Here is a 115,343-nt window from a genome sequence, read left to right as displayed (position 1 = left end):
CGCTCGGCTTCAGCGACGCGGTGGGATTCCGCCACGCGTTCAAGCGCTGGACCGGCACGACGCCGAGCGACGTGCGGCGCAAGCGCGGCGCGTAGACGCTACGCACGAGCGAGCGCGAGCCCGAACATCAGGTGAACCTGCCGTATCCGTCACATCGGCATCCGTCGGCCATCGTTCGCGCAAATCTCGCGTTCTGCCGGTCGCAAGTCGCGTGGTTCAAACGTGCCCGCACGATCGGCCAGACCGGCCCGGGCATCGATACGTAGCGCCTCCTGCCACGCCGCACGCGGCGCCAACTGCCGTGGACGGCCGATGGGTCGGCGTCGGCCGTCCACCATTCCACGCATGCCGATCGGCGGAAAACGCGACGACGGCGCCGGTCCGTTTCAGCGCGCCTCTCCGGCCGCCGGCTGCGCGACCGTCAGCGCGAACTCGAACACCGCGCCACGCCCCTCCCGGTCGACGAGCCGGATCCCGCTGCCGTTGAGCGCGAGCATCCGGTGCACGATCAGCAGCCCGAGCCCGCCACTCGTCGCCGCACCGCCGCTCATCGGCCGTTGCGGCCGCTGGAACAGCCCTTCGCGCCGCGCCGGCGGAATCCCTTCGCCGGTATCCGACACGGTCACCACCACGCGGTCTCCCTGCGGCGTCAGCGCCACTTCGACTTCGCCGTGCTGCGGCGTGTGCCGCAATGCGTTGTCGAGCAGGTTGGTCAGCACGCGCTCGATCATCCCGAGATCGGCCGACACGACCGGCACGCGCGGCGGGATGCGCGCATGCAGCGTGACGCCGCGCGACTGCGCGGCGAGTTCGAACTTCTCGAATACGTCCTGCACGAGATCGACGAGCGAGAACGGCTCGCGCTCGGCCTGCACGCCGCCCGATTCGAGCCGCGCGAGCTCGAACAGCGCCTGCGCGAGGCGGCCGACCTTCGTGCTCTGCGCGAGCGCGATCGACAGGTAGCGGCGGCGCTCGGACTCCGCGAGCGCGTCGGACTTCAGCGACAGCGTTTCGAGGTAGCCGTGCAGCGACGTCAGCGGCGTGCGCAGGTCGTGCGAGATGTTCGTGATCAGTTCGCGCCGCTGCTGGTCCTGACGCGTCAGCGCGCGCCACTGGTCGCCGATCCGGTCGGCCATCTGCGCGAACGCGGATTCGAGCACCGCGATGTCGTCGCCGCGCCGCCCGGGCGGCGAACGTGGCACCGGCGGCTGCGTGTCGGGCGCCGCGTTCGCGTCGAAGCGGCGCATCGCATCGGTCAACCGGCGCAGCGGGCTCGTGATGAAACTGAACGCGGTCAGGCCCGCGAGCAGGCCGAGCAGCGCGACAAGCGCCATCGACCACAGCGTCGTGCGCAGCACGTTGCCGGCGTCGACGCGCGCGGCCAGCCGGTCGTGCGCTTCGCCGAGCAGCACCACGTAGATGTAGCCGGACGGCGGCTGTCCCGCACGCTGCAGCGGCGCGGCGCTGAACACCTTGCGCGCGTCGGGGCTGCGCGGATCGTCGCCGAGGATCGGCAGCGGATCGCCCGCGATGAAGCGCTGCACCGGCGCCAGATCGACGCGGTCGCGCTTCACGTGGCCGGGCGGCGCGTCGTCACCCTGGATGTGCCCCGCGTTGTCGAGCAGGTACACCTCGACGCTCGGATTCACGCCCATCAGCTGGCCGAACAACGAGCGCACGGCGTCCGGGCGCAGCCCGTTCGCGTCCATCAGCGGCGTGCTGCTCGCGATATGCGCGGCGAGATCGCGCGACAGGCCCTGCACGACTTCCTTCTCGCGCATGTCGTTCGCGCGGATCTGCAGCCATGCCGACGCCCCCGAGCACGCGAGCAGCAGGACCGAGAACACGAGCGACAGCCGCTGGGTGAGGGTCAGCTTCATCACGTGTCCCGCTGATCCGGCGCGGCGAGCTTGTAGCCGCGTCCCCACACGGTGAGGATGCGCACGGGTTCGGCCGGATCGGCCTCGATCTTCGCGCGCAACCGGTTGATGTGGGTGTTCACCGTGTGTTCATAGCCTTCGTGCTGGTAGCCCCACACGGCATTGAGCAGGTCCATCCGCGAGAACACCTTGCCCGGATGCCGCGCGAAGAAATACAGCAGGTCGAACTCGCGCGGCGTGAGGTCGATGCGCGCGCCATTGACGGCAGCTTCGCGCGCGATCGGGTCGATCGACAGCCCGGCCACGTCGAGCGTGCCCGCGTCGATCCGCGAATCGCGCGCGAGCGCGTCGACGCGCCGCAGCAACGCCTTGACCCGCGCGACGAGTTCGAGCACCGAGAACGGCTTCGCGAGGTAGTCGTCGGCGCCGAGCTCGAGGCCGAGGATTCGGTGCACCTCGCTCGAGCGTGCGCTCGTGATGATGATCGGCGTGTAGCGCGCCATCGCGCGCGCGCGCCGGCAGATTTCCAGGCCGTCGACGCCGGGCAGCATCAGGTCGAGGATCAGTGCGTCCCAGTTGCCCTGTTCGAGCAGGCGCAGCCCTTCCGTGCCGTCCGCGCTGTGAACCACTTCGTAGCGCTCGTCGCGCAGGTGCAGGCTCAGCACGTCGGCGATGTCGGCATCGTCCTCGACGATCAGGATGCGTTTGGGGTGGTCCATGGCGGTCGGCGGCGGCACGTCGTAGTGGTTCCGGAAGTCGAAAGACGGGTTCTGGTCTGCCCAGGGCCGAAAGACCGGCCAGCGAGGGCGAATCGCGGCAGCAACGCCGCGCTGCCGCCATTGTGCAAAATTTTGCAGCGGGAAGGGGTCACATTTCGTTTAAGTTTGGGTAGCGAGCGGGCTGACGGGCAATACCGGCGCGACGCTTCATTCCGGCCCCCAAAAATTCAGACGGCAATCGCCCGGGCTCGAGCACCGCTTCGATCGATCATCACGTCGGCGCAGCCGTTCTTCATTCCGATTCGGAAACCGGCAAACCGAGCCGCCAGCTCAAATTCCTGCGGGCCTGCATCTCGCAACGCGTGTAGAAGAAGTCCGTCAGATAGATGCGCGGACGCACGAGCAGCCCGCGCAGAATGGTTCGCTCATGAAGGTCGTAGGCCCGGTCGTCAAGATCGGGACGCTCCGCCCGCAGACGCCGGCCGTCTTCGCGAAACCGGCTGCGGGAAGCACCGAGCACGGCCAGGTCGATGTCGCAGACGAAACGGGTATCCAGTCCTGCGGCAATACCCGAGTGGGTCGTCGCGAGAATCATCGCGCAAATGTGGTCGCAGGCGCGGATTCGCTCGCCCGCCCGGCGCCGGAACCAGTCCGCGCTGTTCTGCTCGTTGTCCTTCGCGCCGGGCACGAAGATCACGTCATGGAACCAGAGCGCGAGTTCGACGGCGTCCGGTTCGGGAATCGACTCGCGTGCCAGGTCGAACTGGCGCAAGCATCGCCGCACGTGGACGAGCGTGTGGTAATGGCGCGCCGGCTCCGCATAGCATCGCGCCAGCATCCGATAGACACCCTCGGCATCTGCCCCGCCGCTGCACGACCACAACGCGACGAACCGCTCCTGCATCCGGCTCACGTTCGCTCCTTGGCCCGGGGCGTCTGCGCATGATCGCCCCATGCCGACATTACCGCGATGCGTTCAGAGAAACTCCCTGCGGATGTCGATACTCGACCGCTGCCCGATGTTTCCGTAGTGATGCGCAAGCCATGCGTCGGCTTCGCGCCGACCGTGGTCATGCAGTTCGCTGAGAAATGCCCAATCCGCGTTGTACTTGCTCGATACGCTCAACGCGCACATGGCGTCGTCGGCGCGAATCGAATGGATCAGCATTTCCTTCATCTCGCCGCGATCGATCGTGCCCTGCTGGATCAGGTCGGTGACGAACGCGATCGCCCGCATCTCGCGCATCAGCGACGAATTGAAACTGATCTCGCTGATGCGATTGAGGATTTCCGCGGCCGTGATCGGCACGCCGCGTCGCACGAGCGGATTGATGTGCACGATCACGACGTCGCGCGTCGCGCAATTGTAGATGAGCGGATAGATGGCCGGATTGCCCATGTAGCCGCCGTCCCAGAAATATTCGCCATCGATCGAGACCGCCTGGAACAGTGTCGGCACGCATGCCGAGGCCAGCACCGCGTCCGCACTGACGTCCTCGCCCGTGAAGATGCGTATCTTCCCCGTCTCGACGTTGGTAGCGCACAGGTACAACCGGATCGGACAGTGCTTGCGCAGTGCGTCGAAATCGACGTGGCTTTCGAGCACTTCGCGCAGCGGATTCAGGTTGTTCGGATTGAACTGATACGGCGAAAAGACGCGCAGCATCATGTCGGCGAACGCATAGAGCGGCGAATGATCGAGCCCGAAGCTGTGCGTACCCTTCAGCCACGGCACCCAGCGCAGCGGGTTGTAGTGCTCCGCCGATCGTGCGACCGCCTGCCAGAAGTCGTGCAGTGCCTGACGCGCGCCGTCTTCGCCGCCTTGTTGCAGCCCGTACGCGAGTACGGCGGCGTTCATCGCGCCGGCACTGGTTGCACTGACACCCTCTATTTCGAGCCTGCCGTCTTCGAGCAGCCGGTCAAGCACGCCCCAGGTGAAGGCACCGTGCATCCCGCCCCCCTGCAAGGCCAGCGCGATCGGTTTGCGCGGCAGATCGTTGCGGCGTCGTGTGTGCGTAATCGTCATGTCCGTCTCCCCAGTTCTTCGCTATACGGAACAACGGCAGGTCATGGACGGTGCGTCGTCACGCGATACGTCGTCGTGCGTCGCAGGCCCATTCATTCTGCGCGCCCGTCCAAGGCATCCAGCAGCGCTTTCGCCTCTCGCAGATCGCACGTGTCGAATCCTTCCGTGAACCAGGCGTACACCTCGGACAGCGCCTGCCTTGCCTCGACGATCTTCCCCTGTCGTTGCAGTAGCCGAGCGAGGTCCGATGCTGCTCGCAATTCCAGCGCTCTGGCACCCTGCCGGCGCGCGCGCGCGATCGCCCGATGAAAACAGTCAACCGCTTCGTCATCACGTGTGGCGGCAGCCCCCTCCTTGCTCGCCGCGCCGGCCAGATAGATTCCCGTGAGCCGGTACAGCTCGGCCTCGTAGCAATGCTCGCCGGAGTGCTCGACGATCGTCGTCGCCTCTTCCAGCATGTCCAGGGCGGCCCGCTCGTCACCCGCGCGCCAGTAACTGTCGGCGAGCAACGCAAGACAATAAGGCCGCTGATCTTCGCCGCCCGCTGCCCGCTGCGCGTCGAGGCCCAGCCGCATCTGCGCGATGCCGCCCTGGATGTCTCCTTGCGCGCTCATCGCCCAGCCTCGCAGAAGCGTTCCCCAGGCGAGCCAGTACGGCAATCCGTGCTCGGTCGACACGGCAATGACCGCGTCCGCGCGCTCGGCGGCAAGCATCGGCTCCCGCCTCAGTTGATGCAAGTGCGCCGTGTAGGTCAGGCTGAACGCCAGAGACGGCCCATAAGAAAGATGCCGTGCGAGCGCAAGTGCTTCAACGCTGCGCTTGAGCGCCTGGTCGGGATACCCCTGAATCCACAAGGTCAGCACGAGGAAACTGAGCGCCCGGATACCGGGATCCACTCCATGTGCGAAGACGTGCGCCTGATGCTGCTCCGGATCGTAGATCGCAAGGGCCTGTTCCAGGTGTGTGCGAGCCGTGCCGAAATCGCCCTGCAGGAAAAAGCACGAGCCCAGTGCACTGTGCGCCTCGACGAGGAGACCTGGATCATTCGCATTCCTTGCGGTTACGAGCATCTGCTTGCCGAGATCGGTCGCGAGAGCGTACTCGCCGCGCACCAGGTGGTACATCCGCAATCCCAGCTGCGTCGCAAAGCGCTGCGATGCCTCGCCCGTGCGCTCGCACAAATCGAGCGCACGCGTATAGGTCGTGCCAACCTCCGTCGCGCCATACCCGCGCACGTCCATCAGGACGGGCCCGAGGGAAAGCAGCACCGTCAGTTCCCAATGCGCACGCATGGGTGTGTCCGGCAGGCCCTTCAGCAACGCAAGCGCCGCTCCAAGGTGATTCATCGCATCGTGATGGGCGGCATGGCGCAGCGCCTGCTGTGCCGCGCGATGCAGGTATTCGACTGCCTTGGGAATGTTTCCGCTCTGACCGTAGTGGTGCGCAAGTTCGCTGCAGTAATCGGCGATGCGCGTCGGGAACAGCATCTCGATCGCCTGCGCGGTGCGCTCGTGCAGCGTGGTGCGCCGCTCCGTAAGCAACGAGCGCCCGGCCACTTCCTGGGTCAGCGCGTGCTTGAACGAGTAATTGACTTCGGGAAAGGCCGGGCGCTCGAAGATGAACTCCGCTTCTTCCAGGTGGGCAAGCAGACGACGCAGTTCGTCGTCGCGCGCCGGCGCCTCACCGCAAATTTGCCGGATCAGACTGAACGGGAATTCGTGGCCAATCACCGCGAGCGCCTGCAGCAGCTCCTTTTCCTCGATGGGAAGCCGGTCGATACGCGCGGCCAGCACGCCCTGCACGGTGGTGGGAATGTGCAGCGTCGTCGGGGTCTCGACGATGTGATAACGCCCGGCATCGCCGAGCAGCGATTGCTCTTCCACGAGCGTCTGGACCACTTCCTCCATGAAGAACGGGTTGCCCTCCGTCTTCTCCAGAATGAGCTGCTTGAGCGGCACGAGCGTGCGATCCTCGCCGAGCAGCACCGCGAGCAGTCCTTGCGCATCGGACGGGCCAAGCGGTTCGAGCCGGATCCTGCTGCAATGATCCGCGCCGGCCCATGCGGGCTGATATTCGGGCCGGTAGTTCACGAGAAGCAGGATGCGTGCGTCGGGCACGTGGTCGACCAGGTAGGTGAGAAACGCTTCCGTTTCGCGGTCGAGCCATTGCAGATCCTCGAACAGCAAATGGACCGGCTGATTCCAGCTCTCTCGCACGAGAAGCTGCCTGATCGCGTCGAAGGTGCGGTCGCGCCGGATTTGCGGATCCATGTCGACGAGTACCGACCCGCCCTCGCCGATTCCAAGCAGATAGAGGACGTAGGGCACGAGGTCCTCGAAACTGCGCTCGAGCGCGAGCGCCTTGCCGATCACCTTCTCCCGGCAGCGCCGCTCGTCGTCCTGCGTCGTGATCTGGAAATAGTTCTTCAGGAGTTCGATGAGCGGTAAATTGGGAAACGCCTTGCCGTGCGAGACCGAGAACGTCTCCAGCACCAGCGCGCCACGTCGCGAGCGCTCCTTGAACTCGTGGAACAGACGAGACTTCCCGACGCCCGCCTCCCCCACGACACCGACGACGCGCCCGTGCCCCGACCTCATGGCCTCCAGCGCACGGTTCAGATGCTCCATTTCCGTCTCGCGACCGACGAAGCGCGCGAGACCGCGATGTGCCGCCAGTTGCAGGCGCGTGCGCAAAGCGCCCAGGCCAAGCACCTCGTATACGCACAGCGGCGCGGGAATGCCCTTGAGTTGTGTCGCGCCCAGCGCCTTGAACTCGAAATAGCCTTCGGCGAGCTTATGGGTGGACTCGCTGACGAGAATCGACGTGGGCGTGGCGATGCCCTCGATCCGCGACGCGATGTGGATCGTATGCCCGAGCGGATCGTATTCGGTGTGCAGGTCGACGGTGCGGATGGAACGGACGACGACTTCGCCCGTATGAACGCCGACGCGAATCTGCAGAGGAATGCCTTCCTGCAGACGAATGCGGTCGCCATGCTGCCGCATCGCCTGCTGCATGCGCAATGCGGCGAACAGCGCGCGCTGCGCATGGTCTTCGTGGGCGATCGGTGCGCCGAACAACGCGAGGATGCCGTCGCCGAGCGATTTCGCGACGTATCCCTCGTAGTAGTGGACCGCTTCCATCATCAGCTCGACCACGGGGACGATCAGGCGATGCGCCACTTCGGGATCGAGATCGTGGATCAGCGCGGTCGACCCGGCCATGTCGGCGAACAGCGCGGTAACGGTCTTGCGCTCGCCGGCGGGCTCGCCGCGCGCTTCCATGGCCGCGTGTTCGGCACGGATGCGCTCGGCAAGATGATCGGGTGTGTAATGAATCGGGGTGGGTGGCGGTTCGCGGCCCGACGGTCGGGAAAACGACGGCGCGGCGGCGGGTGGTGTCAGCGACGTTCCGCAATGGCTGCAGAAGCGGGCCGCGGGCGCCGCCTCATGCCCGCATTGCGGACACGTGCGGGACAGCACGGCCTGGCATTCCTGGCAGAACCTCGCACCGGGAGGATTCTCGGACCCGCATATTGTGCAGCGCATAAAACCCTCTTCCAGCCAAGGGTCGACCTCGAAACATTATGCGCCACTCCCTGCCGGGAATCAGGGCCTCGAGCGTGATCGTATGTGCCGACAGGGTGAGGGTCAGCACGCGTTCGGCCGTCAGTGCTCGCAGCGCGCGCGACACCGTCATCCGGGCCACACCGCAACGAGCAAAACGCGATCAGGTGATCACGCCAACCTGCCAGGGCACGAATTCGTTCTGGCCGTAGCCGTGCAGCTCGCTTTTCGAGCGATTGCCGGACGCGCAGTCGAGCATGTGCTGGAAGATCGCGGCGCCGAGCTGGTCGACACTCGACGTACCGTCGATCACCCCGCCGCAATCGATATCGATGTCGTCTTCCTGACGCACCCACAGCGCGGTATTCGTTGCAAGTTTCAACGACGGCGCCGGCGCACAGCCGTAAGCCGAACCCCGCCCCGTCGTGAAGCAAATCAGGTTCGCGCCCGACGCGACTTGCCCCGTCGCCGACATCGGGTCGTAGCCGGGCGAATCCATGAAAACGAGGCCACGCGCATCGATACGCTGCGCATATTCGTATACGTCGACGAGATTCGTGGTTCCGGCCTTCGCGATCGCGCCGAGCGATTTCTCGAGGATCGTCGTGAGCCCGCCCGCCTTGTTGCCGGCCGACGGATTGTTGTCCAGCGCGGCGCCGTGACGTGCGCAATAGGCTTCCCACCACGCGATGCGCGCGAGCAGCTTTTCGCCGACGTCGCGGCTGACGGCACGCCGGGTGAGCAGATGCTCGGCGCCGTAGATTTCGGGCGTCTCGGAAAGGATCGCCGTACCGCCCTGCCGTACCAGTCGGTCGACGGCCGCCCCCAGCGCGGGATTCGCCGAGATGCCCGAGTAGCCGTCCGAGCCGCCGCACTGCAGCCCCACCACGAGATGCGCCGCCGGCATCGCGACCCGCACCGCACGGTTCGCGTCCGCGAGCATGTCCGTGACCATCGCGATGCCGCGCTCGATCGTCCTGCGCGTGCCGCCGCTCTCCTGGATCATGAAGTGGTGCAGGCGCGCAGCATCCGCATGCCCGCCTTCGCGCAGCACGTCGCCGATCTGGTTGGTCTCGCAACCGAGACCGATGAACAGCACCGAGTGGAAATTCGGATGCGCGGCGTAGCCCGCCAGCGTGCGCCGAAGGATCGCGATTCCGTCTCCCCGCGAATCGATCCCGCAGCCGAGCCCGTGCGTGAGCGCGATCACGCCGTCGATGTCCGGATAGTCGGCCAGCGCCCGCGGGTTCACCTCTCGCCGGAAATGATCGGCGATCGCACGCGCCACCGTGGCGGAGCAATTGACGCTAGTCAGTATGCCGATGTAGTTGCGCGTCGCGATCCGTCCGTCGTCACGACGAATACCCAGGAAGGTCGCCGGTGTGTCGTCGAGACGTGTCGGACTCGCGGCAGCGCCGAACGCGTGCTCGCGCGCAAACTCGGCCATGCCGAGATTGTGCACGTGCACATGCTGACCGCGCGCGATCGTCTCGCGCGCGACGCCGATGATCTGGTTGTAGCGCCTGACCGGCTCGCCCTTCGCGATGTCGCGCACGGCCACCTTGTGGCCCGGCGGAATCAGGCCGGACACGGCGAGCGCCTCGGACGCGATCAGGTCGCCGGACACGAGCTGGCGCGTCGCGATCACGACATCGTCGTTCGGATGGAGTCGGATCGCAACCGGCCCGGTAGGGGGAAAAGACATGACGGTAATCCTGGATTCAAGATGGGTGGTTCCGCGCCGGCAGGCCGCCTTGCGGCGCCGGCGAACGCTTCAGCGATGCGAACCGGCCTGCACGCCGCCCGGCCCGCTTTCCGCGCCCGCGTGCCCCATGCCGCGCAGCGAGCGCAGCAGCAGCACGCTGACGAAGCACAACGCCGCAACCACCACGAAGCCCGTGCGCGAATCGTGCGATGCCGCGTCCGCGAACGCCTTGATCTGCGGCGACACGAAGCCGCCGAGATTGCCGATCGACACGATGAACGCAATGCCGCTCGCCGCGCCCGTCCCGCCGAGATAACGCGTCGGCAGGCACCAGAACACCGGCTGGCACGCAACCAGCCCTGGGATCGCGATGCAGAAGGCGAGCAGCGCCAGCACCGGCGTGTTGATCACGGATATCGATGCGAATGCGAGAATCCCGACCGTCAGCATGCCGGTCGCGACCTGCAGATGGTTGTCGTGGCGATCCGCGAATCGCGTCGCGACGATCATCGCCGCAATCGTGCACAGCCACGGAATCATCAGCAGCAACCCGATCTTTCCATCGATCTGGGTGCCCATCGTCGCGGCGAATTTCGACGGCAGATAGAACGCGAGCGGCGCATTGCCGATCTGGATGCAGAAGTACGCGGCAATGAAGGTCAGCACGCGACGGTCCTTCAGCACGCCGAACACGGCTGCGGACAGGTGCCGCGATTTCGCGCGCTCTTCCGCGTCGAGCGTGTCGCACAATGCGCGCTTCTCGTCGTCGGTCAGCCAGCGCGCGTCTTTCGGCCGGCTCGTCAGGTAGAAGAACGCGATCACGCCAACCACGGTCGCCATCAGCCCCTCGACCAGATACATCCATTGCCAGTTCCGCAGACCGAACATGTCATGCATCTGCAGCAGGAAGCCCGACAGCGGATTGCCGATCAGCATCGCGACGGGCACGCCGAAGTAGAACAGTCCGAGCGCGCGGGCGCGCCCCTTCGCAGGAAACCAGTAGGTCAGATACAGGATGATGCCTGGAAAGAACCCGGCCTCCGCCGCGCCGAGCAGGAAGCGGATCGTATAGAACTGCGTCGGCGTATGCGCGAACATCATCGACGCCGAGACGAAGCCCCACGTCACCATGATCCGGCTCATCCACACGCGCGCGCCGATGCGATTCATGACGAGATTGCTCGGCACCTCGAACAATGCATAACCGATGAAGAAAATGCCGGCGCCGAATGCGAATGCCGCATCGCTCAAGCCCGTGTCGGCCTGATAGGCGAGCTTCGCGAAGCCGACGTTCGCGCGATCGATGAAGGCGAGCGCGTACATCAGCGTGAGGAACGGCAAGAGCCGGACGGCGGCCTTCCTGACCGCCCTGGCAAGGTGCTGCGATTGCTGCGAATCGTCGTTCATCGTTGTCTCCGATATGGTTCTTGTCGTGATGCCCGTTCGACTACGCTCGCCATTCGGGCCCGTCCGGGTACGCGAATGCATCGAGCGAAGCCGGCTTCATCGTGACGCCGTAACCAGGCGCCTCCTGCGGCATGTAGCGCCCACGGCGAATCACGATCGGCGCCTCGAAATGCTCGTGAAGATGGTCGACGTATTCGAGCACGCGCCGCTCCAGCGAGCCCGACACCGCGATATAGTCGAACATCACGATGTTCTGCGAGTACTGGCACAGGCCAACGCCGCCGCCGTGCGGGCACACCGGCACGCCGAACTTCGCCGCCATCAGCACGACGGCGAGTACTTCGTTGAGCCCGCCGAGCCGCGCGGGATCGAGCTGGCAGAAATCGAGCGCGCCGGCCTGGAAGAACTGCTTGAACATCACGCGGTTGTGCGCATGCTCGCCGGTCGCGACACCGATCGGCCCGATCCGCTGGCGGATCGCCGCATGACCAAGAATGTCGTCCGGGCTGGTGGGCTCCTCGATCCACCACGGATCGAACCGCGCGAGCACCCGCATGTTCGCGATCGCCTCGTCGACGCCCCAGTTCTGGTTCGCGTCCATCATCAGCTTGCGCTCCCAACCGAGTTCTTCGCGCAGGATGCGCGCACGCCGCACGTCCTGCTCGAGATCCGCGCCGACCTTCTGCTTCAGGTGGGTCCATCCGTCGGCCACGGCGGCGCGTGCGAGCGCACGCATCTTCTCCTCCGAATAACCGAGCCAGCCGGCCGCGGTCGTGTAGCCGGGAAAGCCGTGCTCGCGCATCTCCCGCTCGCGCTGCACCTTGCCGGGTGCGGCCCGGCGCAGCAACGCGACGGCCTCGTCGCGCGTCAGCACGTCGTCGATGTACGTGAAGTCGATGCAGTTCACGAGTTGTTCGGGCGGCATGTCGACCAGGAATTTCCAGACCGGCTTGCGCGCCGTTTTCGCCCAGAGATCCCAGATCGCGTTGATCAGCGCGGCCGTCGCGAGATGCACCACGCCCTTCTCCGGGCCGACCCAGCGCAACTGGCAGTCGCCCGCGACCATTTCGTGCCAGTACGCGCCGAAATCGGCCGTGATCTCGTCGAGCGACCGGCCGATCACGAACAGCTTCGCGAGCGCGTGCGCCGCGTCGACACACAGGTCGTTGCCGCGGCCGATCGTAAACGTGAGCCCGTGCCCGCGAAGGCCGTCGCCGGCATCGGTGACGAGCGTCACGTAGGTTGCCGAATAGTCGGAGTTGCCGTTCATTGCATCCGAGCCGTCCATGCTCCTGGACGTTGGAAAGCGAATGTCACGTACCAGCACATCGATAATGCGTGTCGTCATCGTTGCGTGTCTCCATTCCATTTCATTTGATTTCACTTCGCTGGATGCCGGCCCGGACGCCCGCTCACCCGAGCGCCGCGATCAGGTACGGCTGCGCGACCGATAGCTTCAGCATGCGCGCCATCTCGACCACCGGGCGCAGGCGCCGTGTCTTCTTCATGTCGTGATTGCCCGCGATATCGGCCAGCCGATGCGCGAGGAACGGGTTCAGGAAGCGTTCGCGCACGTCATCGAGGTAGGCCAGCGCCGCGTCGCGCTCGCCGAGCGCATCGAACACCGGCATCACCTCTTCGCTCCATACCGCCTCGAGCGGTGCGCGGTACGCGGGATCGCCCATCGCCGCGCCCACCGTCATGTCAGGCGAGCCGCCGCGCGTGCGCCATTGTTCGGCGAGTACCGTATGCCCGAGATTGAGCAGCAGCAGCTTCAGGCGCTCGTAGCGTTCGAGATCGTCGGTCACGACGATGTCGGGGTGCTCGCACGGCAGCGTCATCCCCGCCGTGCGCCGCACCGCCCACAACGCATACGGTTCGGCGATCGCGCCGACCGGGTGAATCGGCTCCGACACGATCCGGTCGACGAGCGAGTTGACCCACACGCAGCCGTCGATCAGGTAATCGACGAAAGCCGCGTCCGCGCGCCAGCCCCGCGCGACGGCAACCACCAGGTCGCGCAGCGTGTCGCCGTTGCGCGCGACGAGTTCGCACGGCAGCAGCGTGACGGGTGCCCCGCCCGCGCGGAAACGCTCGTGCAGCAGCACCGCGAGCTTCGCCGCGAAACCGCGCGGCGCGCGGTGGCCGGCAAGCAGATCCGCCCCGTCGTCGTCGAACGGCGCATAGCCGCTGTCGCCGGTGTTGGACACGATGGCCCGGACCTCGCATGCGACGCTCTCGCGCAACCGCGCCCAGTCGTCCGCCGCATGCAACGCTTCCGTGATCGCCGTGCAGTCGACCTCGCGATCGATCGTCTCGCCGTGCCGCCGGCCGCGAATCCGCACCGGGTAGCGCCCGGTCGCGCGCAACGCATCGATGCGGGCACGGCTTTCCGCGCTCGACGTCGTCTGCACCACGGTGATCGCACCGAGTGCGCGGCTGGCTGCCAGCGCTTCCGACACGAACAGGTCGACGTGCGCCTGGAGGAAGCGGCTGGTGCCGAACTGCAGGATCGGGTTGCCCATCGGTTCGCGCTCCGCGTTCAGCATTCGACGAGTGCCTTGATCACGCCGGCGTCCGGTTCGAGGAGTTCCGCGAACCGGACGGGCAAGTCCGCGAGCGTCAGCGCGTGCGTCTTCAGCGCGTCGGTCGGCACCCGCCCCGCACGCATTGCGTCGAGCACGGTTTCGAAATCGGCCGGCGTCGCGTTGCGGCTCGCGAGCAGCGTCGTCTCGCGCTTGTGGAATTCCGGGTCGGAGAACGAAATGCGGCCCTTCACGAGCGAGATCAGCACGTACTTCCCGCCGTGCGCGACGAAGTCCAGGCCGCGCTCCATTGCGACGAGATTGCCGGTGGCGTCGAACACGACATCGAAGAATTCGCCGTCGGTGAGCGCCGCGAGGCACTCGACATCGGCGCCGGCCCCGCTCGTGTCGAGCGGCACGGTGGCGTGTGCGCCCAGCGCCGCCGCGCAGACCGCCAGCCGGTCCGCGCGGCCGTCGAGCACGCTGACCTGCGCGCCGCGCAGCATGGCGAAGATCAGCGCGGCCATGCCGATCGGGCCCGCGCCGACAACCAGCACGCGTTGCCCGGCCCGGACCTCGGCACGCGCGACCGCGTGCGCGCCGATCGCGAGGAATTCGATCATCGCGGCCTGGTCGAGCGTGACGCCGTTGGCCGCGAACACGAAGGCCTGCGGAACGGCGAGGTATTCGACCATGCCGCCGTCGGCGTGCACGCCCAGCACCTGGATCCGGGTGCAGCAATTGGTCTTGCCCGCACGGCACGCGACACACGTACCGCACGACAGATACGGCATCACGTAGACCTGGTCGCCGGCCTTGACGCGTGCGCCCGCTGGCGCCGTCTCGACGACGCCGGCCAGCTCGTGCCCCATCACCCTGGGATAGGCGAGGTACGGCTGGTTGCCGGTGAAGATATGCATGTCGGTGCCGCATACACCAACCCGCTTCACGCGGATCAGGACATCGTCGGGGCCCACGGCCGGCACCGGGCGCTCGGCAACGACCAGACGACCGGGTTCTTCACAAATGACGGTTCTCATCGGTATCTCTGTAATGGGTGAAACAGGACGATGTGGCGCGCGGCACCACCAAATTGGCCTGACCAAACACATGCTATTGGTCTGGCCAGTATTGGTCAAGCCAATTGCCGGATATTTGGGGAAATCCCTAGAAGGCATGGTGACAAAGCGCGCATCGGAAGGCTCGGCTACCTCCGACTTGCCGCTTTTTCATTGCGCGTGAAGCGGAATCGACAAGAACCCGACTGGACGGGCAACTTGGTAAGGCCAATTTGTCCATCGAGCTCCCTGCGACATCGAGCGACGTGATCGACTTGGCGTGAATTGGTCAGGCCATTCAAAGTGCAGTAGACTGATCGCTTCGGAACAGACATCCGCGGTATGCGGCAAGGGGGAGCGTTGCTGGACCAGTTCAAACAGGTGGATACACGCCGCCTGTATCAGCGCATCGCCGACCAGATTCGTTCGCTCATCGATGCGGGGCGGTTCGCCGACGGAGAACGCCTGCCGCCCGAGCGGGATCTGGCTCAGCAGCTGGGCGTGTCACGCCCGTCGGTTCGAGAGGCGCTCATCGCGCTGGAAATCGAAGGCATCGTCGAAGTCCGGATGGGCTCCGGCGTGTTCGTGTGCCCTCCAGCGAAGGCGTCGAATACCGCGGCGACACCGCTGGGCGAAAACCCGATCGAACTGACAAGCGCCCGCGCCGCACTCGAAGGCAGCGTCGTCGAACTCGCATGCGCACACGCGACGCCCGAACGGCTGGCGCCCGTGCGCCGCGCGGTCGATGCAATGCGGTCCGCCATCGCGGAAGGCCGTTCCCCGCTGCAGCACGATCGCGAATTTCACGTCGCGATTGCAGCGATGACCGGCAATTCGGTGCTGGTCAGGCTGGTGGGCGAACTGTTCGACGGACGCCACAGTCCGATCTCGTCGCGCGTCAGCGCGCGCACCGAAAGCAGGCAGACATGGGCCAAGGCGTTCGACGAACACGAGTCCATTCTTCACGCGCTGGAAAACGGCGAGGTGCTGATGGCCCAGGCGGCCATGCGCACGCATCTCTATGCATCGCAACGACGCTGGCTGGAACAGGAGCGAAACTAACGCTGGCGGGCCGTCCATGAAACGCGTGCGGCCCGCGAACCAAACGGTTCGGCATCCTGCTTGAACGCGGCATTCGCGCGGAAGATCGCCGGGAAACCGGTATCGGGCGCCAGGTTGACGTTGCCGTCGCGGCCCGACGACGGCCTGAAATCGGGCTGCTACGAATCCGCCCCGCCTCCGGCGATCTCGATCGACGTCTCCCAGCGGAAATAGCCGGACACGGCACCATCGCGATCCAGTACGGCGAAATCGGCCGTACACGTGGTGGCGCCCGCGGCCAGCACATCGCTGCGCCAGTAGTGGTCCGGCATCGGCCGGCACTGTGGATGGAGCAGGTCGTCGTCGGACGGCACCGGTGTCGCGGCATCGCGCACCTCCGGTTCGATCGGCGCGACGATGCCGGCATCCTTCAACGCGAACCGGATGAACAGAACGCTCGCTTCGGCACGCAGCGCCAGCGCCGTTTCGCGCAGGCGGAGCTGGTCGCCCGGCGACAGGCCGGCAAAGAGCCGGCTGTCGTTGCGGCCGAGCGGCCCGGTGTCGCCGGGGATCACCCCGCAGATGTGCCGGGCGCGCGCAACGGCATTATTTCGCCCTGCACGCCACCAGACACAATGAATAAAAACGCCGAACCATAACCACTCCCGTTACTCGACATTATCCGAAACGTCCGTCATCCGGATCATGTGCGGCTTCACACCCTCATCGTCCGCCGCCTCCTCCTTCGGATGGATCAGCGCTTCGAGCCGCGCCTTCGTCGCGATGAATTCGGGCGTATTGACCTGCGAATAGTCCCGCGGCCGCGCCACCGGCACCTCGATCAGTTCCTGCACGCCGCCCGGGTTCGCCTTGAGCACGAGAATCCGGTCCGCGAGGAAGATCGCCTCGTCGAGATCGTGCGTGATGAACAGGATCGTCACGTCGATATTGCGCCAGATGTCGAGCAGGTGTGTCTGCATCCGCGCACGCGTCTGCGCGTCGAGCGCGCCGAACGGCTCGTCCATCAGCAGGATGCGCGGACGGTTCGCGAGCGCGCGGGCGATCGCCACGCGCTGCTTCATGCCACCCGACAACTGATGCGGATACACGTCGGCGAAACGCGTCAGTCCGACCAGGTCGAGCCACTGCAGCGCCTCACGCTCGGCTTCGCCGCCGCTGCTGCCATTCATTCGGAGGCCGAACATCACGTTCTTCTTCACGGTGAGCCACGGAAACAGCGTATAGCCCTGGAATACCATTCCGCGATCGGCGCCCGGCCCCTGCACGGGCTTGCCGTCCAGCAGCACCTCGCCGCTCGTCTGCGCCTCGAGCCCCGCCAGGATGCGAATCAGCGTCGACTTGCCGCAGCCGGACGGACCGATCACGCACACGAACTCGCGCCGGTGGGTGCGGAAGCTGATGTCGTCGAGTGCGACGCACTCGCCCTGCGGCGTCGCGAAACGCTTGCCGACATGCCGCACGTCGAGAATCACGTCGCGGGCTTTGAGTCGCGCGAAGCGCTCGCGCACCGCGTCGGATTGAATCAGGTAATCGGGAACGGCTTGCGGATTCTGCATCATGCCCTCTACGGAAATCGGTCGATGGATGCGCGTCAACGGGCGTCACGCCTTCAGCGTGCGGTCCCACGGAAACAGCTTGCGGCCGAGCAGTCCGAGCGCGATGTCGGTGCCGAGGCCGATGATCCCGATCATCAGGATTGCCGCGTATACGTTGTCGAAATGCTGGTAGCGCGCCTGCTGGCTGATGTACCACGTGATGCCCGAGCTCGTGCCGACGAGTTCGGCCACGATCAGGTAGGTCCACGCCCAGCCGAGCAGGATCCGCTGGTCGCGATACAGATCCGGCAGCACCCCCGGAATCACGACGTGCGTGAGCAGCTGAAGCTTCTTCGTGCCGAGCGTCATCGCGGCCTCGAACAGCCCGTATTCGAGCTTGCGCGTCGTGTTCGCAATGATCAGCACCTGCTGGAACAGCGTGCCGATCACGATGATCGCGACCTTCGGCGCGTCGTAAATGCCGAGGATCGCGACCATCAGCGCGCCGAATGCGGGCGCAGGCAGATAGCGGAAGAACTCCAGGAACGGCTCCTGCAGCCGCGCGAGCGCGCTGAAGGTGCCGCAGACGATGCCGAGCGGCACGCCGATCGCGGACGAGATCACGAAGCCCCAGAAGATGATCCGGATGCTGTGCCAGAGGCTCTCGTGCAGCCACACGCCATCACGCGATGCGGGCGGCGTCGTGAACGCCGTGTAGAACGCGCGCAGCACCTGGTGCGGCGCAGGCAGGTACACCGGGTTCGCGCGCACGCCCTCGGGCACGGCCGCGTGCGTCGCACGCGCATGCGCGAGCTCGTCGTCGAACACGTCGCGGTCGATCTGCATGCCGGTCTGGAAATAGTCGACGCTTCCCGGATTCGTGATGCGCATTTGCGGATGCCAGACGAACGGCACATAGCTAATCAGGCACCAGACGGCGAACGGCAGCAGAAAGGACGCCAGGCCGAGCGTCCATTTGCCGCGCGCCGTCAGCTCGCGTCGAACGGCGAGCCAGCCGGTCGTGTTGCGGGTCGTTGACATGGGAATCTCCGTATCGTTTCGGGTGCCGGTCGCGCGGGTGCCGGAGCAACGCACGACCGGACGTTCATTGCAACGCGCCGCTGGCGGCCTGAGCGCGGTATGCGCGCCAGCCGCCGAAGCGCGTGATGTCCTGCGCATCGTCGAGCGCCGCGCTTTCACACAGGAAGCCCTGCACCCGCGAGCCGTCCGCGAGCATCAGCGTGCCGATGCCGAGCGGCGCCGCAATCCCGGCGACGAAGCTGCCGTATGCGTCGACGGGCATCTCCCAGATCTCGACCGCGATCGGCGCGCCGCCGTCCGGCACGCGCACGAGGCCAGGCTTGGCGACGCCACCGCAGGCCGCCGCGGACAGCGCATAGAGTCGATAGGCGGCAGCCGTCGTCGTCGCGGCGACGAAGTGCGCGCCCCGCTGCGTGAGCTGCCCATTCAACGGCTCGCCACGCAGATGCGCGCCGACGACGGCCACGCGCACGACAGCGGACGACGCGTCGGAGGCTGATGCCGCCTGCGCTGGCGACCCGGCATCCCGGACGGCCGCATCGCCGGCAGCGACGGCGCCGCCGGTCCACGCCTGGGCGAGATCGAGCAGCCGCGCATCGTCGTTTGCGCGGCCGACGAACGTGATCCCGAACGGCAAACCCGCATGCCGCCCGCTTTCGCACGTGCCGGCCGGCACGGCGATTGCCGACAGGTCGAGCAGGTTGACGAAATTCGTGTAGTAGCCGAAGCGCGAGTTGACGCCGATCGGATCGGCTTCGAGCGCGTCGACGGTCGCGGTCGTCGCCGAGGTCGGCATGACGATCGCGTCGAGCCCATCCCATGCGCGCGCCGCCTCGACGCGCAGCGTCGCGAGCCGGTCGAATGCCGCGAACGCATCGGCCGCGCTGAAGCGCGACGCGCCGCCGACGATTTCGCGGATGACCGGATGCAGCGCATCGGGTTCCCGCGCGGCGAATGCGCCGATCGCGGCGAGCCGCTCGGCAACCCACGGGCCGTCGTACAGCAGCCGCGCGACCGCCAGGAACGGGCTGAAATCGATCTCGACGACGCCCGCGCCGGTCGCGCGCAGGCGTTCGAGCGCCGCGCCCCAGGCCGCGCGATACGATTCGTCACCGAAGAATTCGAGCTGATCGGCGCGCGGCGCGCCGAAACGCACCTGCGCGAGCGACCGCGCCGGATGCGCGCGCAGTTCGCCCGCGCCCGCTGGCGGCTGCCATGCGCGCCCGTAAGGGTCGCCTTCGATCACGCCATGCGCGACATCGAATACCGCCCGCGCATCGGCCGGCGAGTGCGCGAACACCGACACGCAATCGAGCGACCGGCAGGCCGGCACGACGCCGAGCGTACTCACCACACCGCGGGTCGGCTTGAGCCCGACGAGGCCGTGAAACGCGGCCGGCACGCGCCCGGAACCGGCTGTGTCGGTGCCGAGCGAGAACGTCGCGACGCCGAGTGCGACCGCCACCGCCGACCCGGAACTCGACCCGCCCGACGCATAGCGCGGATCGAGCGCGTTGCCGCACGCGCCGTAAGGCGAGCGCTGTCCCGAGAGCCCCGTCGCGAACTGGTCGAGATTGGTCTTGCCGACCGGAATCGCACCGGCCGCGATCAGCCGCTCGACGACGGGCGCGCTGCGCGCCGGCGTGTACGCATACGCCGGGCAGGCCGCCGTCGTCGGTATGCCGGCGAGGTCGATGTTGTCCTTGATCGCGAACGGCACGCCGTAAAGCGGCAACGACGCGACGTCGCGCCCGGCGAGCGCGTCGGCATACCGCGTCATCTCCGCGCGCGTCAGCGGACGGATCCACGCATGATGCGGGTCGCCGGCGTCGAAATGCGCGGCGATCGCGTCGACGAGCGCATGCGGCGTCAGGTCGCCCGCCACGTAGCGCGCGCGCAGCGCGGCAATCGAGCGCAGCCCGGGCAGGATGGAACGTTCCGCCGTGCTCATGCGACCTCCTCGGCGGCGCCCGCCTTCATCACCATCAGCCGCTGGCCAGCCACCACCGCCGCGCCCGGCGCACAATCGATCGTCTCGATCGTGCCGTCTTCCGTTGCCGTCACCACCACCTCCATCTTCATCGACTCGACGATCGCGACGACCTGCCCTTCGGTCACGCGCTCGCCAGCCGCGACCAGCACCTTCCACACGCTGCCCGACACGTCCGCGGCAATCGCCCGCTGCGTGTCGTCGAGCGCGCCCGCTGCCCGCGCCGCCTGCGCGTCGCCCTGCTCCGCGTCGCCGACGTATTCCGCGTGCCCGGCCGCCCGCCATCGCTCACGCTCGGCTTCGAACGCGGTTTGCTGCGCGTCCTTGAACGTCGCGATCGAATCCGCCTCGTCGCGCAGAAAGCGGTTGTATGCGCCCAGATCGAACACGGATTCCTCGATCCTCAGCGCCGCGCGGCCCGCGATGAAATCCGCGCGCAGCGCGGTCAGCTCCGCCTCGCTGACTTCGTAAAAGCGGATCTCGTCGAAGAAGCGCAGCAGCCAGGGCTTGCCGGCCTCGAATTCGCGCGTGGTGCGGTGGCGGTTCCACATCTGCACGGTCCGGCCGACGAACTGGTAGCCGCCGGGCCCTTCCATCCCGTACACGCACAGGTACGCGCCGCCGATGCCGACCGCGTTCTCCGGCGTCCAGGTGCGCGCGGGGTTGTACTTCGTGGTCACCAGCCGGTGCCGCGGATCGATCGGCGTCGCGACCGGTGCACCGAGGTAGACGTCGCCGAGCCCCATCACCAGATAGCGCGCGTCGAACACGATGCGCTTCACGTCGTCGATACTCGCCAGGCCGTTGATGCGCCGGATGAACTCGATATTGCTCGGGCACCACGGCGCATCGGGCCGCACCGACTGCATGTAGCGCTCGATCGCGACGCGCGTCGACGGGTCGTCCCACGACAGCGGCAGATGCACGACGCGGTTCGGCACGCGCATGTCGGCCACGTCGGGCAATTCGCGCTCGGCGGCCTGCAAATGCGCGAGCAGCGTGGCGAGCGGCAGCGTCCGCGCGTCGAACTGCACCTGCAGCGAACGTATCCCCGGCGTCAGGTCGAGCATGCCGGGCAGCCGGTGCGCGTCGAGCCAGCACATCAGCGCGTGCACGCGAAAGCGCAGGTTCAGGTCGAGCACGAGCGGCCCGTATTCGACCAGCACGTTGCGATCGCCCGAGCGCCGGTACACCACGCCGATGCCGCCGCCGGCCGACGGGTCGCGATGCAGCACGCAATCGTCCGGCGCGCCAGCGGATGCCGCGGGCGCGATCGCGATCGAGGCGGCGGCAGGCGCGGGCGACACGCGGGCGCGCACGAACTGCACGGTATCGCCCGGGCGCAACTGCCCGAGCTTCCACAACTCGTCGCGCACGACCGTCACCGGGCACACGAAGCCGCCGAGGCTCGGACCGTCGGGGCCCAGGATCACCGGCATGTCGCCGGTGAAATCGACCGCACCGATCGCATACGCGTTGTCGTGGATGTTCGACGGATGCAGGCCTGCCTCGCCGCCGTCCACGCGAGCCCATTGCGGCTTCGGGCCGATCAGCCGCACGCCGGTGCGGCTGGAGTTGTAATGGACCGTCCACTGCGTGCCGTAGAGCATCACGATGTCGTCGGGCGTGAAGAAATCGGGCGCGCCGTGCGGCCCGTCGAGCACGCCGAGCGTCCAGGCATGCGTCAGCGCGGGAACGTCGGCCGCGGCCAGCGTCGCGCCCGCGTCGCCGCGCCCCGCGTCCGCGTGCAGATGCAGCACGTCGCCCTTGCGCAGCGCGCGCCCCGCGTGGCCGCCGAACTGGCCGAGCGTGAAGGTCGCCTTGCTGCCGAGATAGTCGGGCACTTGCAGCCCGCCCTTCACGGCAAGACATGCGCGCACGCCCGCGCCCATCACGCCGCCGAGCTTCAGCACCGCGCCGGGCCGCGCGCGCAGCACCTGCCAGAACGGCGCGTGCTCGCCATCGAGCGTGGCCGCGAGCGGCGCGCCGCCGAGCACGAACAGCGTCGCCGTGTTGAAGCGCAGCGTCGCGCCGACCATCGTGAATTCCAGCCCCGCCGCGTCGCGCGCGTTGCCGAGCAGCGCGTTCGCGAGATCGAACGCGCGATCGTCCATCGGACCGGACGGCGGCACGCCGACGCTCCAGTAGCCGACGCGCCCGGGGGCTTGCTGCACGGTGGTCTGCACGCCACCGTCGAGCACGTCGATCGTGTGCGGCGCGAACGCGAAGCGCGACAGGAATGCCGTCGTCGGCGCGCCGCGCGCGAACGTGTCCGAGCCGACGACGGCGCGCAAGTAGTCGAGGTTGGTCTCGATCCCGTACAGCTCGGTACGCGCGAGCGCGGCCTGCAATGCGGCCAGCGCGTCGCGCCGCGTATCGCCGCGCACGATCAGCTTCGCGAGCAGCGGATCGTAATGCGCGCTGATCTCGGTGCCCGCTTCGATCCAGCCGTCGACGCGCACGTCGTCCGGAAACGCGACGTGCGTGAGCAACCCCGCGCTCGGCTGGAACTGCTTGTGCGGATCCTCCGCATAGAGCCGCACCTGGATGCTCGCGCCGCGCGGCGCGACGGCGAGCGTGTCGAGCGGCGGCAGGTCGCCTTCGGCCTGCAGGATCATCCATTCCACGAGATCGATGCCCGTCACCGCTTCGGTCACGCAATGTTCGACCTGCAGCCGCGTATTCACCTCGAGGAAATAGAACTGCCGCGCGTTCGCGTCGAACACGAATTCGACGGTGCCGGCCGATGCGTAGCCGACCACGCGGGCGAGCCGCACCGCGCTCGCATGCAGCGCATCGCGCTCGGCGCCGCTCAGGTCCGGCGCGGGCGTTTCCTCGATCACCTTCTGGTTGCGGCGCTGCACGGAGCAATCGCGCTCGCCGAGCGCGATCGCGCCGCCCAGCCCGTCGCCGAAGATCTGCACTTCGATGTGCCGCGCGTGTTCGACGAACTTCTCGAGATAGACCCCCGCATGCGCGAAGTTCGCGTTGCCGAGCCGCACGACGGATTCGAAGGCCGCCTCGAGCTGCGCGGCATCGCGGCAGAGCGACATGCCGATCCCGCCGCCACCGGCGGTGCTTTTCAGCATCACGGGATAACCGATTGCGTCGGCTTCGGCGAGCGCCGTCGCCACGTCATCGAGCAGGCCCGTGCCCGGCAGCAGCGCGACGCCCTGCGCGGCGGCGAGCGCGCGCGCGGTGTGCTTGAGGCCGAATGCACGCATGTGATCGCCGCGCGGCCCGATGAAGCGCAGGCCCGCTGCCTCGCATGCATCGGCGAAACCGGCATGCTCGGACAGGAAGCCGTAGCCGGGATGCACGGCCTGCGCGCCGGTCTCGCGTGCGGCAGCAAGGATCGCCGCGACGTTCAGGTAGCTGTCGGCCGCCGGCGCGGGCCCGACATGCACCGCTTCGTCGGCGAGCGCCACGTGACGCGCGTCGCGATCGGCATCCGAATAAATCGCGACCGACGCGATGCCGAGCCGCTTGAGCGTGCGGATCACGCGGCACGCGATTTCGCCGCGGTTCGCGACGAGGACCTTGGCGAACCTCATGTTGCCTCCCGCGAACGAGCGTGAGCGTGGGTGTAGTTCATTGAGCCTCCCAGATCGTGAGGCGCACGGGCGTCGGGTTGTAGCCGTTGCACGGATTGTTGAGTTGCGGGCAGTTCGAGATCAGCACGGTGACGTCCATCTCCGCGCGCATCTCCACGTACTTGCCGGGCGCGGAAATGCCGTCCTCGAACGTGAGCCCGCCGAGCGGCGTCACTGGCACGTTCATGAAGAAGTTGACGTTGCCGACAAGGTCGCGCTTGCCGAGCCGCGTGCCCGCGCCGCACGTGCAGTGCGCAATCGCGTTGAGGAAGCTGTCGCGGCAGTTGTGCATGTAACGCTTGTCGAGCGCATAGCGCACGGTATTGCTCTCGGCCGCACACGCGCCGCCGAGCGTGTCGTGGCGGCCGCAGGTATCGGCGACGATCGTCACCATCGGGTTGCCCCGGCTGGACAGCAGCACGCTGCCCGCGCTCAGGTACAGGTTGCGCTGCGCGCGAATCGTGTCCTGCGCGCTGTAGCGCTCCTCGATGTCGTCGGTGCGATAGAACAACGTGTCGACCGCCTGGTTGCCTTCCAGGTCGAGGATGCGGAAGACCTGTCCGCGTTTCAGGTCGTGCAGCCACGGTTCGCCGGCTTTCAGCGTGGTGTCGTGGATCGCGTCGCGCGGGTGGAGACGGCTTTCGATGATCGGCATTGAAGGGCTCCTTACGCGAACAGACGGTCGGTGTTGGCGAAGCCGCGCATGTTCTCCGCGCATGCGCGGCGGCACGGGTCGTCGTCGGGCGCGGCGCCGTCCGCCGGATACGCGCGGTACGCGATCAACTTCACGGGCTTCGGTGCGTAGTCCGCACGCGGATCGAGCGGATGCGGCGCGGTCGAGAACGCCGCCAGCGTGTTCATCTCGAAGCGCAGGTCGAGCGCGCTGCCGGCCGGCGAGTGGCCGGCGATGAAATCGAGCGTGCCGTCGTCGCGCGCGTCGAGCCTGCTGAAGAAGTTGACGTTCGCGGCGAGATCGCGCGCCGACAGTCCGTATTTCGCGAGCTCGAGCACGAGGCTGTCGCGACCGTTGCGGATCATCGCGTTGCGATCGGCCTGGTACGAGGTCGTGCCGTACTTGTGCGCGAACAACCGCGCATCGCCGACACCGCCGAGCGGGTCGTGCCAGCCGAGCGTGTCGGCCGTGATCGACGCGATCACGCGCCCCATGTCCGTATACAGCGCATGGCCGCGCGTGAGGTGCGCGGTGTGCTGCGCCTTCAGCGTGTCGGCCATGTTGTAGCGTTCGAGCGGGTCTTCCTGGCGATGAAAGACGGCGGACAGGTTCGCGCCGCCGTCGACATCGACGATGCGCAGTGCGAGGCCGCGGCGCAGGATGCCGGACCAGTGGGTTCCTGCGGGGATCAGCGTTTCCCACGCGACGTGTGGCGGTGGCACAAGGACGGGGACGGCTTGGGGGCTCGGCGACATGGCGGCTCCGTGGTCGGTTGGACAAAAGGCGTGAGAGGGCGACCGAACGACATCGCGACCTCCCGGGCTTTTATCCCTCCGTGGAGCCTCGCCGTTTCCTCGAATCGAGGCAAAGGCAAGACCGGATTGCTCTCGGACCAGTCATCGCGCGGCGCGAACGCCGCACGACCGGAACCCTAGCGATCCTGAAGATGATGCAAATTGCTTCGCACCTCTCGGGTGTCGATAAAGCGAGTTGCGTGCCAGCCGCCGCGCAATCACGGCACGACGCGGCACGACGGCCCGATGACGCACGGCATGAACGATTCGGCGGCGGCGGCTTGCCCTCGCGGCGGGCGTGCGACGCACCATGCGCACGCGATCGCGCACCGGCGCAGTGCGCATCGCGCACGCGCGCACCGCGCGATCCGCGATGGCATGGGCATTGCTGAACAGGTGCATCCTCACTCGATACCCCACTCTTCATGAACAAGCTCGACCTGCTCCGGCGCGCATTGAGCGCGCTGTTCTCCGCCCGCTTCATCGAACTTCAGCGCACCGTCCGCCGCCGTTGAATCGCGTTGCCGCGCGTCATTGGCACGCTTCTCGCTCGGCATGATGCCGAGAGGTGCGGCGGCGTCGCATCTTAGGGGTGCTAGGGTTCCGGTTCATCGAACGTCTGGTCCGAGAGCAGCCCGGCGCGGGTTCGTCCGATCGCGAGACCGGATGCACGCGCGCTACACGGCGGGACAAAAGCCCGGGAGATTGGCGATGGCAACGGCCGTCCCGCCTCTCCGTGGCCGCTTCTCGTTCCGCATCCGCAGGAACCGGCCACGCGGCCGGACCGCGCACAGGCACGGTCCGAATCGACGATCCCGATCCCGGTCTCCTGGAGAACAACGATGACCCGTCCCGCCCTGGCGTTCCGCCGCCTGCCGTCCCTCCGCTTCTTCCATTTCTTCCGTCCAATCCGTCACGCATTCGGCGCCGCCGTCGCGGCAGCCGCGCTGCTGGCAGCGCCCGCCGTGCACGCGGCGGCGCCGCTGAAAATCGGCTACAGCGACTGGCCGGGCTGGGTCGCGTTCCAGGTCGCGCTCGACAAGGGCTGGTTCAAGGAAGCCGGCGTCGACGTCGACTTCGAATGGTTCGATTATTCGGCCTCGCTCGACGCGTTTTCCGCCGGCAAGCTCGACGCGGTCGCGGCGACCAACGGCGATGCGCTCGTCACCGGCGCGGCCGGCGCGAAGAACGTCATGATCCTGTTGACCGACTATTCGGCCGGCAACGACATGATCGTCGCGAAGCCGCCGCTGCGCACCGTCGAAGGCCTGAAGGGCAAGAAGGTTGGCGTCGAGCTCGGCCTCGTCGATCACCTGCTGCTCGAAACCGCGCTGCAGAAGCACGGGCTCAAGGACGGCGACGTCACGCTCGTGAATGCGAAGACGAACGAACTGCCGCAGGTGCTCGGTTCGTCGACCGACATCGCCGCGGTGGCCGCATGGCAGCCGAACGCGGGCGAGGCGTTGAAGCGCGCACCCGGCGCACGGGCAATCTTCACGTCGGCGGATGCGCCGGGGCTGATCTACGATGCGATCACGGTCGCGCCGGCGAGCCTCGCCGCGCGTCGGGCTGACTGGGCGAAGGTGGTCAAGGTCTGGTATCGCTGCGTCGCCTATATCAACGACCCGAAGACGCAGGCCGATGCGGTGAAGATCATGTCGGCGCGCGTGGGCCTCACGCCGGCGCAATATCTCCCGCTGCTGAAAGGCACGCACCTGCTCGACGCGGCGGCCGCGAAGCAAGCGTTCCGCAAGGGCGACGGGCTCGACTCGATCTACGGGTCGACCCGCAACGCGAATGCGTTCAACGTGCGCAATGCCGTGTACAAACAGTCGCAGGACGTCGACGCGTATATCGATCCGCGCTTCAGCGAGCTGCATTGACCGTCGCGGGCTCGCTTGCAGGCCGAGCCGGGCATGCCGGCGGCTGGTCTGGTTCGGCAACGCGGGATATCCGCGCGCACGCATGACCGATCGAATCAGCGGTACGTGGGCCTGGCATCGCATCAGGTCCGCGTACCGATGCTACTGAAGCGACGCCTAAACGAGCACGCGCGACGCAAATAAGGCCGGTAGCGGAATTCAGTCCGAACAGGGGGCGTGCGTCCTTGGAGACGACGTCGACGCCCCTGGGGGCGACAGGACGCTGGTGAACGAGAGCGTGGCGGCGCACCGGCTCGTGATGCCGTTCGACACCTCGTTGCCGACGGGGATGGGCTATTACTTCGCGTATCCGGGCGGAACCGAACAGCAACAAAGGATCCAGCTGTTTGGCGACTGGATTGCGGACGAACGCGCGTGGAGCTGCGTCAAGCCGCCAGCCCCGCCGACGCGGCCGACGCGGCCGACGACAACACCGGCACTTCCGGATTGAACCGCGTCATGCAGTTCAGATCGAGCGCGCGAATCTGCTCGGTCATGAAGTCGACGAAGATCCGGATGCGCGTCGGAAGGTGTTGCCGGCTCAGATAGCAGATGTAGTGACCGCGATCCTCCGGCACGTGCTTCGCCAGCGCGACAACGAGTTCGTTCGACGCGAGATGGTCGCGGATCTGGTAGCCCGCCATCTGCGCGATGCCCGATCCGTTCAGCACCGAGCGCAACACCAGATCAGCGTCGTTGAACGTGAGGCGCGACGTCGGCAGGTACTTCTGCACGCGGCCGTCCACGTTGAACTCCCATTCGAACAGGCGCCCGCTCGCAAACCGGAAATTGATGCACTCGTGCCGGTCGAGGTCCTCGACGCTCTGCGGGAGACCGTGCCTCGCCACATACGACGGCGCCGCGCAGAGCGCCATCTGCATCGGAATCAGTTGCCGGGCGATGATGCTGGAGTCCTCGATGCGGCCGTTACGGAACGACACGTCGATCCGCTCGGACACCAGATCGACGGGCCGGTCGTCGAGCAGCAGATCGATGATGATGTCCGGATAGGCGTGCGCGAACTTTTCCAGCAGCGGCGCCACGATCTTCCTGCCGAATCCCACTGCCGAGCTGATGCGGATGAGGCCGCGCGGCGGCCCCTGCCGCAATTCCAGCATGTCGTTCATGGCTTCGACGATCTGCGCCACGCCCTGATGGCAATTCTCGAAGAAGCGCCGGCCCTCGCAAGTCAGCTCGGTCGTGCGCGTGGTCCGCTGGAACAGCCGCGTGCTCAGTTGGGCCTCCAGCTTCTGGACGTTCCGGCTCACGGCCGGCCGCCCGACGCCGAGCAGTTCGGCGGCCTTGGTGAAACTCCCCTCGCTCGCCACGGCAACGAATGCAAGGATGCCTGCATAGCTCGCACCGAAGCTCGCCGACAGTGCATCGGCGCGACTGGCCAGGTCGCGACGCGCGCCGTGTTCCGATGTTTCCGAATGATTCATTTCCGCTGCCCCCACACGTGCTGCTCACACGGATCGACTCGTCGCCGGCATGCGCCGGCGTATCGCATACGTGCGAACGTGAATCAGCTTCGTGCCAGCCACTGGTCGAGACCGATGCGGCCCAGCCGCGCGTCCCCGAGCGGCACCAGCGACGTTTCCTCGACGCGGCCGCCGTAGTAGCGGGCGTCGCGATCGGTCACCACCGCGCGCGTGTCGCCGACCGACTTCAGGTAGCGCGCGACGATCTCCGCGAACGGCGCGCGATCCGGACCCGCGATCTCGATCGTGCCGTTCTGCGGCCCGGCGAGCGCGGCCTGCGCGACGAGTGCCGACACGTCTTCCGCGGCGATCGGCTGGAACAGTCCGTCGCCGATGCGCACGGTGCCGTCAACCGTGCCGAAATCCGCGATGCCGCCGATGAATTCCATGAATTGCGTCGCGCGCACGATCGTGTACGGTACGCCCGCCGCCTCGATCGCCTGCTCCTGCGCGACCTTGGCCGCGAAATAGCCGTTCTCCGGCATCCGGTCGCAACCGACGATCGACAGCGCGACGTGATGGCGCACGCCCGCGGCCACTTCGGCCTTGCCGAGATTGCGTGCCGACGTGCGGAAGAAGTCCAGGACCGCCTGCGGTTCCCATGACGGTGCGTTCGCCACGTCCACGACCACGTCCGCGTCCGTCAATGCATCGGTCAGGCCCTCGCCCGTGATGGTATTGACACCGGTGCGCGGCGATGCGGCAACCGCCCGATGGCCGGCTTCCTCGAGCAGCGTGACGACACGCGAGCCGATCAGGCCCGAACCGCCGATGACAACGATCTTCATCGCAAAATCTCCTGACGAATGGATTGCATGTGAATGCGAGGGGACATGACGGGTGCCGGATCCGCTGAAGGCGGTGATGACCGTCGCATCGCGTGGAGCAATTGTGGAAGAATCATGTCCTATCCATCAGTGCCAAGAATCGTCGATCGGACTGGTCCATGCCGTGTCTGTTCCGTTACCCACGAGGCCGTCATGTCTGCGCAATCCTCCATGCTGACCATCGAAATCGACCGGCAGCATCAGTTGCCGATCTATCTGCAGATCTGTGAGCGGTTCAGAACCGCGATCGCCGCGGGCCACCTGCGTCCGGGCGATCGCGTGCCGGCGTTACGCGGTCTGGCGACGCAATTGAACACGGCGCGCGGCACCGTCGAACAGGCTTACACGATCCTGGTCGACGAGGGATATCTGCAAATGCGCGGCGCGGCAGGCACGTTCGTCTCGCCGTCCTTGCCGAAATCGCTGCTGCGGGCGACCCCCGCGCATGACGACGAATCGGCGGCGCACGTCGACAGCGCCGACGCGCTTCAGGTACCGGGCATGTCGCGCGACAGCCCGCCTCCGCGGCGCGCGCAACCGATCGCCGTCGCGATGAGCGGCGAGCCGCGCCCGTTGCAGCCCGGGGTCCCTGCCCTCGACGCCTTTCCGCGCAAGGTCTGGCACCGCCTCGTGTCGCTGCGCGCGCGCAGCGGGGATCGTGCGCTGCTGGGCTACCCGAATCCGGCCGGTTACAGGCCGCTGCGCGAACACATCGCCACCTATCTGGGGCTGTCGCGCGGCGTCACCTGCGTGCCGGAACAGGTGTTCATCACCAGCGGCTACCGCGCCACGCTGGAACTCGTGCTGCGCAGCCTCGCGCGTCCGAACGACCGCGTCTGGTTCGAGGACCCCGGCTATCTGCTCGCACGCAGTTTCCTCTCCGAGACGGGCGTGCACCTCGTCCCGGTGCCGGTGGATGCCGAGGGAATCGACGTCGAGCGCGGCCTGCAGCTGGACGCGCACGCGCGCTTCGCGCTCGTGACGCCGTCGCATCAGAGCCCGCTCGGGCATACGCTGTCGCTGTCCCGCCGCATCGCGCTGCTGGACTGGGCCGAAAAGACGTCCGGGTGGATCGTCGAGGACGACTACGACAGCGAGTTCCGCTATCTGGGCCGCCCGCTGCAGGCGCTGAAGAGTCTCGACCGGCGCGATCGCGTGATCTATTGCAGTACCTTCAGCAAGGCGATGTATCCCGGCTTGCGGCTCGCGTACGCAGTCGTGCCGGAGCGTGCGGTGGAGCGTGTCGAACGCGTGGCCTGCAGCATGAACGCAGGCTCGCCGGCGCTCCTGCAGGCGGCCCTGGCGGATTTCATCGAACAGGGTCACTTCGCCCGGCACCTGAAGCGCATGCGCACGCTGTATGGCGAGCGCCGCACGCTGATCGTGCACGCATTGCGGCAGGCGTTCGGCAAGCGGCTGATCGTCGACCTGCCGCCTGGCGGCATCCAGTTCGCGGTGCGGTTCACGGCGGGGCCCGAGGGGCCGGTCGACGATGTCACCGTCGCCGCGCGCGCCCGCGAAGCCGGGCTCGCGGTCCTGCCGCTGTCGATCTGGTACACGAACAGCCACACGCAGCAAACGCCACGCGGCCTCATCATCGGGTTCGCGAACATCGCCGACGCGGACGAAGCGCAACGTCACGCACGAGCGCTGCGCGCGTGCCTGGGCCGCTGACGCGCGGCGTGCACCAATCGCGTGCGGCCTTGCGTGCCGGCAACCGCTGCCGCCGGGCGCCTGATTGAAATTCGTGCCGCGTTCCCGATTGGTGTCCAACGGGAAACATACAATCGCCCGGAACGGCCATACCGCCATCCCGCGCGCGCCTCTAGCATGGAAGCGTCTTTCTCCCGTAGACGAACCGGGAATCGGGCTGCACCGGAAGATTGCCGCATTCCTCGGACGATCCTCCGTGCCCGTCATTCCTTGACGACGCTACTTGCCCCGGCGTTCCGGCCCCTTCGCAAGACGTTTCGACGATCGAATGACCGAGGTCGAAGCGTGTCGCTGAATTCGAGCACGCATCATGGATGACAACAAGCTGCAAGCCCCGCCGCTTTCCCTCCTCGACAGGTATCGAGGCCGGGATTTTCAACCGCTTTACACCACGACCGTCACCGTGTCCGGTGGCGAGACGGGACACGGCCGCGCATCCGGCGTCGTCCGCTCGGACGACGGAAATCTCGCCGTCGACTTGCGCCTGCCCACCGAGTTTGGCGGGCCCGGCAACGGGACCAATCCGGAGCAATTGTTCGCGGCCGGCTTCGCCGCGTGCTTCCACGGCGCGCTCAATCTGCTCGAGAAACGCGCCGATATGGAAACCCCCGATACCGCCGTGGAAGTGCAGGTTTCATTCGGCCGCGATCCCATGGACGGCGGCTATGCGTTGCTCATCGACGTTCGGGTACGGATGCCGGGCGTCGATCGAAACGTCGCGGAAGAAATGGTTCGAACCGCGGAACGCTTGTGCCCATATGCGAAGATGGCACGGCAAGGCACCGTCAATATCGTGACCGTCGTCGACTGACCCGGCGCCTGTCGCGCCGCGACAGCGCGTCGTCCGCCGACGGCGTTCGTTGCCGCAGCGGCATGCCCCCGCCGCGCATCTCGCGACGCGCGCGCGGGGGGCGACCGGTCAATCGAACGACGCCTGCGGGTTACCGGCCGCCAGTGCCTCGGCACGATTCGGTGCCGGCGGATAGATCCATTGCGTGTTGATCATCTGCTTGCGCGCCTTTCCTTCGGCATGCGTCAGTTTGATCTGCCGATCCCAGCCTTCCGAGTACACGGCCCCCCAATCGCCCAGGTCGACGCATGTCGCATAGAACGGCTGCCGGTATTCCAGTGTCGGCACGCCGATCAGATCCGCCGCGACGTTGTGCCCGCCGAATTGCCCCATCACGATCGCGTGCTGGCACGACATCAATGCATAGTGCCCGTCATCGTCGCTGCGCGCCCGCGCCACGTCTCCCGCGACGAATACGTGCGGCGCTTCCGCCACGCGAAGATCCGGTGTGACCTCGACGCGCCCGAGCGGGTCCAGGTGCGACGAGACTTGCGACGTCAGCGGGCTCGCAAGCATTCCGCCCGCCCAGATCACGGTCATGGACTCGATGTGCATGCCCGACGCGGTACGCACGCCGTCGGCCGCGACCGACACGACGCGCGATCCGAGCACGGCCTCGACGCCCAGCGACGCGAATGCTTCGGCGACATACGGCCGAGGATTCGGGCCGAGATCGGGACCGATGTCGTCCTGCGCGCCGATCACGACGACACGCCCCTTCGTTTGCGGGCCAAACCACTCGCGCAAACGCTTGGGCAACTCGGTGGCAACCTCGATACCCGTAAAGCCGCAGCCGACCACCGCGACAGTATTGCGTGCCGGCGATTCCGGCAGTTTCGCGAGCGCCGCGAAGTGGTCGTCGAGCGCGACGGCGTCCTCGATACGATCGACCGAAAACGCGTGTTCCGCGAGCCCCGGCACCGGCGGCTTGCTCAACCTGCTGCCGCTGGTCAACAACAGCCTGTCATACGCGAGCAGACGTCGCTGGCCGTTGGCGCATGCGACACTGACCGTCTTCTCGCGGACGGAAATCTCCTCGACGCTGCCTTCGAGAAACTTCACGCCGACCGCATCGAGCAGCGGCAGCAACGGTGCGGCCATCCGCTGCGGCTCGCTTTCGTACAGCCGCGGCCGGATCTGCAGTTCCGGTTTCGGGGAGATCAACGTGATCTCGACGTCGCCGCTCGTCACACCGGCACCATCCAGCACGCGCGCCGCGCCCAGTGCGCCCCACACGCCGGCAAAACCGGCACCCACTATCAGGATCTTCTGCGACATGATCATTGCCCTCGGTTGATGTCGATGGCGGCAACTCGCCGCGCGAAGTCATCCTAGGTCGACACGGCATTGCGCAGTAGATCCGCAGTCGTGCTCACGATGTTGCCGCTTCGGCACCAATCCATCACACGCCGCACTGATCGATCGCGGGCATGATGTCGACGAACGATCGCACGCGACTCGAACGCCGTCTTCGTCACCCACCTGACTCAACGATGAGGCAAATAAAATGCACATGGGGAAATCGTACAAACTGTCGGAGTTCCTGATCTGGACGCGCTGGAAAATTTACGAGTTGCTCGTTTTCGGTTCCGTTCCGGTTGTCCTGTACAAGTTTTTCTCCGTTACGTGGCTGTCGATCCCCCTGACGATCGTGGTTCTGCTCGGAACTGCCACGTCGTTCATCGTCGGCTTCAAGAACGTTCAAACCTACAACCGCGCAATGGACGCGCTGGACATCTGGACGGATATCCTGAGCACGAGCCGGCGCTGGGGCCAATTCGTCCGCGACTTCGTCACCGATGACGAGATCGCCCGAACACTCGTCGATCGCCACCTGGCGTGGCTGACCGCGCTGCGCTACGACCTGCGCCGCCCGCGCATCTGGGAAAGCACGAACAAACGCTACAACGCAGAGTACCGCCGGTTCTATCGTGTTCCGGAGTGGGAAAAGGACATCAGCGAATTGTTGCCGAAGTACCTCTCCTCGACCGAAACCGAACAGTCGCTCTCCTCGGCTTGCATCGCAACGTTCGTGCTGAGCCTGCAGGGCACTTCGCTCCGGACGCTTCACATGTCCGGCCATCTGAATTCGAACTTTTACATGGAGCTTCAGAAAACCGTCGGCGATTTCATCGATCTCCAGGCAAGATCGGAACGCTTCAAGAACTTTCCCTACCCGCGTCAGTATGCGACCGTCAGCTCCCTGTTCGTCCGGTTCTTCTGCCTGTCGCTTCCGTTCGGTCTTCTGAACGAATTCAACCGGTTGAACGATAGCGTCAGCGGTTTCATGCACGGCAACATGGTCTGGCTGGTCGTGCCGTGCAGCGTCGCCGTTTCCTGGATGTACACCTCGCTCGAGCAGGTTGGCGAAAGCACGGAGAACCCGTTCGAAGGCGGCGCCAACGACGTGCCCATTTCAACGCTGTGCAGCACGATCGAGCGCGATCTGAAAGCGATGCTCGGCGAACATGCTCGCGATCCGTCGAGCCGCACCATCATCGCGCTGTAGCGCGTCACACGTCTTGCGTTTCGCCATCCTCCGTTCGTCGATTGTTGTCGCCGAGACAACATGATGAGGTCCGTCGCGACGCTACTGCCGCACGAGCACATCGCCTACGCTTGGCGATGACGGTGGCCGTGCATGCATGCCCGATCCCCTCCGGGAAACGGACACGACACCGCAAGTGCAACGTGCGACCCGCGCGGCCGTCTGCGCCGCGTCGCGTCGTCGCGCGTCATTGGCCGCGGCAGCCAAGGCTGTTGCCATGGGTGTGACCCAGCACCTCATCAACCGAGGAACGATCCGTGACAGAAGAAGATATCCGCAGCAACGCATTCGCGATGCCCGTGCACAACCCGGCGTATCCGCGTCCGCCCTTCCGCTTCGTCAATCGGGAGTATTTCATCATCTCGTACGAGACGGACATGGACGCCCTCCGGGCCGTCGTCCCGGAACCTCTGACGGTCGACCAGGCCGTCGTCCATTACGAGTTCATCCGGATGCCCGATTCGTCGGGATTCGGTGACTACACCGAAAGTGGTCAGGTGATCTCCGTTCTGGACGAGGACGGCACGCGAGCCAATTTCACGCATGCGATGTACCTCGACGACGAAGGCCCCATCGCCGCCGGACGGGAAATCTGGGGATTTCCCAAGAAACTGGCGTCGCCGCGGCTCTGCGTCGACGGCAAGGACACGCTGCTCGGCACGCTCGACTACGGCACGCAGCGCATCGCCACCGGAACGATGGGTTACAAGTACCGCGCGCTCGACACGGAAGCCGAGCGCCGCAAGCTCGCCGGCACGCCCAACTATCTGCTCAAGGTCATTCCGCACGTCGACGGCACCGCGCGCATCTGCGAACTGGTGCGCTTCTTCCTGCGCGATGTCGACGTGATCGGCGCATGGGAGGGGCCTGCCGCGCTCGAACTGCATCCGCATGCGCTCGCGTCGGTTGCCGACCTGCCGGTTCGCAAGGTGATCGGCGCGCGCCACGTCATCGCACATCTCACGCTCGATATCGGCGAAGTGGCCCATGACTACCTCGCCCCCGCCGCGTCGCTGAAGCTCGCGGTCAACCAGTAAACCTCCGGAGGACGTATGGCACTGAATGACAAGGTCGCGCTCGTGACGGGCGCGGCAAGCGGTATCGGCGATCTGTGCGCACGCAAGCTAGCAGCGGACGGTGCCACGGTCGTGATCGCCGATCTGAACCTCGCGGCCGCGCGCAAGGTTGCGGACGACATCGTCGCGAGCGGCGGGAAGGCGTTGGCGATCGCGATGGACGTCACCAGCGAGGAAGCCGTCGATGCGGGCGTGGCCGAGACGGTGAAGCGGCTGGGCGGAATCGACGTGCTCGTGTCGAACGCCGGCATCCAGATCGTCAACCGGATCGAGGACTACGCATTTTCCGACTGGAAGAAGATGCTGGCCATTCACCTGGACGGTGCATTTCTGACGACGCGTGCCGTCATCAGGCACATGTACGCGTCGAACAAGGGCGGCACGGTGATCTACATGGGCTCGGTGCATTCGCACGAGGCCTCGCCGCTGAAGTCCGCCTACGTGACCGCGAAGCACGGGCTGCTCGGTCTCGCGCGCGTCGTCGCGAAGGAAGGCGGGCCACGCGGCGTACGCGCCAATGTCGTGTGCCCGGGCTTCGTCAGGACGCCGCTGGTCGACAAGCAGATTCCGGAGCAGGCGAAAGCGCTGGGCATCTCCGAACAGCAGGTCGTCAAGGACGTGATGTTGAGAGAGACCGTCGACGGCGAATTCACGTCGGCGGCCGATGTCGCGCACACGGTTGCGTTCCTGGCCGGCTTCGAGTCGAACGCGCTCACCGGACAATCGATCGTCGTCAGCCACGGCTGGTTCATGCAGTAAGGAGGACACCATGTATTCGAGCCAGCGTAACAAGCTGAAGCAGCCCCATCGCATCAAGCTGCCCGCGTATGACGAAATCGGACTCGTGCTGCAGGGTGGCGGCGCACTCGGCTCCTATCAGGCCGGCGTGTATGAAGGCATGGCCGAAGTCGGCGTGGAGCCGACGCGAATCGCCGGCATATCGATCGGCGCGCTGAATACGGCGATCATCGCCGGCAATGCGCCGGCGGACCGCACGGACGCGCTCCGCGGCTTCTGGAACACCATCAGTCAGCCGGGCGATCCGCTCGCTCACGTCGGCGCGTGCATGTCGGCGTGGCCCGGGCTTGCCGACGTGGGGCGCAGGTGGTCGAGCGCATGGGCCGCCACGCGAACGCTGATGGAAGGCCAGAACGGATTCTTCTCGCCGCGCACGCACGTGCCTTTCGCCGGATTCGGCGCAAAGCGTCCTGATCAGGTCAGCTACTACGACACGTCGGCGTTGCGTGAAACGCTCCTGCGGTACGCCAACTTCGACCGCATCAACGACGGAAACATTCGCGTTTCCGTCGGAGCGGTCAATGTGCGAACGGGCAATCTCGTCTATTTCGACAATACGAAAATGCGCCTGGCGCCGGAGCATTTCATCGCGTCCGGCGCGCTGCCGCCGGGCTTTCCGGCCGTCGAGATCGATGGCGAGTTCTACTGGGACGGTGGCCTCGTTTCCAATACGCCGCTCACCGAGATCATCCGCGAAAGCCAGCACAAGGACACGCTCGTCTTCCAGCTCGATCTGTGGAGCTCGCGCGGCAAGTTGCCGGGCAACTTCCTCGATGTCAGCGAACGCACCAAGGACATTCAGTATTCGAGCCGCACGCGCGCGATCACCGCGTTCATGTCGCAGAACCAGAAACATGCGCAGATGATCAAGGCGCTGCTCGAACACATTCCGGAACACGTGCGGCTTGCCCACCCGCTGCTGCGGGAAGCTCAGAAAACGGCGGATGGCAGTGCCGTGAACGTGGTGCACCTGATCTACAAGAACAAGACGTTCGAGGGGCACTACAAGGACTATGAGTTCAGCAAGGACACGATGCGCGAGCATTGGGCGAGCGGTCTCGAGGATATTCGCCGTTCGTTCGGACACCCGGAGTGGTTCGAGATTCCGAGCCGGGAAATCGGCTTCGTCACGCGAGACGTGCACCGCTATCGGCACGACGTGGACGAAGCCGGCAGCCTCGGCAAGCATGCTTCTCCCGCGGAACAACTGCCGCCTGAGAAGGAATCGTCCGTCGCCGGGTAACCCGTATCGACGCCAGCCGCGGGTGAGCCGGGCGGTCGGCCGCGTGCCGGCGACGCGTGACCAGCGGCCCGCCTGCTCTGTTCCCGACTCGCGGAACCGCCCTTGCAGGACCGCTTCAGGCGGAGCCATGACCGATCGTCGAGATCGCGCATGCGCCCGCCTCAAGGAGAGCACCATGATGTCGCATGAAATGATCGCGCGGTACGGCACGTTGATCGTATTCCTGAACGTTCTCGGGTCGTCGCTCGGCCTGCCGCTGCCTGCCATTCCGACCTTGGTCACGGTAGGCGCAGGCATCGCGCTCGTGACCCATGTCGCGTCGTCGACGCTGCTGCATTTCTCGACGATACTGGCCGCCGCCGTGGTTGGCGGCCTGCTCGGCGACCTGGTCTGGTACCAGGGTGGAAAGCGGTACGGCAAGCGCACGCTTCACACCGTCTGCAAACTGACACCGTCGCGCGACGCGTGCGTCAGGACGACGGAGCGCTTCTTCGGGCGTTGGGGCGTTCGCGTGCTCGTGATCGCGCGGTTCGTACCCGGCCTGTCACTCGTGGCCGTTCCGCTATGCGGCGCGATGGCCGTCAGGTTGCGCGCCTTTATCTTGCATGACTGCATCGGCATTGCGCTGTGGGCGTCGATCGGTCTGGCCGTCGGCACACTGTTCGCCTCGCAGATCGACGCGGTCTTCGCCCTCGTCACTCGTCTTGGCTGGCATGTGCTCATCGTGATCGGCATCGCACCGGCGTTGTATCTTCCGTATCGCCACTGCCGCCGACGGATGCTGGCAAGCGCGCTCGGGAAAGCGCGGATCAGCGCGGGTGAACTGCATGCGTTGCTCGCGAGCAATCCGCGGCCGGCCGTGATCGATATCCGTTCCGCCGAGCGAAGAATGCTCGATCCGTTCGTCATCCCGGGCGCGGTGATCGGCGATGAACGCAAGCCGCGCCAGATCATGGAGCGCTATGGCACGAACCGGACGCTCGTCATCTATTGTGCGTGCCCGCACGAAACGTCCGCCGTGTCGGTGGCCAGGCAGTTGCGCCTGTCCGGTGTCAAGCTCGCGTTACCGCTCACCGGCGGTATCGATGCATGGCGCGTCGCGGGCTTCGACGTGGAACCGATGGTCGCGATGAACGACGCGGCAATCGCCCCGGAGGAGCGGAACGCCTTCACGTATTGACGCCGTGGCGCGCCCGGGTTCCCGGGCAGCGCGGTATCGCACCGTTGGCGGCCTGTCGGGCCGCCGATTCGCCTGACGACGGACAACACCTCCATGGCGCCTCCATCGGCTCACGCAGCGAGTGCCGGACCTCGGCATCGCGACCCACGCTAGCCGGGTTTCACGCCTCTTCTTGGTCACATCCTCGGCGGACCTGACACCCTCTCCCGACCACAGTTGCGCCATGCGGCGACTGCGCCGCTTGTCTCGAACCCGGGGCAAGACGATCTGTCGATCGCGTAACGGATAAAGCGTTCCTTCCGCCGTTGCGCGCCTGGCGGGCGCATTCCCCGACACAGACAGTGAGATCGGCGTAACGGACGTTCGACGTCAGCACGCTTGGAACGCCATCCGGCGCGTTTCCGTGACGACGAAGGCACTGGTTGGCCGCGGACGGCTTGATCAGTTTGACGAAGCGTTTGACGCAAGGTGTGGCCGCTTCCTGCAACGACCCGCCCGGTCCGCCGAATGCGACCGCATGGTGTCCATCATTTTGACGGACACCATGCCGACATCGATCCTCAAGGGTTTGGCGCATCCCGGCTCGGCGGCGTGCGAGCGATCGCCACCGCGCGACGCCAGCGGGCTCGTTCAGTGACCGCCTGCCGCGATCCCGCCGCCGCCGCACTTGCCCGGCCGGGTGAGCCAAACCAGCGGAATGATCACGATGAAGATGATCGACGACAACCAGAAGATGTCGTTCAGCGCGAGCATCGCAGCCTGTGCATTCAGCGTGCGTTCGAAAAACGCCGACGCCTGATCGACGCCGCCGCCTAGCGTCGCCTGGAGCTGCGTGACGGCACTCGTGTAAGCGGGGTTGTTCACGCTCGATTGCTCGGCGAGCCGCGCATGATGCAGGATCGTCCGGTCGTTCCATCCGGTCGCGATCAGCGAGGTGCCGACGCCGCCCGCGAACACACGCACGAAATTCGACAGCCCGGCGGCGGCCGGAATCCGGTCGGGCGCGAGGCCCGACAGAATGATCGCGGTAAGCGGCGTGAAAAAGAGCGCCATCGGAATACCCTGCAACAGGGTCGGCAGCACCAGCGTGTAGGGGTCGACGCCCGTCGTGTAACGCGAGCGCATGAAGAACACGCCCGCGAAACCCACGAAGGCCAGCGTCGCGAGCACCCGCGCGTCGGACTTCGGCATGATCTTCGCCATCAACGGTGCGAGCAGCACGGCGAAGATCCCGAGCGGCGCCGTCACGAGTCCGGCGTCCACCGATCGATAGCCGAGATAGCCCTGAATCCATTGCGGCAGGATCACGAGGTTCGAGAAGAATACCGCGTATGCGACCGAGATCGCGATCGTGCCGCCGCGGAAGTTGCGCACCGCGAACAGGCGAATGTCCACGATCGGGTTGCGCGCCGTGAACTCCCAGATCAGGAAGAACAGGAAGCTGACGGCCGCAATCACGGCAAGCGAGCAGATCACGGGCGAGCTGAACCAGTCGAGATCCTTGCCCTTGTCGAGCATGATCTGCAGCGTCGCGACCCATACGACCAGCGACATCAGGCCGACTTTGTCGATGGGCAGCTTGCGCACCTGCGTCTCACGGTCGCGATAGATCATCCACGTCACGCCGGCCGCGAACAGGCCGACCGGAATGTTGATGTAGAAGATCCACGACCAGCTGTAGCTGTCGGTGATCCAGCCGCCCAGCGCGGGACCGGCGATCGGGCCGACCGTCGCGGTCATCGACCAGAGCGCGAGCGCGGTCGAGCTCTTCTCCTTCGAATACGAACCCAGCAGGATCGCCTGCGAAAGCGGAATCAGCGGCCCCGCGACGGCGCCCTGCAATACGCGCGCGGCGAGCAGCACGAGCAGGTTCGGCGCGATGCCGCACAGCCACGACGAGAACACGAACAGCACGATCGCGGCCACGAACAACCTGATCTGCCCGACGCGCTGCGTGAGCCATCCGGTCAGCGGAATTGCGACGGCATTGGCCGCCGAGAACAGCGTGATCACCCACGTGCCTTCGTCGACGGATACGCCGAGGTTTCCGGAGATGGTCGGAATCGCGACGTTGGCGATCGACGAATCGAGCACGTTCATGAACGTCGCGAGCGCGACGGCGAGCGTCGCCAGCACCAGCTTTCCGCCCGTCAGCGGTGGCGGCGCGGGTTGAGTCGAGGAATTCATCTTGCTCACACTCCGAAGGTCGACCGCGCCGGCACATCGTTCCGGCCAGTCGGATGATTGAATCGACCGGAACGCGACTGCAACGCGTATCCGGGTCGACGGTTCAACTCGCGCGCCGCGTCGTGTCGCGCGGGTCCTTTGCATCGCGCGTGGCGGAAGCCGTCGGCTCGCCGTCACGCGCCGTCGTACCCGCACGCCCGATGACGATGTTGCGCGCGATGATCTTCTCGATCTCGGCGTCCGCCTGTGCGCCGTATTCGGCAAACACGTCCGTGCGATATGACGTGTTCGTCGCCGCGCCGAGCTGCGGGCCCGTGTCGTCGCGCGTATCCACGTCGACGTCCATCGACAGTCCGATGCGCAGCGGATGCGCGTCGAGTTCCTTCGGGTCGAGCTGGATGCGCGCGGGCAGGCGCTGAACGATCTTGATCCAGTTACCTGTCGCGTTCTGCGCGGGCAGGCTCGCGAATGCGCTGCCCGTGCCCGCCGAGAAGCCGACCACGCGGCCGTGATACCTGACCTTTCCGCCGTACACGTCGGCCGTCAGCGTGACGGGTTGACCGATGCGCATGTTGCGCAACTGGCTTTCCTTGTAGTTCGCGTCGACCCACACGCCGTCGAGCGGCACGATCGCCATCAATGGCATGCCGGGCGATACGCGCTGGCCGACCTGAACCGAGCGCTTCGCGACATAGCCGGTGACGGGCGCGGGCAGTACGTTGCGCGCGTACGCCAGATACGCGTCGCGCACCTTCGACGCGGCCGCCTGCACGTTCGGGTGCTGATCGATCGTCGTGCGGTCGGTCAATGCGCGGTTGGCCTCCGCCTGTCGACGCGCGGCGTCGAGCGCCGCCCGCGCGGCCGCCACGGTGTCGCGCGCGTGCGCGATGTCCTCGGCCGACACGGCTCCCGTATCGGCGACGGCCACGCGACGACGCAGGTCCTCCTGGGCTCGCACGAGATCGGACTGCTTCTGCGCGACGTTCGCGGCATACAGATCGTCGTTCACGTAGAGGCTGCTCACTTGCCGCACGGTCTGACCCAGCGCCGCTTCGGCGTTGCCGAGCGCGACTTTCGCATCGGCGGCGTCAAGCGTGACGACGGGTTCCCCCGCCTTCACGATCTGCGTATCGTCGGCGTTCACGGCAACGACGGTACCCGCCACCTGCGGCGTCAGCTGCACGAGATTGCCGCTGACGTACGCATCGTCGGTGGATTCGTGGTAGCGCGCGAACGTCAGGTAGTACGCGGTATAGGCAACCGACGCCGCCACGACCGTCACGCCGAGCAGCGCCAGCAGCAGCCGGCGGCGGCGCGTCGCGTCTTCGCTTGCGACATCGTCGCCTCCCGACGGCGACGTATCACGATTCACGCGGGGTGTGTCGACCGGCTTGCGTACCGGCGGATTGATTTCGCTCATTTCAATTCTCCAGGCAGATTCGATGGATCGCCGCTCAGCGCGCGGCGACAGCGGGCACGGCCGATACGCGCGCATCGGCATGTGCCGCGGTGCCCGCGCCTGCGAATGACGCGTCGACGAAGCCGCCGCCCAGCGCGGACGCGAGCGCAATCTGACGATCGCGGCGGTCCATGCGCAGATTCGCGACGCGCTGATCGGCGGAAAGTGCGTTGACGTCGGCGTTCAACACGGTCAATTGATTCGTGAGACCGGCCTTGTACTGCACGAGCGCCAGCGCGGCCGCCTTCAGCGCGGCTTGCTGCGCTGTCTGCGCATCGACCAGCTGTGCGTCCGTCGAACGCACGTCGGCGACTTGCGTCGCGACTTCGCTCAGCGCGGTGACGAGCGCCTGGTTATAGGTCGCGACGGCGAGATCGAAGTCCGCATAGCGCCCCTTCAGTTGCGCACGGAGTGCGCCAGCGTCGAAGATCGGCAGGTGGATGGCCGGTCCGACCGACGCGGTGCGGCTCGCCGCCGTCAGGAAACGGCCGAAGCCGAACGCATCGAGTCCGATCGCGGCGCTCAGGTTGATGTCCGGATAGAACTCGGCCTTCGCTTCCTTCACGCCGTGCGCGAGCGCATCGACACGCCATCGGGCAGCCACGATGTCGGGGCGCCGGCTCACGAGATCCGCAGGCAGATTGTCGGGCAGGTGTACCTCGTTGCCGGTGCCGAGCGTCGGTCGCGCGATCCCCAGGCCGCGATCGGGACCGGCGCCGACCAGCGCGGCAATCTGGTAGCGTGCCGCGAGGATCCGGCCGTCGAGCGATTTCAGCAACGCACGGCTGGTCGCGAGATTCGCACGGGCGGTCTCTCGCTCGACCTGCGTATCGAGCCCGGTCGCGATTCGGCCCGCGGCGATGCGATCGATCTGCTCGCGCCGGGCGATCTCCCGCTGCGCGATGTCGTGCAACAGGAACAGGCGTGCAAATTCGTTGTAGGTACGCGCGATCGCGGTCGTGAGCGTCAGCCTGACCGCTTCCGCGTCGGCGCGGCTCGCCTGCAGATCGGACACCGACGCGCGCAGCGCCTCGCGTTTCTTGCCCCAGAGGTCGAGCTCGTACGAAGCGCCCAGGATGCCGCGGTTCTCCGTCTGCCATGACCCGCCGTACGGCGGCGGCACGAGCGCCGTTCCGGAAAACTGTTGACGCGTGAGCGCGTAGCTGGCGTCGACGCGCGGCATCGTCCCCGCTCGCGCGGATTCGCTGTAGGCCTGCGCGGCCGCCACGCGTGCACGCGCCTGATCGAGCGTCGGGCTGCTGTTGAGTGCCTCGTCGATCAAGGACTTCAACTGGCCGTCACCGAACTGATCGGCCCAATCCGCGGTCGGCCAATGTCCTTGCTCGAACGGCAGGCTCCATTGCGTTGCGTAATGCTGTGGATCGGTCATCGCCGCATCGCCGTGAATGCCGGCGTAGTTCGCGCATGCCGACAACGCCGATGCGACGATCGCCGGCACGCCGGCTCGGGACACGCGCAATCCATACCTCCGCGCGGTCGAAAGCATGGTCGTCGCGCGTCCCTTCACGAGCGCGATCAATGTCCGGATGCCGATCCATGGATTCAGCAAGCCGCGGCGTACCTGCCCGCTGTGACCGACACCGCACACGCACCAGCTGCAGAAGTGCTCGCAGTTGTTCGTCAGGAGCCGATAGTGGTCCTCGCCGAGGCGCGACCAGGCCCGCTCGACGACAGCGATTCCGGTATAGATGGCGTCCGGATCCGCCTGAACACGGATGCCGTTTCCCGCCGCGAAGCGACGCAACGGGATGCATTCCACCGGACACCGCCTCGCGGAACGATCGAAGCCGCCATAGTGAACAACCAGGCCGTCTCCCACGTAGATGCCGTGATGCACATACCCGTCGCGCTCGCTGACGAGATGCGCGCCAGCGTCGATGTTGGGCTCCGACCGAATCGGTACGTGCGAAAGCGTCGGCCAATCGATATTCAAAGTTTCCATCGCGAGCCTCCGATTGCGTAGGTGTGCCGCATGTCGCGTCACCGATGGGTTGCCTGCATGCGCGAACCGAAGGTCGGCCCGCATTCCCGTGCCGTCATACTAGGATCCGCACTCACGCGCAGGTAGACCCGCATCGGAACACTTTCCCGTTCCTCATCGGCACCAATCGGCTGCGTCCCCGCGGTCGTGGAACGCTCGATGCGAGCGACATCCGCCGCTCTCGCCGCATTGGTGCGAAGCGGGAAACACCATGCATCCCTGAACGATCTGGTCCGACGATCCGTCTTTGCCTAGCATGCAAGAGCGCTGGGGCCATCGTTCGGATGGCGGTCGTGGGGAACGGCCTGCAGGCAAGCGTTGCACCATTGCGCCGATTCGCTTCGGGAAACGACGCGCCGCACCGATCCGCAGGGCTCGGAACACTCGCGCCGATCAATACAAGCAACCGGGAGGAATATGGAGAACGAGAGGTTGCAACCTCCGCCGCTGACGCTGCTCGACAAATACCGCGGACGAGAATTCGCGGCGCTCTACACGACCACGGTCACCGTATCCGGCGGCCAGTCCGGTCATGGCCGTGCATCGGGCGTCGCACGATCCGACGACGGCTGTCTCGCCCTCGATCTGCGATTGCCGACCGAACTCGGCGGCCCGGGCGGCGGGACCAACCCCGAACAACTTCTCGCTGCCGGCTACGCCGCGTGCTTTCACGGCGCGCTGAGCCTGCTCGCGCAACGCGACCGGATCGACATCCGGGAAGCGACCGTCGCTGTCGAAGTGACGTTTGGTCGCGATCCGGTCGATGGCGGATATGCGCTGACCGCCAACGTCACGATCCGCATGCCGGGCGTGAACCGGCATGTCGCGGAGCGTCTCGTCCGGGACACGGAGCGCCTGTGCCCCTATTCGAAGATGGCGCGGCAGGGAATCTGCAATGTCGTCGCCGTGTCGACGTGATTGGTGCCGAAGCGGCAACAGAGTGCGCACGTTCCCGGTTCTACCGGCCCGCTGGACCCGCGATTACGATGGTTGACAGGCAGGTCGTGCGATGCATCGCCATGCGCACGGCCACTCGTGCCACTTTCACCAATCAGGAGAACGGATCATGACGCAACGTATCAATTATTTTCAGCAATCGCCGGATCTGACCAGGAAACTCGTCGAACTCGACGCGTTGCTTCAGAAGACGACGATCGAGGTTCCGGTGCGCGAGCTCGTCGAGATTCGCGCGTCGCAGCTCAACGGCTGCGCGTTCTGTGTCGACATGCACATCAAGATGGCGAAGATCCATGGCGAGCGTGAACTGCGCGTGCATCACGTCTCGATCTGGCGCGAGTCGCCGCTGTTTTCGCCGCGCGAGCGTGCCGCGCTCGAATGGACCGAGGCACTGACGCATCTCTCGTCGCATGGCGTGCCGGACGATCTCTACGAACGCGTGCGGGCCCATTATTCCGAGAAGGAACTGTCGGATCTCACCGTCCTCGTGGGTGCGATCAACTGCTGGAACCGGCTGAACGTCGCGTTCCGCGTCGTGCCCGGCTCGTTCGACAAGATGTTCGGGCTCGACAAGGCCAACCTGGAGTAACGACATGAAACGCATCGTGCTCGCACTTGCACCGCTTGCGCTGTCGCTGCTGATGCCCGTTCAGCCGGTCGCCGCCGCACCGCAAGCCAAGGTCACGCAACTGACAACGGAACCGTTGCCCGAGTATCCGGGCAAGGAAGTCGAGATGATCGTCGTGGATTATCCGCCAGGCAGCGTCGACCCCATCCATCGCCACGACGCACACGCATTCGTCTATGTGATCGACGGCAGCATCGTGATGGGCCTGAACGGCGGCAAGACGGTCACGCTCCATGCCGGCGACACGTTCCACGAAGGCCCGGAGGACGTGCACACGGTCGGACGAAACGCCAGCAGCACGAAGCCGGCAAAATTCGTCGTGTTCCTGATCAAGAACAAGGGCGCCCCCGTCCTCACGCCAGTGAAATAGCGGGACCGTCGTCGAGGCCCGGCAGCGCCGGGCCCGCCCCGAACGTTCGACCTGCCGGAGGCGCGCTCACGCGCTCCGGACGAAATTGGGCAACGCCCGAGCGTGGCATCCGTGTGGCACCCGTTCGGCGTGCCCCGTCTCGACGATCGCCGCCCTCGGTTGATCGCCGGGTATACTCCCCGCTAGTATCCGCATATACTCCCCCCCAGTTTGATGCCAGCGCGTGAGAGCCAGCATGCGGCCGGAGCACGGATGCGGGCTCCCGCATCCGTGCGTTGCGATGAAAGGCAGATCGATTCTTCAGCGGATTGCAGCCGTGCATGGCGCGCTCAAAGGGTCGATGATGGAGCCTCGGCGCAAAGACGCACCCGATCCGATGCACGCAGGAAAGTCGATCCGAACCGTCGTTCAACGGAAGCAACGAAGAGGAGCATGAACATGTCCGTCGCCATTCATCCCACTGTCGATCAAGGCATTCAGAAGGGAGCCGCCGAATTCGCGGGCGGTACGCTGCGCTGCCTGTGCACGCAGGATCCGGTCGAGGTTCGGGTCGACGCCCAGGTCGCGTTCAATCACGCGTGCGGCTGCACGAAGTGCTGGAAACCGGCTGGTGCGCTGTTTTCAGTCGTGGGCGTCGTGCCGCGCGACAAGGTCACCGTGACCGCGCACGGCGAGAAACTGCGGGTCGTGGACGACAAGGCGCTGATCCAGCGCCACGCGTGCACCGCCTGCGGCACGCATCTGTTCGGGCGAATCGAAAATGCCGATCATGCGTTTTACGGCCTGGACTTCATCCATACCGAACTGTCGCAGGATGTCGGCTGGGACGGCCCCGGCTTCGCCGCGTTCGTATCGTCGATCATCGAGAGCGGCACGCCGCCGTCGTTGATGGCGGACGTGCGCGACACGCTGCGCGGCAAGGGACTGGAGCCCTACGATTGCCTGAGCCCGGCGCTGATGGACATTCTGGCAACGCATACGGCCAAGGCCAAGGGGACGTACCGGGAGGCGTGAAGTCACGGCGCCACGGCCGGCGCGCGGCACGCGTCGTCGTCGCGCCGGTCGTCGGGTCGGGCGACGACGAAACCGTGCGCGATTCTCAGTGCAAGTCATGGCGCCGCGAACGGGCGCCATGATCGAACGACCTTCCTGATGCGCCATGCCGCCCTGGCGCTCAGGCGCGACCGCCCCCGTCCACACGCGGGGCGTCGCCGACCATCGTGACGAGAACCAGCGCGGCAATCAGGCCCAAGTGCTCGAAGAAGCTGTTGAGCGCCATGAAATGTTCTACGCCCGTGCGGTTCCAGAAATCGTTCGCCACGACCATCGCGACGAGCGTCAACATGCCGAGGCTGCCGGCGCCGAGCCACGTGAAGCGGCGAAACACCACGCAGAGCGAACCACCGATCTCGACGACAATCGCCAGCGCAGCCCACAGCGCGGCCGGGTGCAGGCCGAAATGCGCCTGCTCGGCCACCGCTTCGTCGAAATGCATCGCCTTGTTGATGCCGCCGATCAGAAACGCGGAGACGAGTGCAAGCCGTACCAGCGCACCGATCCACGGCTGCGCGAGCAGCACGCGGACCCATGCCGGGTTGCCGTAGAAGGTGCGCGTCGACATGTCAGATCGCCCAGCACGAACAGCCGAACGCGCCCCAGAAGCCCTTCGCGTCGGACGTCGGCAATGCGCTTGCCCATGCCCCCCCGTGCGCATGCTGGTGCACGTTGCAGGCATTCGCGCAACCGCACATCGCTGCGGCCGCCGCCCGTTGCAGCGGTGCGCCGTTGCGCTGCGTCGCGCCCCAGCCGCCATAGCCGCCGTACTCGCGCACGGGCGACCAGTCCGGCATCGCGGGCGGAATCGGCGCGTCGTGCGACGCGAACGGCCCTGCGCCCCATACGATCTTTCCGCCGACCACGGTCAGCAATGCGGTCGTGCCCGCGATGTCGTCCTCGGCGCACGCGAAGAAATCGCGATCCGGGACCACGAGGTCGGCAAGCTGCCCGACGGCCACACGCCCTTTCTTCCCTTCCTCGTTCGAGAACCACGTCACGTATTCGGTCCACATGCGCAGCGCGGTCTCGCGATCGAGCAGGTTGCGCTGCGGATACATGCGCAGGCCGCCGACCGTCTTGCCCGTCACCAGCCACGCGAGCGACACCCACGGGTTGTACGAGGCAACACGCGTCGCGTCGGTGCCGGCCGAAACCTTGAGCCCCTTGCCGAGCATCTTCGCGACGGGCGGCGTTGCTTCAGCCGCCTGCGCACCGTAGCGCTCGACGAAGTATTCGCCCTGGTACGCCATCCTGTGCTGCACCGCGATGCCCCCGCCCAGCGCCGCAATACGATCCATCGATTTTTCGGTGATCGTCTCCGCGTGATCGAAGAACCAGTTCAGCCCTTCCAGCGGGATGTCCTTGTTGACCTTCTCGAACACGTCGAGCGCGCGGCTGATGGTTTCGTCGTAGGTCGCGTGCATGCGCCACGGCCAGCGGTTCTGCGCGAGCACGCGCACGACACCTTCGAGATCGTCCTCCATCTGCGCGGGCAGGTCCGGACGCGCGACGCGGAAGTCCTCGAAATCCGCCGCCGAGAACACCAGCATCTCGCCCGCGCCGTTGTTGCGGAAATAGTCGGTGCCGTCGTGATACTTGGTGCTCTTCGTCCAGTTCACGAAGTCTTCCTTCTCGGCGTTCGGCTTCTGCGTGAACAGGTTGTACGCGATCCGGATCGTCATCTCGCCCGCATCGTGCAGCTTGCGGATCACTTCGTAATCGTCGGGGTAGTTCTGCGAACCGCCGCCCGCGTCGATCACGCCGGTCACGCCGAGACGGTTCAGTTCGCGCATGAAATGGCGCGTCGAGTTGTACTGGTATTCGAACGGCAGCTTCGGCCCTTTCGCGAGCGTCGCGTAGAGGATCGTCGCGTTCGGGTTCGCGAGCAGCAGGCCCGTCGGGTTGCCTGCGGCATCGCGCAGGATCGTCCCGCCCGGCGGCTCGGGTGTGTCCTTCGTATAGCCGACCACGCGCAGCGCGGCCGCGTTCAGCAGCGCGCGGTCGTACAGGTGCAGGATGAACACCGGCGTATCGGGCGCGGCCGCGTTGAGTTCGTCGATCGTCGGCAGGCGCTTCTCGACGAACTGATGTTCGGTGAAGCCGCCGACCACGCGCACCCACTGCGGCGCGGGCGTGATCGCGACCTGCCGCTTGAGCATGTCCATCGCGACCGCGAGCGAAGGCACGCCGTCCCAGCGCAGCTCCATGTTGTAATTCAGGCCGCCGCGAATCACGTGGCAGTGGTTGTCGATCAGGCCCGGCAGCACGGCGCGGCCCCCCAGGTCGACGACCCTGGTCGCACGGCCGGCCAGCGGCATGACGTCCGCTTCGTTGCCGACCGCGACGAAGCGGCCCGCGGCGATCGCCACCGCCGTCGCGGTGGGGTTTGCGCGGTCGAGAGTCGTGAACCTTCCGTTGTGAAGGATCAGATCCGGTTGGGACTCGGTTGCGGTCATATACATCACCTCGTTTCGGTCAGAAGCCAAAGAGCTGTTTGAGGGTGGGGATGACCTGCACGCCGATCACCATGCCGAGCAGCCCGACCAGGGCAATCAGCGGCGGTGCCGGAGAGCGGACCTTGATTGCGCTGTAAATGACACCGATCAGCAAGCCCGCACCAAGGGAAACCAGATAAGGTTCCATACGATCAATTTCTCGGACAGGTTGGAATGCAGGCCCTAGGTCCTGGCAAACGCCTGGCGAACGGCATCGTGAATCGTCACGTTCCACCGTCCGCGTCGACGCATCGCCGAGGCGGCGCGTCCGGATCGAACACGCCGCTTCGGCATCGACAGTCGCTGACTGTCCGCGCTTACTTCGCCGGCACGGCCGGGATCGACTCGTGCGGCGTCGCGGTGCGCGGCGCGGCCTTGTGGACCATCGTGTACGCGTAGTCGACGCCCATGCCGTACGCACCCGAATGTTCCTTCGCGATTGCCATCACGGCGTCATACGTCTCGCGGTGTGCCCAGTCGCGCTGCCACTCGAGCAGGACCTGCTGCCACGTCACCGGCACCACGCCGGCCTGGATCATCCGTTGCATCGCGAAGTCGTGCGCGTCCTTCGACGTGCCGCCCGATGCATCGGCCACCATGTAGATCTCGTAGTCGCCTTCGAGCATCGCGCAGAGCGCGAACGTCGTATTGCAGACTTCGGTCCACAGGCCCGAGACGACCACCTTCTTGCGACCGTTCGCGGCCAGCGCGTCGCGCACCTTCTGGTCATCCCACGAGTTCATCGACGTGCGTTCGAGCGTCTTCTGGTTCGGGAACACGTCGAGCAGTTCGGGGTAGGTGTGACCCGAGAAGCTCTCGGATTCCACCGTCGTGATCGTGGTCGGGATGTTGAATACCTTCGCGGCCTTCGCGAGCCCGACGACGTTGTTCTTCAGCGCCTGACGATCGATCGACTGCACGCCGAATGCCATCTGCGGCTGCTGGTCGATGAAGATCAGCTGGCTGTTATGGGGGGTGAGTACTTCAAGCTTCGGATTGCTCATGGCGGTCATGTCCTTTGACGCGGAGAAAAATTTGCCTGCCTCGCCGGCAAGCGGGAGGCGCCCAATGCGCTGTGCCGGAAGGTTCGCCTGCCAGCCGTTGTCATTCAACACGCGAATCGATGGTAATGCCACTTAATCAATTCTATTAATAAAATCCCTAAATTCAGGCCTTAAAAGATCTTAAAAACCGCAGAATTCAACGGCCACATCAGAAAAGACCTGCTAGGCTATCGATTGAATTCATGCTCGTCTCCAGATCGGTAGTTATCCGTATTTTTCACACGGTTGTCATTCACTTGTCTCTGAATCATGAAGCCGTACATTTCATCGCTGCTTGCCGGAATGCTCGCCGGCGCTGTCTACTACCTGATCGGCGTGCCGTCGCCTGCTCCGCCCACGATCGCGCTGGCCGGCCTGCTGGGCATTCTTGCCGGCGAACAGATCCTGCCGGTCGCACGCCGGATGCTCGGAGGGATTCATCTGAAAACCGCGTGGAACGAGGCGAAGTGCAGCCAGCACATGTTCGGCGCGCTGCCCGGCGCCCAGGCATCCGATGCCGCCGCGAAGAAACCTCGATAGACACCGTCGTACCCCACGCTGATCGACCGGATTCGCGCAGGCAGATCGGCAGGCCCACCGATCTGCCGACGCCGACGACACGCGGGTACGCAAAAACACGCAGCACCCGCGAAACGCGGCCCCGGTCGGCACGGCTCCCCCCGTGTACCGACGCTCCGGAAACGGCACACACCACCAATACCGATCAGACGCCGCAACCGCGAGCGGCAATCCTGCGCGGACAGGATGGTGCCCCGGCTCCGATTCACGGACGAATTGTTCCGAATCGTATTGGACTCGGCGGTGCTTGGCGATAACATGGCAGGCCGACGCCCCCGTGGAATTCATCATGAAGCTGTCATTCGAAGCGCTCGAGGCACTGGACGCGATCGACCGCACCGGCACGTTCGCCGAAGCCGCGGAGCTCCTGCACCGCGTACCGTCCGCGCTGACTTATCTCGTACAAAAGCTCGAAAGCGACCTCGACGTCGCACTGTTCGACCGGAGCGGGCGCCGCGCGAAGCTCACGCACGCGGGTCGCGTGGTCGTCGAAGAGGGCCGCCGGCTGCTGCATGCTGCCGAACAGCTCGAGCTCAAGGCGTTGCGTGCCCAGCAAGGCTGGGAAACCGAGGTTCGCATCTGCATCGACGAGATCCTGCCGTTCGAGGCGTTGTGGCCCTACGTGCATGCGTTCTACGGACTCGAGATGAACACGCGGCTGCGCCTGTCCACCGAAGTCCTCGGCGGCACCTGGGATGCGCTGATTTCGCGCCGCGCGGATCTCGTCGTCGGCGCGGCGGGCGAACCGCCGGAACTGCCGGACATCGTCGCGCGGCCGATCGGCACGCTCAGGCATGTGTTCGCCGTCGCCCCGACCCATCCGCTCGCGGCGCTGCCCGAACCGCTGTCGATGGCGTCGGTCATCGAGCATCGCGGCGCCGTCATCAGCGATACCTCTCGCGAACTGCAGCCACGCTCGGTCGCCGTCGACGCCGGGCAGCCGTATCTCGCGGTCCCCACGCTCGCCGCAAAGCTGGCCGCGCAGTGCGAAGGACTCGCGGTGGGCACGCTGCCGGATTGCATCGCGGCACGCGCGATCGCGCAAGGCAAGCTCGTCGCACGCAAGGTGACCGGCATGCGCGACACGACGCATTGCTATATCGCGTGGCGCGGCGACGAGGCCGGACGCGCGTTGCACTGGTGGGTCGATCAGCTCGCTCGCCCCGATCTCGTCGACCGCTTCACCGCGCTCGCCTGATTCCGCCGCCCGTCGGCTGCGCCCGTCGGTCGAACGTGTCCCCAAGATCTCCCGCCGCATCAGCCGAACGAATCGTGCAGGCGCTTCATCTCCTTCTCGAGCCATTCGATCAGGTTGAACGACGCGTGCGCCTTCGCGGCCGGCGGGATCATCATCTTTTCCTCGGTCGCGATGTGTTCGGTCAGGGATTCGCACATCAATCGTCCGAGTTCCGGCTTCCTCGCGATCAGCGGCGTCAGGTCGCGGCTGCTCAACTGATAGGCCGTCACCGCGGTCACGGCATAGACACTCGCATGAAGTTGCGTGCCGGCCAGCACGACGGACTGGCCGATCGCGTCGCCGGGCGCCATCCGACGGACCTCCATGTCGCCCGTCGCGCCCGGCACGAACACCGATGCGACGCCGGACCCGACGATCGTCAGCAGGCGCGTATCGGAATTCGACGCGTAAATCACCTCCCCTTTGTGGAATACGCGTGACGCCAGCGCGTCGGCCAGCACCGCCAGATCCTCGTCACCGAGTTGCCGGAAAAGCTCGACCGCGCGCAGCAGGCGTTGACCGCGCGACGCCGGCCGGTGCGCCGCGGCCGCTCCGCCAAGCGGGCGCAACGCGATGTCCGCGGCGGCCAGATGCCGGTGGGCCAGATCGTAGAGCCGGTTACGCACCGCCACCTTTTTTTGCAGCGCGTCGACGTAACAGACGAGTTCGTATTCGACGGAGTTGGTCCTGAATGCCTTGACGACCGCAACCGGCGCGGGGCTGGCCAGCACGTCGAGCGAACTGGAGGCAGCCCGGTCGAGCGCATCGACGACGACGGCCGGCCGCACTTCCGGATCGATCTCGATCGTCAGCGTCACGCCGTGCACGCTCGGCGGTTCGCTCAGGTTGACGATCGTCGCCTTCGCCGCGGTGCTGTTCGGCACGACGACCAGGTTGCCGAGGCTGTTGATCATCTTGGTCGCGCGCCAGTTGCTTTCGACGATCCGCCCTTCCAGCTCGCCGATGGCCACCGTATCGCCCAGGCGAAACGGCTGGGTGGTATTCAGGACGAGGCCCGAGAACACGTCGTTCAGCGTGTTCTGGACGGCCAGGCCCAGGATCACGGCCACCGCGCCCGAGGTCGCGACCAGGCCGCTCAGCGGCAGACCCAGGACATAGCCCAGCGCGGCCACCGCGGCCGCACCGAACACGGCGCCTGCGGCGATGTCATGAAACAGCCGCTGGTTGCGCCACGCGCGCGGCAGCAGCAGATGGTCGAGGATCAGGCTGAACACCAGCGCGCACTGCAGCCACCACGCGACACCGATCGCCTGGATCGCCAGCCGGTCGAACCGGTCGGGCGACGCTGGCACCGCGAGCGGGCTCACGCCGGTTGCGAACAGCACATAGGTCAGCGCGGCGAACGACGCACAACGCCAGACCGCTTTCGTCGTCGAACGGCCTGGCCCGAGCAACCGCCATGCAACGAGGTCGGCAACGACGATCGGCGCGCCGTAAGCGACCGTGACCGACAGGTTCAGCATGCCGGAACGGGCCGCGTGCGCGTTGCGCGACGGGCGGGGAATCCGCGCGATCGCATGGCGCGCTACCCGATCCGGCGAGCGGCCGCCGGCAACGAATCGTGGCGAGAAAGGTCGGACTGGACCGGTTTCATGCGGTGGTCGTTCGATGACGCGCGAAGTCGCGGCGGCAACGCATGTGTCGCTGCCGACCCGCGCTGGCATTCAGTGGCGTCGTGACATCGATGCTGCGGTGCGAGCCGGTCCGCTGCGCGCACGCCTGCGAATCGCCGACGGTCTCCGTGCATGCAATGTAGACGCACCGGCCGGCCCGGTCATGAGTTCAGGCTGAAACGTTCTGAATTCGCCGGCGGCGCGCGCCGTTACGATTCGCGCGGCGGCAACTCGGCCTCGCCCGCTTCGAACCCGAACGCGTGCACTTCGGACCACGCGTCGTGTACGACGTGCGTCGGCCCCGAGGTATGGGCGAGCGCGGCGGCATAGGCGGCCAGCAGGCGCACGCGCGCATTCTCGCGCGCACATGTCTCGTCCATGTTCCGCATTGCATCGAGCGCCGCGCGCGCCCGTTCGCGACATTCGTCCACCAGCGACAGGTCGAACAGGCATGGGACCGCGACAGCCGCCAGCGCGACGCCGACGTCCAGATCGCCATTCGGCGAAAATGCCCAGTCGAGCGCCGCGCGCAGATTGCCGAGTTCGCGCCGGATCACGTCGAGCCGCGATTCGGCCCGCGGCCCGTCGTCACCTCCGCCGCCGGGCGCAAGCCTGAACAACGTATGGAAGTAGTTCGCATGCGCGCGTGCCGCGGCTGCGCATTCGCCGTTGTTCTCGAGCTGCTGCAGCGCATAGGCGCGCGTCGTGGTCAGCAGCCGGTAGCGCGGTGCGCCGTGCGCGCTCTCGAGGCTCAGCAGCGACTTCGAGACGAGGCCGGCGATCGTGTCGAGCAGGTCCGCATCGGCCAACCCCTTCGCTCCGACGATATCCCGCACCGCGTCGATCGAGAAGCTGTCGCGGAACACGCCGAGCCACCGCAACAGCAGGCGCTCCGCGTCCCCGAGCAAGCGGTAGCTCCAGTCGTACATCGCCTGCAGCGTCTGATGACGCGGCAAGGCCGTGCGAAAACCGCCGGTCAGCAACCTGAAATGGTCGTCGAGATGCGCGGCCAGCACATCGATGCCGAGCACGGCCGCGCGGGCTGCTGCCAGTTCGATGGCGAGCGGAAGACCGTCGAGACGACGGCACACCGACGCCATCAGCGCCACGCTGCGTTCGTCGAACGGAAAGCGGGGATCGGCGGCACGCGCGCGCGCCGAGAACAGTTGCACCGCGCTGGCGCTCAGGGTCTGAGCATCGTCGGCGCCTTCGCCGGGGACATCGAGCGGCGGAATCGGACACAGCCGCTCGCCCTGGATACGCAGCGCCTCGCGGCTGGTCGCGAGGACGCGCAATCCGGCGTCGGATTCGGTCAGTGCGGTCGCGATCTGCGCGGCGGCGTCGAGCAGATGCTCGCAATTGTCGAGCACCAGCAACATCCGGCGGTTCGCCACGCTCGCCAGCACCGCTTCGAGCGTCAGCGATCCGGTCGGCTCCACGATGCCGAACGCACCTGCCAGTGCGTCGGGCACGAATCGCGGACTCGCCACCGTGGCCAGCGACACGAACGCGGCGCCATCCGGAAAGCGCGCCTCGGCCCGCATCGCCGCTTCGAGCGCGACCCGCGTCTTGCCGATGCCGCCCGCCCCGACCAGCGTCACGACGCGCGCGGTGTCGAGCGCCGCAAGGACGTCGGCGACGGTCTGCTCGCGGCCGACGAGCGCGGTCGGCGCGGCCGTCAGCCGCGACGTCGCGGGAGGTGCGGGCGCCGCGCCTTCGGCGTGGCCGCCAACCAGCCGATAGCCGCGCCCCGGCACCGTGACGATCAGGTTCCGGTCGTCGGCGAGCGCCTTGCGCAACGCGGCGATATGCACCTGCAGGTTGTTTTCCTCCACGATCGTGTGCGGCCACACGCGCTGCATGATTTCGTCTTTCGATACCAGTGCGCCGTTCGCACGAATCAGGAGTTCGAGAATTTCGAATGCGCGACTGCCGATACGCAGCAGCTTGCCGTTCGAGCGAATTTCACGTCTGTCGAGAAAAACGTGAAGTGTTCCAATCCGGATCATGGGAATTTTTAATCGATTGCATTCATCGATGCCCTGTCAGAAATGACACCGGTCTGACGGCAATGCTACGGCATTTGCCCGGTCAAATGATTCAAATTATCAGAACTCAAACAGCAAATTTTTTGAATCGATGAATGCCGCGATCGCCACGACAACGTGCCCCGCCCCAACTGGCAAGGCACGACGCACAACGGCAACCTGCATTTTCAATGCATGAAATAGCCGTTTACTCATGAACCTGTTTCGTAGGATAAAACGGCCGATTGACCGAACTTGATTTCGCAGTCTCGTGAATTGAGATAGCGGTTCGGATGGCTCCCGAGAAAAAAGCCGGTAACAACGACGTGCAAGGCGCAGCGAAATCGATTCCGACCGTGACGGCCGGTCGGATTTTCCGTTCAGAACGATTCAGGCGCCGCTCAGGACATTCAGCGGCGCGACGCGCGACGATGGTTCCACGGCGCCAGCGTCGAGCGACTGCCGTCACGCCGCGAGGAACACGACCATGGGCAACCGTATCGCCGGCATCCGGATTCCCGACGGCCCGATCGCACGGGAGGCCGCCGCAGCCGTGCGCGCCGGCGTGCCGGAACTCCTGTTCCGGCACGCGATGCGCGTGTTCGCGTTCGCGTCGCTCATCGGGCTGCGTCGCGGCATCGCATTCGACGCCGAGCTGCTGTACGTCGCGGCGCTGTTCCATGACTTCGGACTGACGGAGCGCTACCGGCATTCGCGCCGGCGCTTCGAAATCGACGGTGCGAATGCCGCGCACGCATTCCTCGGCGGACACGGCGTCGCTGCCGACGATGCGGCTGAGGTGTGGCGTGCAATCGCGCTGCACACCACCTTTGGCATTCACCCGTACATGACGCCGTTGACGGCGCTGCTCGGCGCGGGCATCGAGACGGATCTCTTTGCTCGCCATTTCGACGAAGTGAGCTGGTCCGAACGTGACGAGATCCTCAACGCGTGGCCACGCGGCCCGTGTTTCAAGGAACTGTTCCTCGAGGCGCTCGCCGCGGGCACCGCGCATCGCCCCGCGACTGCGTTCGGCAACGTCTGCGCCGACGTGCTCGAGCGGTGCGACCCGGACTATCGCCGGACGAATTTCTGCGGCCTGGTGCTCGGGTCGAAATGGACGGAGTGAGCCGGCCGGTCGGCCGGGCCCGCTCCGCCACGTCACGGCAGCAACTGCCGTCGAGTCATGCGCGGGCGAACGCCAGCAGTTCGTCGTTCAATCGTTGCGCGTGCGTCAGATACAACGCATGCGGCCCGCCCTCGTAGACGCTCAGCGTCGCGTGCGGCACGCGCTTCGCCGCGGCGGCGCCCGTGAGCGCGAGCGGCACCGTCTGGTCGTCGTCGCCGTGAATCACGAGCGTCGGCACGTCGAACTTGTCGAGATCCGCCCTGAAATCGGTTTCGGAAAACGCGCCGACGCAATCGAGCGTGCCCTTCAAGCCGCCCTGCAGCGCCATGAAGGACGTCCAGTCGAGCGCGGCGCGCGAGATCGTCGAAGCGGCCCGGTTCGAACCGGTGAACAGCGGCCAGAAGTGCTCGAAGAATGCCGCGCGGTCAGCCATGATGCCCGCGCGGATACCGTCGAACACGGCCACGTCGACACCGTCCGGATGGTCGTCGCGCCGCGCGACCAGCGGCGTCACCGATCCGATCAGGACGGCCTTCGCGATGTGTCGCGTGCCGTGCCGGCCGATGTAGCGGGCCACTTCGCCGCCGCCCATCGAAAAGCCGACGAGCGTCACGTCGCGCAGCCCGAGCGTCTCGATCAGCGTCGCGAGGTCGTCGGCCAGCGTATCGTAGTCGTAGCCCGTCCACGGCTGGCCGGACCGGCCGAAGCCGCGCCGGTCGTAGGCGATGCAGCGAAAGCCGTTCGACGCGAGATGATGCATCTGGACATCCCACATGTCCGCATTCAACGGCCAGCCGTGAATGAACACGACCGGTCGCCCTGCTCCCCAGTCCTTGTAGTGAATCGAAACGCCGTCGCGTGTCGTGAATGTGCTCATGCGGATTTCTTCCTCAGCGGTGAAAAAGTGGCGGCCGCCAGCCAGGGCCGACGGACGGATCATGAACGGGACAGCCTGGCGATGAACCGCTCCAGTTCGGACGCGAGGATCACCTCCCGGTAGTTCGCGGGGCGCTTCGCTCCGCGCCATTGCGGCTTGTAGATCGCATCGCCTGTGTGAATCGTGATGCCGGTCAGCGCGCAGCGCCCGAGGGCGCGAGACTTTGCGCTGATCCAGCGCTGCTCGTCGTAGCGGCAGCGCGTCGGGTCGCTCCACGAGATCAACACCGACGAATCGGTCTGCCGCTCGGCGGCGACGATCGCGCACCGGCGGCGCGCGCCGCCGCTCGACGCGGGCGGCGCGTCGTCACGATGGCGACGGCGCGCGGGGTCCGGGTCGCGAAGATGCGACGGCGCACACCGACTCGCGGCCGGCGACGGGTCGAGCAGCGTCATCACGTGCTCCCAGCGATTGAATTCGTCCATGGCGGCGTACCCAGGCAAGTGGCGAGCGGTCCGGATGTTGCACACCCGCCCGCGTCGCGATCGCCATCCGCCGACGCGGACCGGCACCGACCCGCGACGGGATGACCTGATGCTGACGATAGCGAGCCGCCGCTGAAGAGTCTTTATTCCGGGCTTAAATTTTCTGGCCGGTGCATTTGCGCGGCATGCGCCGCGACCGGCTTCATGAAAATTCAGCCCGATTTCAGTACATGGCGCATGACCGCGGGATAGGCTCCTGTCGACGTTCGTTCGCTGCCTTCGCGCGCCTGCCGGCCCGCGACCGCGAACGCACGCCGGCTGCCGGCGCGATTGCCGCATGCGGGCAGATCCGAACCATCCATCCAACGCGGCATCGTTCCACCGCACGTTCAAGGAGTTCCCATGCGTCCAGCAGACATCGACGCCGTTCCCTCGGCGCGTCGCCGAGACATGCTGCTTGCCGGCGCGACCGCCGTTGCAGCCGCCGCGCTGCCGGCCGCTGCCGCCGCCGCCCCCAAACACACCGCTTCCGCCCATCAAGGAGCCCATGCGATGAACACGATCACCACCAAAGACGGTACGCAGATTTACTTCAAGGACTGGGGCAGCGGCCGCCCGGTCGTCTTCTCGCACGGCTGGCCGCTGTGCGCCGACGCGTGGGACTCGCAGATGCTGTTCCTCGTGCAGCACGGCTACCGCGTGATCGCGCACGATCGCCGCGGTCACGGCCGCTCGAGCCAGCCGTCGCAAGGCAACGACATGGACACGTATGCCGACGATCTCGCGGCGCTGATGAATGCGCTCGACCTGCGCGAAGCCACGCTCGTCGGCCACTCCACCGGCGGCGGCGAAGTCGCGCACTACATCGGGCGCCACGGCACGAAGCGTGTGTCGAAGGCCGTGCTGATCGGCGCCGTGCCGCCGCAGATGGTGAAATCGGCGTCCAATCCCGGCGGCCTGCCGATGGACGTGTTCGACGGGATCCGCAAGAACGTCGCCGAGAACCGTTCGCAGTTCTACAAGGATCTCGCCGTGCCGTTTTTCGGCTTCAACCGTCCGAATGCCAAGGTGTCGCAGGGCACGATCGACGCGTTCTGGGCGCAGGGCATGATGGGCGGCATCCATGGCCAGTATCTGTGCGTCAAGGAATTCTCCGAGGTCAACTACACCGACGACCTGAAGAAGATCGACGTCCCGACGCTGATCCTGCACGGCGACGACGACCAGATCGTGCCGATCGACGATTCGGCTCGCCTGTCCGCGAAGATCGTGAAGCACGCGGAGCTCAAGGTCATCCCCGGCGGCGCGCACGGGATGTGCGTCGTCGACGCAGACCGGATCAATGCCGAACTGCTCGCGTTTCTGAAAGCGTAAGCGCACGCGTCACCGTACGGCGCGCCCGGCCGCCACGCCGGCGCGTCGTTTGGCACGTTTCAGGATTTTTCAGGTCACCGCGATTCCGTTGCGGCGTGCACGATCGCCAGGATCGTCGATGCGGGATATCCGCCGATCCGGCGTCGGGCGCTTACGACGCACGCGCCGGCCTGAGCAGCATGCCGATCAGCGCCCCCGCGGCCGCGAACGTCATCGCGACACGGAAATTGTCTGCGAGTGCGAGCGTCGTCGCCTGGACGCGGACGGCCCGATCGAGCAACACATAGGCCGCCTGGTCGCCGGTCGCGAAGGTCGCGCCGTGCGACACGAGCGCCGCCGCGCCGGCTCGCAAGCGCTCCAGCGTTTGCGGATCCGACAGCGTGACATGCAGACCGACGAGATTCGAATGGGTAGCCTCCATGATGCGCTGGATCACCGCGATCGACGTCGTGCCGAGTTGCCCGCTCAGCAGGCGCGTCGTCTGCACGACGGCGCCGAACGTCAGCGCGTGCTCGGCCGTCACGTGCTTGCCGAAGAAGAACACGACCGACGTGAGCGCCATCGTCTGACCCAATGCCTGAAGCAGTTGCGACGGGATGAAGTCGGGTTCGGCCCAGACGGGCGTGAGTTGCGCGCCGAGCGCGAACGCGACCGCCACCATCGCAAAGCCAGCCACGATCAGCCGGCGCGGATCGACGCGTTGCAGCAGCCACGCCACGCACGGCGCGAACAGCAGTTGCGGCATCGCGATCCAGCGCAGCGTGTCGCCGATCTGCAGCGGGCGCAGCCCGTAGGTACTCGCGAGAAACGCCGACGGAATGAAGCTCGTATTGAGCACGGTAAAGCGCACGAGGCCGACGAGCAGGATCAGCAACGCGACGTTGGGCAGCGCGAGGTAGCCGAGATCGAGCCCGGCCCGTCGCGATGCCAGTTCGTGGATCAGGAACGCGGCCACCATCACGATGCCGATGCACAGCAGCGCGACGATCAGCGGCGACTGGAACCAGAACAGCCGCTCGCCCTGATCGAGCGCGACGCACAGGCACGCGAACCCGCCGGCGCCGAGCAGCATGCCGCGCGCGTCGATGCCGGACGCGAGGCGCTTGATCGGCTCTGTGGACAGCGACAGCATCAGGCAGACGATGAACGGCACGGTCAGCAGCGCGTTCTGCCAGAACAGCCAGCGCCAGCTCAGGTGTTCGCTGTACCACCCTTCGAGCGTCGCCGAGAGGTTGAGCGACATCTCGAGGTTCATCGCATACGCGGCGATGCCGAACGGAATCAGCCGTGGCGGCAGCGTGCGGACGACGAACCCGACGGTCAGCGGCACGAACACGCCGGACGCGAAACCGGCCACGCTCTGGAGCACGATGAACGTGCCGAAATTCGTGCACAGCGGCAGCACGCTTTCGACGACCAGGAATACCGCGGCACCCGCCAGCAGCACGCGACGCGTGCCGAACACGAAGGCCGCCGCGATCGCGAGCGGCCCGACGAACATCTGCGATGCGATGAACGCGGTGTTGATCCACGCGCCCTCGTCGAAACCGACGCCGAGCGCGCCGCGCACGTCGGCGAGCCCGAGCGACGTGATGCGCGACGTCAAGGTCGAAATGATCGCGCCGAGCAGCACCGCCGCGATCGCGGCGATCGAACGAAACGTCGGTATGTCGGAGGCCGGCGCTGCGGCCGGCGCCGGTGTCGTGCCACCGGGGGCGAACGTGGTGTTCATCGTCGAGCGGCTCCCGCACAAAAGGCTCGCGCAAGCATAGCGCGATGTGACGAATCCCGTCTGTTCCATGGAGTATCCCGATCGTGACCCCGAACTCGCCGGACGTGCCGCCCACCTCCCCCGCGCGCTCGCGCAAGTGGCCGGTCGTATTGATCGCCGGATGCGCGCTGCTGCTCGTCGCGCTGCTGGTCTATGAATTCGACGCGCATGACCGCGGCACCGACGACGCGTACGTGACAAGCCACCTGCACGTGATCTCGCCGCGCGTGGCCGGCACGGTCGAGCGCGTGCTGGTGGACGACAACCGGTTCGTGCATGCGGGCGACCCGCTCGTGCGGCTCGATCCGCGCGATTTCGACGTGCGCGTCGCGCTGCAGCGGGCCCGCGTCGCACAAGCGCACTCCGATGCGAGCCGCGCGAAGGCGCTGGTCGAGCAAGCCGACGCGGCGCTCGTGTCGGCACGCGCGGACGCCGAGAAGGCCGAGCTCGACTACGCACGGGCACGCGAACTGACCCGCGAAACCCCGCGCGGATTGTCGCAGCAGGAATTCGATGCCGCCAACGCGGCGCGCAAGTCCGCCCGCGCGCGCATCGACGCGGCCGAAGCGCAGCAGCGCAGCGCGCAGGCCGCGCGGCAGGCCGCCGATGCCGTGTCGAACCAGAACGACGCCGAGTTGCGCGATGCGGAGCTGCAGCTTCAGTACACGACCGTCGTGGCGCCGTCGGACGGCTACGTCGGCAAGAAGACGGTCGAGACCGGCGAGCATGTCGCACCCGGTCAGGCGCTTCTCACGGTCGTCGAACCGCACCCGTGGGTGGTTGCGAACTTCCGCGAAACCCAGCTTCGGCATGTGCGCACCGGCGACGTCGTGCAGTTGCGCTTCGACGCGCTGCCGGACCGGACCTTCAGCGGACACGTCGACAGCCTGTCGCCCGCGACCGGCGGGCAATTCTCGCTGTTGCCGCCCGACAACGCGACCGGCAACTTCACGAAGGTCACGCAGCGGGTGCCCGTCAAGATCCTGCTGGACGGCCCGGCCTCGACCGAGCCGCGTATTCGGCCCGGCCTGTCGGTCATCGTCTCGCTGCAACGCAGCCGCACGCAGCCATGACCCGCCTCGCCGCCCTGCTCGCCGCCGGCCTGCTGAGCGCGTGCACGATCGCGCCGCAGCCGCTCGCTCCCGTCGCGGTCGGCTCCGACCGGTTCCGCCATGCGGATGCGCCTGGCGAACTCGCACCGTCGCTCGTCGAATGGCCTGCATCGTTCGGCGATCCGCCACTCGTCGCGCTCGTCGATGCCGCGCTCGCCGGCAATCAGGACATCCGCGCCGCCGCGGCGCGCGTCGACCAGGCGCAGGCGCTGCTCGGTGTGCGCGAAGCCGCACTGGCGCCGACCGTCGGCGTCGATCCGTCGTTCAGCCGCTCGCGCGTATCCGGCACGGTCGACAACGCATTGCCGAAACGCACGATGCACAACTGGTCGGTGCCGTTCAACGCCAGCTATGAAGTCGATCTGTGGGGGCGCCTGCGTGGCGATGCGGAGATCGGCAGGCAGAACGTGCTGCAGGCCGACGCGGATCGTGCAGCCGTTCGACTACGCGTCGCGACGGATGTCGCGAGCGACTACCTGACGCTCCATTTCGTCGAGCAGGATCTCGCGACGCTCGCCCGCGCGATCGAGCTGCGACGCACCGCGCTCGACGTGATCGCCGCGCGCGTGCGGGCCGGCGCGGCAAGCGATCTCGACGCGCTGCGTGCGGCGGCCGATCTCGATACGGCTCGCGCCGATTTCGCGGACAGCCGGCGGCTGCGCGAAAACCTCGTCGATGCGCTCGCCGTGCTGACCGGTGTCTCGCCGACCGCCTTCACGGTCGCGCCGACCGCGTCCGCCATGCGCGTGCCGGAAGTGCCGCCCGGTCTGCCGTCCGCGCTGCTCGCGCAACGCCCGGACGTCTATGCGGCGGCGCGCCGCGTCGACGCGGCGTCGCTCGAAATCGGCGTCGCCCGCACCGCATGGCTGCCGACCTTGACGCTGACCGCCCAGGGCGGATTCGCCAGCCGCGACCTCCACACGTTTCTCGACCGCAACAGTTCCCTGTGGGGCCTCGGCGCGAGCGTGGCCGAAACGGTGTTCGACGGCGGCAAGCGCGAGGCCGCGGTGGCCGCCGCGACGGCCGGCGCGGCACTCGCCGACGCGAACTATCGCGCCACCGCGCTGGGCGCGTTGCGCGAGGTCCAGGATGCGCTCAACGACATCGCCGCGCAGAAGGAGCGGATCGTGCGCTACGACAGCGCGGCCCGCGCCACCGAAGCAGCCGCGCGGTTGTCGCTGAACCGTTACGGGCACGGCTACGTCAGTTATCTCGAGGTCATCGACGCGGACCGGGACGCACTGACCGCGCAACGCCAGCTGATTCATAGCCGCCAGGCACTCGCCATCGCGACGGTCGATCTCGTGCGCGCGCTGGGCGGCGGATGGGCACCGCCTGCAGCGAAACCGGCGAACGTCGCGAATCGCGAAGACCGGTTCTGAAAAAACATCAACGCGCCCGCTGCCTCGGTTCAAACGGCCTCACGTATTTTCATATCGCTCTTAAGCTAACCTAACGTTTTTTGCGTTGCCTGGCGCCAGCGTGCCGCATAAATTGGTCATGTCCGAATCCACTGAAGCGAGACGTGTCATGGATCGCCTGAAAACACTCGAGATACTCAAGACGGTTGCCGAACAAGGCAGCTTCACGAAAGCCGCCGAAGCCCATCGGCTCGGCGTTCCCTGCATCAGCCGCGCGATCCGGTGCCTGGAAACGTCGCTCGGCGTGCTGCTGTTTCACCGCACGACGCGCAAGGTGACGCTGACGCGCGTCGGCGAAGACGTGCTCGAGCAGGCGCGCGCGTTGCTGGAGCAATACGAGCACTTTTCGGATTGCTGTCACGTCAATGCCAGCGAGATGGAAGGCGACATCTCGATCGAGGTGTCGAACCTGTTCGGCGTCGATCGCCTGGTGCCGGTGCTGGCCGATTTCAATCGGCAGCATCCGCTCGTACGAATCCGGGTCGACTGGGTCGATCACCCGAGCGCGGCCCTGAGCGGTGAAACGGATCTCTCGATCGTCACCGAACGCACGTCGAGCCTGACGTGCATCGAGCGGCGCCTTGGGCGCATCCCGATGGGCCTTTACGCGAGCCCGCGGTATCGCGCCGCAGGTGGGGCAACCGACTCGCCACAGGCGCTCGAACGCATGGATGCGCGCGGCGGCAAACCGGGTAGCGGCTCGGTATGGCCGCTGCGGCACCGGCGTACCGGCGCGAGCGCCGAGATACGGCTGGCCGGCGCGATCCGCTCGAACTGCCTCGATGCGCTGATTCTCGCGACAGCCCGCGGCACCGGCTTCGCGGTGCTTCCGGAGCATCTCGCGCGGCCGCTCGAGCGCGACGGCGCACTCGTTCGCCTGCTGCCCGACTGGCAGGTCGGAGACCTCGACGCATCGCTGCTCTATCACTCGCGCCGGAACCTGCCCGCGCGCATCAGAACGCTCGCCGAACATCTCGTCGCGGCGTTCGACGACAACCCCGATGCCGGGCCGGCAGCGCGACACGACGCGCGCGCCGTCACGCACACCGCGGATGCCGACAGCGAAGTGGCCGCATGAATGCCGTCGTCCGCATCGTAGCGGCCCGGCGCACCGCGTCGAAGCCGGCGCCGTTGCGTCGAACGATCAGGCCGTCCCGCTCAGTCGCGCGCGCCGGCCGGGCCCACGCCCAGCGCCTCCGCTTGCCGCACGAGATCCGGCAGCGTGCGGACCTGCATCTTCTTCATGACCTGGGCCCGATGCACCTTCACCGTGATTTCCTGCAGGCCGAGATTCGCTGCGATCTGCTTGTTCATCAGGCCAGCGACCACCAGGCTCATCACTTCTCGTTCGCGTGGCGTCAACGACGCATAGGCCGCGCGCACCGCGTCCAGCGCACGGTCGCGCGCGAGGCGCTCGCCATCGCGGGCCAGTGCGTGACCGACGGCATCGAGCATCGCATCGTCATCGAACGGCTTCGTCAGGAAGTCGAGCGCGCCGCCCTTCATCGCCTTGACCGTCGTGGCCACGTCGCCGTAACCCGTCATGAACAGGATCGGCACGTTCAGGCCCGCTCGCACCGCTTCCTCCTGAAGGGCCAGCCCGCTCTCGTCGGCGAGACGCACGTCGAGGATCAGGCAACTCGGCACGGCAGGCCGCTCGAACGCGAGAAACGCCCGCGACGACGCGAACGTCTCGACACGCCATCCCGCCGAACGCAACAGCGAGCTCAACGCGCGCCGCAGCGTTTCATCGTCGTCGATTACATAGACGATCGGGGCGGAGTCGCCCCCGCCCCGGTTGCCGATCGACGTCATATCCGGCGTGCTCGCCATTGCATTTCCTGTGTAGGCATCCGCTTCATTATCGAATGATAAACTAAGAAAAGGCCGACCGGAACCGCCGCGCCGCCTGCGGCGCGGCCGGTCGAAGGGGCCACCGCTCACGCAGGCGGCGCGCCGGATGCGATGTGATCGATCAAGTTGAGCATATCGTCCGATGGAAACGGCTTGCGCAAGAACGCGACCGCGCCTTGCGCAAGCGCGCGACGGACCGACTCGTCGTCGCCGTGCGCCGACATGAAGATGACCGGGAGCGCCGCCTTGCGCTGGACCAGCAGACGCTGGACGTCGAGACCGCTCATCCCCTTCATCTTCAGATCGACCAGCACGCAAGCCGCGTCGTCCAGCGGGCCGGCCGCGAGGAATTCCTCGCCCGACGCGAACGGCAATGCGGTATGGCCAGCCGATTTCAGCAGGCTGGCAAGACTCTTACGGACCGACGCATCGTCATCGATGATGCAAACAATGGCCATGAAATGAGAACCTGAAAATTTTGTCAATCCAGAACATCGCCATGCAGCTTACGCCGCGTCGGACGGTATTACCGCTGCGCGCCACGCGCGCACAACTCGTGTGTCACGCCCACGACCGTGCCGCCAGCAGCGGTTGCACGGACGTCGCCTGCGCCGGCGGCAGCGTCTCCGCGCGCGCCTCGCCGACGAAGGACGCACACCGCGCATGCAGGCGACCAGCTTCGCCTGACTCCGCCAGCTTCTCGAGCGCATACGCGCGCACGACCTCGAGCAGCGAATAATGCTTCGAGAGTCCGACCGAATGGACGACCAGCAGCGATTTCGATGCAAGGCTGACCAGGCAGTCGAGCACGCGGGCGGCGCCCAGTTCGTCGCACGCGGCCAGCGCGCACGCCGCATCGAGCCGGAACGCATCCGGAAACACCGCGAGGCGGCACAGCACCGTGCGCTCCGCATCGTCGAGCAGCCGATAGCTCCATTCGATGGTGGCCCTGAGGTTCTGCTGGCGCGGATGCGCCGTACGCAGACCGCCGGACAACGACAGGACAGACTTGTCGAGATCGGCTGCCAGCCCCTGGATCCCGAGCAACGCGACGCGGGCCGCGCCGAGCTCGAGCGCGAGCGGCAGGCCGCTCAGGCGGCGGCAGATGGTCGCGATCGCGTCCAGCGTCTTCGCATCCGCGGGAATGTCGGTGCCCATCGCACGCGCCCGGGCCAGAAACATGCGCACCGCACCGCACGCGACGATCTCGCCGTGGTTCGCGCCGGCCGGCGGCACGGGTAGCGGCCCGACGCGATAAACGCGCTCGCCGGCGACACGCAGCGGTTCGCGGCTGGTCACGACGAGTATCGTGCCGGCATTCGCCTCCGCGATCGCTTCGCAGAGGTCCGCCAGTTCGTCGACATGCTGCTCGGCGTTATCGAGCACCAGCATGACGCGCTGCGCGGCGATCGCGCGCACGACGTCGGCCGGCCCGGCGGCCGGGCCGAGCGGCAGGTCGAGCGCGTCCAGCACCGCGGACTCCAGCGTCGCGCCGCCCTGCCAGCCGGCAAGATCGATCCGGACCATCTCGATGCCGCGCACCGCCGACCAGGCCGTCGCCACCTCCAGCGCGAGATGCGTCTTGCCGACGCCGCCGGGGCCGACCAGCGTCACGAGCGCCTCGCGCTCGAGCAGCGCGTGCAGTTCGGCCGCTTCCTGCTCGCGCCCGATCAGCGGACATTTGCGCGGGGCGCTGCCCGCGCGGGCGCCGCGCGCCGGCTCGACCCGGTCCGGCTGGCGGTCCGCATAGGCCAGGTCGGCCGGCGGCGCGAGCCGATAGCCGCGGCCCGATTCGGTTCGTATCCACCCGTGCTTGCCGCCGAACAGCTTGCGCAGCGTCGAGACGTGCACCTGGATGTTGTTCTCGACCACGATCGTGTTCGGCCACACCGCTTGCATGATCTCGTCCTTCGACACGAGCCTGCCGGCCGCCTTCACCAGCAGCTCGAGAATCTCGAATGCCCGGGCGCCGATATACCGGGGCTGCCCGTCGACGCAGACTTCGCGGCACTCAAGGGAAACCGTCACCCGCCCGAACGTGTACATGATCCGCACTCGCTTATGCTGCTCCGCACCTTGCGCCGCCTCGCGAGGCGACACCCCCTGTTCGGCCCGCCGGACACGCATCGATGCGTGTCGGGAGGCTTGAACCTATCGTATGGCGTGGCAGGCGCGCCGGCCATTATCTATAGGTTTAGTCGGGTACCGGCCGGCCCGGTCGTCGGGAATGGTGCGCGGGGGGTACTGCAGAGTTCGTCGGGCTGATGGACAATGCACGGGCCGCCGCCCGAACGTGCGCAATCCAGCCCGGCCGATTTCGTATGACGCGCCGGTTACACCCTGCTCCACCGAACCTGCCCCTACCGTGAACCAACCCTTGCGCGCCCCGGACGACACGAAGCGAATGGATGCCGACTGGCTGGCGCACGCCCGCCTGTCGAATGCCGTCCGATCGGGCGACGTGCTGTGGTTCGACCTGACCGACGCAGCAACGGGGCAGGTGTGGTCCGCGTGCCAGACCGGGTGGGAATCCGACCAGCGCTGCCGGCAATTCGAGCACGAATACGCATTGAACGAAGCGCTGGAGCCGGCGTGGGCGCTCATGCCGGTTGCGCTGATCCGCGCCGCGGACGGCCCGGTGCTCGTCTATCCCCGCCCGGACGTGCGCGGCTTCGACACGCTGGCGGACGGGCGGCTGCCGCTCGACGTCTTTCTCGACGCGGCGATCCAGGCCGCGCGCACGCTCGGGGAGCTTCATCGGCGCGGCTGGCTGCATGGCGATCTGCAACCGGCCAGTTTCGTCATCGCACCGGACGGCACGGTGATGCTCCGCTCGTTCGCCCATGCGTGGGACCGTCGGACGGAACGCACCGTGGCGAGTACGATGCGCACCGATTTCGCGGCCTACGCGGCGCCCGAGGTCTCCGACGGCTCATGCGTCGACGAGCGTTCCGACCTGTATGCGTTCGGCATCACGCTGTTCCGCCTGCTGACGGGCGCGATGCCTTACAAGGCCACGTCGACGTCCGAATGGGTCCACGCGCATGTCGCCATGCAGCCGGCGACGGCCACGACCTTTCGTGACGACCTGCCTGCCGTCCTGAGCGACCTGATCCTGAAACTGATCGCCAAGGAGCCCGCCGATCGCTACCCGTCCTGCGAAACGGTGCAGCACGATCTCGAACGTATCCGGCGCGACTGGCTGGCCGCAGGCCGCGTCGAGCCGTTCGCGCTCGGCGGCAGCGATCCGCTCGCCGGCTTGCGCGCGCCCGATCAGCTGGTCGGCCGCGAAGCCGAATCCCGCCGGCTCGAGGCGGTGCTGGCGGCCGTATCGCGAACCGGCGAAACGGCCATCGTCCTGATCGACGGGCCGGCCGGCGTCGGCAAGACCGCACTGGCGGAGGACTTCATGCGCCATGCGCGAGCGGCGCTGCGCACGGCCTGGTGCACGTCGGCGAAGGTCGATCAATTCCAGCCCGCACGGCCCTACGCGCCCGTGCTGCAGGCATTGCGCGCGCTGTTCGGCAGCGCGCTGGCCAGGCCCGACGACGAAATCGCGGCGATCGCCGCGCGGCTGCGCGACTGTGTGGGCCGTCAGGCCAGCCTGCTGTCCGGCATCCTCCCGGAGATTGCGTGGCTGCTCGATGTCGAGCCCGTCGCGTTCGACCATACCGATGCGATTCCGGAATTTCATCTATGCCAGATCGTCGTGAATGCCTTCCGTGCGTTCGCGGCGCCGGCCGAACCGCTGGTCATGGCGCTGGACGACATCCAGTGGGCAGACGACGCGACGCTCGCGTTTCTTGCGTCGATCGCGGTGGATCCGCCGGCCAATTTCTGCATCGTGGCCGGTTATCGAAGCGGGCCGCAACACGATCACACACCGGCTTTCCGCCGCTTCCTGCAACAGCTCGACCCCGTCCGCCTGTCGGCCTTGACGCTGGCGCCGCTCGACGCACCCGACGTCACGCACATGCTGGCCGGCATGCTCGGGGAGGCGCCGGCCCGGCTGTCGGGGCTCGGCGACATCGTTCACCGCAGGACGGGCGGCAATCCGTTCCACATCCAGCACCTGCTGCGCACGCTGATCGACGAGCAGCTCCTCGGCTACGACCCGATGCGGCAAACGTGGCAGTGGCGTTCGTCGGACATCGACGCGCACCACCCGACCGAGAACGTCGTGAGCCTGCTCGCGATCCGGATGCAGCGGCTGCCGCCTGAATCGAGAACGCTGCTGTCGCTGCTGGCCTATATCGGCACCGATGCCGACGACGCGCTGTTGTGCGCCGCCGCCGGCAAGACGTGGGCCGAACTCCGTTTCTGGCTGGACCCCGCGCGCCAGGCGGGCCTCGTGTCGCTCTCCGGCAACCGCTGGCGCTTCGTTCACGACCGCATCCTCGAGGCCGTCCACGCGCTTGCCGGGCGCGCGGAGCGCGCGCAGTCCCACGCCCGGATCGCCGCCGCGATGCTCGGCCGCGCGAACGCGCGGTCGACCGAATCCCTGCTGGAACTCGCCACCCAGATCGAGCAGGCGAAAACCGCGCCGCTCGACGGCGTGCTCGCGCTCGCTTTCGCGGATGCCCTGGTCGCCGCCGCCGAGGCGGCGGCCCCGGCCGCCGCGCGCGATCGCGCGCTGTCGTTTCTCGCGTCCGCGCAAGCGCTGCTCGGTCCTCATGCATGGTCGCAGCACTACGGTCTCGCAAGCCGGATCGGCATCCTGCGCAGCGGTCTGCTGCTCGCGATCGGCGAAACCGCGCAGGCATCCGACGCGATCGACGAGCTCATGGCGCGTACGCGCACGCCGGCCGATCGTGCAGAGGCGCACCGGCTGAAGGCCGCGCAGCTCACGGTGGAGTCGCGCTACCGGCAGGCCGTCGACGTCGCGCTGGCCGGGCTGGCGCTGCTCGGCGTGGAACTGCCGGCAGAGCCGGCCGAAGCCGATCTCGCGGCGGCCTGCGACGCCGTGCGGGAAGCCCTCGACGGCCGCGCCATCCGCGACCTCGTCGACCTGCCCGTGATGACCGATACGCGCGTCGAAGCCACGATGGCGCTGCTGACCGCACTCGAGGCCGCGATGTTCTATCCGAGCGGCGGGCTGATGTTGCTGCATTTCGCGACGATGGTCCGGCTGACCCTGCGCCACGGCATCACCGCCGCATCGGTGCAGGGGCTTGCGTGGTACGGCGTCAGCATCGTCGGGCATCACGACGCGTATGAAGACGGCTTCGAATTCGCGAAGGTCGCGCTCGCACTGGTCGATCGCCACGGCTTCGAGCGCTACCGCTCCGCGACGCTGATCGCGCTCGACCAGGTGAGCGTCTGGACCCAGCCGCTGTCCTACGCACTCGAACGCGCACGCGATGCGAAAGCGGCGGGCAATGCGAGCGCCGAGTTGCGTTGGATGTGCTACAGCTGCAACCATATCGTCAGCGATCTGCTCTCGATGGGCGAAGCACTGCCGGCGATCCGCGACGAGATCGATCCGCTGCTGCAGATCGCACGCGGCGCGCGTTACGACGACATCGTCGATCTCGTGTCCACCCAGTCCGAATTCATCGACGCGCTGCAGCTCGGCTACCATCGGCCGATCGGCACCTGGCGTGCCCGGCCGTCGACGAAGACGCCGATGTCGGTCCTGCAGTTCTGGACCGACGTGCTCGCCGGCCAGGCGGCCTTCATTTTCGGCGATGCGGACGCGGCGCGTGCGTCGCTCGAGGCAGCCGCTTCGAGCGCGTGGTCGACGCCCGCGCACATCATGCTGTCCGACTTCCACCTGTTCGGCGTACTGGCCGGCATCGCGAGCGACCGCGGCGCCACGCCGCCCGAGCGGCTGCTCGAACGCCATGCGCCGCAACGCGCCCGCTTCGCCGCGTGGAGCGAACGCAATCCGGCGACGTTCCGCAACAAGCTCGCGCTGATCGATGCCGAATTCGCGCGCGTGCGCGGCGACCATATCGTCGCGATGCAGCAGTACGAGGCGTCGGCCAGCCTCGCGGCGGAACACGGTTTCGTGCACGAACAGGCGCTCGCGCACGAACTGGCCGCGCATCACGCCACGTCGCTCGGGCTCGCCGGTCCCGCGCGCCACCAATTGCGGCTCGCCCATGCGTGCTACCGGCGCTGGGGCGCGACCGGCAAGGCGCAGGCGATGGAAGCGCAGCATCCGTTCCTCGTGATGGACCCGTCGCCGGGCGGCCCTGCCCTGCCCGCGCGCGAAGATCTCGATTTCGCGCTCGCGATGCGCGCGGCCCATTCGCTATCCGAAGAAATCGTGCTGGAGCGCCTGATCCAGACACTGATGCGCAACATGATCGTGTACGCCGGCGCACGCTATGGCCTGCTGCTGCTCGCCCGGCACGACCGGCTGACGATCGAGGCGACCGCGCGCGTCGTCGGCAGCGACGTGATCGTCGATATTGCCCGCGGCGAACCGACCGAGCAGGATGTCCCGCTGTCGATCCTGAACACCGTCGCCCGGACCCGCAAGCCGGTCGTGCTCGCGAACGCGCAGCGCGAAGGCATGCCCGACCATGCCGACAGCCTGCGCGCGCATCCGACGCGCTCGCTGTTCTGCCTGCCGCTGTTGAAGCAGGGTGCGCTGATCGGCGTGCTGTATCTCGAGAATGCGTTGACCAACGGCGTGTTTTCGCCGCGGCGCATCGCGATGCTGGAAGTGCTCGCGCCGCAAGCGGCCAATGCGCTCGAATCCGCCCGGCTCTATGCGGAACTGATCGACGAGAACGCGCGCCGGCTCGAGACCGAGGCCGCGCTGCGGCACGCACGAACCGAGCTCGCGCGCACCGCGCACATGACGGTGATGGGCGAGCTGGCCGCATCGATCGCGCACGAGATCAATCAGCCGCTAACGAGCATCGTGTCGAGCGTCGGCGCGTGCATGCGCTGGCTGCGCGGCACGCAGCCCGATCTCGGCGAAGCGCTCGCGAGCCTCGAGGACATTCGTGCATCCGGCGTGCGGGCGGCCGACATCGTCCGCGCGTTGCGATCGCTCGCGCGCCAGGCACCACCCGCGCTGGCGCCGCTCGCGATCGACGACCTGATTCGCGACATGCTGCACCTCACCGCGACCGAAATCGACGCGAAGCAGGTCGCGCTGTGCGTCGACCTGCATTGCAACGACATCCGCGTGATGGCCGATCGCACCCAGATCCAGCAGGTGATCCTGAACCTGGTCACCAACGCGCTCGACGCGATGGACGGGCTGGCCACCACGAGCGAACTCGAGATCGCGTCGCACGTCGGCGACGGTTACGCGGTCGTCTCCGTCGCCGACCGCGGCGCCGGTATCGATGCCGAGATCGCGAACCGGATCTTCGATCCGTTCTTCACGACGAAATCGCACGGCATGGGAATGGGCCTCGCGATCTGCCGATCGATCGTCGAAGCGCATGGCGGCACGCTCGAAGCCGCGCCGCGCGACGGGAACGGCACCGTACTGACGTTCCGGCTGCCGGTTTCGACGACGCGATGACGAAGGGGGCGAGCACGCGGCGCTTCAGGAAGTCGCGGATTGCGTAGGCCTCCTTGCTGTTCGGCAAGCCGATTACCTTGACATGCTGCGACTGAGTCATAAGCGCCTCCCGAAGATCGCCATGTCGGATTCCGGCCGGATGTCGCACCGGCCGCACTCGTGACTGTACGTCCTCCCTGCCCTCCGGCCGACACGCTTAACAAGAATTAAGGTCCGCTCGCGACGCGACCGTCCACAATGAACCGTATCCAACCCCGCTCGCAGCTTCGCGCCGGCCGCGCCGCGAGCGATCTCCTGCGCCGGCATCGGAGCGGAAGATGGCCACGACCTGCACCCATCTCGGTGAAGCACGCATCCTGACCACCGACAAGGACTACTGCGAGGAATGCGTGAAGTCCGGCAGCCGGTGGGTGCATTTGCGCCTGTGCCTGACCTGCGGGCACGTCGGCTGCTGCGACTCGTCGCCGAATCGCCACGCCAGCCGTCACTTCCACGAAACGACTCACCCACTGGCGCGTTCGATCGAGCCCGGCGAGCGCTCGGTCTGGTGCTATGCGGACGACGTCATGGCCGGCGAGATCGCGACGTAGCGCACCGCGCACCGGCATCCGGCACCGTTTCGGGCCTAGGGTTAACACGATTCGATTGCGGCTTTTTCTCACCGCTTTTTTCGACTAGTATTTATCGAACGATAACTTATCCATCGATAAACAAGAGGTCCGCCATGCCAGTCTCCAGACTCGCGCACTACTCGATCCGCACGCTCGATCTCGAGAAATCGTGCCGCTTCTACGAACGTGTGCTCGGCTTCAAACGCGGCTATCGCCCGCCGTTCGACTTTCCCGGCGCATGGCTCTACAAGGGCGGCGACGAAGCCGATTACGGCACGGTCCACATCATCGGCGTCGATCCGGCGAACCCCGACGGACTCGCGGCCTATCTCGGCGACAAGGATCTTCCCGCAACGGGCACCGGAACCGTCGACCACATCGCGTTCCTCGCGACCGGCGTCGAGGCGATGTGGGACACGCTGCGTGCCGAAAACGTCGCGTGGCGCGACCGCACGGTGCCGAGCCTCGGGCTGCACCAGGTCTTCATCGAGGATCCGTCCGGCGTGACGATCGAGCTCAACTTCCCTGCCGCCGAGGTCTCCGGCCTGACACTTCCCGCCGCCGCTGCAACGGCCGGTGACTCCCACGGAGACTGACATGAACAACAGCACTTCGACGAATCGCAAGGCCGCCATCATCGGCGGTTCGCTGGGCGGCCTGTTTGCCGCGAATCTGCTGCTGCGCAACGGCTGGGACGTGGACGTGTTCGAACGCGTGCCCGAGGCGCTCTCGGGCCGCGGCGCCGGCATCGTCACGCACCCGGAGCTGTTCGAAGTGATGCTCGCCGCCGGCGTGCGCATCGACGAATCGATCGGCGTGAAGGTCGAATCGCGCATCACGCTGGCCGCGGACGGCACCGTGGAGTCGGACCGCACGCTGCCGCAAACGCTCACCGCGTGGAGCAAGATGTACCACGTGCTGCGCGCCGCGCTGCCCGACCAGCATTACCACTCGGGCGGCGTCGTCACCGATGTCACGGACGGACCGGATCGCGCATCGGTCACGCTGTCCGACGGCTCGGTCGTGCATGCCGATCTCGTGATCGCGGCCGACGGATTCCGCTCCGCGATCCGCGAGAAATTCCTGCCGGATGCGCAGTTGCAGTACGCGGGCTACGTCGCCTGGCGCGGGCTGGTCGACGAAGCCGACCTGTCGGACGCGACCCACGCGACACTGTTCGATAAATTCGCGTTCGGCCTGCCGCCGCACGAGCAGATCCTCGGCTATCCGGTCGCCGGCCAGGGCAACAGCACGAAACCCGGCGAGCGCCGCTACAACTTCGTCTGGTATCGCGCGACTCGCGAAGCGTCCGACCTGCCGAACCTGCTGACCGACGAGACCGGCAAGCTGTGGGCGGGCGGCATTCCACCGACGCTGATCCGGCGCGACGTCCTCGCCGAGCTGGAAGACGCGGCGCACGCGCTGCTTGCGCCGCAGTTCGCCGAGGTCGTGGCGCGCGCGACGCAACCGCTGTTCCAGCCGATCTACGACCTCGAAGTGCCGAACATGGCGTTCGGCCGGATCGCGCTGCTCGGCGACGCCGCGTTCGTCGCACGGCCGCATTGCGGAATGGGTGTCACGAAAGCCGCCGGCGATGCGCTCGCGCTCGTCACGGCGCTCGCCACGCGCACCGACACGCTCGACGCGCTGTGCGAATACAGCGAAACGCGCACGGCATTCGGTGCCGCGATCGTGCAGCACGCGCGCCACCTCGGCGCCTACATGCAGGCGCAACTGAAGAACGACACCGAACGCGCAATGGCCGAGCGCTATCGCACGCCGGAAGTCGTGATGCGGGAAACCGCCGTTCCGCCGCGTTTCTGAGCGGGCACGGGCGCGGCGTGCGCGACGCGCGGCGCCCTCTGCCCGTTGCCCGGCCCGGATACCGAAACCACAAGGAGACACCGTGAACCACCCCATTCCGGCTGCCGCCGGCACCGCGCCCGACCTGGACGCGCCGGCGCAGGCCACGCATCCGCTGCTGCGCGATGCCCGCTTTCGCGATCTCGTCAGGCGCAGAAGGCTGTTCGCCTGGTCGCTGACACTCGTCATGCTCACCCTCTATTTCGCGTTCATCCTGACGCTGGCGTTTTCGCCGACGCTGCTCGGACAGCCGATCGTGCCGGGCCGGCCTACGCCATGGGGCATCCCGATCGGGTTCGGCATGTTCGTCGCCACGTTCGCACTGGTCGCGCTTTACGTGTATCGGGCCAATTCGGTGTACGACACGATCGTCACGTCCATTCGTCACGGAGGCGATCAATGAAACGCCTGCTCCTCGCATCGATCTTCTTCGTCGTCGCCGCCGGCGCGGCGCCGGCATTCGCGGCCGGCCCCGCGAAGCTGGCGCACGGGCACAATCCGGTCGCGATCGGCATGTTCCTGCTGTTCGTCGCGTCGACGCTTTTCATCACGCGCTGGGCCGCGCGCAAGAACCACAGCGTGGCCGACCACTACGCCGCGGGCGGCAAGATCACCGCGTTCCAGAACGGCTGGGCGATCGCCGGCGACTACATGTCGGCGGCGTCGCTGCTCGGCATCTCCGCGCTGGTGTTCACGAGCGGCTACGACGGCCTGATCTATTCGGTCGGCTTCCTCGCGAGCTGGCCGATCATCCTGTTCCTGATCGCCGAGCCGCTGCGCAACCTCGGCAAGTACACGCTCGCCGACGTCGTGTCCTATCGCCTCCGGCAACGGCCGATCCGCGCGTTCGCGGCCTCGAGCTCGATCGTCATCGTGCTGCTGTATCTCGTGTCGCAGATGGTCGGCGCGGGCAAGCTGGTCGAGCTGCTGTTCGGCCTGAACTACACGGTCGCGGTGCTGTTCGTCGGCGTGCTGATGGTCGTCTACGTGTTCTTCGGCGGGATGCTGGCGACGACCTGGATCCAGATCATCAAGGCCGTGCTGCTGCTCGCCGGTGCGGCCTTCATGGCGATCATGGTGCTGAGCCGTTTCGGCTTCAGCCTCGATGCGCTGTTCGCGCAGGCGATTCTCGTCCATCCGAAACACGCGGCGATCATGCGCCCCGGCGGCCTGGTATCCGATCCGGTCTCGGCCGTGTCGCTCGGCCTCGCGCTGATCTTCGGCACGGCGGGCCTGCCGCACATCCTGATGCGCTTCTTCACGGTCGGCGACGTCAAGGCGGCCCGCAAGAGCATCCTCTATGCGACCGGCATCGTCGGCGCCGGTTACGTGCTGATCATCATCATCGGCTTCGGCACCATCGCGCTCGTTGCGTCGGACCCGCAATACCACGACGCGTCCGGCGCGATCACGGGCGGCGCGAACATGGTGGCGATCCATCTCGCGCATGCGGTCGGCGGCAACGTGTTCCTCGGTTTCATCTGCGCGGTCGCGTTCTCGACCATTCTGGCCGTGGTCGCCGGACTGACGCTCGCGGGTTCGTCGGCGATCTCGCACGACCTCTATGCGAACGTGCTGCGTCGCGGTCAGGCGTCCGATCGTGAGGAAATGCGCGTAGCCCGCGGGACGACCCTGGTACTCGGCGTGCTCGCGATCCTGCTCGGCATCGCGTTCGAGAAGCAGAACATCGCGTTCATCGTCAGCCTCACGTTCTCGATCGCGGCAAGCTCGAATTTTCCCGTGCTGCTGCTCTCGATCTACTGGCGCGGCCTGACGACGCGCGGCGCGGTGCTGGGCGGCCTGACCGGGCTCGCGACCGCCGTCACGCTGACCGTGCTGAGCCCGACCGTCTGGGTGCAGGTGCTCGGTCATGCGCATGCGGTCTATCCGTACGAATATCCGGCACTGTTCTCGATGGCGGCGGCGTTCGCCGGCGTCGTCCTGTTCTCCGTCACCGATCGCTCGGCCCGTGCGCAACGAGAGCGCGCGCAGTTCGACACGCAGCTCGTCGCATGCGAAATGGGCATGACGCAACGCGGCTGAGCCGCGCGATCCGAAAAATCGACACCCCATGAGAGACACCATGTTGAATTGCACCTGCTGCATGTCGCCGGCGCGGCGCCGCCTGCTCGGCGCGTTTGCCGCGCTCGCCGGTACGGCCGTCGCCGGACGCCCCGCATCGGCGGCCGACACCGCGAGCGCACCTGCCGCCGTGCCGCCGCACCGGCCCCGTTCGATCGACATCCACGCGCACTACTACCCGGAGAGCTTTTGCGACCTGGTCGGCGGCGAAGGCAAGCGCTTCGGCGGCGCGTTCACGTGCGACGATGCGTCGTTCACGTTCCGGACGCCCGCCGGCGGCCTCGGGCCCCTGCCGATGAAGTTCATCGACGTCGACGCGCGGCTCAAGGACATGGACGCATCCGGCGTCGACGTCCAGGCGCTGTCGCTCAGCGTGCCGATGGCGTACTGGGGCGACCGGCCGTTCAACGCGAAGCTCGCGCGCGACTGGAATTCGGCCGCGTCGCGCGTCTACCAGCGGCACCCGACGCGTTTCGTCGTCCTCGCGACGCTGCCGATGCTGAACGCCACCGATGCGATCGACGAACTCGAGCGCGCGGCGCAGTTGCCGGGCGTGCGCGGGGTGTACATGGGCACCAACATCGACAACCGCGATCTCGACGATCCGCTGTTCGCGCCGGTGTTCGCGCGCATCGAGCAACTGGGCCTGCCCGTGTTCCTGCATCCGCAGCAAACGGTCGGCGGCGCGCGGCTCGGCGACTTCTACCTGAGCAACCTGCTCGGCAATCCGTTCGATACGGCGATCGCGGGCTCGCACCTGATCCTGGGCGGCGTGCTCGACCGCCACCCGACCCTGCACGTCACGCTGCCGCACGCGGGCGGCGCGTTGCCGATCCTCTTCGGACGCCTGGACGCGGGCTGGACCGCCCGCCCCGAAACGCGCCGGCTCGCGCAAAAGCCCAGCAGCTATCTGCGGCGCTTCAGCTATGACACGGTGTCTCATTCGGGCCCCGTGCTGAACTTCCTGATGGAGAACGTCGGGGTCGACCGGCTCGTGCTCGGCAGCGACTACTGTTTCGACATGGGTTACGAGCAACCGGTCCGCTTTCTCGACCGCCTCGACCTGACGGCGGAACAGCGTTCGATGATCCTCGGCGGCAACGCGGGCAAGCTGCTGAGGATCTAGCGCGAACGTTCCGACCGGCGTTGCGTGGGCGTCGGACGACGCCTGCACGCTCGGCGCAGCCCGTTGACGGACATGGCATCATCCGGCGAACCGTGACGACTGGCGTGCGACGCCACGCGTCACGACAGCCGGCCTGCAACGCACACCGCGTTTCGAACACGGGAGTCACGCACGATGAAGATAGTCATTGCAGGCGGTTCGATCGCAGGCCTCGCGGCCGCGCTGACGCTCGATTGCATCGGGCACGACGTCACGGTCTGCGAGCGTTCGCGCACGCCGCTGCGCGGCCAGGGCGGCGGCGTGGCAGTGCTGCGACGCATGATGTCGTTTCTCGAACAGCATGGACGCCATTGCCGCCAGATGATCAGCGTGCCGACGCATCGGCGGCGCTGGATCGATCGCGACGGCATCGTCACGCGCGACGAACCCGAAATGCTGCCGTTCTCGTCGTGGGACGCCGTCTATCGCTCCCTGTGCGAGACGCTGCCGCGCGGGCGCATCCACTACGGCCGCACGGTCACCGGTTTCGACCAGGACGCGGACGGTGTCGACGTACACGTGGACGACGAACGCATCCGCGCGGATGTGCTGATTGCCGCCGACGGTTCCGGTTCGAACCTGCGCGCGCGCATCTTCCCCGGTTATACGCCATCGTTTGCCGGTTACCTCGCGTGGCGCGGCATCGTCGACGAAGCCGATTTCGACGCCGCCGCGATCGAGTCGCTGATCGAGAACATGACGCTGCACAAGGCGCCGGGCGAGCTGTTCATGGCGTTTCTGATTCCCGCGCTCGACGGCTCGCTCGCGCCGGGCGCGCGCCGCTTCAACTGGCTGTGGTATCGCAACGAAGCCGATCCCGACGCGCTGCGCCGCCACCTGACCGATCGGAACGGCAACGTCCATCACGCGTCCGTGCATCCGGGGCAGCTTGCCGACGACACCGTCGCGACGCTGCGGCAACTCGCCGTCGAACGGCTGCCTGCCTCCCTGTCGCAACTGGTGCTCGCGACGCGCGCGCCATTCAACCAGGCGATTTTCGACGCATTGAGCCCCGGCTTCGTCGACGGCCGCGTCGCGCTGATCGGCGACGCGGCCTGTACCGTGCGCCCCCATACGGCGTCCGGCACGTCGAAGGCGGCGAGCGATGCCGTGTCGCTCGCCGAAGCGCTGCCGGCTGACGCGACCGACGTCATCGCGCGCCTCGCGCAATGGTCGACGCGGCGGCGCGAGGAAGTGACGTCGCTGCTCGACAAGGGTCCGCAACTTGCCGCGACGTTCGGTCTCGGCACGCCGCGCTGACGCATGAACGCAAGCGCCGGAACGGTTCGTGCGCCCGTTCAGAACGTTTCAGCGCAGCTTCAGGAAATGGCGTCGGCGCCCGCGTAGACTGCCTCCACCAACGAGCGCGCCGGCCACGGCCCGCGCGCGGCCCCCATCCCTGGAGTAACGACATGATCTCCGCCGCGAATCGCTGCCGCCGAGCAGGCCCGTCATGGCCGAATCGATCGGCGATGCCGCACCGCCAGCCGGCGGTGCCGACCGGAACGACCGTCGCGAGCGCACGCACGCCGGGCCGCACATGTGGGTCCGTCCGACTCGGCAACCGGATCTGCGGTACCGCGTGCAATCGTCACGAGAACGCACGCGGCCGACGCGCCGTCCATTGCCCCGCCTGTCGAATGACGCCGGACGAACCGGTCCGCATGGAGCGCGCATGAAGCACAAACGACTCTGGATCAGCGCGGCAGGCGTCGCGATCATCGGCCTGGCGGCCGCGATCGGCATCATGTACCGGCCGTCGATCGCGCCGATCGATCCGCCGGCCCGCGCGTCCTTCGATCCGCAACTGATCAAGGCCGGCGCACGCGTGGTCGCGCTGGGCGACTGCGTCGTCTGCCACACCGCGAAGGACGGCAAGCCGTTCGCCGGCGGGCTGCCGCTCGCGACGCCGTTCGGCACGATCTACGCGACCAACATCACGCCGGATGCCGACACCGGCATCGGCCGCTGGTCGCAGGCCGCCTTCGCGCGCGCGCTGCGCAGCGGCATCGCCCGCGACGGCCATCCGCTCTACCCGGCCTTTCCGTACATTCACTTCACGCGGATGTCCGACCAGGACATCGCGGCCGCATACGCGTACCTGATGACACGCGAACCGGTTCAAGCGAAGACGCCGGCGAACGACCTGATCTTCCCGCTCAACTTCCGGCCGCTGGTCGCGTTCTGGAACATCCTGTTCCTGCGCGAAGGCGCGTACCAGCCGGACCCGTCGCAATCCGCGCAATGGAATCGCGGCAAGCTGCTCGTCGACGGCCTCGGACACTGCGCGTCGTGCCATTCGCCGCTCAACGCGATCGGCGGCGAGGAAGCAGGCAAGGCGTTCGACGGCGGCATCGTCGACGGCTGGGAAGCCCCGCCGCTCAATACGCTCGGCAACGCGGTCCACCCGTGGACGCAAGCGCAACTGGTCACGTACCTGCGCACCGGCCGCGCGAGCGAGCATGGCGCGGCCGCCGGGCCGATGCTGCCCGTCACGCGCGATCTCGCGACGGTGCCGGTCGAGGATGTCGAGGCCATCGCGGCCTATATCCTGTCGATCCAGAAGCCGGCCGCCGCACGGCCCGCGACGACCGTCGCCGAACGCCATGCGACGACACCTGCCGGCCAGCGCGGCGCGGTGTTGTTCCAGGCGTCGTGCGCGCAGTGCCACGGGCCGGCATCGCCGATGCAGTCGATCGGCGAGCGGCCGACGCTCGCGTTCAGCACGGCGATCGCTGCCGACACGCCGCGCAACGCGATCCAGATGATGTTCAACGGGATCGGCTGGCATGGCGAGGACACGCTGAACTACATGCCGTCCTACCTCGACCAGTACGACGACGCGCAGATCGCGGACCTCGCCGCATACATCCGCGAGACGTACTCCGATCGCCCCGCGTGGAGCGGCATCGATACCCTCGCCGCGAAGCTCAGAAAGGAGGACCGCACGCAATGATCACCCTCACCGTGAATGGCGTGCGGCACACGCTCGACATCGATCCGTCCACGCCGCTGCTTTACGCGCTGCGCAACGACCTGCACCTGCACGGCGCGAAGTTCGGCTGCGGCCTCGGGCAATGCGGCGCGTGCACCGTGATCGTCGACGACAAGCCGATGTTCTCGTGCCTGATCCCGGTCGCCGCGATCGGCGAGCGCCGCGTCAGGACCATCGAAAGCCTCGGCACCGCCGAGCATCCGGGCAAGCTTCAGCAGGCGTTCATCGATCATCAGGCGGCGCAGTGCGGTTATTGCATCGCGGGCATGATCATGCGCGCGCAGGCGCTGCTCGAACGCAACCCGAAGCCGACCGAACGCGAGCTGCGCACGCACATGGAACCGAACCTGTGCCGTTGCGGCACCCACATGCGGATCCTGGCGGCCGTGCGCCAGGTCGCCGGGCTGCCGGAGCCGGAACCGTCTGCCGCGCCCGTCATGATCAATAAGGAAATCTGATGAACGCACCCGACGACATCGACGAAGGCCGCCGGCACTTCATGGTTTCCGGTGCGCTCTTCGTCGCGTTCACCCTCGCGCCGGCCGCGCGCGCGCTCGCCGAGGTCGTGATCGCGGACGAAGGCGCCGCCGTCCACGTCGCCAAGGCCACCGAAACGCTGGCCGGCAGCCTGAAGACCAACCCGCTGCTGGACGCGTGGATCAAGATCGCGCCCGACGGCAAGGTCACCGTGTTTACCGGCAAGGTCGAGCTCGGCACCGGCGTGCGCACCGCATTGCTGCAGGTGGCCGCCGAGGAGCTGAACATGAAGCCCTCGCTGATCACGTTCCTGACCGCCGACACCGGCGCGTCGCCCGACGAAGGCCTGACGGCCGGTAGCCACACGATGGCGGACAGCGGCTCCGCGTTGCTGAACGCCGCCGCGCAGGTGCGCGGGCTGCTGGTCGACGGCGCCGCGAAGCAGTTCGGCGTCGATCCGCGCGCGCTGACCGTCGCCGATGCCGTCATCAAGGCGCCGGACGGCCGCACGATGCGCTACGCCGACGCGGTGCGTACCGTCGACCTGCACCGCAACGCCACGCCGACGTCGCCGCTGAAACCGCCGGCCACGTTCGCCGTGATCGGCACGTCGCTGCCGCGTGTGGACATTCCGAACAAGGTCACGGGCGGCGTCAGCTACGTGCAGGACATGGACTTGCCCGGCATGCTGCATGCACGTGTCGTGATGCCGCCGGTGTACGACGCGACACTGCTGTCGTTCGACGAAGCCGCGATCCTGAAGATGCCCGGTGTCGTGCGGATCGTGCGCAACGGCAGCATGCTCGCGGTCGTCGCGCAGGGCGAATGGCAGGCGGTCGTCGCGCAGCGCGCGCTGTCCGCCGGCTGCCGCTGGTCGCCCGGCCGGGCGCTGCCCGATCCCGCGACGGTCCACGCGGACCTGAAGCGGATCGCGACACAGCGCATCGAGATCGCCAACACGCATGCGCAAGCCGCGCCGGCGACGAAGACGCTCTCCGCCACGTTTTTGAAGAACTACCTGCTGCACGGCTCGATCGGGCCGTCCTGTTCGGTCGCGCATCTCGAGAACGGCACGCTGACCGTGTGGACGCACTCGCAGGGCGTGTATCCGCTGCGCGACGCGCTCGCCGAGATGCTGTCGATGCCGAAGGCGAACGTGCGCTGCATCCACACCGAGGGCTCCGGCTGCTACGGACACAACGGTGCGGACGACGCGGCCGCGCATGCGGCGCTGATCGCGGCCGCGATGCCCGGCAAGCCGATTCGCGTCCAGTGGATGCGCGAGCAGGAACATACGTGGGACCACTTCACGCCGGCGATGGTCACCGAGCTCAGCGCGTCGCTCGACGCGAGCGGCCGCATCGTCGACTGGAACTACGCGCTGTGGAGCAGCTCGCACAACGAGCGCATCGTCAATGCGGGCCGGCTGCTGCCCGCGCGGATGCTCGAGCCGCCGTTCGTCTCCGCGCCGTCGACGCCGATGCTGCAGCCCGAGGGCGGCGGCGATCGCAACGCGATCCCGCTGTACGCGCTGCCGAACATGCACATCGTCAACAACTTCTCGCCGACGATGCCGCTGCAGACGTCGGCGATGCGCTCGCTCGGCGCGCACACGAACGTCTGGGCGATCGAAAGCTTCATGGACGAGCTGGCGCACGCCGCCGGCGTCGATCCGGTCGAATTCAGGCTGCGCCACATGCAGGATCACCGCGCGAGTCAGGTGATCCAGCTCGCCGCCACCAAATTCGGCTGGCCGCGGCCGCCGCGTGCACGCAATCGCGGCGTCGGCTTTGCGTTCGGCAAATACAAGAACCTGATGGCCTACGTCGCGATCGCGGTCGAGGTCTCGGTCGTTCCGGAAACCGGCCAGGTGACGCTCGAACGTGCGGAAGCGGCCGTCGACGCCGGCCAGATCGTATCGCCCGACGGCATTCGCAACCAGATCGAGGGTGGCATCATCCAGTCCGCGAGCTGGACGCTGTACGAGGCATTGAAATACGATACGCAACGCGTGCGCAGCTTCGACTGGAGCAGCTATCCGATTCTCCGCTTCGGCGCCGCACCGCAAAGCATCAAGGTGCATCTGATCAATCGTCCGGGCGCACCGTTCCTCGGCGCGGCCGAGGCGTCGATGGGGCCGACCGCGGGCGCGCTCGCCAACGCGATCTTCGACGCGACCGGCCAGCGCCTGCGCGAAATGCCGTTTGCCGGTGAAGGGCTCAGGAAACGCATCGACGCGTAGCGGCATCACACGACCACAACAAATCGCGCCGGCACGAACCGGCGCGGGCGACAAACAGGCTGGAGATTTCTGAACGATGGATACCTTGCTTTCGATGCGCGTGTTTACGCGAATCGTCGAGACGGGCAGCTTCACGCGCGCGTCGGACACGACCGGACTCACGACGCCGCGTGTGTCCGCGCTGCTGAGCACGCTCGAACAGCATCTCGGCTGCCGGCTGCTGAACCGGACGACGCGCCGGATTTCGCTGACCGAGGACGGGCAGGCCTATTACGAACGCTGCGTCGGCGTGCTGCGCGAGATCGACGACATGGAAGCGGCCGTCTCGCAGGCGCGCAACGTGCCGCGCGGCCGGCTGAAAGTAAACCTGCCGCCGGCCATGGCCAAGCAGATCATGGTGCCCGCCCTGCCCGAGTTTCTCGCCGCCCATCCCGGCATCTCGATCGAACTCGGCGTGACCGATCGCCAGATCGATCTCGTCGGCGAGGGTGTCGATTGCGTCGTGCGGATCGGCGCGCTCGACGATTCGGGGTTGGTTGCGAAACGGATCGGCAGCCTGACCACCTGCACGTGCGCGGCCCCCGCGTATCTCGAACGATGCGGCGCACCCGAGACGGTGGACGATCTCGCGCAGCACGTCGCGGTCAGCCACATCTCGGCCGATACGGGCCGTCCCCGGTCCTGGGACTACGTCGTCGACGGCGAAACGCGGATCATCCAGATGTGCGGCACGGTCGCGGTCAACGACGCCGACACCTACATCGCGGCCGGCGTCGCGGGCATCGGCCTGATCAAGACCTCGCTCTACCTGGTCGAGCCGTATCTGCAATCGGGGCGCCTGCGCGAGGTACTGACCGATTTCAACACGCCGCCCCGGCCGATCTCGATCCTGTATCCGCCCAATCGGCATACGCCCGTCAAGCTCAAGGTCTTCGTCGACTGGCTCGCCGGGCTGTTCGCGCAGATTCCGACGCTGCAGGGCAAGCGCGGTTGAAGCCCGCCGCGGTTGTAACCGATCGTCCGCGCCGCCGCGCGCACCGCATGAATCAAGTGAATTAAGACGCGGTTTAGGACTATTCAGTCCGGTCGATCCAGACTGCTCTCATCGGGCTTCGCGATCCGCGACATCCGCGCCGGAGGCCCGTTTCGAGAGGCGCATCATGAAGATCGCGATCGCCGGCGGTTCCATCGCCGGCCTGGCCTCCGCCGTCACGCTGAATTGCATCGGCCACGATGTCGTCGTCCACGAGTGCCGCGACCGGCCGTTGCCCGACCCCGGCGGCGGTGTCGCCGATGCCGGCGCGCGGTTCGCGACCGATCTCGGCCTCGCCGCCCACGCATGAACCCGCCCACGGTCCGCCCCCTTTGCGTGCCGCGCAATGCTCGATTGCGTCCCGGACGTATTCCCTTGTTATCGATCGATCAATAATCTTGACGGCAATGCGGCTGCTTCCGCTTCGCCGCGACGGCAATCGTAACGCCCGCCCGATGAACGGGCACCCGACATCTCTTTTCAAGGAGTCGACCATGTCAGCAGAATCCACCCCGGTTGCGGCCCACGGGCACGCGGCCAAGCTCACGCAGGGCCTCATCCTGCTGTTCGCGTTCAGTTGCGGCGCGATCGTCGCGAACCTGTATTACGCGCAGCCGATCACCGAACTCATCGCGCCGAGCCTGCACATGTCCGGCGAAACCGCGAGCCTCATCGTGTCGCTGACGCAGATCGGCTACGCGCTCGGCCTGTTCTTCATCGTGCCGCTCGGCGACCTGCTCGAGAACCGCAAGCTGATGATCGTCACGGCCGTCGTGTCGATCGCGAGCCTCGCGGCGGCCGCGGTCGTCCAGACGCCCGGGCTGTTCCTCGCGATTTCGCTGCTGGTCGGCTTCAGCTCGGTTGCCGTCCAGATCCTGGTGCCGCTCGCCGCGCACCTCGCGCCGGATCATTCGCGCGGCCGGGTGGTCGGCACGATCATGAGCGGGCTGCTGCTCGGCATCCTGCTCGCGCGTCCGCTGTCGAGCGTGGTGGCCGACGCGTTCGGCTGGCGCTTCGTGTTCGCGGCCGCCGCCGTGCTGATGACGCTCGTGACGGCCGTGCTCGCGCTGACGATCCCGTCGCGCCAGCCCGATCATCGCGCGACCTACTTCGAACTGATCGGCTCGTTGCTGCATCTGGTCCGCACGATGCCGGTGCTGCGCCATCGCGCGTTCTACCAGGGCCTGATGTTCGCGTCGTTCAGCCTGTTCTGGACCGCCGTGCCCGTCGAGCTGACGCGTCACTACGGGCTGTCGCAATCGGCCATCGGCCTGTTCGCGCTCGTCGGTGCGATCGGTGCGACGTCGGCGCCGGTCGCGGGCCGCCTCGCGGATGCCGGCCATACCGTGCGGGCAACGCTGATCGCGCTGGTCGCCGGCACGCTGTCGTACGCGGTTGCGCTGATCCACGGCGCCGGCCTGTATGGCCTCGTCGTCACGGGCATCGTGCTCGATTTCGCAGTGCAGATGAACATGGTGCTCGGCCAGCGCGAGATCTATGCGCTGCATGCGGCGAGCCGCAACCGCCTGAACGCGCTGTACATGACGAGCATCTTCGTCGGCGGCGCGGTCGGCTCCGCGCTCGCGAGCCCGCTGTACGAGCACGGCGGCTGGCCGCTCGTCGCCGCCGTCGCCGGCGCGTTCCCGATCATTGCGCTTGCTCACTACCTCGTGATCGGGCGTCCGCACGCCGAACGCCACGCACAAGCCTGAACCAGCGCCGGCACCGGTTCACCGCGAATCCCGCCCGGGCCGTTCGCGCGCCGGAACGCTGCCGGCACGACACCGGCATCCCAACCGAACTTTCCGCAGGGCCCGTCGGACGATACGCGCCGCCGCCCTGTTCCACGCAAAAGGAATCCATCATGTCTTCCCTGCTCAGCCACTACGATCTGCACGGCCTGCCGCTTCCCAATCGTGTCGTGATGGGGCCGATGACGCGCTCGCGCGCGCCGTCGCGCGGCCAGCCGACCGGACTCATGGCCGAATACTACGCACAGCGCGCGTCCGCCGGCCTGATCGTCACCGAGGCGACCAACGTCAGCCCGGCCTCCGCGTCGTTCGAACTGACGCCGGGGCTCGTCACCGACGAGCAGGCGGCCGGCTGGAAGCAGATCACGGACGCGGTCCATGCGAACGGCGGTCGCATCTTCGCGCAGCTGTGGCACGGCGGCCGGGTCAGTTCGCTGGCGCTGCTCGGCGGCGACGCGCCGCTGTCGCCGTCCGGCGTCAGCGACGATCTCGAGCAGTTGCAGGTGTGGGCGCAATTGCAGAACGGCTATTACACGAAGATTCACGCGACGCCGTCGCGCGCGATGACGACGGACGAAGTCGCCGCAACGGTCGGCGAATTCCGCCAGGCGGCCGTCCGCGCGATGGCAGCCGGCTTCGACGGCGTCGAGATCCACGCAGCCAACGGCTACCTGCCGCACCAGTTCCTGTCGTCGACGCTGAACCGCCGCGACGATCGTTACGGCGGCTCGGTCGCGAACCGCGCGCGCTTCCTCGAGGAAATCGTCGACGCGGTCGGCGGCGTGATGCCGCTCGACCGGGTGGGCGTGCGCATCTCGCCGTACGCGAAGTACAACAACGTGCGCGACGCCAATCCGGATGCGACGTATGCGTACGTCGGCCGCATGCTCGACGAAGCCGGCGTCGCCTACGTGCACGCGGCAGACACCAACGGCTGGAGCGGCGAGCCCGATCTGCCGCGCATCGTCGAGAACACGCGCAAGCACTTCGGCGGCACGCTGATCGTCAACGGCGGCATCGCGCCGGATGCCGCGAATTCGCTGATCGATGCGGGCGACGCCGATCTCGTCGCGTTCGCGCGCGCGTACATCGCCAACCCGGATCTCGTCGAACGCCTCGCGGCGAATGCGCCGCTCGCGACGCCGAAGACGGTCGGCTGGTATGGCGGCGACCGCGCGGGATACGTCGACTACGCGCGTCACGACGTGGCGGGCCGGACCGCCTGAGCCCGCACCGGCGGCCGCCCGGCGCGACAATCGCCGGGCCGCCCCGACGGCCGACGAAACCGGCCGGATCGTCCGGAACAATCCCTTCAGGCGTCTTTCCAGCGCGCGCCCAGCACGCGTCCGCAGAAATTCGGCCGGTGAAAATCCGGATCGGCCCGCTCGAGCACATCCGCGCTCCACGTGCCGAACGTCGTCGCCGGCCGGTGCGCGACCCCGCGTGCGATCGCGTCGAGAAACGCGTCACCGAACCCGTCGCCGCGCGGATACGCGGCGAGCAACGCCCGCCGCTCGTCGGCCGAATACGCGTCGAAGTCGGTTGCCATCAGGTCGGTCGCTACGGCGGACGCCAGCGCACGCGCGAGCGGCGACATGCGCGCGGCCACGCCGGGCGTCGTATGCAGTGCGATCGCGCGCCACACGTCGTCGCGCATGCGCTGCGACGTCTGATGGCGCAGCAGGAATGCCTGCGCGGCATCGGCGCTGTCGAGCTCGTAGCGCTCGGTCGAGCGGCCATACGCGGTGCTCAGTCCCATGTTCGCGTACATCGCGGCCACGTACAGCGCATCCGCATCGAGTGTCTCGCCTGCCCGGCGCGCAGCCAGCGACGCGAGGACGAACACCCGGCAAGCGTGATCGGTGATCACCTGCGGTAGCGACGCGCATGCCGCTTCGGCGGCGTCGATCGCCATCGGCGTCCGGGGAATGCGGACGCCGGCGACTTCGTCATCGGCCCGTGCGCAGGTGTGCGCAGAACTCATCTCGTCTCCTTCTGCCCCGCGCCGGGGGCGAATAATCATCCATTCATCGCGCGACACGTGCCAGGGTAGCCGGCCTGCCCGTTGACCGACGCCATCCTAAAACGCGAGACCGGGTTGACCGAATGCTTCGCACTGCTCGACAGCCTCCATCGCTGCCACATGAAGGCGCTGCGCGAAACGACGCCCGCGACCGCGCGCGAAACCGGCGTCCGGGCCGTCGCCGGCCGCCGCGCGCGGCTGCGCCGACGCGGCCGGACGACGTTGGCCGATTCCGCCGGCGCCGCCGAATTCGGCCACCGGCGACCATGCGGGGCTGACCGGCAGCGGCGGCGGCGCGAGCGGCGCGAACTCGTCGTCTGCATGCACGACCTTGCCGTCGACGACCGTCAGCACCGACGACAGCGACTTGATCCGCGGTTCGTCGATCGTGAAGTAGTCGTCCGTCAGCACCGCGAAATCCGCATACTGGCCGGGCACCAACGCACCCTTGCGATCGTCCTCGTTCGAGAACCATGCACTGCCGACCGTGTAGCGGCGCAGCGCTTCCATCCGGCTGAGCCGGTTGCGTTCGGGATAGAGCGCCGTGCCGCCGACGGTGCGCCCGGACACCATCCAGTACAGCGACACGAACGGGTTGTAGCTCGCGATGCGCGTCGCATCGGTGCCCGCGCCGACCGGCAGCCCGGCCGCCAGCATCGCGCGGATCGGCGGCGTGCGCGTGGCCGCTTCCGCGCCGTAGCGCGCAATGAAGTACTCGCCCTGGAACGCCATCCGGTGCTGGACCGTCACGCCGCCGCCGAGCGCGGCGATGCGCGCGATGTTCGCATCCGAAATCGTCTCGCAGTGATCGAAGAACCAGCGCAGCCCGTCGAACGGCATGTCGCGGTTCACGGCTTCGAGCACGTTCAGGAAGCGGCCGATCGATTCGTCGTAGGTCGCGTGCAGCCGGAACGGCCAGCGATGCCGCACCAGCAGCCGCACCACCGAGGCCAGTTCGGCCTCGAGCACGTCGGGCAGATCGGGGCGCGGTTCGAGAAAATTCCCGAAGTCGGCCGCGGAGTACACCAGCAGTTCGCCCGCGCCGTTCATCCGCAGGAACGCGTCGCCGTCGCCGGGCTTCGCCAGCGTCACCCAGCGCGCGTAGTCGTCGAGTTCGCGTCCGGGATGCTGCACGAACAGGCTGTATGCGATGCGCACCGTGAGTTCGCCGCGTTTCGCGAGCGCCAGGATCGCGCCGTAGTCGTCCGGAAAGGCCTGGAAATCGCCGCCGGCGTCGATCGCGCTCGTCACGCCGAGGCGGTTCAGTTCGCGCATGAAGTGTCGCATCGAATTCATCTGGTCGTCGTGACCGAGCTTCGGGCCCTTCTCGAGCGCGGTGTGCAGGACGGCCATGTCCGGTCGCGCGATTAGCATGCCGGTCGGCCTGCCGAGACGATCGCGCTGGATTTCGCCGCCGGGCGGATCGGACGTGTCGCGGCCATAGCCGATCGCGCGCAGCGCGGCCGCGTTCAGAAGCGCGCTGTCGCCCAGGTGCATGATGAAGACCGGCGTGTCGGGCGCGATCGCGTTGAGTTCGGCCACCGTCGGCCCGCGCTTTTCCGCGAACTGGAATTCGGTCCAGCCGCCGACGACGCGCACCCACTGCGGCGCGGGCGTGCGCAGCACCTGGCGGCGCAGCATGGCGAGCGCATCGGCCAGCGTCGGCACGCCGTCCCAGCGCAGTTCCAGGTTGAAATTGAGGCCGCCGCGAATCACGTGCAGGTGCGAATCGTTCAGCCCCGGGATCACGGTGCGGCCGTTCAGGTCGATGCGAAGCGTGTCGGCGCGCGCGTGGCGCATTACGTCGGGCCCGCTGCCGGCCGCGAGGATCCGGCCGTCCTTCACCGCGAGCGCGGTCACGAACGACTGCCGGTCGTCCTGCGTCGCGATCTTGCCGTTGTATACGATGAGGTCCGCCGATTCCGCGGGTTCCGTCGCCTTAAGCACCGTCCTGCCTCCTGCTTGCGCCCAAAGCCGGCATACGGCCGCACGCGGCAGGCACCCGGACTGACGATACACGGACCATCCACTCCCCCTTGAACATTGAACGATCGGACCGGCAGGCTGCGGCGCGATGGCGCGGCGGCGTCTTGCGCGGGCCCGGCGCGCCGTTACGCCACCTGCTGCATCGCATCCGCCGCCTCGTGCCGCATGCGCGTACGGGCCGTCGACGGCGTCGTCTCCGGGCGAACGAAGTTCTGCACGCGCGCCAACCGGCGAACATCGAACGCGCGCGATTGCGGATCGAAATGCCCTGTCAGATTGGCCACCAGCGACGAAGCCTGCGCGGTACGCCCACGCTCGATCAGGTGATCGGCGAGATCGAGCATGCCGCGCAGCGCCCACATGGCTGCCCCTTGCCCGTTCGCGGTATGGATCCCCATCAGCAGATGACGGTGCCCGTCGGCTTCGCAGGCGATCGCGAGGTCCGCATCGGCGGTGCGGGCCTGTTCGAGCATCGCGAGCCCTCGGGCGCGCAACAGTTCGGGCACGAACAGATGCTCGCCGTGCGCGCGGCAGCGCGCGAGCGTCGCGTCGAGCTTCGTGCATGCCTCGGCCGCGCGGCCGGTGCGCGTCAGTCCTTCCGCGTACGCGACGGTCAGCGGTGCGAGCGCGCGCCGGAATCCGCTCGTTTCGATGCGCCGCAGCGCAGGCTCGAGCCGCGCGAGACCGGCACCGGGGTGCCCGGTCTGCATGTCGAACTGCCCGGCCAGACATTCCGCGTGACTGAGCCAGATGTCGAATCCGTTCGCCTCGGCGGTCGATCGCAGCGTGCCGAGATAGTCGGAAATCACGTCGTGATCGCCATAGTGCAATGCAATCGGCACGGCCGCGGCGCCGAGCACGACGCACAACGTCAGCCCCGCCCCGGCGCGGCGCGCGCATTCGACCGCCTGCGCCGCCAGTCGCATCGCATATTCCGGATCGCCCTGCATCCACACGAGCCGCGTCAGCATCGTCCGGCCGAGCGTCGCGACGTCGATCCCCAGCGCTGCCTCCGCGCACGACGGTTCGCCGGCCTCGGCCAGCTCGTCCGTCGCCGCCTCCAGCCGCTCGCGCGCCTGCGCGTGCTCGCCGAAGTAATGCAGCGAGGTCGCGACCATCGCGTTCGCCAGCAGCCGCTGCGACCGGTCGCCCCGCCGCTCGGCGGCGCGCTCGAAGCGCGTCGCGTAGCGCAACGATTCGTGGATGTCGGAGCGCGTCAGCATCGTGTTCCACAGCCCGACCAGCGCACGCGCGTCGAATGCCTCGTCGCCGATCCGGCCCGCGAGCGGGAGCGTCCGGTCCCACATCGCGGCGGCCGTATGCGTATCGCCATCGGTATGCAGCAGCGCCGCCGCATAGGCCGCGCGCAAGCGCATCTCGCGCGCCGCGTCGACGGACGCGGCCTCCCCGGCCTCGATCGCGTCGAGCGCTCGCCGCGCCGGTATCGAACATTCGCGCATCCGCGCCGGCGCCAGCAACGCGAGCGCCAACGCGTCCGCCTCCAGCTCCAGCGCCTGCGGCTCGGCCGCCACAGGCTCGCGCGGTGCCGGCGCACCGGCGGCCGGACGCAGGCTCGCGAGGTCCGCGGGTTGTGCCTGCGTCTGCATCCGTGCTTCCGCCTGCTCGCGCTCGTAGCGCGCATGACGCTCGGCGATGGCGTCGAATTCGCCCTCGTTGTGCAGCTTTTCGAGCGCATACGCGCGCGTCGATTCCGTCAACCGGTAGCGCGCTTGCGTGCCGTCGAACTCGACGGTCACCAGCGACTTCGCGACCAGTTCGCCGAGCACCGCGATCATCTCGGCGGCCGACATGCCGGGCTCCATCGCAACCTCGCGGGCGGCATCGAACGTAAACGGGCCGATGAAGCACGCCATCCGGCGAAACAGCGACCGCGTGGCCGCATCCAGCAGCACATAGCTCCAGTCGAACGTCGCCCGCAACGTCTGGTGGCGCGGCAGCGCCGAGCGCAGCCCGCCCGTCAGCAGGTTCAGCCTGTCGTCGAGACGGGACGCGACGATCTCGAGCCCGAGCGTCGCGACGCGCGCGGCAGCCAGCTCGATGGCAAGCGGCAGCCCGTCGAGACGCCGGCAGATGTCGCCGATCAGCCGGATGCCGTCCGGATCGACCGCACAGTCGGGCGTGGCGGCACGGATCCGCGCCAGGAACAGCTCGACGGCCGAATAGCGCTCGATCTCGTCGACGGATGCACCGCCGTCCGGCACCGCCAGCGGACTCACGCGAAACACGGCTTCGACCGAGATATGAAGCGGTTCGCGACTCGTCACGAGCACACGCAGCGATGCGGCGCGCGACGTCAGCGTATCGACGAGGTCGGCAACCAGATCGACGATGTGTTCCGCGTTGTCGAGCACGAGCAGGCCTGGCGACGCGGCGAGCGCATCGCCGATCGGGTCGATGCCCGGCAAGTCGTCCGTCTCGAGTCCCAGTTCCGCGGCAATCGCGAGCAGCACGTCGTCGCGCGTCGCGGCACTCGCCAGCGCCACGAACAGGACGCGCTCGCCGGACCGGCTGCGCAGTTCGTGCGCGACCCGCTCGGCCAGGCTCGTCTTGCCGATGCCGCCCGCACCGACCAGCGTGACGACCGGCGCACGTTCGATCATGGCGACGATCTGCTCGATCTCGGCCTGACGTCCGACCAGCGGAACCGGACGGGCAGCCACGACGGCGTCGTGCGGCAACGCGGTCGCGCGCGGCGGCGCCTCGTGTGCGACGGCGGGATTCGCGATCAGCAGGTAACCGCGGCCCGGCACCGTCTTGATCAGGTCGCGGTTCGCGCCCAGCGCCTTGCGCAACGTCGCGACATGGACCTGCAGGCGGTTCTCCTCGACGATCAGGCCGGGCCAGACGGCATCCATGATGTCGTCCTTCGACACGACGGAACCGTTGGCGCGATGCAGTACTTCCAGTATGTCAAGCGCGCGTGCGCCGATACGCAACGACGCGCCGTGGCAGCGAATGTCTCGCTGCTCGAAATCCACCGACAACGTCCCGATCTGGATCATGGCCGCCTCCAGGTTCCCCACGATGACCGCCATGTGAACACGGCAGTTCACCGGGGCGGGAGTGCGCACCCGGCCAGCCCTACGGGCCGGGTGCGATATCTCAAAAAGTGGGCCGAGTGTAAACGCCGTATAAATAAAAATCTTGAAGGAAAATGCACTGGCGACCTCCGCATGGGCACGCCCCCGAACCCGCGTCGCGCAAATACAAATGGGGCAACATCGACCGGAATAGCGCCTTCGCGCGCGTGCAGGGCCGGCGCGGCACGGATCGGTTCGCGGCAAGCATTTCGTCAGCCAGCGGACATTTATTCAAGTTATCTTGGGGGCTGCCGGACGCACCGTATAAACTGCGCGTAAAAATGCCCTCGCGCCGTACCCAACCGAAGGATTGTTCCGCCATGCAAGTCCCCCTCGTCGCGCCACCCGCGGCGCCGCCGAAAGACACGCTCGGATGTCTGTCGAGCCTGCTGTCCAAGGATATTGAAAGGTCGGTCGGCGGCCTGAAGCTCCATCGCAAATGCATGCGCGACGAGCAATTCGAGCGCATCGAGATGGCGGCCAGCGATCGCGGTTTCCTGATCGGCGTGTCGCTCAATGGCGGGCACCGGCGCACGATCTACGGCGGGGCCGGCAAATCCGAGCGGCAGTTTCAGCACAACTCGATCTACATTCGCGACTTTTCCCGGAATTTCCGCGCCGACCTGTACGGCAAGTTCGACTTCGTGCTCGTCGAGCTGTCGCACAGCTACCTCGACCGCCTCGGCCGCGAGCACGACGGCACGGAAATCGGCGGGCTGACCTGCGCGCCCGACGTGCAGGACGCGGTGCTGGGCCATCTCGCGCACGCCGTCGCCGACAGCCTCGACGCGCCCGGCGCGCTGAATACGCTGTTCGTCGAGCAGATGGGCCTCGCGATCGGCACGCATCTGGCATGCCGCTACGGCAATACGCGCGCGCGCGACCTGCAGCGCAAGGGCGTACTCTCGCCGGCCAAAGCCGCGCTCGCCAAGGAGCTGCTGATGGAAAAGGCGGATCTCGGCGTGTCGATCGAGGAGGTCGCGAGCGAATGCGACCTGTCGCGCGGCTATTTCATCCGTGCGTTCTCGCGAACGACGGGACGCACGCCGCATCAATGGCTGCTCGAACAGCGCGTGATCCGCGCCCGGCAACTCATCGAGACGACCGACATGACGCTCGCGGAAATCGCGGTCGCCTGCGGCTTCTCGGACCAGAGCCACCTGAACCGCGTGTTCGCGCGGATCGTCGGCCATCCGCCCGGCGCATGGCGGCGCGAACTGTCGCGCTGATTCCGTCACGCGCGGTCACTGCTGCCGCGCGCCTTCGCGTCACCGAACCGGTGTCGTGTCGTAATTGACCGGCACCCAGTCATACTGCTCCCCATCCCTGCGCAAATGCCCGAGCCCGGGAAACGCGATGTGCGCGGCACCGACCAGATAACGCTTGTCCGCGACGCGCTTCAGCGTATCGCGCCGGGTGCGGCGCGCCGTGTCGGCATCGCTGTCGTACTGGACGGTCGCGTCCGGATCCTGCAACTGGATCGCCGCGACGTGCACGATGTCGCCCCACGCGAGCAGCCCGGCGTTGCCGCTCTCGATCAGATAGGCCGTATGGCCCGGCGTATGACCGGGCATCGGCACCGCGCGAATGCCGGGGGCGAGCGTCGCTTCGCCGCGAAACGTCTTGAAGCGCCCGGCCGCGACGTACGGCGCGACCGACGCGGCCGCCGCATCGAAAAACGACGCGAGGAACGCCGGCGCCTGTGCCTTGTTGTCCGGATCGAGCCAATAATTCGCCTCGACCTCGTTCACGCGGACGACCGCATTCGGAAAGGTCATCCTGCCGTTCGACACGATGCCGCCGACGTGATCCTTGTGCAGGTGCGTGAGCAACACTTCGTCGATCTGCTCGGGCGCATAGCCTGCCGCACGCAAGTTGGCGAGCAGCTTGCCGCAGCAGTCGCCGTACAGCACGCCGGCGCCGGTATCGACGAGAATCCGCTTCGTTCCCGTATCGACCAGGAACGCATTGATCGACCCCTGTACCGGCGGTTCGAGAAACGCGCGATCGAGATCGCGCCGGATTTCGGCCTTCGACACATCGCGGAAGACCGTATCGATCGGAAACGGATGCGTGCCGTCAGACAGCGCGACGATCTGCAGATCGCCGAGCTTCTGCCGATAGAAGCCGGGGGCCTGGCCTCCGCCGCCCGGCTCTGCGGCGAGCGCGACCGATGCGAGGATGCCGAAGCACCACGCGACGAGCAGCATGCCGCCCGCGCGCGTGCGCCAATTCAGGTTCTTCATGTCCGTTTCCCGGTTGCATATCGACGTTGCGACATTGCGCGCCGGCTTGCCGGCCCGGCCGGCGACGTGCGCACGACACCGAGCTTACCGGCCCGGTTCGCAATAATCCTGAGCGGGACATGAATCGTTCTGAAAGCCGTGCCTCGGCGGCACCGGCCAAGATTCAGGCGATCTGGTCGAGCGCGCGCTGCGCGTCAATCAATGCATCGCGAAACACGACAGCCGGCTGCGCGCCACTGACGACCGACAGGCCGATGCGCGTCGACGGCACCGAAGCGACGCCTTCACGCACCGCCTCCGCTTCGAGCGCGACCACCGCGTCGAGCCCTTCGCCGGACGCGAGGAACGCACGCACCGCGTCGCCCGGCAAACCGGCGCCCGTCGCAATCTCGACCAGCACGTCCGCGTCGCCGATATCGCGGCCGTCGCGGAAATACGCGGCGAACAGCGCATCGACGAGCGCGACGGCGCTGCCGCGTTGCTGGGCGAACCAGACGAGCCGGTGTGCAAGCCGCGTGTTCGGCGTGCGCGCGATCCGCGCATGATCGAACACGAGGCCCGCCGCGCGGCCGGCTTCGGCCACATGCGCGTCGAGTGCCTGCGAGCGCGCCCAGCTGCCGAACTTCGCGCTCCGGTACGCCTTGCGGTCGATGCCGCCGGCCGGCATCGTCGGGTTCAGTTCGAACGGCACGAACCGGACGCTCACGTTGCCGGCCAGGCCTGCTTCGTCGATCGCTGCCGTGAGCCTGTGCTCCGCGATCCAGCACCACGGGCAGATGAGATCGTAGGTCACCGTTACTTCGAGGGGTTTCATCGCACGCTCCTTCCTGTACATTGCCAGTCCTGAAGATAGCGCTTGCGGGCCGGCGATAGAATGCGAACGGCACGCAACGCATCGTTGCGATACGCACAAAGGCACGAAGTCACGAAGTTACAAGGGCGACGACATGGACAAGTTCTCCGCGCTGCGCGCGTTCGTGGAAGTAGCGGAAGCCGGCGGCTTCTCGAGCGCGGGACGACGTCTCGATCTCGCGGCCTCGTCGGTGGTGCGCGCGGTGGATGCGCTCGAGGCGTCGCTCGGCACCGTGCTGCTGAACCGCACGACGCGACAGGTCACGCTGTCCGATGCCGGCTCCGTGTACTACGCACGCGCGAAGCGGCTGCTCGAGGAACTCGCGGAAGCCGACGCACTGGTCGCCGATCGCGGCGACGAGCCGTCCGGGCCGCTGCGCGTGTCGGTGCCGGTCGCGTACGGCATGCGCCGCATCGCGCCGCACGTCGCGGCCTTCCTCGCGCGCTATCCGAAGCTCGATCTCGACCTGCAGCTCACCGACGAACGCGTCGATCTCGTCACCGGCCGGATCGACGTCGCGATCCGGCTCGGCGAAGCGGCCCCGTCCGCGGAAGTCGTCGCGCGACAGCTCGGCACGTTCCAGCGCTATGTCGTCGCGAGCCACGACTACCTCGATGCACACGGCACGCCATCGGCGCCGGGAGAGCTGGTCGATCACGGCTGCCTGCGCTTTCATTTCGGCGGCGACCAGCAGGCGTGGACGTTTGCGGATGCGCACGGCACGACGAAAGTGCTCGTCACCGGGCGCCTGAAATCGAACCACAGCGAAGTGTTGCGCGATGCCGTGCTCGACGGCGCCGGCATCGCACTGCTGCCCGACTGGCTGGTCGATGCCGACGTCCAGTCGGGCCGCTTGCGCAGGCTCTTCGAACAGTACGACGTCATGCCCGATGCGGCGCGCTCGGTCGTCACCGCGCTGTACCTGCCGAATCAGCGCGGCTCGAAGCGCGTCACGGCGTTCATCGATTTCGTCGAGACGCTCGCCGGCGCGCAGCACTGAGCCGCGCGGCACGTCGCGTCACCAGCCGAACTTCGCCTCCACGCCGACATAGTCGGCATTGCGCGCGCCCAGCGCGCGAATCGAATCGGCGAGCTGGAAGTGCACCGCCTCGACCGCCAGCGCCGTGTTCGCATTGACGAGCCAGTCCACGCGGGCCTGCGCGTACATGCCCGTCCACGCGCCGCCCTTGCCGGCCGTGCCGGGCACGGCCTGCATCCCTTGCCCGTAGATCGCGTCGGCCGTCGTCTCGCGCCACTGGAAACCGACCGCGGTCAGCACTGTCACGTTGCCGGCCGGCTTGAACGTCAGCGACGGCTTCACGTGAATCAGGTTGGTGTAGCCCGTATAGCCGGCGAGCGTGAAGTAAGAGCCGTTCGGGAACAGCGGGTTGAAGGTGCCCATGCGTCCGTCGCCGGGATGCTTGTCGCCCGACGCGCCGTCGACCTGGATGCCGATGCGCGGCGTGCCCGGCGTCTTCGCGAACGTGTAGCCGCCCAGCGCGCCGAACGCCCACGCACCGATCGTGTCCTGCCCGATGTGCCCGGTCTGCAGCATCGCCTCGGCGTCCCAGTCGAACCCGGAAGACTTGCCGGCGTAGCGCATGTCGAACACGTCGCGCCGCTCGGTGCCGGCCCCGCCCAGATAGCGCGCGTTGTCGCGCGTATAGCGCGACCAGTAGCCCGACAGGTCACCGGGTCCCACATCGTTGCGCTCGACGCGCACGCCGTCGAATCTGAGGTGCCGGTTCGACACGTCGTCGAATACCGCGTCGTTGCGATACTGCACAGGACGCGTCACATAGCCGATCAGCCGCCACTTGCCGATTTCGTAATCGGCCCACAGCGCATCGAACGCCTGGCGCACGTTCGGGCCGTCGCGCACCGACACGAACCGCTGCAAGTCGAACGCCATCTCCTGCCGGCCGATGCGGGTCTTGAACGTGCCGCCGCCCAACTGGTCGACATACGCGACGAACGCCTGCTCGATGTCGAGCTGATCCTTGTCGACCGGGCCGACCGTATCCTTGCCGAACGGCCGCGCATCGACGAACTGGACGAACGCCTGGAAATGTCCGGCATAGCGCAGATCCGCGTGCACCGTCGCGCGCTGGATCACGTAGTTGTCGTCGTGGGCGGCGCCGAGCCCGAACAGCGGCGCGTTGTTCAGCTCGAAGCGCTCGCGCAGGTTCGCGCCGAGCGACAGGTAGGTCGACGGGTCGGCGCCGAGCGGGATGTACTTCAGCCCGTCGAGCGGCTTGCGCGGCACGCATGGATTCGCGAGCACCGACCAGTCTTCCTGCCAGCGGTTGAACAGCACCGCAGGACGCGTCGCGGTGCACGTCGCGGCGGCGGTCGATGCCGGCGCCGCGGTTTCCTCGGCGCCAGCGGCCGTCCCGGCGTGCGTCGCGACGCCGCCCACCAGCATGGCGGCCGGCAACGCGCCACGCCACGCCCGCTTCATCGACCGCCTCATCGACCGCCGGTCCATCACTTCGACCGCGCGTGAATCTCGGCGACATAGCCGCCCGGGAACTGCACGAGCGCCGCATCGCGCCCGTCCGACGTGAAGGTCGGTACCAGAACGGTCACGCCGGCGGCCTTGGCCTTCTCCAGCGTGGCGGCAAGGTCCGCCACTTCGTAGCCGGTCATCTCGCGCCCGAACGGATAAGGCAGATGGCCGTCGGTGGCGAGCACGGTCATCTTGCCGAAGCCCGACTCGATGCGGATACGGCGGTACGTGTCGTTCGGCCGGCCGATCTCGATGCCCGGCGCCTTGCGCACGTCGGACACGACCTTGCCGCGCGAGAACGCGACGAAGTCGTGCACCAGCTTGCTCGCGCTTTCCGGCGACACGTACACGCGATTTTCCGGCACGGTCTGCAGCGGATCGTAGTGCGGCGCCTGGGTGTGCCAGTACAGCTGCATGTTCACGCCGCCCGGCCAGCGAATGATCGCGTCGCGGCCGATCGGATCGGGGAACGTGTCGACGACCACGTCCGCGCCATGCGCGCGCGCCGACTTCATCGCGACGTCCATGTCGGTGACGAGGTAGCCGGTGCGCTCCTCGCAGAACGGGTATGGGATCGGCGTCTTGAAGCCGAACACCGAGATCGTGCCGGACGGCGTGAACACGAGCTGCGACATCGTCTGGCTCGGCGTCGGCGTGACCTGGAATACGCCCTGCTGCGACTTCTTGCCGCCGAACGTGGCGACGAAGCTGTCGGTGAAGCGGTCGAAGTCTTCCGGCGCGACGCACACGTGCGTCGTGTCGTATTGCGGGCCGACCGAGACGGCCGGCACCTTCGCGGACGAGGTCTCGAGCAGACGCGTCTCGTCCGCATGGGCCGGCGCGGTCGCCAGCAATGCGCCGAGCACGGCCGTCGACGCGGCCGTCATCCGCAATACCTGTCGCAACTTCAGTGCAATCATCGAAATTCTCCTTGAAAGTGGTAAGCGCTGCCGTGCGTCGCGCGCGGATTCAGCGTGATGCCGGCCCGTCGTCGGGCCGGCCGGATCGGTAGGCGAGGAAGCACAAGGTCGCGAGCGGCAGCGCCAGCGCCCAGAAGGCGGCGAATACGTACGCCGCGGCCCCCGCGCCCGCACCGAGCGCGAACGCCGCGACCGGCGGCAGCGTGCGCCGCAGTCGCGCGCGCGCGGCGTCGCGTTCGGCCGGCGCGGCAAGCGGCACGAGCCAGTCGAACGCATCGATCACCGCCTGCGTGACGTTGCCCGTCATCACCGTGTTGGCGACGACCGAGCGTGCCGTCAGCCGGCCGTGCGCATTCTGGACACCCATTGCCGCGGCGCCGAGCAGACCGCACAGGATCGTGCGCGGCGCATCGGCGTCGGCGATCGGCGACGCCATCACGCCGGCCAGCATGAACCCGGCCAGCAGCACGGCCTGAAGCGCATAGAGCGAACGCGCGCGCGGGCCGTGGCCCAGCGAACGCATCCGGTGATCGAGCACGCGCGCGCCGACGATACCGGCGATGAAGGCCGGAAACGCGAGCCATTTGATCGCGAGCCCTTGCCCGACGCCGGCCAGCCCCGAGCCGATCAGGATGAAGTTGCCGGTGACGTGCGCGGTAAACAGGCCGAACAGCGCGACGAAGCCGAGCGTGTCGACGTAGCCGGCGATCGACGCAAGAAAGACGTCCTCGCCACGCACGTGATCGGGTGCCGCGGCCGCGGTTACCGGCTGCGTCGGCATGCCCCGGCCTCCTGGATGGCGACGGTTGCGCCGGCGCACGCGATGCCTGCGTCCGGCGAGATCAGATCACGCATGTTCCGCTCCGGTTGTGCCGAACGGCCCGGCGGTGCCGACTGGCGTCCGGTCCAAACGGCTGTTCGGAAGCAAGACTAGTTAAGGCGCGTCTTAATGTCATGGCGATGGGCCTGAATTTTCCTGAATTGGCTGCCCGGACGCCCGGACGGACGGCGCGGTCGACGCGACGCGAGGCACATGCGCAACGGTTCGCGCATCGCGTCGGCAGGCACGCCCCGAGCGGCCCTCGCGGTCCGATCGTGTTATTTTTCGATCGATAGCTTAAGAGCGCACGCGATCAGGAGCCGATGCATGACCGAAAGAAAACGCAGCACGCCCGCCCGCGAGCGCGGGACGGATGCCGACGGCAACGCCGTCACGCCGGGCCGGCGCCTCGCGCCGGAAGCGCGCGAACGGCAAATCGTCGAGAAGGCGATCGAGCACTTCGCGACGCACGGCTTTTCCGGCAGCACGCGCGAGCTGGCGCGGCAGATCGGCGTCACCCAGCCGCTGCTGTACCGGTACTTTCCGAGCAAGGAAGCGCTGATCGATCGCGTGTACGACGAGGTCTACACGTGGAACCCGGACTGGGAAAAAATGATCGCGGATCGCACGGTCCCGCTGCAGGAGCGGCTGGTCGCGTTCTACCGCGCGTACGCGCAAACCATCCTGCGGCGCGAATGGATCCGCACCTTCATCTTCGCGGGGCTCAGCCGCGAGGGCTTCAACACGCGCTATCTGTCGCGGCTGCGCGAACGCGTGTTCCTGCCGGTGCTGCGCGAACTGCGCCACGAATACGACATCGCCACGCCGGCGACGGAGGCCCAGCGCAACGCGGAAATCGAGCTCGTCTGGAGCCTGCACGCGAGCATCTTCTATTTCGGCGTTCGCAAGTGGGTGTACGGGTTGCCGGTGCCCGACGATCTCGACACCGAAATCGAACGCCTGGTCGACGCGTTTCTCCACGGCACACCCGCTACGCTCAAGCAGCTCGCGTCCGGCGCGGCCGCTCGGCGACGCCGCCGCGTGTAGCGCGGCCCCGCGCGCCGCCCGACGAATTCAGAACAATTCATCCGGTGTGCCGGTCGCTTCGCCTATCCTCGAAAGGCATTTGCGCCCGCGTCCGGGCGCCCGCGGACCGAACCGCACTGGGACCGTCACATGACCACCGACACGTCTTCGATCACGCATCGCACCGTCACCGCGAACGATCGGCGCCAGCACTACATCGACGCCGGCAGCGGGCCGGCCGCCGGCCACGACAAGCGCAAGATGGCGCGCGAAGAACAGCCGGAGCGCGTGAACGCGTTGCCGGTCGATTTCCTGAAGCATTGGGAACGGACGAGTCGGCGCGCGCGACGAATCATCGCGGGAGCGGAATGATGAGCGACGTTGCGGGCCCTTCGGCGATCGTCATCGGCGGATCGGTGGGCGGGCTGTTCACGGCGACCGCGCTGCGCGCGGCCGGATGGCGCGTCAAGGTATTCGAACAGTCGCCCAACGACCTCGACAGCCGCGGCGGCGGCATCGTGCTGCAGCCGCCGATCGAGCGCGCGTTCGCATTCGGCGGCGTGCCGGTGCCGCGCGATGCGGGCGTCGATTCGGTCGACCGGATCTATCTCGACGAGCACGACCGGATCGTGCAGCGCCTTTACATGCCGCAAACGCAGACCGCGTGGAACGTGATCTACACCGCGCTGAAGCGCGCGCTGCCCGCCGGCGTCGTGCACGCTGGCGTATCGTTCGAGCGGTTCGAACAGGATGGCGCGCGCGTGATCGCGCATTTCGCGGACGGGCGCGTCGAGCATGCCGACCTGCTGGTCGGCGCGGACGGCGGCCGCTCGGCCGTGCGCGCCCAGCTGCTGCCCGACGCGCGGCCCGCGTATGCGGGCTACGTCGCATGGCGCGGGCTCGTCGACGAGCACACGCTTCCCGACTCGGTGCTGCAGGTGCTGCGCGATCGGTTCACGTTCCAGCAAGGCAACGCGCATCTGTTCCTGACCTACCTCGTGCCCGGACGCGACGGTGCGATCGAGCCGGGCAAGCGGCGCGTGAACTGGGTCTGGTACCGGCGGCTCGAGCAGGATCGCGTGCCGTCGCTGTTTCTCGCGCAGGACGGCACGCAGCGCGACGGCTCGCTGCCGCCCGGCGCAATGCGCGACGACAACCGGCTCGAACTCGTGGACACCGGCCGCCGGTTGCTCGCGCCAACGCTCGCCGCGCTCGTCGAGGCGACCCAGGCGCCGTTCGCGCAGGCGATCCTCGATCTCGCGGTCGAGCGCATGGCGTTCGGCCGCGCGGTGCTGCTCGGCGACGCGGCCTGCCTTGTGCGACCGCATACGGCCGCCGGTGTCGCGAAGGCGGCGGAGAACGCGGTTGGTCTCGCCGAAGCGCTGCGCGCCGGCGTGCGCACAAGCGCGTTCGACGCCGCCCTGTCGCGCTGGGCGGCCGCCCAGCTCGCGAACAACGCTTCGCTGTCCGAACTCGGCATCTCGCTCGGCACGCGGATCATGGGACGGGCGTGACCGGCGGCAGGCCGGTGTCGAGATGCCGCGTGCCATGTTCGGCCGCGCGAGCTTCGAGCAGACGCAGCCGACTCGTGCGGATCGCCGGCCAGGCGCGGACCCGGCAGGTTCGCGCACCCGCTTACTGCTCCCGGGGCGCGCCGCGCGAAACGCCGCCAGCGAACCGGTTTCGCCACTGCCCGCCGGCGAACGCAGCGACGATCAGCGACAGGTAGCCGGCGACGAGAAGATGCCGCCAGCTGTCGAGCGCGGCGCGATGGGCCACCAGCGTCGCGTCGGGGGCCGCGACGGCGAGACTGCCCGGCACCACCGCCCGCGTCATCTGCAAGAATCCGGCCGCCGACAGCACGGGCAATAGTACGAGCACCCCCAGCAGCACAAACCTCGCGCGACGGAAAAACGCACGCCGGCGCAAATGAAACCACAACCCGAGGCTGCCATGCACCCACCCCGGCGCGAGCAGCGCGATCTGCAGGCCCTGCGTGCCGCTCGTCAGCAGCGCCACGACGACCCGTGCGTAGTTCGGTTCGAAGCCGTAGAACGACGTCGCGACGCGTGTGCCGACGACGTGGCGGATCAACAGCAGCGGCAGGCCGAGTCCCGCCCAAAGACGCAGCCATTCGGCCGGCGGCAGCGCCCAGTGCCGGCGGCCGTAGACGGTGCGGAGCGCCAGCGCGAAATGCAGGCCGGCCGCGCCGTACAGCAGGATCGTTCCGGGCGGGCTTTGCCAGACACCGATCGCCAGTTGCAGGCCGCGCTCGGCAATGTCGACCGACCAGATGCCGAGCGCATGATTGACCATGTGAACGGAAATATAGATCCACAACATGATGCCGGAGCCGAGTTGCAGCCTCCGCGCCATCTTGTGCAGCCCATCATGCGCGGACGCCGGCTTCCCGGCATCGGCATCGTGCGCGTGCTGCGCGGGATACGGTGCGCGGTCGTGCGACGGCGGGCGCATGTCGACGTGTTCCCGGAAGGATGGTGACGCCGAGGCCTCGTCTGCGTTCGCGGGAACCTCGCGAGCGCGCCGCGCTCCGCGCAGGATGTCACGGGTTTGCGTGGGCTTGTCGTTCATCGAAACCTCCCCGTCGAAACGTGCGCTGAGTGATGCTGCCTGATCGGCATACCACCGAGCGGTCCCGTTTATTCCGGCGACGCACGACATCCGGCGCATGAAGCGCATCGCGCGGCCTCGGGAATAGGCGCCGGGCTCGCCCGGTATACCGGGTGTGAGCACGACGGATGCCGATCGCGATGCATAGGCCCCCGCCACAACGACGCCAGCGAAATCAAGGAGGCCCATCATGTCCAACGTCCTGTCCCACTGGATCCTGATCGGCTGCGACGCATACGACGAGTACGTGTTCGTGCCGTGGCTCAATAAAGCCGTGTATCAGCGCACAGTGACCTTGCAACGCGTTTGCCTCCTATGACGGCGAACCCTCCGGCAGTTTCAACCGACCGGGACCTGACTGCGCCACACCGCCGCCGGACTCATCCCGCCTGATTGCTGCCGCAGCGAACACCGGGAAGCAGTCGCATACTTGATGCATGGCCGTAGTTGGACACGCCTCTTGCTCATGGTCACGGCAGAACCCGGCGCAGCCGACTACCGAGCCCTGGCCGGCCGGCGCTTGGCCGGACACCATCCCGTCGACGCGGCCGCCTCCTCCGGCAAACATCACAATTCATTTAACTTTCCGTGAGGACTTCGACACCGGCCGCTGACTACGATGGGCGCATGTTTTCAGGACCTGCTTCCAGGAGCCCATCATGCCCACCCGCAGACATCTGCTGCTGTTCGCCGGCGCCACCGGCCTCGCCACGCTCGCGGCGCTGTCGTCGGCCGGCCGCCGCACACTGGTCAGCCGCGCGTTCGCCGCGTCGACGGCTGCGCCGAAGATGGCCGCGCCATACGAGGTCACCCTCAGCGACGCCGAATGGCATCGCCGGCTCACGCCCGCCCAGTACGCGATCCTGCGCGACGCCGGCACCGAGCGGCCGTACACCAGCCCGCTGAACGACGAGCACCGCCCCGGCACGTTCGCGTGCGCGGGCTGCGGCCTCGCGCTGTTCTCGTCGGCCACCAAGTTCGACAGCCACACGGGCTGGCCGAGCTTCTGGAAGCCGCTCGACCACGCGGTCGCGACCGACGCCGACACGTCGTTCGGGATGGTCCGCACCGAGGTGCACTGCCGCCGCTGCGGCGGCCATCTCGGCCACGTGTTCGACGACGGCCCGCCGCCCACCCACCTGCGCTACTGCATGAACGGGCTCGCGCTCGCCTTCCACCCGGCCGCCGCCTGATCCGGCCCCATCCCCGACCGACTGGAGAACGCATCATGCTGCTCATCGTCCTTGCCTATCTCGGCGGCGTGCTCACGATCCTTAGCCCGTGCATCCTGCCCGTGCTGCCGTTCGTGTTCGCGCGCGCCGACCAGCCGTTCGTGCGCACCGGCCTGCCGCTGCTGGCCGGCATGGCGCTCACGTTCGCCGTCGTCGCGACGCTCGCCGCCGTCGGCGGGGGCTGGGTCGCGCAGGCCAACCAGGCCGGCCGCTGGGCTGCCATCGTGCTGCTCGCGATATTCGGCCTGACGCTGCTGATGCCGCGCCTCGCCGAACACCTGACGCGCCCGCTCGTCGCCGCAGGCAACCGCCTCACCGGCCTCGCGCAGCGCGACGGCCGCCCGGCCGGCCCGCTGTCGTCGCTGCTGCTCGGCGTCGCCACCGGCCTGCTGTGGGCGCCGTGCGCCGGCCCGATCCTCGGGCTCGTGCTGACCGGCGCGGCGCTGCGCGGCGCGAGCGTCGGCACGACGCTGCTGCTCGTTGCGTATGCGGCCGGCGCGGCGACGTCGCTCGGCGTCGCGCTCGTGATCGGCGGCAAGGTGTTCGCCGCGATGAAGCGCTCGCTCGGCGCGGGCGAATGGATCAAGCGCGGGATCGGCGCCGCGCTGCTGGCCGGCGTCGGCGCGATTGCGCTCGGCCTCGATACGGGTGCGCTCGCGCAGTTGTCGACCGTCACGACGGGCGGCCTCGAGACGAAGCTCGTCGACCGGCTCGGCGGGCGCTCGAACGGCGCGCCGGCGGCGATGGCCGCGACGGGTTCGCTGGCAGACGGCTCGGCAGACCGCACCTCGAACGGTTCAGGCGGCGCGATGATGGCCGCGACGGCCGATGCCGTGCAGTCCGGCGGCGCGATGATGCGCGCGGCGGAGATCACGCCCGCGCCGCAAGCGCCGGCCGCGCTGCCCGTCGAAGGCACGCTGCCGTCGCTCGACGGCGCCGTGCAGTGGCTGAATTCGCCGCCGCAGACCGCGGCCGGCCTGCGCGGCAAGGTCGTGCTCGTCGACTTCTGGACCTACTCGTGCATCAACTGCCTGCGCACGTTGCCGTACACCACGGCCTGGGCACGCAAGTACGCGCCGTACGGTCTCGTCGTGATCGGCGTGCACGCACCGGAGTTCGCGTTCGAGCGCGACATCGGCAACGTGAAAAAGGCCGTGCACGACCTTGGCATCGACTTCCCGGTCGCGATCGACAACCACTACACGATCTGGCGCGCGTTCAGCAACGAATACTGGCCCGCGCACTACTTCGTCGACGCACAGGGACGCGTGCGCCGCCACCACTTCGGCGAAGGCGAATACGCGCAGTCGGAACGCGCGATCCAGTCGCTGCTCGCCGAGGCCGGTCATCCGGAAGCGCTGAACGTGCCGCTCGGGCTCGCCGGCGTTCCCGCGAAAGGCGCGCTCGCGGCGGCCGACAGCGCCGACGTCCGCTCGCCCGAAACCTATGTCGGCTATGCGCGCGCGGACGACTTCACGTCGCCGGGCGGCGTGGTGCGCGACGCGGCACACCGCTACGACGCGCCCGCCCACCCCGACCTGAACGACTGGGGCCTCGCCGGCACCTGGCAGGTCGGCGCCGAGCGCGCGTCGCTCGCCGCGCCGTCCGGCCGGATCGTCTACCGCTTCCATGCGCGCGACCTGCACCTCGTGCTCGGGCCGGGAGCGAACGGCAAGCCGGTGCGCTTTCGCGTGACGCTCGACGGCGCGGCGCCCGGTGCCGCACACGGCACCGACGTCGACGCGCAGGGCTACGGCACGGTCACCGGGCAGCGCCTGTACCAGCTCGTCCGTCAGCCGGGCGCCATCGCCGACCGCACATTCGCGATCGAGTTTCTCGATCCGGGTGTCGATGCGTACGCATTCACGTTCGGTTGAACGCATGCCAGGCCGACACCCGACCGCCGTCTTCCCCAACGCATTCCGAAGGAGCCCACCATGAACCCGACACCCACCCGCGCTTCCACGCCGCGACGGCGCGCAGCGATGCTGCGCCGCATCGGCGCCCTCGCCGTCGCGGCCGCCGCCGTGTTCGGCTACCAGCGCATCGTCAACTCTGCCGAGCCGATGCGCACCGTGCCCGCGCCGACACTCGACGAAACACCCGGCGCATCGCACGACGAGACGGCCGTGCTTGCCGGCGGCTGTTTCTGGGGTGTGCAGGGCGTGTTCGAGCATGTGAAGGGCGTGAAGCAGGTCACGGCCGGTTATGCGGGCGGCGCGTCCGAAACCGCGCACTATGCACTCGTCGGGTCCGGGCTGACGGGGCACGCGGAATCGGTGCGCATCGTCTACGACCCGACGCAGATCACCTACGGCCGGCTGCTGCAGGTGTTCTTCTCGGTCGCGCACGATCCGACCGAACTCAACCGGCAAGGCCCAGACGAAGGGTCGCAATACCGGTCGGCAATCTTCCCGACCACCGCGCAGCAACGCGCGGTCGCGACCGCGTACGTCGCGCAGCTCGGCACCGCGCACGTGTTTCCGGCGCCGGTCGTCACGCGTATCGAGGACTACAAGGGGTTCTACCCGGCCGAGGCCTATCACCAGAACTACCTCGAACTGCATCCCGACGCGCCATACATCGCGTTCAACGACCTGCCGAAGGTCGCCGGGCTGAAACACTACTTCCCGGCGCTGTACCGCGCCGATCCGGTGCTGTGGCGCGATGCCCGCTCGTGACCGGCACGCGGCCGCAGCAGGGCGGCCTCGCATGCCGCGGGTGCCGCCCGCGCCCCGGATTGCGCCGCATCAAACAAACCGCGCCCGCCGTGCCGGTGCAAACCCGCATCGCGTCCGACATGCGGTGCAACTTCGCGTAGACTTCTCCCAAGCCACGCCGCTTGTTGCGGCGTCCGGACCTTCCGTCCAGCCAGGAGGCGTCACGCATGCGCGCAGTGCCTTTGTCTGACAGCAGCACCCTCGAAGAACCGTCCACCGGCGCGGTCGTGCGCGACCTGCGCCGCGTGCCCATCCATCCCGATCACTGGTATCCGCTCGCGTGGTCGCGGGAACTGAAGCGCGGCAAGACGCTCGGCGTGCGCTTCGCCGGCGATCCGATCGTCCTCGTGCGCACCGAATCCGGCGCCGTGTATGCGCTCGAAGATCGTTGCGCGCACCGCCAGGTGCCGCTGCATGCGGGCGTCGTGAGCGGCGAAACGCTGCGCTGCTGCTACCACGGCTGGACCTATGCGTGCGACAGCGGCCGTTGCGTCGACGTGCCCTACCTCGGCCGCGAGCGTTTGCCCAACGGCGTGCGGGCGTACCCGTGCCGCGAGGCGCACGGACTGATCTTCGTGTTCCCCGGCGACGCGACGCTCGCCGACGAACGCTCGTTCCCCGCGCTCGAATCGGCGGACGACCGCGCATTCAAGACGCGCCGCTTCGGCCGCGAGGTCAAGTGCCACTACTCGTTCATGCACGAGAACCTGATGGACATGAACCATCAGTTCCTGCATCGCAAGCAGATGGGGCAGATGCGGGCGCGCGCACTCGGCCGGCGCCGCGGCGACGACTGGGTCGAGGTCGATTACACGTTCGCGCGCATGGAAGGCAAGCAGCCGGTCGGCGAGGCGCTCGTGTTCGGCTCGAGCAAGAAGCCCGGCGACCAGGCCGACAAGAGCGTGATGACGGTTCGCACCGGCTACCCGTACCAGACGCTGCAGATCCGCTCGAGCGAAGGCACGCTCGTGATGGACCTGTGGATCGTCTACGTGCCGCTCGATGCGGAACAGCGTACCAACCGCACGTTCGGACTGCTGTCGATCCACAAGCCCGGCATCCCGTTCGCGCTCGATCTCGCGTGGCCGCTGCTCGTCTGGTTCACCGAGCGGATCTTCCGCGAGGATCGCTGGATCGTCGAGCGCGAGCAGGAAGCGCACGACCGGCAGGGCGCCGACTGGAATCACGAGGTGTTTCCGGTCATCAACGAACTGCGCGACCTGCTGCGCCAGTGCGGCGCGCGCACCGTGATCCCGATCCGGGACGCGCGTGACGGCGCGTGATGCGCGCAGCTTTTCCGTTACAGGCTGAACGCGCCCGGCAGCAACGCGCGGGCCGTCGTGACCTCGACGGCCCCTTTCAGGTTGGCCAGGATCACTTCGATGTCGGGCTTGCCGATCTCGATGATCACCTGACGGCACGCGCCGCACGGCGCGATCGGGCCGTCGGTATCGCCGACGACCGCCAGCCGCGTGAAGTCCCCCGGACGATAGCCGGCCGCGATCGCCGCGAACATCGCCGTGCGTTCCGCGCAATTGCACAGTCCGTACGACGCGTTCTCGACGTTGCAGCCGTGAAAAACCGTTCCGTCGCGCGCCTGTAGCGCAGCGCCGACCTTGAAGCGCGAATACGGCGCATACGCGCGTTCGCGCGCCACCTTGGCCTGTTCGATCAGTTCGTCTCGTTCCATCTCGATGGTGCCTCCAGTCGTGTGCGGGGATGCATCGACACGACGCATCCCGGCCGGCACGATACTCCCCCGTCATGTAAGGCGAGCACCGACACCGGCACGTTCCGCCGCGCCGGCATCGGCGCACGGTCAGCCGATCTGCTCGTAAATGGTCGGGTGCGCCTCGCCCGTCTCGCCCAGCACGTAGCTTTGCCGCACCTCGTCCACCGCACGCGCGGCCGCCGCGTCGTCGCGGGCATGCACATAGCCGAGCGGCTGGCCGGCTTCGACACGCTGCCCGATCTCCGCGAGTGCCGTCAGGCCGACACGGTAGTCGATCGCATCCTCCGCGCGCGTGCGGCCGCCGCCGAGCGCGACGACCGCGAGCCCGAGCGCGCGGCAATCGACCCGCTTCACCACTCCGCTCGCGGGCGACGGAACCGGCACGATCACATCCGCCCGCGCAAGATGATGCGCGGGCGCTTCGATCAGGTCCACGGGGCCGCCGAGCGTCGCCACCATTCGCGCGAAGCGTTCCGCCGCCGCGCCCGAGTCGAGCGCCTGCTGCAACATCGTGCGCGCCTGCGCGACGTCGGGCGCCAGCCCGCCGGTGACGAGCAACTGCGCCGACAGCGCCATCGTGACGTCATGCAGGCGCGCCGGTCGCGACTTGCCCGTCAGGTAGTCGATCGCACACGCGACTTCGAGTGCATTGCCCGCGCACGGCGCGAGCGACTGGTTCATGTCGGTCAGGATCGCGGTCGTCTTCATGCCGGCGCCGTTTCCGACGTCGACGATGCTACGTGCCAGCTCGGCCGACTTCTCGGCGGTCGGCATGAACGCGCCGGAGCCGACCTTGACGTCCATCACGAGCCCGTCGAGCCCCGCCGCGAGCTTCTTCGACAGGATCGACGCGGTGATCATCGCGACGGACTCGACGGTCGCCGTCACATCGCGAATCGCATAGATGCGCTTGTCCGCCGGCGCGAGCCGCGCGGTCTGCCCGATGATCGCGACGCCGACGTCACGCACCGTACGACGAAACGTGTCCGTGTCCGGTGTCACGTCGTAGCCGGGGATCGCACTGAGCTTGTCGAGCGTGCCGCCGGTATGGCCGAGCCCGCGCCCCGAGATCATCGGCACATAGCCACCGCATGCGGCCACCATCGGCCCGAGCATCAGCGACACGACATCGCCGACGCCCCCCGTCGAATGCTTGTCGATCACCGGTCCGCCGAGATCGAGCGCACGCCAGTCGAGCACGTCGCCCGAGTCGCGCTGCGCGATCGTCAGCGCGACGCGCTCATCGGTGCTCAGGTCGTTGAAGTACACAGCCATCGCGAACGCCGCCACCTGGCCCTCGGTCACGCTGCCGTCGGTCACGCCGCGCACGAACGCGGCAATCTCGTCGCGATCGAGCGGCTGCCGGTCGCGCTTGCGGCGAATGAACTCCTGCGGCAGAAACATCGTTGCGTCTCCTTGCTCGCTCAGTGCAGCGAAAAGAACAGGCCGGCAATCGCCGCACTCATCAGGTTCGACAACGTCGCGGCCGTCAGCGCACGCAAGCCATGCCGCGCGACTTCCGAGCGGCGCTCCGGCGCGACCGCGCTGAAGCCGCCCGCGAGAATGGCGATCGACGAGAAGTTCGCGAAGCCGCACAGCGCGAACGACACGATCGCGAGCGTCTTCGGGTCGAGCACCTGCAGGCCGGCCGCCGCGACGTGCGCGCCACCCTTCAGATACGGCGACAGGTCGCCGTACGCGACGAACTCGTTGAAGATCAGCTTCTCGCCGATGAAGTTGCCGGCTAGCGCCGCGTCGTGCCACGGCACGCCGATGATCCAAGCCAGCGGCGCGAACAGGTGGCCGATGATGCCCAGCAGCGTCACCTGCGGAAAGCCCGCGAACGCGGCCACGCCGCCGACGATGAGGTTCATCAGCGCGATGAGCCCCACGAACGCGATCAGCATCGCGCCGACATTGATCGCGATCCGCAGGCCCACCGATGCGCCTGACGCCGCCGCCTCGATCACGTTGGCGGCCCGCTTGTCGTCGAAATCGAGCCCGTCGACCACGACACGGCTCGGCTCCACGGTCGGGAACAGCAGCTTGCCGAACAGCAGCCCGCCCGGCACCGCCATGAACGATGCAGCGAGCAGGTACTCCATCTTCACGCCGAGACCGGCGTAGCCGACCAGCACCGAGCCCGCGACCGACGCCATGCCGCTCGCCATCACCGTGAAGATCTCGGCGCCCGTCATGTGCCGCACGAACGGCTTCACGAGTGCGGGCATTTCGCTCTGCCCGAGAAAGATCGTCGCGACGGCCGAGCACGCCTCGATGCGGCTCACGCCGAGCACTTTCGCGAGCCCCGCGCCGAGGATCGCGACGATCCACTTCATCACGCCCACGTAATACAGCACCGCGATCAGCGCGGTGACGAAGATGATCATCGGCAGCACGCGCAGGCCGAACACGAACCCACCGTCGCCGAACAGCTGGAACATCCGGGCGTCGACCAGCCCGCCGAACACGAACGCAATGCCGTGATTGCCCATGTCGAGCACGCGATTGACGCCGTTCGCGGCCGCCGCGAGCGCCGCGCGGCCCGACGGCACGAACAGCACCAGCGCGCCGATCGCGAACTGCGTGAGCAGCGCGGCGATCAGGGTCCGGCCGCTCACGGCGCGCCGGTTGTTCGACAGCAGATAGGCCACCAGCAGCAGGAACAGCATGCCCAGGAGACTGCGCAGAATATCCACCTCGTACTCCTTTCTCTCGATGTTTATTTGAATGATCGGCAGGCGGCCCGGCACGCCCGTGTAACGCCGTCGGTGGATATTACTCGCCGTCATGCATGACGACAACGCAATCAAAATGGCATGCTCCGTGCGGGTTCGCTTGCGTCGTCGATTTGCTCAGTTCTTCTATGTACCTGGAAATCGGATGGACGTGACGATGCCCGATTCGTCCCATATATTGAGAGAATC

At 67.3% G+C, this 115,343-nt stretch carries 95 protein-coding genes and 2 riboswitches (1 of these 97 running past the window's edge); of the genes, 47 read left to right on the top strand and 48 right to left on the bottom strand.

Annotation, left to right across the window (positions count from 1 at the left end; translation table 11 throughout):
* A protein-coding gene (locus BTE28158_RS22340; RefSeq protein ID WP_151047486.1) for an AraC family transcriptional regulator crosses the window boundary here: on the top strand, positions 1 to 95 show its final stretch. 1,006 nt of this gene lie to the left of the window's left edge; only the last 95 of its 1,101 coding nucleotides appear in the window; the start codon falls outside the window, past its left edge; the stop codon is at positions 93 to 95.
* A 291-nt stretch (positions 96 to 386) separates the two neighbouring features.
* On the opposite strand, the gene BTE28158_RS22335 is transcribed toward BTE28158_RS22340, so the two are convergent.
* The 10 genes from BTE28158_RS22335 to BTE28158_RS22290 all read right to left on the bottom strand — a co-directional run bounded on the left by BTE28158_RS22335 (position 387) and on the right by BTE28158_RS22290 (position 14,868).
* A complete protein-coding gene (locus tag BTE28158_RS22335) occupies positions 387 to 1,880 on the bottom strand; it encodes a HAMP domain-containing sensor histidine kinase (RefSeq protein WP_151047484.1) in 1,494 nt (497 codons plus the stop codon).
* Positions 1,880 to 2,599 carry a response regulator transcription factor gene (locus tag BTE28158_RS22330; protein WP_059606358.1) on the bottom strand — a complete coding sequence of 240 codons (720 nt, stop codon included), beginning with the start codon at positions 2,597 to 2,599 and terminating at the stop codon, positions 1,880 to 1,882. Before BTE28158_RS22330 ends, BTE28158_RS22335 begins: the two co-directional genes overlap by 1 nt.
* 292 nt (positions 2,600 to 2,891) lie before the next feature.
* Entirely contained in the window at positions 2,892 to 3,437 is a 546-nt protein-coding gene (locus BTE28158_RS22325) for an HD domain-containing protein (protein WP_174920086.1), read from the bottom strand.
* A gap of 138 nt (positions 3,438 to 3,575) precedes the next feature.
* A complete protein-coding gene (locus BTE28158_RS22320; RefSeq protein WP_124627157.1) occupies positions 3,576 to 4,625 on the bottom strand; it encodes a patatin-like phospholipase family protein in 1,050 nt (349 codons plus the stop codon).
* A 92-nt stretch (positions 4,626 to 4,717) separates the two neighbouring features.
* Entirely contained in the window at positions 4,718 to 8,173 is a 3,456-nt protein-coding gene (locus tag BTE28158_RS22315) for an adenylate/guanylate cyclase domain-containing protein (protein WP_151047480.1), read from the bottom strand.
* Positions 8,174 to 8,354: 181 nt separating this feature from the next.
* Positions 8,355 to 9,896: a UxaA family hydrolase gene (locus BTE28158_RS22310; RefSeq protein WP_151047478.1), complete on the bottom strand. Its 1,542-nt coding sequence runs from the start codon at positions 9,894 to 9,896 to the stop codon at positions 8,355 to 8,357.
* Between the two features lie 69 nt (positions 9,897 to 9,965).
* Positions 9,966 to 11,303: an MFS transporter gene (locus BTE28158_RS22305; RefSeq protein WP_151047476.1), complete on the bottom strand. Its 1,338-nt coding sequence runs from the start codon at positions 11,301 to 11,303 to the stop codon at positions 9,966 to 9,968.
* A 40-nt stretch (positions 11,304 to 11,343) separates the two neighbouring features.
* Positions 11,344 to 12,651 carry an enolase C-terminal domain-like protein gene (locus BTE28158_RS22300; RefSeq protein ID WP_124627166.1) on the bottom strand — a complete coding sequence of 436 codons (1,308 nt, stop codon included), beginning with the start codon at positions 12,649 to 12,651 and terminating at the stop codon, positions 11,344 to 11,346.
* A gap of 64 nt (positions 12,652 to 12,715) precedes the next feature.
* The gene (locus BTE28158_RS22295; RefSeq protein ID WP_151047474.1) at positions 12,716 to 13,828 is read right to left on the bottom strand and encodes a mannitol dehydrogenase family protein; all 1,113 of its coding nucleotides are present in this window, start codon (positions 13,826 to 13,828) and stop codon (positions 12,716 to 12,718) included.
* Positions 13,829 to 13,845: 17 nt separating this feature from the next.
* Entirely contained in the window at positions 13,846 to 14,868 is a 1,023-nt protein-coding gene (locus BTE28158_RS22290) for a zinc-binding alcohol dehydrogenase family protein (RefSeq protein WP_151047472.1), read from the bottom strand.
* Positions 14,869 to 15,246: 378 nt separating this feature from the next.
* Between BTE28158_RS22290 and BTE28158_RS22285 the strand changes: the two genes are divergently transcribed.
* Complete coding sequence (locus BTE28158_RS22285) at positions 15,247 to 15,948, top strand: FadR/GntR family transcriptional regulator (RefSeq protein ID WP_226117223.1); 702 nt, start codon at positions 15,247 to 15,249, stop codon at positions 15,946 to 15,948.
* Between the two features lie 158 nt (positions 15,949 to 16,106).
* On the opposite strand, the gene BTE28158_RS22280 is transcribed toward BTE28158_RS22285, so the two are convergent.
* From BTE28158_RS22280 to BTE28158_RS22250, 7 genes are all read right to left on the bottom strand, one after another.
* Positions 16,107 to 16,502, bottom strand: coding sequence for an AidA/PixA family protein (locus BTE28158_RS22280; protein WP_244108022.1), 396 nt, complete (start codon positions 16,500 to 16,502; stop codon positions 16,107 to 16,109).
* A 93-nt stretch (positions 16,503 to 16,595) separates the two neighbouring features.
* Positions 16,596 to 17,504: an ABC transporter ATP-binding protein gene (locus tag BTE28158_RS22275; protein ID WP_059606234.1), complete on the bottom strand. Its 909-nt coding sequence runs from the start codon at positions 17,502 to 17,504 to the stop codon at positions 16,596 to 16,598.
* A 45-nt stretch (positions 17,505 to 17,549) separates the two neighbouring features.
* Positions 17,550 to 18,524, bottom strand: a complete 975-nt coding sequence (locus BTE28158_RS22270) for an ABC transporter permease (RefSeq protein WP_059692415.1) — start codon at positions 18,522 to 18,524, stop codon at positions 17,550 to 17,552.
* 64 nt (positions 18,525 to 18,588) lie between these two features.
* Positions 18,589 to 20,475, bottom strand: a complete 1,887-nt coding sequence (gene atzF, locus BTE28158_RS22265) for an allophanate hydrolase (RefSeq protein WP_151047468.1) — start codon at positions 20,473 to 20,475, stop codon at positions 18,589 to 18,591.
* Positions 20,472 to 24,068: an urea carboxylase gene (gene uca / locus BTE28158_RS22260; RefSeq protein ID WP_151047466.1), complete on the bottom strand. Its 3,597-nt coding sequence runs from the start codon at positions 24,066 to 24,068 to the stop codon at positions 20,472 to 20,474. The genes atzF and uca overlap by 4 nt, the downstream gene beginning before the upstream one ends.
* Before the next feature lie 37 nt (positions 24,069 to 24,105).
* Positions 24,106 to 24,762, bottom strand: a complete 657-nt coding sequence (locus BTE28158_RS22255; RefSeq protein ID WP_151047463.1) for an urea amidolyase associated protein UAAP2 — start codon at positions 24,760 to 24,762, stop codon at positions 24,106 to 24,108.
* 11 nt (positions 24,763 to 24,773) lie between these two features.
* Entirely contained in the window at positions 24,774 to 25,535 is a 762-nt protein-coding gene (locus BTE28158_RS22250; protein WP_151047460.1) for an urea amidolyase associated protein UAAP1, read from the bottom strand.
* A 57-nt stretch (positions 25,536 to 25,592) separates the two neighbouring features.
* A riboswitch (guanidine-I (ykkC/yxkD leader) is annotated at positions 25,593 to 25,726 on the bottom strand.
* A 432-nt stretch (positions 25,727 to 26,158) separates the two neighbouring features.
* A riboswitch (guanidine-I (ykkC/yxkD leader) is annotated at positions 26,159 to 26,280 on the top strand.
* A gap of 136 nt (positions 26,281 to 26,416) precedes the next feature.
* On the opposite strand from BTE28158_RS22250, the gene BTE28158_RS22245 reads away from it, so the two are divergent.
* Positions 26,417 to 27,457: an ABC transporter substrate-binding protein gene (locus tag BTE28158_RS22245; RefSeq protein ID WP_151047454.1), complete on the top strand. Its 1,041-nt coding sequence runs from the start codon at positions 26,417 to 26,419 to the stop codon at positions 27,455 to 27,457.
* 425 nt (positions 27,458 to 27,882) lie between these two features.
* Here the strand turns inward: BTE28158_RS22245 and BTE28158_RS22240 are convergent, their stop codons facing one another.
* Together BTE28158_RS22240 and BTE28158_RS22235 are read right to left on the bottom strand one after the other, a co-directional pair.
* Positions 27,883 to 28,938 carry a LysR family transcriptional regulator gene (locus BTE28158_RS22240; RefSeq protein ID WP_151047452.1) on the bottom strand — a complete coding sequence of 352 codons (1,056 nt, stop codon included), beginning with the start codon at positions 28,936 to 28,938 and terminating at the stop codon, positions 27,883 to 27,885.
* A gap of 83 nt (positions 28,939 to 29,021) precedes the next feature.
* Positions 29,022 to 29,765, bottom strand: coding sequence for an SDR family oxidoreductase (locus BTE28158_RS22235; protein ID WP_059606219.1), 744 nt, complete (start codon positions 29,763 to 29,765; stop codon positions 29,022 to 29,024).
* A gap of 192 nt (positions 29,766 to 29,957) precedes the next feature.
* Here BTE28158_RS22235 and pdxR point away from each other — a divergent pair, with 192 nt between their 5' ends.
* Entirely contained in the window at positions 29,958 to 31,478 is a 1,521-nt protein-coding gene (gene pdxR / locus BTE28158_RS22230; RefSeq protein ID WP_151047450.1) for a MocR-like pyridoxine biosynthesis transcription factor PdxR, read from the top strand.
* Between the two features lie 349 nt (positions 31,479 to 31,827).
* The gene (locus BTE28158_RS22225) at positions 31,828 to 32,328 is read left to right on the top strand and encodes an Ohr family peroxiredoxin (protein ID WP_124902555.1); all 501 of its coding nucleotides are present in this window, start codon (positions 31,828 to 31,830) and stop codon (positions 32,326 to 32,328) included.
* A 108-nt stretch (positions 32,329 to 32,436) separates the two neighbouring features.
* Here the strand turns inward: BTE28158_RS22225 and BTE28158_RS22220 are convergent, their stop codons facing one another.
* Positions 32,437 to 33,645, bottom strand: coding sequence for an NAD(P)/FAD-dependent oxidoreductase (locus BTE28158_RS22220; RefSeq protein WP_151047448.1), 1,209 nt, complete (start codon positions 33,643 to 33,645; stop codon positions 32,437 to 32,439).
* A gap of 229 nt (positions 33,646 to 33,874) precedes the next feature.
* Here BTE28158_RS22220 and BTE28158_RS22215 point away from each other — a divergent pair, with 229 nt between their 5' ends.
* The 6 genes from BTE28158_RS22215 (at position 33,875) to BTE28158_RS22190 (ending at position 39,849) form a co-directional block, all read left to right on the top strand.
* Positions 33,875 to 34,876, top strand: a complete 1,002-nt coding sequence (locus tag BTE28158_RS22215; protein ID WP_151047446.1) for a bestrophin family protein — start codon at positions 33,875 to 33,877, stop codon at positions 34,874 to 34,876.
* Positions 34,877 to 35,172: 296 nt separating this feature from the next.
* Positions 35,173 to 35,952: an acetoacetate decarboxylase gene (locus tag BTE28158_RS22210; protein WP_124627218.1), complete on the top strand. Its 780-nt coding sequence runs from the start codon at positions 35,173 to 35,175 to the stop codon at positions 35,950 to 35,952.
* 15 nt (positions 35,953 to 35,967) lie between these two features.
* Positions 35,968 to 36,750 carry a 3-hydroxybutyrate dehydrogenase gene (locus tag BTE28158_RS22205; RefSeq protein WP_151047444.1) on the top strand — a complete coding sequence of 261 codons (783 nt, stop codon included), beginning with the start codon at positions 35,968 to 35,970 and terminating at the stop codon, positions 36,748 to 36,750.
* 10 nt (positions 36,751 to 36,760) lie between these two features.
* Positions 36,761 to 38,032, top strand: a complete 1,272-nt coding sequence (locus BTE28158_RS22200) for a DUF3734 domain-containing protein (RefSeq protein ID WP_226117197.1) — start codon at positions 36,761 to 36,763, stop codon at positions 38,030 to 38,032.
* 22 nt (positions 38,033 to 38,054) lie between these two features.
* Positions 38,055 to 39,212, top strand: coding sequence for a VTT domain-containing protein (locus BTE28158_RS22195; protein ID WP_244108023.1), 1,158 nt, complete (start codon positions 38,055 to 38,057; stop codon positions 39,210 to 39,212).
* A 403-nt stretch (positions 39,213 to 39,615) separates the two neighbouring features.
* Complete coding sequence (locus BTE28158_RS22190; RefSeq protein WP_151047442.1) at positions 39,616 to 39,849, top strand: hypothetical protein; 234 nt, start codon at positions 39,616 to 39,618, stop codon at positions 39,847 to 39,849.
* Here BTE28158_RS22190 and BTE28158_RS22185 read toward each other — a convergent pair.
* From BTE28158_RS22185 to BTE28158_RS22175, 3 genes are all read right to left on the bottom strand, one after another.
* The gene (locus tag BTE28158_RS22185) at positions 39,843 to 41,399 is read right to left on the bottom strand and encodes a DHA2 family efflux MFS transporter permease subunit (protein WP_151047440.1); all 1,557 of its coding nucleotides are present in this window, start codon (positions 41,397 to 41,399) and stop codon (positions 39,843 to 39,845) included. The two genes, BTE28158_RS22190 and BTE28158_RS22185, sit on opposite strands and share 7 nt — an antisense overlap.
* A 103-nt stretch (positions 41,400 to 41,502) precedes the next feature.
* The gene (locus BTE28158_RS22180) at positions 41,503 to 42,819 is read right to left on the bottom strand and encodes an HlyD family secretion protein (RefSeq protein WP_151047438.1); all 1,317 of its coding nucleotides are present in this window, start codon (positions 42,817 to 42,819) and stop codon (positions 41,503 to 41,505) included.
* Positions 42,820 to 42,853: 34 nt separating this feature from the next.
* A complete protein-coding gene (locus BTE28158_RS22175; RefSeq protein ID WP_151047436.1) occupies positions 42,854 to 44,821 on the bottom strand; it encodes an efflux transporter outer membrane subunit in 1,968 nt (655 codons plus the stop codon).
* A gap of 456 nt (positions 44,822 to 45,277) precedes the next feature.
* Between BTE28158_RS22175 and BTE28158_RS22170 the strand changes: the two genes are divergently transcribed.
* The 4 genes from BTE28158_RS22170 (at position 45,278) to gfa (ending at position 47,829) form a co-directional block, all read left to right on the top strand.
* On the top strand, positions 45,278 to 45,778 hold the full coding sequence (locus BTE28158_RS22170; RefSeq protein ID WP_059606204.1) for an Ohr family peroxiredoxin: 501 nt from the start codon (positions 45,278 to 45,280) through the stop codon (positions 45,776 to 45,778).
* 148 nt (positions 45,779 to 45,926) lie between these two features.
* Complete coding sequence (locus BTE28158_RS22165) at positions 45,927 to 46,406, top strand: carboxymuconolactone decarboxylase family protein (RefSeq protein WP_151047434.1); 480 nt, start codon at positions 45,927 to 45,929, stop codon at positions 46,404 to 46,406.
* A gap of 4 nt (positions 46,407 to 46,410) precedes the next feature.
* The gene (locus BTE28158_RS22160; protein ID WP_151047432.1) at positions 46,411 to 46,815 is read left to right on the top strand and encodes a cupin domain-containing protein; all 405 of its coding nucleotides are present in this window, start codon (positions 46,411 to 46,413) and stop codon (positions 46,813 to 46,815) included.
* 438 nt (positions 46,816 to 47,253) lie between these two features.
* On the top strand, positions 47,254 to 47,829 hold the full coding sequence (gene gfa, locus BTE28158_RS22155; protein WP_151047512.1) for an S-(hydroxymethyl)glutathione synthase: 576 nt from the start codon (positions 47,254 to 47,256) through the stop codon (positions 47,827 to 47,829).
* A gap of 160 nt (positions 47,830 to 47,989) precedes the next feature.
* On the opposite strand, the gene BTE28158_RS22150 is transcribed toward gfa, so the two are convergent.
* The 4 genes from BTE28158_RS22150 to BTE28158_RS22135 all read right to left on the bottom strand — a co-directional run bounded on the left by BTE28158_RS22150 (position 47,990) and on the right by BTE28158_RS22135 (position 51,370).
* Positions 47,990 to 48,436 carry a DoxX family protein gene (locus tag BTE28158_RS22150; RefSeq protein WP_151047430.1) on the bottom strand — a complete coding sequence of 149 codons (447 nt, stop codon included), beginning with the start codon at positions 48,434 to 48,436 and terminating at the stop codon, positions 47,990 to 47,992.
* Between the two features lies 1 nt (position 48,437).
* On the bottom strand, positions 48,438 to 50,327 hold the full coding sequence (locus BTE28158_RS22145) for an amidohydrolase (protein WP_151047428.1): 1,890 nt from the start codon (positions 50,325 to 50,327) through the stop codon (positions 48,438 to 48,440).
* A gap of 19 nt (positions 50,328 to 50,346) precedes the next feature.
* Positions 50,347 to 50,514, bottom strand: a complete 168-nt coding sequence (locus BTE28158_RS22140) for a DUF1427 family protein (protein ID WP_059606194.1) — start codon at positions 50,512 to 50,514, stop codon at positions 50,347 to 50,349.
* Between the two features lie 169 nt (positions 50,515 to 50,683).
* A complete protein-coding gene (locus tag BTE28158_RS22135; protein WP_059606334.1) occupies positions 50,684 to 51,370 on the bottom strand; it encodes a hydrolase in 687 nt (228 codons plus the stop codon).
* A 309-nt stretch (positions 51,371 to 51,679) separates the two neighbouring features.
* On the opposite strand from BTE28158_RS22135, the gene BTE28158_RS22130 reads away from it, so the two are divergent.
* Positions 51,680 to 51,949: a XapX domain-containing protein gene (locus BTE28158_RS22130; protein WP_151047426.1), complete on the top strand. Its 270-nt coding sequence runs from the start codon at positions 51,680 to 51,682 to the stop codon at positions 51,947 to 51,949.
* Positions 51,950 to 52,277: 328 nt separating this feature from the next.
* A complete protein-coding gene (locus BTE28158_RS22125; RefSeq protein ID WP_151047424.1) occupies positions 52,278 to 53,186 on the top strand; it encodes a LysR family transcriptional regulator in 909 nt (302 codons plus the stop codon).
* 59 nt (positions 53,187 to 53,245) lie between these two features.
* On the opposite strand, the gene BTE28158_RS22120 is transcribed toward BTE28158_RS22125, so the two are convergent.
* From BTE28158_RS22120 to BTE28158_RS32835, 3 genes are all read right to left on the bottom strand, one after another.
* On the bottom strand, positions 53,246 to 54,709 hold the full coding sequence (locus BTE28158_RS22120) for a mechanosensitive ion channel family protein (RefSeq protein WP_151047422.1): 1,464 nt from the start codon (positions 54,707 to 54,709) through the stop codon (positions 53,246 to 53,248).
* A 359-nt stretch (positions 54,710 to 55,068) separates the two neighbouring features.
* Positions 55,069 to 56,868, bottom strand: coding sequence for an ATP-binding protein (locus BTE28158_RS22115; RefSeq protein WP_059606179.1), 1,800 nt, complete (start codon positions 56,866 to 56,868; stop codon positions 55,069 to 55,071).
* 99 nt (positions 56,869 to 56,967) lie between these two features.
* A complete protein-coding gene (locus BTE28158_RS32835) occupies positions 56,968 to 57,102 on the bottom strand; it encodes a hypothetical protein (protein ID WP_275404649.1) in 135 nt (44 codons plus the stop codon).
* Between the two features lie 271 nt (positions 57,103 to 57,373).
* Between BTE28158_RS32835 and BTE28158_RS22110 the strand changes: the two genes are divergently transcribed.
* Positions 57,374 to 58,015 carry an HD domain-containing protein gene (locus tag BTE28158_RS22110; RefSeq protein ID WP_151047420.1) on the top strand — a complete coding sequence of 214 codons (642 nt, stop codon included), beginning with the start codon at positions 57,374 to 57,376 and terminating at the stop codon, positions 58,013 to 58,015.
* Between the two features lie 55 nt (positions 58,016 to 58,070).
* On the opposite strand, the gene BTE28158_RS22105 is transcribed toward BTE28158_RS22110, so the two are convergent.
* Both BTE28158_RS22105 and BTE28158_RS22100 read right to left on the bottom strand, forming a co-directional pair.
* Positions 58,071 to 58,892, bottom strand: a complete 822-nt coding sequence (locus tag BTE28158_RS22105; protein ID WP_059606173.1) for an alpha/beta fold hydrolase — start codon at positions 58,890 to 58,892, stop codon at positions 58,071 to 58,073.
* Between the two features lie 59 nt (positions 58,893 to 58,951).
* On the bottom strand, positions 58,952 to 59,377 hold the full coding sequence (locus BTE28158_RS22100; protein ID WP_059606170.1) for a DUF3331 domain-containing protein: 426 nt from the start codon (positions 59,375 to 59,377) through the stop codon (positions 58,952 to 58,954).
* Between the two features lie 552 nt (positions 59,378 to 59,929).
* Between BTE28158_RS22100 and BTE28158_RS22095 the strand changes: the two genes are divergently transcribed.
* On the top strand, positions 59,930 to 60,751 hold the full coding sequence (locus BTE28158_RS22095; RefSeq protein WP_151047418.1) for an alpha/beta fold hydrolase: 822 nt from the start codon (positions 59,930 to 59,932) through the stop codon (positions 60,749 to 60,751).
* 151 nt (positions 60,752 to 60,902) lie between these two features.
* Here BTE28158_RS22095 and BTE28158_RS22090 read toward each other — a convergent pair whose 3' ends face one another.
* Positions 60,903 to 62,483, bottom strand: coding sequence for an MFS transporter (locus BTE28158_RS22090; protein ID WP_151047416.1), 1,581 nt, complete (start codon positions 62,481 to 62,483; stop codon positions 60,903 to 60,905).
* Between the two features lie 83 nt (positions 62,484 to 62,566).
* Here BTE28158_RS22090 and BTE28158_RS22085 point away from each other — a divergent pair, with 83 nt between their 5' ends.
* The 3 genes from BTE28158_RS22085 to BTE28158_RS22075 all read left to right on the top strand — a co-directional run bounded on the left by BTE28158_RS22085 (position 62,567) and on the right by BTE28158_RS22075 (position 66,133).
* Positions 62,567 to 63,595 (top strand): HlyD family secretion protein, encoded by a 1,029-nt coding sequence (locus tag BTE28158_RS22085; protein WP_151047414.1) that lies wholly within the window; start codon positions 62,567 to 62,569, stop codon positions 63,593 to 63,595.
* Entirely contained in the window at positions 63,592 to 65,016 is a 1,425-nt protein-coding gene (locus tag BTE28158_RS22080) for an efflux transporter outer membrane subunit (RefSeq protein WP_151047413.1), read from the top strand. Before BTE28158_RS22085 ends, BTE28158_RS22080 begins: the two co-directional genes overlap by 4 nt.
* A gap of 148 nt (positions 65,017 to 65,164) precedes the next feature.
* A complete protein-coding gene (locus BTE28158_RS22075; protein ID WP_170296370.1) occupies positions 65,165 to 66,133 on the top strand; it encodes a LysR family transcriptional regulator in 969 nt (322 codons plus the stop codon).
* Between the two features lie 80 nt (positions 66,134 to 66,213).
* On the opposite strand, the gene BTE28158_RS22070 is transcribed toward BTE28158_RS22075, so the two are convergent.
* The 3 genes from BTE28158_RS22070 to BTE28158_RS22060 form a co-directional block, all read right to left on the bottom strand.
* Positions 66,214 to 66,888, bottom strand: coding sequence for a response regulator transcription factor (locus BTE28158_RS22070; protein ID WP_059606151.1), 675 nt, complete (start codon positions 66,886 to 66,888; stop codon positions 66,214 to 66,216).
* Between the two features lie 107 nt (positions 66,889 to 66,995).
* Positions 66,996 to 67,367 carry a response regulator transcription factor gene (locus tag BTE28158_RS22065; RefSeq protein WP_151047409.1) on the bottom strand — a complete coding sequence of 124 codons (372 nt, stop codon included), beginning with the start codon at positions 67,365 to 67,367 and terminating at the stop codon, positions 66,996 to 66,998.
* Positions 67,368 to 67,470: 103 nt separating this feature from the next.
* Positions 67,471 to 68,955, bottom strand: a complete 1,485-nt coding sequence (locus BTE28158_RS22060) for an ATP-binding protein (protein ID WP_170296369.1) — start codon at positions 68,953 to 68,955, stop codon at positions 67,471 to 67,473.
* Positions 68,956 to 69,313: 358 nt separating this feature from the next.
* On the opposite strand from BTE28158_RS22060, the gene BTE28158_RS22055 reads away from it, so the two are divergent.
* The 15 genes from BTE28158_RS22055 (at position 69,314) to BTE28158_RS21985 (ending at position 89,843) form a co-directional block, all read left to right on the top strand.
* Entirely contained in the window at positions 69,314 to 74,398 is a 5,085-nt protein-coding gene (locus BTE28158_RS22055) for a trifunctional serine/threonine-protein kinase/ATP-binding protein/sensor histidine kinase (protein ID WP_170296368.1), read from the top strand.
* Between the two features lie 317 nt (positions 74,399 to 74,715).
* Positions 74,716 to 74,988: a ubiquitin carboxyl-terminal hydrolase 14 gene (locus BTE28158_RS22050; RefSeq protein WP_151047400.1), complete on the top strand. Its 273-nt coding sequence runs from the start codon at positions 74,716 to 74,718 to the stop codon at positions 74,986 to 74,988.
* Between the two features lie 134 nt (positions 74,989 to 75,122).
* Entirely contained in the window at positions 75,123 to 75,605 is a 483-nt protein-coding gene (locus BTE28158_RS22045) for a VOC family protein (RefSeq protein ID WP_151047398.1), read from the top strand.
* Between the two features lies 1 nt (position 75,606).
* Positions 75,607 to 76,833 (top strand): FAD binding domain-containing protein, encoded by a 1,227-nt coding sequence (locus BTE28158_RS22040; RefSeq protein WP_151047396.1) that lies wholly within the window; start codon positions 75,607 to 75,609, stop codon positions 76,831 to 76,833.
* 82 nt (positions 76,834 to 76,915) lie between these two features.
* The gene (locus tag BTE28158_RS22035) at positions 76,916 to 77,275 is read left to right on the top strand and encodes a DUF485 domain-containing protein (protein WP_151047394.1); all 360 of its coding nucleotides are present in this window, start codon (positions 76,916 to 76,918) and stop codon (positions 77,273 to 77,275) included.
* Entirely contained in the window at positions 77,272 to 78,915 is a 1,644-nt protein-coding gene (locus BTE28158_RS22030) for a cation acetate symporter (protein ID WP_151047392.1), read from the top strand. The genes BTE28158_RS22035 and BTE28158_RS22030 overlap by 4 nt, the downstream gene beginning before the upstream one ends.
* Positions 78,916 to 78,955: 40 nt before the next feature.
* Positions 78,956 to 80,080 carry an amidohydrolase family protein gene (locus tag BTE28158_RS22025; RefSeq protein WP_151047390.1) on the top strand — a complete coding sequence of 375 codons (1,125 nt, stop codon included), beginning with the start codon at positions 78,956 to 78,958 and terminating at the stop codon, positions 80,078 to 80,080.
* Between the two features lie 174 nt (positions 80,081 to 80,254).
* On the top strand, positions 80,255 to 81,379 hold the full coding sequence (locus BTE28158_RS22020; RefSeq protein WP_151047388.1) for an FAD binding domain-containing protein: 1,125 nt from the start codon (positions 80,255 to 80,257) through the stop codon (positions 81,377 to 81,379).
* Between the two features lie 415 nt (positions 81,380 to 81,794).
* On the top strand, positions 81,795 to 83,075 hold the full coding sequence (locus tag BTE28158_RS22015; RefSeq protein ID WP_151047386.1) for a c-type cytochrome: 1,281 nt from the start codon (positions 81,795 to 81,797) through the stop codon (positions 83,073 to 83,075).
* Entirely contained in the window at positions 83,072 to 83,572 is a 501-nt protein-coding gene (locus tag BTE28158_RS22010) for a (2Fe-2S)-binding protein (protein WP_059606119.1), read from the top strand. The genes BTE28158_RS22015 and BTE28158_RS22010 overlap by 4 nt, the downstream gene beginning before the upstream one ends.
* A complete protein-coding gene (locus BTE28158_RS22005) occupies positions 83,572 to 85,833 on the top strand; it encodes a xanthine dehydrogenase family protein molybdopterin-binding subunit (RefSeq protein WP_124627280.1) in 2,262 nt (753 codons plus the stop codon). Before BTE28158_RS22010 ends, BTE28158_RS22005 begins: the two co-directional genes overlap by 1 nt.
* A 76-nt stretch (positions 85,834 to 85,909) precedes the next feature.
* Positions 85,910 to 86,827, top strand: coding sequence for a LysR family transcriptional regulator (locus BTE28158_RS22000; RefSeq protein WP_059606109.1), 918 nt, complete (start codon positions 85,910 to 85,912; stop codon positions 86,825 to 86,827).
* Between the two features lie 166 nt (positions 86,828 to 86,993).
* Positions 86,994 to 87,176 carry a hypothetical protein gene (locus BTE28158_RS21995; protein ID WP_151047382.1) on the top strand — a complete coding sequence of 61 codons (183 nt, stop codon included), beginning with the start codon at positions 86,994 to 86,996 and terminating at the stop codon, positions 87,174 to 87,176.
* Between the two features lie 184 nt (positions 87,177 to 87,360).
* Positions 87,361 to 88,578 (top strand): MFS transporter, encoded by a 1,218-nt coding sequence (locus BTE28158_RS21990; protein WP_151047380.1) that lies wholly within the window; start codon positions 87,361 to 87,363, stop codon positions 88,576 to 88,578.
* 152 nt (positions 88,579 to 88,730) lie between these two features.
* Entirely contained in the window at positions 88,731 to 89,843 is a 1,113-nt protein-coding gene (locus tag BTE28158_RS21985) for an alkene reductase (protein WP_151047378.1), read from the top strand.
* 86 nt (positions 89,844 to 89,929) lie between these two features.
* Here the strand turns inward: BTE28158_RS21985 and BTE28158_RS21980 are convergent, their stop codons facing one another.
* The 3 genes from BTE28158_RS21980 to BTE28158_RS21970 form a co-directional block, all read right to left on the bottom strand.
* Positions 89,930 to 90,601 (bottom strand): phosphohydrolase, encoded by a 672-nt coding sequence (locus BTE28158_RS21980; protein WP_124902505.1) that lies wholly within the window; start codon positions 90,599 to 90,601, stop codon positions 89,930 to 89,932.
* Positions 90,602 to 90,697: 96 nt separating this feature from the next.
* The gene (locus tag BTE28158_RS21975; RefSeq protein ID WP_174920083.1) at positions 90,698 to 92,587 is read right to left on the bottom strand and encodes an amidohydrolase; all 1,890 of its coding nucleotides are present in this window, start codon (positions 92,585 to 92,587) and stop codon (positions 90,698 to 90,700) included.
* Between the two features lie 164 nt (positions 92,588 to 92,751).
* A complete protein-coding gene (locus BTE28158_RS21970; RefSeq protein ID WP_151051544.1) occupies positions 92,752 to 95,649 on the bottom strand; it encodes an ATP-binding protein in 2,898 nt (965 codons plus the stop codon).
* A 398-nt stretch (positions 95,650 to 96,047) separates the two neighbouring features.
* Between BTE28158_RS21970 and BTE28158_RS21965 the strand changes: the two genes are divergently transcribed.
* Positions 96,048 to 96,956, top strand: a complete 909-nt coding sequence (locus BTE28158_RS21965) for a helix-turn-helix domain-containing protein (RefSeq protein WP_151051542.1) — start codon at positions 96,048 to 96,050, stop codon at positions 96,954 to 96,956.
* 39 nt (positions 96,957 to 96,995) lie between these two features.
* Here BTE28158_RS21965 and BTE28158_RS21960 read toward each other — a convergent pair whose 3' ends face one another.
* Together BTE28158_RS21960 and BTE28158_RS21955 are read right to left on the bottom strand one after the other, a co-directional pair.
* A complete protein-coding gene (locus tag BTE28158_RS21960; protein WP_151051546.1) occupies positions 96,996 to 97,937 on the bottom strand; it encodes an MBL fold metallo-hydrolase in 942 nt (313 codons plus the stop codon).
* Positions 97,938 to 98,136: 199 nt separating this feature from the next.
* Positions 98,137 to 98,787, bottom strand: coding sequence for a DsbA family oxidoreductase (locus BTE28158_RS21955; protein WP_151051540.1), 651 nt, complete (start codon positions 98,785 to 98,787; stop codon positions 98,137 to 98,139).
* A gap of 133 nt (positions 98,788 to 98,920) precedes the next feature.
* Between BTE28158_RS21955 and BTE28158_RS21950 the strand changes: the two genes are divergently transcribed.
* Positions 98,921 to 99,826, top strand: a complete 906-nt coding sequence (locus BTE28158_RS21950; protein WP_124902499.1) for a LysR family transcriptional regulator — start codon at positions 98,921 to 98,923, stop codon at positions 99,824 to 99,826.
* Between the two features lie 18 nt (positions 99,827 to 99,844).
* Here the strand turns inward: BTE28158_RS21950 and BTE28158_RS21945 are convergent, their stop codons facing one another.
* Genes BTE28158_RS21945 through BTE28158_RS21935 form a run of 3 tightly spaced genes read right to left on the bottom strand, consistent with a single transcriptional unit; the run spans position 99,845 to position 103,036 of the window.
* Positions 99,845 to 101,287: an alginate export family protein gene (locus BTE28158_RS21945; RefSeq protein WP_151051539.1), complete on the bottom strand. Its 1,443-nt coding sequence runs from the start codon at positions 101,285 to 101,287 to the stop codon at positions 99,845 to 99,847.
* Positions 101,288 to 101,313: 26 nt separating this feature from the next.
* Positions 101,314 to 102,255: a VOC family protein gene (locus tag BTE28158_RS21940; RefSeq protein ID WP_059534424.1), complete on the bottom strand. Its 942-nt coding sequence runs from the start codon at positions 102,253 to 102,255 to the stop codon at positions 101,314 to 101,316.
* A 49-nt stretch (positions 102,256 to 102,304) separates the two neighbouring features.
* On the bottom strand, positions 102,305 to 103,036 hold the full coding sequence (locus BTE28158_RS21935; protein WP_059606064.1) for a YoaK family protein: 732 nt from the start codon (positions 103,034 to 103,036) through the stop codon (positions 102,305 to 102,307).
* Positions 103,037 to 103,402: 366 nt separating this feature from the next.
* Here BTE28158_RS21935 and BTE28158_RS21930 point away from each other — a divergent pair, with 366 nt between their 5' ends.
* The 3 genes from BTE28158_RS21930 (at position 103,403) to BTE28158_RS21920 (ending at position 105,615) form a co-directional block, all read left to right on the top strand.
* Positions 103,403 to 104,122, top strand: coding sequence for a TetR/AcrR family transcriptional regulator (locus BTE28158_RS21930; protein ID WP_059606062.1), 720 nt, complete (start codon positions 103,403 to 103,405; stop codon positions 104,120 to 104,122).
* 129 nt (positions 104,123 to 104,251) lie between these two features.
* Positions 104,252 to 104,473 (top strand): hypothetical protein, encoded by a 222-nt coding sequence (locus tag BTE28158_RS21925; RefSeq protein WP_124627303.1) that lies wholly within the window; start codon positions 104,252 to 104,254, stop codon positions 104,471 to 104,473.
* Positions 104,473 to 105,615, top strand: a complete 1,143-nt coding sequence (locus BTE28158_RS21920; RefSeq protein WP_151052274.1) for an FAD binding domain-containing protein — start codon at positions 104,473 to 104,475, stop codon at positions 105,613 to 105,615. The genes BTE28158_RS21925 and BTE28158_RS21920 overlap by 1 nt, the downstream gene beginning before the upstream one ends.
* A gap of 121 nt (positions 105,616 to 105,736) precedes the next feature.
* Here the strand turns inward: BTE28158_RS21920 and BTE28158_RS32975 are convergent, their stop codons facing one another.
* Complete coding sequence (locus BTE28158_RS32975) at positions 105,737 to 106,924, bottom strand: hypothetical protein (protein ID WP_338084162.1); 1,188 nt, start codon at positions 106,922 to 106,924, stop codon at positions 105,737 to 105,739.
* Here BTE28158_RS32975 and BTE28158_RS32830 point away from each other — a divergent pair.
* The 5 genes from BTE28158_RS32830 (at position 106,923) to BTE28158_RS21895 (ending at position 111,967) form a co-directional block, all read left to right on the top strand.
* Positions 106,923 to 107,051, top strand: a complete 129-nt coding sequence (locus tag BTE28158_RS32830) for a hypothetical protein (RefSeq protein WP_257129397.1) — start codon at positions 106,923 to 106,925, stop codon at positions 107,049 to 107,051. The genes BTE28158_RS32975 and BTE28158_RS32830 overlap by 2 nt on opposite strands.
* 340 nt (positions 107,052 to 107,391) lie before the next feature.
* Positions 107,392 to 107,925: a peptide-methionine (R)-S-oxide reductase MsrB gene (gene msrB / locus BTE28158_RS21910; RefSeq protein ID WP_151052276.1), complete on the top strand. Its 534-nt coding sequence runs from the start codon at positions 107,392 to 107,394 to the stop codon at positions 107,923 to 107,925.
* A gap of 35 nt (positions 107,926 to 107,960) precedes the next feature.
* Complete coding sequence (locus tag BTE28158_RS21905; RefSeq protein WP_174920080.1) at positions 107,961 to 109,841, top strand: cytochrome c biogenesis protein DipZ; 1,881 nt, start codon at positions 107,961 to 107,963, stop codon at positions 109,839 to 109,841.
* 60 nt (positions 109,842 to 109,901) lie between these two features.
* Positions 109,902 to 110,645, top strand: a complete 744-nt coding sequence (msrA, locus tag BTE28158_RS21900) for a peptide-methionine (S)-S-oxide reductase MsrA (RefSeq protein WP_151052162.1) — start codon at positions 109,902 to 109,904, stop codon at positions 110,643 to 110,645.
* A 206-nt stretch (positions 110,646 to 110,851) separates the two neighbouring features.
* Positions 110,852 to 111,967, top strand: coding sequence for a Rieske 2Fe-2S domain-containing protein (locus tag BTE28158_RS21895; protein ID WP_151052164.1), 1,116 nt, complete (start codon positions 110,852 to 110,854; stop codon positions 111,965 to 111,967).
* A gap of 17 nt (positions 111,968 to 111,984) precedes the next feature.
* Here the strand turns inward: BTE28158_RS21895 and BTE28158_RS21890 are convergent, their stop codons facing one another.
* The 3 genes from BTE28158_RS21890 to BTE28158_RS21880 form a co-directional block, all read right to left on the bottom strand.
* Positions 111,985 to 112,374, bottom strand: coding sequence for a cytidine deaminase (locus tag BTE28158_RS21890; RefSeq protein ID WP_151052166.1), 390 nt, complete (start codon positions 112,372 to 112,374; stop codon positions 111,985 to 111,987).
* 129 nt (positions 112,375 to 112,503) lie between these two features.
* Positions 112,504 to 113,820 (bottom strand): thymidine phosphorylase, encoded by a 1,317-nt coding sequence (gene deoA, locus BTE28158_RS21885; protein WP_151052168.1) that lies wholly within the window; start codon positions 113,818 to 113,820, stop codon positions 112,504 to 112,506.
* A gap of 20 nt (positions 113,821 to 113,840) precedes the next feature.
* Positions 113,841 to 115,115: a NupC/NupG family nucleoside CNT transporter gene (locus BTE28158_RS21880; protein WP_124627320.1), complete on the bottom strand. Its 1,275-nt coding sequence runs from the start codon at positions 115,113 to 115,115 to the stop codon at positions 113,841 to 113,843.
* Between the last annotated feature and the right edge of the window lie 228 nt (positions 115,116 to 115,343).

This window comes from Burkholderia diffusa, assembly GCF_902499115.1.
GTDB classification, from domain to species: domain Bacteria; phylum Pseudomonadota; class Gammaproteobacteria; order Burkholderiales; family Burkholderiaceae; genus Burkholderia; species Burkholderia diffusa.
The sequence above is the reverse complement of the archived record's forward strand: the minus strand, read 5'-3'. Positions and strand labels throughout refer to the sequence as shown.

Bases quoted from the DNA above. Each gene is read 5' to 3' on its own strand.
- BTE28158_RS22090 (WP_151047416.1), bottom strand. From the start codon at position 62,483: ATGAACACCACGTTCGCCCCCGGTGGCACGACACCGGCGCCGGCCGCA.
- BTE28158_RS21955 (WP_151051540.1), bottom strand. From the start codon at position 98,787: ATGAAACCCCTCGAAGTAACGGTGACCTACGATCTCATCTGCCCGTGG.
- BTE28158_RS21935 (WP_059606064.1), bottom strand. From the start codon at position 103,036: ATGCCGACGCAGCCGGTAACCGCGGCCGCGGCACCCGATCACGTGCGT.
- BTE28158_RS22315 (WP_151047480.1), bottom strand. From the start codon at position 8,173: ATGCGCTGCACAATATGCGGGTCCGAGAATCCTCCCGGTGCGAGGTTC.
- BTE28158_RS21930 (WP_059606062.1), top strand. From the start codon at position 103,403: ATGACCGAAAGAAAACGCAGCACGCCCGCCCGCGAGCGCGGGACGGAT.
- BTE28158_RS22275 (WP_059606234.1), bottom strand. From the start codon at position 17,504: ATGCAGAATCCGCAAGCCGTTCCCGATTACCTGATTCAATCCGACGCG.
- msrB (WP_151052276.1), top strand. From the start codon at position 107,392: ATGCCCACCCGCAGACATCTGCTGCTGTTCGCCGGCGCCACCGGCCTC.
- BTE28158_RS22015 (WP_151047386.1), top strand. From the start codon at position 81,795: ATGAAGCACAAACGACTCTGGATCAGCGCGGCAGGCGTCGCGATCATC.
- BTE28158_RS22270 (WP_059692415.1), bottom strand. From the start codon at position 18,524: ATGTCAACGACCCGCAACACGACCGGCTGGCTCGCCGTTCGACGCGAG.
- BTE28158_RS22215 (WP_151047446.1), top strand. From the start codon at position 33,875: ATGCACATGGGGAAATCGTACAAACTGTCGGAGTTCCTGATCTGGACG.
- BTE28158_RS21980 (WP_124902505.1), bottom strand. From the start codon at position 90,601: ATGAGTTCTGCGCACACCTGCGCACGGGCCGATGACGAAGTCGCCGGC.
- BTE28158_RS32830 (WP_257129397.1), top strand. From the start codon at position 106,923: ATGTCCAACGTCCTGTCCCACTGGATCCTGATCGGCTGCGACGCATAC.
- deoA (WP_151052168.1), bottom strand. From the start codon at position 113,820: ATGTTTCTGCCGCAGGAGTTCATTCGCCGCAAGCGCGACCGGCAGCCG.
- BTE28158_RS22140 (WP_059606194.1), bottom strand. From the start codon at position 50,514: ATGGAACCTTATCTGGTTTCCCTTGGTGCGGGCTTGCTGATCGGTGTC.
- BTE28158_RS22235 (WP_059606219.1), bottom strand. From the start codon at position 29,765: ATGAAGATCGTTGTCATCGGCGGTTCGGGCCTGATCGGCTCGCGTGTC.
- BTE28158_RS22320 (WP_124627157.1), bottom strand. From the start codon at position 4,625: ATGACGATTACGCACACACGACGCCGCAACGATCTGCCGCGCAAACCG.
- BTE28158_RS22070 (WP_059606151.1), bottom strand. From the start codon at position 66,888: ATGGCGAGCACGCCGGATATGACGTCGATCGGCAACCGGGGCGGGGGC.
- BTE28158_RS22125 (WP_151047424.1), top strand. From the start codon at position 52,278: ATGAAGCTGTCATTCGAAGCGCTCGAGGCACTGGACGCGATCGACCGC.
- BTE28158_RS21960 (WP_151051546.1), bottom strand. From the start codon at position 97,937: ATGCTGCTCGTCGCGTGGTGCTTCGGCATCCTCGCATCGGTCGCGCTC.
- BTE28158_RS32975 (WP_338084162.1), bottom strand. From the start codon at position 106,924: ATGATGGGCCTCCTTGATTTCGCTGGCGTCGTTGTGGCGGGGGCCTAT.
- BTE28158_RS22175 (WP_151047436.1), bottom strand. From the start codon at position 44,821: ATGGAAACTTTGAATATCGATTGGCCGACGCTTTCGCACGTACCGATT.
- BTE28158_RS22295 (WP_151047474.1), bottom strand. From the start codon at position 13,828: ATGGGCAACCCGATCCTGCAGTTCGGCACCAGCCGCTTCCTCCAGGCG.
- BTE28158_RS22110 (WP_151047420.1), top strand. From the start codon at position 57,374: ATGGGCAACCGTATCGCCGGCATCCGGATTCCCGACGGCCCGATCGCA.
- BTE28158_RS21895 (WP_151052164.1), top strand. From the start codon at position 110,852: ATGCGCGCAGTGCCTTTGTCTGACAGCAGCACCCTCGAAGAACCGTCC.
- BTE28158_RS22065 (WP_151047409.1), bottom strand. From the start codon at position 67,367: ATGGCCATTGTTTGCATCATCGATGACGATGCGTCGGTCCGTAAGAGT.
- BTE28158_RS21940 (WP_059534424.1), bottom strand. From the start codon at position 102,255: ATGATTGCACTGAAGTTGCGACAGGTATTGCGGATGACGGCCGCGTCG.
- BTE28158_RS22290 (WP_151047472.1), bottom strand. From the start codon at position 14,868: ATGAGAACCGTCATTTGTGAAGAACCCGGTCGTCTGGTCGTTGCCGAG.
- BTE28158_RS22300 (WP_124627166.1), bottom strand. From the start codon at position 12,651: ATGACGACACGCATTATCGATGTGCTGGTACGTGACATTCGCTTTCCA.
- BTE28158_RS22055 (WP_170296368.1), top strand. From the start codon at position 69,314: ATGGATGCCGACTGGCTGGCGCACGCCCGCCTGTCGAATGCCGTCCGA.
- BTE28158_RS22105 (WP_059606173.1), bottom strand. From the start codon at position 58,892: ATGAGCACATTCACGACACGCGACGGCGTTTCGATTCACTACAAGGAC.
- BTE28158_RS21985 (WP_151047378.1), top strand. From the start codon at position 88,731: ATGTCTTCCCTGCTCAGCCACTACGATCTGCACGGCCTGCCGCTTCCC.
- BTE28158_RS22325 (WP_174920086.1), bottom strand. From the start codon at position 3,437: ATGCTGGCGCGATGCTATGCGGAGCCGGCGCGCCATTACCACACGCTC.
- msrA (WP_151052162.1), top strand. From the start codon at position 109,902: ATGAACCCGACACCCACCCGCGCTTCCACGCCGCGACGGCGCGCAGCG.
- BTE28158_RS22170 (WP_059606204.1), top strand. From the start codon at position 45,278: ATGGAGAACGAGAGGTTGCAACCTCCGCCGCTGACGCTGCTCGACAAA.
- BTE28158_RS22030 (WP_151047392.1), top strand. From the start codon at position 77,272: ATGAAACGCCTGCTCCTCGCATCGATCTTCTTCGTCGTCGCCGCCGGC.
- BTE28158_RS21970 (WP_151051544.1), bottom strand. From the start codon at position 95,649: ATGATCCAGATCGGGACGTTGTCGGTGGATTTCGAGCAGCGAGACATT.
- BTE28158_RS22020 (WP_151047388.1), top strand. From the start codon at position 80,255: ATGAAGATAGTCATTGCAGGCGGTTCGATCGCAGGCCTCGCGGCCGCG.
- BTE28158_RS22115 (WP_059606179.1), bottom strand. From the start codon at position 56,868: ATGATCCGGATTGGAACACTTCACGTTTTTCTCGACAGACGTGAAATT.
- BTE28158_RS22120 (WP_151047422.1), bottom strand. From the start codon at position 54,709: ATGCTGAACCTGTCGGTCACGGTCGCTTACGGCGCGCCGATCGTCGTT.
- BTE28158_RS22145 (WP_151047428.1), bottom strand. From the start codon at position 50,327: ATGACCGCAACCGAGTCCCAACCGGATCTGATCCTTCACAACGGAAGG.
- BTE28158_RS22305 (WP_151047476.1), bottom strand. From the start codon at position 11,303: ATGAACGACGATTCGCAGCAATCGCAGCACCTTGCCAGGGCGGTCAGG.
- BTE28158_RS21890 (WP_151052166.1), bottom strand. From the start codon at position 112,374: ATGGAACGAGACGAACTGATCGAACAGGCCAAGGTGGCGCGCGAACGC.
- BTE28158_RS22010 (WP_059606119.1), top strand. From the start codon at position 83,072: ATGATCACCCTCACCGTGAATGGCGTGCGGCACACGCTCGACATCGAT.
- atzF (WP_151047468.1), bottom strand. From the start codon at position 20,475: ATGAGCACGGCGGAACGTTCCATCCTGCCCGGGCTGCGCTCGATTGCC.
- BTE28158_RS22185 (WP_151047440.1), bottom strand. From the start codon at position 41,399: ATGAATTCCTCGACTCAACCCGCGCCGCCACCGCTGACGGGCGGAAAG.
- BTE28158_RS22045 (WP_151047398.1), top strand. From the start codon at position 75,123: ATGCCAGTCTCCAGACTCGCGCACTACTCGATCCGCACGCTCGATCTC.
- BTE28158_RS22040 (WP_151047396.1), top strand. From the start codon at position 75,607: ATGAACAACAGCACTTCGACGAATCGCAAGGCCGCCATCATCGGCGGT.
- BTE28158_RS21965 (WP_151051542.1), top strand. From the start codon at position 96,048: ATGCAAGTCCCCCTCGTCGCGCCACCCGCGGCGCCGCCGAAAGACACG.
- BTE28158_RS22060 (WP_170296369.1), bottom strand. From the start codon at position 68,955: ATGTACACGTTCGGGCGGGTGACGGTTTCCCTTGAGTGCCGCGAAGTC.
- BTE28158_RS21990 (WP_151047380.1), top strand. From the start codon at position 87,361: ATGTCAGCAGAATCCACCCCGGTTGCGGCCCACGGGCACGCGGCCAAG.
- BTE28158_RS22330 (WP_059606358.1), bottom strand. From the start codon at position 2,599: ATGGACCACCCCAAACGCATCCTGATCGTCGAGGACGATGCCGACATC.
- BTE28158_RS22250 (WP_151047460.1), bottom strand. From the start codon at position 25,535: ATGTCGCCGAGCCCCCAAGCCGTCCCCGTCCTTGTGCCACCGCCACAC.
- pdxR (WP_151047450.1), top strand. From the start codon at position 29,958: ATGTCTGCGCAATCCTCCATGCTGACCATCGAAATCGACCGGCAGCAT.
- BTE28158_RS22075 (WP_170296370.1), top strand. From the start codon at position 65,165: ATGGATCGCCTGAAAACACTCGAGATACTCAAGACGGTTGCCGAACAA.
- BTE28158_RS21920 (WP_151052274.1), top strand. From the start codon at position 104,473: ATGAGCGACGTTGCGGGCCCTTCGGCGATCGTCATCGGCGGATCGGTG.
- BTE28158_RS22165 (WP_151047434.1), top strand. From the start codon at position 45,927: ATGACGCAACGTATCAATTATTTTCAGCAATCGCCGGATCTGACCAGG.
- BTE28158_RS22080 (WP_151047413.1), top strand. From the start codon at position 63,592: ATGACCCGCCTCGCCGCCCTGCTCGCCGCCGGCCTGCTGAGCGCGTGC.
- BTE28158_RS22135 (WP_059606334.1), bottom strand. From the start codon at position 51,370: ATGAGCAATCCGAAGCTTGAAGTACTCACCCCCCATAACAGCCAGCTG.
- BTE28158_RS21905 (WP_174920080.1), top strand. From the start codon at position 107,961: ATGCTGCTCATCGTCCTTGCCTATCTCGGCGGCGTGCTCACGATCCTT.
- BTE28158_RS22150 (WP_151047430.1), bottom strand. From the start codon at position 48,436: ATGTCGACGCGCACCTTCTACGGCAACCCGGCATGGGTCCGCGTGCTG.
- BTE28158_RS22095 (WP_151047418.1), top strand. From the start codon at position 59,930: ATGAACACGATCACCACCAAAGACGGTACGCAGATTTACTTCAAGGAC.
- BTE28158_RS21945 (WP_151051539.1), bottom strand. From the start codon at position 101,287: ATGAAGCGGGCGTGGCGTGGCGCGTTGCCGGCCGCCATGCTGGTGGGC.
- BTE28158_RS22225 (WP_124902555.1), top strand. From the start codon at position 31,828: ATGGATGACAACAAGCTGCAAGCCCCGCCGCTTTCCCTCCTCGACAGG.
- BTE28158_RS22335 (WP_151047484.1), bottom strand. From the start codon at position 1,880: ATGAAGCTGACCCTCACCCAGCGGCTGTCGCTCGTGTTCTCGGTCCTG.
- BTE28158_RS22100 (WP_059606170.1), bottom strand. From the start codon at position 59,377: ATGGACGAATTCAATCGCTGGGAGCACGTGATGACGCTGCTCGACCCG.
- BTE28158_RS22255 (WP_151047463.1), bottom strand. From the start codon at position 24,762: ATGCCGATCATCGAAAGCCGTCTCCACCCGCGCGACGCGATCCACGAC.
- gfa (WP_151047512.1), top strand. From the start codon at position 47,254: ATGTCCGTCGCCATTCATCCCACTGTCGATCAAGGCATTCAGAAGGGA.
- BTE28158_RS22050 (WP_151047400.1), top strand. From the start codon at position 74,716: ATGGCCACGACCTGCACCCATCTCGGTGAAGCACGCATCCTGACCACC.
- BTE28158_RS22025 (WP_151047390.1), top strand. From the start codon at position 78,956: ATGTTGAATTGCACCTGCTGCATGTCGCCGGCGCGGCGCCGCCTGCTC.
- BTE28158_RS22240 (WP_151047452.1), bottom strand. From the start codon at position 28,938: ATGAATCATTCGGAAACATCGGAACACGGCGCGCGTCGCGACCTGGCC.
- BTE28158_RS21995 (WP_151047382.1), top strand. From the start codon at position 86,994: ATGAAGATCGCGATCGCCGGCGGTTCCATCGCCGGCCTGGCCTCCGCC.
- BTE28158_RS22005 (WP_124627280.1), top strand. From the start codon at position 83,572: ATGAACGCACCCGACGACATCGACGAAGGCCGCCGGCACTTCATGGTT.
- BTE28158_RS22205 (WP_151047444.1), top strand. From the start codon at position 35,968: ATGGCACTGAATGACAAGGTCGCGCTCGTGACGGGCGCGGCAAGCGGT.
- BTE28158_RS22200 (WP_226117197.1), top strand. From the start codon at position 36,761: ATGTATTCGAGCCAGCGTAACAAGCTGAAGCAGCCCCATCGCATCAAG.
- BTE28158_RS22180 (WP_151047438.1), bottom strand. From the start codon at position 42,819: ATGAGCGAAATCAATCCGCCGGTACGCAAGCCGGTCGACACACCCCGC.
- BTE28158_RS22130 (WP_151047426.1), top strand. From the start codon at position 51,680: ATGAAGCCGTACATTTCATCGCTGCTTGCCGGAATGCTCGCCGGCGCT.
- BTE28158_RS22220 (WP_151047448.1), bottom strand. From the start codon at position 33,645: ATGTCGCAGAAGATCCTGATAGTGGGTGCCGGTTTTGCCGGCGTGTGG.
- uca (WP_151047466.1), bottom strand. From the start codon at position 24,068: ATGAGGTTCGCCAAGGTCCTCGTCGCGAACCGCGGCGAAATCGCGTGC.
- BTE28158_RS22310 (WP_151047478.1), bottom strand. From the start codon at position 9,896: ATGTCTTTTCCCCCTACCGGGCCGGTTGCGATCCGACTCCATCCGAAC.
- BTE28158_RS21950 (WP_124902499.1), top strand. From the start codon at position 98,921: ATGGACAAGTTCTCCGCGCTGCGCGCGTTCGTGGAAGTAGCGGAAGCC.
- BTE28158_RS22000 (WP_059606109.1), top strand. From the start codon at position 85,910: ATGGATACCTTGCTTTCGATGCGCGTGTTTACGCGAATCGTCGAGACG.
- BTE28158_RS21925 (WP_124627303.1), top strand. From the start codon at position 104,252: ATGACCACCGACACGTCTTCGATCACGCATCGCACCGTCACCGCGAAC.
- BTE28158_RS22160 (WP_151047432.1), top strand. From the start codon at position 46,411: ATGAAACGCATCGTGCTCGCACTTGCACCGCTTGCGCTGTCGCTGCTG.
- BTE28158_RS22245 (WP_151047454.1), top strand. From the start codon at position 26,417: ATGACCCGTCCCGCCCTGGCGTTCCGCCGCCTGCCGTCCCTCCGCTTC.
- BTE28158_RS32835 (WP_275404649.1), bottom strand. From the start codon at position 57,102: ATGAGTAAACGGCTATTTCATGCATTGAAAATGCAGGTTGCCGTTGTG.